This is a genomic window from Roseateles sp. P5_E4, from assembly GCF_054049255.1.
The window spans coordinates 55721-168136 of sequence record NZ_JBFUMS010000001.1; the positions used below are offsets into that span (position 1 = coordinate 55721).

A 112416-nucleotide genomic window follows, 5' to 3' on the forward strand; every position below is an offset into this window, starting at 1 on the left:
CGCCGGTGCCGAACTCGCGGTCCACGTAGTCGTCGGCGATGACGGGGATCTCGCGGTCCGTCAGCGGCAGCTTGACCAGCTTGCCGATCAGCGCGGCGTAGCGCTCGTCCTCTGGGTGGACCATGACGGCCACGTCACCCAGCATGGTCTCCGGTCGCGTGGTGGCCACCACGACCGAGCCCGAACCGTCTGCCAGCGGATAGCGGATATGCCACAGCGAGCCGTCTTCCTCTTCGGAGTTCACCTCCAGATCGGACACGGCGGACTGCAGCACCGGATCCCAGCTCACCAAGCGAGTGCCGCGGTAGATCAGGCCTTCCTCGTAAAGCCGCACGAAGGTCTCGACGACGACGGTCGAGAGCTTTTCATCCATCGTGAAGTACTCATGGCCCCAGCTGACCGAGTCGCCAAGCCGGCGCATCTGGCCGGTGATGGTGTCACCGGATTGCTGTTTCCATTCCCACACGCGGGCGACGAAATTCTTGCGACCGAGTTCCTTGCGGCTGGTGCCGGCAGCCTGCAGCTGTCGCTCGACGACGATCTGCGTTGCGATGCCGGCATGGTCGGTGCCCGGCACCCACAGCGTGTTGTCGCCCTTCATGCGGTGGTAGCGCGTCAGCGAGTCCATCACCGTCTGGTTGAAGGCATGGCCCATGTGCAGCGTGCCCGTCACATTGGGCGGCGGCAGCTGGATGCTGAACGAGGGCTTGGCCGGGTCCAGCGTCGGCTCATACAGGCCGGCGGCTTCCCACTTGGGGCCCCAATGGGCTTCCAGGGCGGCGGGTTCGAAGGACTTGGCAAGTTCGGTCATCGCGGCGTCGCCCGCTGTGAAGCTGGGGCGAAAAGAGGGCTTTTCGGGGGTCTGCGATTGTAGGGGGCCGCACTCGCGCGGCCTCCGCGCCGATCAGCGCGTCTGCAGCTTCAACTGTGACAAGGGCGCACCGCCTCCCGGCCCCGGGCGAAACAAAACGATACCCGGCGATACCGCGTCGAGATGCTCTGGCGCGGGCTAACCGCAAACATGAGCGCCATCCCAACCACGGGCCTCGAGCGCCCCACGGAGCAGCACCATGAACTTTTTTCGTCGCTGGCACGCCCACCACGAGTTCCACCACCACTTTGGCCACGGCCATCACGGCCATCATTTCGGCCGCCATGCTGATGGCTTCGCCCACCTCCTTCTCAACCGAGTCGGCGCCAAGCTGGACCTGGACGCCGAGCAGCACCGCAAGCTCGGCGCCTGGCTTGAGCAGCTCCAGCACCAGCGCGACACGATGAGGGGCCTGGCCCGCGGCCCCGAGGTGGCGGGCCTGTTAGCCGGTGAGCAATTCGCCCGCGAGCCGGCGCAGCAACTGCTGGACGCCAAGCTGGATGCGCTGCGCGCCGCCGGCCCCGGCCTTGTCACGGCCTTTGCCGACTTCTTCGACTCGCTGGACACGGAGCAGCGTCAGGTGCTGCGCTTCATGATGCGGCGCTTCGGCCGGCATGAGCGGCGAGACGCGGCGTGATGGATGTCCACTGCGGCAAGCAGCCCCGCGGCCGCTTTGTGCCGCACATCGACCGCAACCGCTGCGAGGGCAAGGGCGAATGCGTCGCTGTCTGCCCCTTCAACGTGTTCACCTTGGGCAAGCTGGCACCCGAGCAGCGCCAGTCCCTGAGCCTGTTCGGCAAGCTCCGGGGCATGGCCCACGGCTGGGAGCAGGCCTTCACGCCCAATGCCGCCGCCTGCGAAGCCTGCGGCCATTGCGTCAGCACCTGTCCCGAGCGAGCCATCACCCTGGTGCGGGCCGAATAATCGCGACATGCACAGACTGCTGCTGATCGACGACGACGAGGCCCTGGCCGGGCCGCTGACGCAATACCTTGCCCGCTTCGACCTCCAGCTCGAGGCTGTCACGCGGCCCAGCATCGCGCTGACGCGGCTGGCGGCCGAGCGCTTCGACGCGTTGATCCTCGACGGCATGCTGCCCGAGATGGACGGCTTCGAGTTCTGCAAACAGCTGCGTGCCAGCAGCGAGGCCTGGCGCGACATGCCGGTGCTGATGCTGACCGCGCGCGGCGATCTGACCGACCGGGTCGTCGGGCTGGAGCTGGGCGCCGACGACTACCTGCCCAAGCCCTTCGAGCCCCGCGAACTGGCGGCACGGCTGCAGACCATCCTGCGCCGCACGCGCTTTGTATCGGCGGCTGCCCCGAGCGTGGTTCAGCCTTCCACCAAGCTGTGCTTCGAGGGCCTCGAGATCGACACCACGCGCCGCGAGGTGCTGTGCGCGAGTGGCCTGGTCGAGCTGACCGGCACCGAATACGAGCTGCTCGTGATGCTGGCCCGCGAGCCGGGCAAGGTCTTCTCGCGCGACGACATCCTGAACCGGCTGCGTGGCCAGGAAGCCGAGCTGTTCACCCGGGCCGTCGACATCCTGGTGAGCCGCCTGCGCCGCAAGCTTGAGCCGCTGGTGGCCCTGAAGACCCTGCGCAACGCCGGCTATTGCTTCGCATTGCCAGGCAAACCATGAAACCCCACGCCTACGACCACCGCTGGCGCGAGCGCTGGGAACGCAAGCGGGCCAAGCGCGCCCGGCGCATGAACCGCGACTGGGAATACCGCTGGCGTGTGCGCCATCGTTGGCACCAGCGCTGGCATCACCAGCACAAGCGCTTCAAGCATTCGCTCGGTGCGCGGCTGATCGCCATCTTCATCCTGCTCGCCTGCATCAGCAGCACCATTCTGTGGATGTCGATGGGCAGCGCCTACGGCCTGCTTTGGGCCGTGCCGGCGCTATTCGTGGTTACGGGCCTGGCCTTCGGCATGATCCGCCACATGGTCTGGCCGTTGCATGCGCTGGCCATCGGCGCCGAGGCCTTCCGCCGCGGTGAGTTCTCGCACCGGGTGCCCGTGATCCACAGCGACGAGATCGGTGACCTGGCACTGCGTTTCAACCAGATGGCCGCCGACATCCAGGCCATGCTGGACGGCAAGCGCGCCTTGCTGCTGGCCATGAGCCACGAGCTGCGCAGCCCGCTGACGCGCGCGCGCCTGCACGCCGAGCTGGTGGGCGAGGGCGAATCGCGCGACGCGCTGCTGGGCGAGCTGGCGCAGATGCGCGATCTCATCACGGCCTTGCTGGAGAGCGAGCGGCTGGGCAGCGGGCACAGCGCGCTGCAACTGTCGGACTGTGATCTCGGCGCGCTGGCGCAGGAGCATGCCCAGCCCGGCGTGGAGTTGCATGTCGAGCCCGATCTGCCGCCGTTGAGGCTGGATCGCCTGCGTGTGCAGCTGTGCCTGCGCAATCTCGTCCAGAACGCGCTGCGCCACAACGATGTGACCCGTGGCGCCGTGCGGCTCAGCCTGGCTCGTGAAGGCGCGGGTGTGCGTCTGACCGTGCGTGACTTCGGCACCGGCGTGCCGCCGGAGTCGCTGCCCCAACTGGGCCAGCCGTTCTACCGGCCGGATGCGGCGCGCACGCGGCACGACGGCGGGGTTGGCCTGGGCCTGTGCCTGTGCCGGTTGGTGGCTGAAGCGCATGGCGGCCGGCTGGAGCTGCGCAATGCCGAGCCGGGGTTCGAGGCCTCGGTGCGCTTCAGCTAGGCACCCGGTCGAACCAGGGCTGGGTGGCTTCCAGTTCCGCGGCCAGTTGCAGCAGCAGCCCGTCTTCGCCCGGCGCTGCAACGAACTGCACGCCCAGCGGCAGGCCGTCGGCCGTCCAGTGCAGCGGCAGTGAGATCGCCGGCGTGCCCGTCAGGTTGGCGAGCTGGGTGAAGGGGACATGGCGCAGGCTGTCGGTGGCCATCTGCTGCACGACGCCATCGAGCAGGCCGGCGTGCTTGAGCAGGCCCAGCAGCCCCGAGGCGCGCAGCGCGCCCAGCACGGCAATCTGCAGCGGCGGCGGGTCGCCGGTGCCATGCAGCACCGGTGGCGAGGCCAGCGTCGGCGTCAGGTAGAGGTCGTAGCGCGCGTGCAGGGCGGCCAAGCTGCGGGCGTAGTCGTTCCAGCGCAGCAGCTCCAGCGTCAGCCGTTCGGCGCTGGTGGCGCGGCCGAGCGTGGCGATGAGACGGGTCAACGGCTCAAAGTCGGCTTCGCGGCCACCCAGGGCGACCGCGCGGCTCAGCGTGGCCGGCACCTGACCGAAGTAGATATGCAGGAAGCTGTTGGCCAGCGTGCGGCCATCGATGTCGGGGCGGGCCGGCTCGACGACATGGCCGAGGCCTTTCAGTAGCGACACGCTTCGCTCCACGGCGAGCCGGGCCTCGTCGTGCACCGGCTCGCCAATCGGCGAATCGGCGCACCAGGCGATGCGCAGCCGGCGCAGCGGTGAGCGCAGCTGATGGACAAAGGGCGTGGCCGGCGCGGGCAGGGCGACAGCGTCGCCGGGCTCCGGGCCGCTGAGGATGTCCAGCGCCAGGGCGGTGTCGCGTACGCTGCGCGAGATGACGCCTTCGCTGCAGGCGCCGAACCAGACTTCGCCAGCGCCCGGGCCGACTGAAACTCGTCCTCGCGAAGGTTTCAAACCCACCAGCCCGCAACAGGCTGCCGGGATGCGGATGGAGCCTCCACCGTCGTTGCCCGCTGCCATTGGCACGACACCCGCTGCCACCGCCGCCGCCGACCCGCCGCTGCTGCCGCCAGGCGTGCGGCGCACGTCCCAGGGGTTGCTGCTGCGGCCGAAGGCGAGCGGGTCGGTGACGCCCTTGAGGCCCAGCTCCGGCGCATTGGTCTTGCCGAAGATGACGAGGCCGGCGTCCAGCAGGCGCCGCACGACATGGGCGTGCTCTCTCGGTGGAGGTAGCGAAGCGAGAGCCCGGCTGCCCCAGCTGGTGGGCTGGCCGGCATAGTCCTCGGCCACGTCCTTGATCAGGCAGGGCACGCCGGCCAGTGGGCCGTTGCCGACGCCGCGCGCCAGCTGGGCGCGGGCCTGGCCTTCCATCAGCCGGCAGACCGGGTTGAGCTGGGGGTGGACTTCGGCCAGCCTTGTGAGCGCCAGGCCGAGCAGGGTTGTCGCTTCGACGCGGCCTGCCGCCACCTCGGCAGCCAGGGAGGTCGCGTCGTGGCGGCGGTAGGCAGCGAAGTCCATTGCGGCTTACATGAACAGACGCTCGCCCGCGTTCCGCAGGTGATCACATGAACAAATGTTCGCCCGCATTCTCTCCACCAAGAATGACGTAATTCACCTTGCGCAGGTCCGACAACTGCGTGCCGCCCGCATACGAGATCGAGCTCTGCAGGTCTTCCTGCATCTCGCGCAGTGTGTCGGCGAACTTGCCCTTGACCGGCTCCAGGATGCGCTTGCCCTCGACATGGCGGTACTCGCCCTTGTTGAAGTCGCTCGCCGAGCCGTAGTACTCCTTGTAGAGCTTGCCGTCGACCTCGACGGTCGTGCCTGGCGACTCTTCATGGCCGGCGAACAGCGAGCCGATCATGACCATGCTGGCGCCGAAGCGCACGCTCTTGGCGATGTCGCCATGGTGGCGGATGCCGCCGTCGGCCACGATGGGCTTGGTGGCCACGCGCGAGCACCATTTCAGCGCCGATAGCTGCCAGCCGCCGGTGCCAAAACCCGTCTTCAGCCGCGTGATGCAGACCTTGCCCGGGCCGACGCCGACCTTGGTCGCGTCGGCACCCCAGTTCTCCAGGTCGATGACGCCTTCGGGCGTGCCAACATTGCCGGCGATGACGAAGGTCTCGGGCAGCTTTTGCTTGATGTGGCCGATCATGCGCTGCACGCTCTCGGCATGGCCGTGGGCGATGTCGATGGTCAGGTAGTCGGCGCCGACGCCCTCGGCGGCCAGTTTGTCGACCAGCTCGAAATCGGCCGGCTTCACGCCGACGCTCAGCGACACCAGCAGGCCCTTGTCCCGCATGTCCTTGGCATAGGCCAGGCTGTCGAGGTCGAAGCGGTGCATCACGTAGAAGTAGCCCTCGCGGGCCAGCAGCTCGGTGATGGGCTCGTCCACGACCGTCTTCATGTTGGCGGGCACGACCGGCAGCTTGAAGCGGTGCGGGCCGAACTGCACCGAGGTGTCGCAGTCCGAGCGGCTTTCAACGCGGCAGCGGCGCGGCAGCAGCAGGATGTTGTCGTAGTCGAAGATTTCCATGATTCAAGTTCACAGTTGCGGCGCGCGTTTGGCAGTGCGCGACCTGGGCTGCGAGCGCTTGACTTGGCTCTGCCGGCTTTGCTGCCCGCTTTTGCAGCGGGCAAAAAAAACCGGACGCCAAAATTTGGGCCCGGTGATTGATTCTACGCGGGCCTGGTTGGTATTGAAGCGAGGCCGTAGTGCACGGGCATCGCGCAGGCCAAAGCGGCCTTGATCATGGCGTCGGCGCCGGCCGAATCACCGCCGATGCGCAGCAGCAGGTCACATCGCTCCAGCAGGGCCTGGGCGTTGGGGTGGAAGTAGCGGTCCCAGACCGCATCGCCGCGCCGGCCGCCAGCGGCCGCGATGAGCGGCAGGGCGACCCACTCGCCGAGCACCGGCACGTGGCCCAGGGCTGCGACTTGCAGGGCGGCATCCTGCATGGCCTGCACGTTGGCGGCGATCGCGTCCTCCCGGTCGCCCGTGCCGCTTCGATACGGCCCGGCGATGAAGACCAGCAACGGGCCCTTGCGGGGCGGCGGCCCGAAGACATGGCGCTCGGCCCAGCGCAGCAGCATGATCGTTTTCGCATCGACGATCTCGCCGGCCTCGACCTGGCGCATGGCCGCGTCGAAGTCCAGCTCGAAGCGCGCGATGTCCTCGCCCTCCTCAACGAGGCCGCCACCCGCGCCAACCAAGTCGCCATCCTCGTACTCGGCCGCAAAGAAATGCAGCTTCTCGGTCACCGAGCCGGGGCTCATATAGGCCTCGAACAGCGGCTGCACCTCGCGCAGCTTCACGCCGGCTTCCTGCTCGGCCTCGGCGCGGATGCAGCTGAGCGGATCGGCCTCGTCCAGCAGCCCGGCCACGGCTTCGATCATCAACTGCTGCCAGCCATTGACGAACGCCGGGTAGCGGAACTGCCGTGTCAGCAGCACACGGCGGCGCGTGCGCTGGTAGAGCAGGATGGTGGCGCCATTGCCGCGGTCATAGGTCTCGCGGTCCTGGGTCTGCCACTGGCCATCGCTGCGCAGGAAGTCGAAGCGGGTGGTCTTCAACGTGTACCAGTTGTTGGACAGCAGCCTCTCCTGCTGGACGCGCACGCGTTCGGACAGGGGCAGGTCGGCAATGCGCGAATCGGTCTGGGTTTGCATGTTGTTTCCTGAATTTAAGTAAAATCATGCAAAATAACGCAAAACCATGCAATCCCACAGATGCTGACCGAACAACGCCACTTGGCCATCCTGGAAGAACTTCAGCTTGCAGGTCGCGTGCTGGCCCGCGAACTGGCCGAGCGCCTGCAGGTGTCAGAGGACACCATCCGGCGCGACCTGCGCGAGCTGTCCACGCGGGGCGCGCTGCAGCGTGTGCATGGCGGCGCGCTGCCGGTGTCACCGGCCCTGGCCAACCTGGCGCGACGCAGCGCCATTGCCGTCGACGAGAAGCAGGCGCTGGGCCGCCATGCGGCGTCTCTCATCGCCGATGGCCAGCTTGTCTTTGTCGACGGCGGCACGAGCACGCTGGCCATGGTCCAGCAGCTGCCGGCCACGCTGCACGCCACGGTCGCCACACACAGCCCCGTCATCGCCGCGGCGCTGATCGAGCACCCCACTGTCGAAGTGCTGATGCTGGGGGGGCGGCTCTTCAAGCACTCCGGCGTGGCCGTCGGCGCGGGTGTGGCACAGGCCATCCAGGCGCTGCGCGCGGACTGCTATTTCCTCGGCGTAACCGGTGTGGAGGCCGGCTTCGGTCTGTCCACCGGCGACGCCGAGGAGGCCCAGGTCAAGGCGCTGCTGATGGCGAGCGCTGCGGAAACGGTGCTGATGGCCAGCAGCGACAAGCTCGGCAAGGTCTCGCCCTACCGCATCGCGCCGCTGTCGGCCTTGTCGACGCTGATCGTCACGCCGCAGGCCGACCCGGCCGCGCTGCAGGCTCTGCGCCTGCCGGGCCTGGAGATCCTGGTCATTGGTGGTTGAAGATCTTGCGGTGGATGCGCCTTGTCGTCTGCCAGACGGCCAGCAGCACGAAGGGAATGGCCGCCCCCGCCGCCAGCTCGGGCTGTACTGGCAGCCAGCCCTCGGCCTTCAGCGCCTTGAAGAAGTACAGCAGCAGGCTGACGACGTAATAGGTAATGGCCGCGAGCGACAGCCCCTCGACGGTGGCCTGCATGCGCAGCTGCGTGCGCTGGCCTTCGCCGAGCTGGGCCAGCAGCTGCTGGTTCTGCGCCTCGGTGGCGATGTCGACCCGCGTGCGCAGCAAGGCGCTTGCGCGTGAGATGCGTTGTGACAGGCCGGCCAGCCGCTGCGCCGTCGCATTGACCGTCGCGATGGCCGGTGAGAGCCGGCGCTGCATGAACTCGCCCAGCGACTGCCTGCCGGCCACCTTGCCCTCGTGCAACTCGGCCAGACGCTGCTCGACGATGGCCTGGTAGGCCTGGGTGGCGGCAAAGCGGTACTGGTGCGAGGCGGTGGCGTGCTCGATGCGCGCGGCCGTCGAGATCAGGTCGTCCAGCAGTTCGGCTTCCGACGCGCCGCGCTTCTCCAGCCGCGCGGTGATGCTGGCCAGCGTGGCCTCCACCTCGGCCAGCGTCGAGCCCAGCGACTTGGCGGCGGGCAGGCCGCGCAGGGCCATCAGGCGGTAGGTCTCCAGCTCCAACAGGCGCTGGCAGATGCGGCCGGCGCGGGTCTCGGGCGTGCCGGGCTCAGCCAGCACGACGATGTGCTCGAAGCCGGTCGCGCGCAGGCAGAAGTCGGTGACAACCAGGGAATGGCCGCCGCCCATCGTCGACGCGACCGTTGCATGCGCGCCGAACCAGGCCTGGGCCTCAGTCAAGGCGCTGGGCGCGAAAGTCAGCTGCCGCTCGATCATGACGAGCTTGATGGCCGCAAAGGTGCGCCCCGGGATGCGTCCCAGCCAATCCGGTGCGACGCGCAGCGCCAGCGCATCCAGCGTCTGCGCGCTGGCCTCGGCGTCGGCGGGCAGGGGCTGCACGACCGAATAGCGCGTGAACTCGGCATGGCGCTCCCACTTCAGCGAGAACTCGCCGCAGCGCAGGCGCAGAAAGTTTGCGTTCAGCGCCTCCTCGGCCAGGTCGTGCTGGCCGGGCAGCTGGCGCAGGTGGGCATGCTCTTGCGCCCGGCTGATGCCGTCGTTGAGCACGGCGATGTGGACGATGACGGCCGGCAGGCGGATGCGCGCCGGCGGCCGGGCATGCACCTCGTTGTGCAGGGCCAGGCGCAGGGCGTCGTCGGGAGGGAGCAGGCTGTCTTCGTGCATGTTTTGTCCAGGGCCCCAGGCTAGTGCCTAGAGAAGGCAGCAAACCGGATCGATAAGATTTCAGCCTTCGTACATCAGCAGCGGCGGCTTCCGTCTTCAATATGCAAGCTTCATTCCCGGCCGTGGTCATCAGCGGCACCGGCCTGTACCGCCCGCCCCATGTCATCACCAATGCCGAGCTGGTCGAGGCCTTCAACGCCTACGCCGACCTGCAGAACGCCGAGCACGCGACGGCGATCGCCGCTGGCGAGCGCTCCGCCTTGACACACTCCAGCGTCGAATTCATCGAGAAAGCCTCGGGCATCAAGCAGCGCTACGTCGTCGACAAGGCCGGCGTGCTGGACCCGACCCGCATGTACCCGCGCTTCACGCCGCGCGGCGACAACGAGGTCTCGCTGATGGCCGAGATCGCCGCCGATGCTGCCCGCAAGGCGCTTGAACAGGCCGGCAAAACCGGCGCGGATGTCGACGCCGTGCTCTGCTCCAGTGCCAATATGCAACGCGCCTACCCGGCCATGGCGGTAGAGATCCAGCAGGCGCTGGGCGCCGGCGGCTACGGCTTCGACATGAACGTGGCCTGCTCGTCAGCCACCTTCGCGCTGGAACAGGCCTTCAACGCGGTGCGTTCGGGCGCCAGCAAATGCGTGCTGGTCGTGAACCCCGAGATCACCTCGGCCCACCTGGAATGGCGCGACCGCGACTGCCACTTCATCTTCGGCGACGTCTGCACGGCCCTCATCGTCGAGCGCGCGGAAGACGCCACCGGCGCCGACCAGTGGGAAATCCTCGGCACGCAGCTCGCCACACAGTTCAGCAGCAATATCCGCAACAACTTCGGCTTCATGAACCGCGCCGAGGACCGCGACCCGAGCGACCGCGACCTGACCTTCTATCAGGAAGGCCGAAAGGTGTTCAAGGAAGTCGTGCCCATGGCCGCGGCCCATATCGAGGCCCACCTGGGCAAGCTGGGCCTGGAGCCAACGCAGATGCGCCGCTACTGGCTGCACCAGGCCAACCAGGGCATGAACCAGCTCGTCATCAAGAAGCTGGTGGGTGCGGATGCCGGCAGCGAGATCGCGCCGCTGATCCTGGACGAATACGCCAACACCGCGTCGGCCGGCTCCATCATTGCCTTCCACCATCACCGGGGTGACCTGAAGGCTGGCGACGCCGGCGTGATCTGCTCCTTCGGCGCGGGCTATTCCATCGGCAGCGTGGTCGTCAAGAAGCGCTAAAAACGCAGCGAGAGGCCGATCGTCCACGCCCAGTCGGGCGTGTTGTGGTTCAGGCCGCGGAAGACGGCCGTGTCGAGCTGAGCGTCGCTTGTGAGCTGCCAGGCCAGCCCCGTGCCGGCCGTGACGACATTGCCGCCATTGCGGGCCGACGCGATCTGCTGGCCGGCGATCTCGGCAAAGCCGTGCAGCTTCTCGCCCAGCGGGATACCCAGGCTCGCCGACAGCAGGGCACCCGTGTAGCGCTGGTCGTTGTCGTTGCGATCGATGAAGACGCCAGCCATCGTGCCGAGCGAGTAGCCGGCCGGCAGCTCCCACTGGGCCAGAAAGTTCAGGCCGGGCCGCAAGCCATGGCCTTTGAACGGCCCGCTGCCTGTCGGTGTCTGCACTTCGAACAGCCAGCCCAGGCCAGGCTTGGCCTCGTCGCCGTCCTGCATCTGCCATTTGAAGCCGACTGCCAGATCTCCTCGGCCGCTGGCGCTCGGGTTGCGCTGGCGCAGCGCGCCGTCGGTCTCCAGCCGCAACTCCAGGTCATGGTCGACGCCCAGGCGCAGCAGCGTCGGCGTCGATCGCAGCCGTGTTGCAGCGTCGCGCTGCCAGGCGCCGCTGGTCTCGACCTGGAAGCGGCCTGCGGCCATCACATCGGGGCCGTTGGTGAAGTCGGGCCGGTCGGGGGAGATCGCGTCGTCGGCGTGTGCCGCGGCGCAAACGGCCAGGAGCAGCAGGGCAAGTCTCATGCGAGCCACTCTATCGGCTGAGCTATCGTGGCGGCCATGTCTTCCCTTTCATTTTTCTGGCACGACTACGAGACCTTCGGCCGCGTGCCACGCCGGGACCGCCCGGCCCAGTTCGCCGGCCTGCGCACCGATGCGGAGCTCAACGAGATCGGCGAGCCGCTGATGCTGTACTGCCAGCCGGCCCCGGACTACTTGCCCGACCCCGAGTCCTGCCTGCTGACCGGCATCCTGCCCCAGCACTGCCTGCAGCAGGGTGTGCCCGAGCATGAGTTCGCCGCCGCCATCGAGACGGTGCTGGCCACGCCCAACACCATTGGCGTGGGCTACAACAGCATCCGTTTCGATGACGAGGTGACGCGTCATCTGTTCTGGCGCAACCTTATCGACCCCTATGGCCGCGAATGGCAGAACGGCTGCGGCCGCTGGGACCTGCTGGACGTGGTGCGCTGTGCCTATGCGCTGCGGCCCGAAGGCTTCGAGTGGCCCAAGCACGAGGATGGCCGCCCCAGCTTCAAGCTCGAGCACCTGACCATCGCCAACGGCGTCGCGCACGAGGCGGCCCACGATGCGCTGTCCGACGTGCGCGCCACCGTGGCGTTGGCGCGCAAGCTGCGCCAGGCCCAGCCCAAGCTGTGGGAGTTCTGCGTCAAGCTGCGCAGCAAGCAGGCGGTGTGGGACGAGATCGGCATCGGCAAACCCTTCCTGCACATCTCCGGCATGTACGGCCCCGAGCGCGGCTGCATCGCCGTGGTCTGGCCGCTGGCGCCGCATCCGACCAACAAGAACGAGCTGATCGTCTGGGACTGCTCGGCCTCGCCCGAGGAGCTGCTGTCGCTGAACGCCGCCGCCATCCGCGAGCGAATGTTCACCAAGCAGGAACTGCTGCCCGAGGGCGTCACGCGGCTGCCCATCAAGACCATCCACGTCAACAAAAGCCCCATCGTCATCAGCAATCTGAAGACGCTCAGCCCGGCGATGGCCGAGCGCTGGAACCACGACGTCGAGGTCCAGCTCGCCAGCGCCCGGTTGCTGGCCGAGAAGGGCCGGCTGCTGGACGGGCTCTGGGCCGACGTCTTCCAGCGCGAGCCCTTCGCGCCGGCCGACGTGGACGAAGACCTCTACGGCGGCTTCATCGGCAACGAGGACCGCCGGGCGTTGAACAAGGTGCGCACGATGGCGCCCGCGCAGCTCGCCGAGCGCGCGGCGCAAGGCAAGCTGGCCTTCCAGGACGGGCGGCTGGATGAGCTTGTCTTCCGCTGGCGTGCGCGCAACTTCCCGTCCAGCCTGTCGGCAGAAGAGGCGGAGCGCTGGCAGGGCCACCTGGCTGCGCGGCTGCATGAGGGCGAAGGCGGCGCGCAGACGCTGGCGGCCTTCATGGAGCGTATCGATGTTCTCGGTGAAACAGCCGACGAGCGAGGTGAGCAGATCCTGTCGGCCTTGTACGACTACGCGGAGCAGATCGCCCCCTGAGGCGGCGTCTCCTCAGTCTTGGTGAAGCGGTGAGGGCCGCCTCGGAGGCACCATGCGTGGACTTCCCGTGAGGAGAGTTCCCCATGACGGTTGCATCCACTTCCGAGCAGCAGACGGCCACGGCCGCATCCATCTCGGACGCCAGCCAGGGCCGCCCACCGATGGACAAGATCGTCGTGGCCATCCACGGCATTGGCAGCCAGCTGCGCAGCGACACGATACGTTCGGTGGCGCGGCGCTTCGGCGACAGGGCTTCGCCGCCACTGCCGGTCATGCCGCTGGGTTACTTCAACCTCGGCTCGGCGGCTGCGGTTCGCATCAGCCGCCTGGACGCCAAGCCTGCAGACGCCTTGTCGCGCATCGGCTTCGCCGAGATCTACTGGGCCGACATTCCCGGGCAGGTCGTCAAGGCCAATGACACGCTGGAGGAGACCAAGGCCTGGGGACACACGGTGGTCAGCCGCGCGGAGTCGCAGTACCGCAAGGAAGTGCCCAACGGCAATCTGAAGGCCGAGGACTTCCAGCTCGGTACCGGCATCGTCGACGAAATCGTCGAGACCGTGGGGGTGCTGGAGAGCCTGCTGGCCGTGCTCGCCCGCATGGGCATCTTCAAGTTCGAGCTGGCGCCGCTGCTGCGCGACTACGTTGGCGACGTCCAGCTCGTCACCGACTTTCCCTACTACCGCGACAAGATCCTGCACCGCTTCCACAGCGCGCTCGCGCAGGTGGTGGCGACATTCCAGGAGGCCTGCCCGGGGGGGCATCCGGAGATCTACATCGTGGCGCACAGCGAGGGCACGGTCATCAGTTTCCTCGGCCTGCTCGAGGCGCTGTCGGGCCGCCCCATCGTCGACCCGGACAACCGATCCAGTGCGCCGGTTGACGACGGCTGGATCCGCTATGTGCGCGGCTATATGACGATAGGCTCGCCGATCGACAAGCACATCGTGCTGTGGCCGGCGCTCTGGCAGGGCCTCAAGCTGAAATCCAGCTGCTCCGGCCAGCAGGTGCTCTTTGGCGACAGCGAGGCGCCGCGGCTGACGCTGGCGCAGCAGATCAAGTGGCGCAACTACTACGACTTCGGGGATCCCATCGGATTCAAGCTCGATTCCGCCATGGGTTTCCTCAAGGACAGCGGCTGCGAGGCCTTCGAGTTCGGCAGCAAGCATGACCATGGCTTCAGCCGCTACTGGTTGCCCGGCAAGGCGCACAACGACTACTGGAACGACTCCGAGGTGTTCGGCCATTTCATCGACGACGTGGTGCTGCCGGACCCGACAGTCCAGCCGAAAGTCCCGGCCAGCAACGGGCTCGTCGACCGGGTGAGCCTGGCCATCCCCTATGTGGCGAGCCTGCTCTTGCACGTGGCTGCGGTCTTCCTGCTCTACAAGGGCGTGACGCCGACGGGTGCGACCTTCGATCGGCTGCCGCTGCAGATCCTGTTGATGAGCGGCCTGATGATGGGCATCACCGCCGCCGCCCGGCTGCCGCGGCTGGTGCATACCGGTGGCCTGCGCTGGCATCTCGCGGCCACGCTCGTCTTCCTGATTGGCGCCTGGCCGTTTTACCTGTGGCTGCCGGACGGGCCGGCTGACTTCCTCGGCAGTCCGTTCACGAGCAGCGCCGCCCCCGCCCACGTGGCGGAACTCGTCGGCCGGCTCGCTCCGATCGCCGCTGCCGCGCTGATTGCCCTCAGCGGCTGGTTGCTGCCGCGCAAGCCCAACTGGGGGCGACGCTGCCTGGTCGGCGTCGGCGCCCTCGTCATCGCCTTCATCGTGCTGTCGCGGCTGCTGGGCGCCGACGGCCCGACGGCGTCACCGCCCCCCGCCGCCTGGCCCGTCCTGCTCGCCGGCGCGGCCTTCCTCTATCTGTGGTGGCTGGCCATCCTGATCTTCGACCTCAGCTTCATCTGGCATCGCTACATCCGCCGCTCGGTGGCGGTCGACACCATGCGGCAGTGGAAGCGCGGCCACGACGCGCGGCCAAATGCGCAGATGGGCCTGGGCGCGCCGGCCGCGCCCACTTCGCCGGCAGCCACGCCGCCGGCCAAGACGGCCGGCTAGTTGCGCTTCAGATACTTGTCGCGCAGCGCCGTCTGCCGGTCGCTGAGCTCCACCTCGCGGCCCTGGATGAACACCCGCTCGATGCGCGTGCTGGGCTCGAGGGGGTCACCATCGGCCACGAAGAGGTTGGCCAGCTTGCCGACCTCGATGGAGCCCAGCTTGTCGGCGATGCCGAGGATCTGCGCCGGGTAGAGCGTGACGGCTTTCAGGGCTTCGTCGTCGCTGAGCCCGAAGGCGCGGGCATGCGCGGCCTCGAAGGGCAGGTTGCGGGCATTCGTCGAGTCGCGGCCGCCGTCGGCGATGCAGTAGCGCACGCCGGCCGCGGCGAGCTGGGCGGGCAGGGCGAAAAGGGCATCCGGCGGGTCGTCGCGGCGCATCGGCAGGCGCAGCAGGCCGTCGATGATGACGGGTACTTGGCGTTCGCGCAGCGTGTCGGCCAGGCGCCAGGCATCGGCGCCGCCGCTGATGATGAGCTTGAGGCCATGGCGGGCCGCGAAGTCCAGCGCAAAGCGGATCTGCGCAAGGTCATCGGCATGCATGACGACGGGCCGGGCCGGCGCCGCACCGGCTGTGGCGGGCAGCACGGGGCGCATCGCTTCCCAGCGCGTGTCGATGGGCGTGCTCGGGTCGGCAGCGCGCGCCAGCGCATAGGCCCGGGCCGATTCGAAGGCGTCGTCGAGCAGCTTGAGCCTGGCCTCGGTCGAGCGGCGCATCTCGGCCAGGCGGGCTTCGGGCTGGTTGGGGAAGAGGGCGCTGTTCAGGCGCAGCCGCGGCACGGCGATGTGCAGGCCGACCTCGGGCAGCAGGGCCATGTCCTGCCAGTTCCAGCCCTCCAGCTGCAGCAGCGCCGACGTACCGGCGATGAGGCCGGTGCGGCCGGCCTCGGGCACGGACAGCGCGGCCAGCACGCCGCCGCCGCGCGTGATGGGCAGCAGCTCGCTGTCGGCATTGAAGGCGACCAGGGCGCGGGCATTCGGGTTCAGCGGCCCGGTCTCGACGCTGTCCATCGAGGCGTTGACCGAGCGGATCTCCGCCAGGCCCAGGCTGGTGTTGGCCGCCACCATGCCGGGGTAGAGATGCCGGCCGCCCAGATCGACGGTCTTGGCGCCAGCGGGCGCGGCCAGCTCGGTGCCACCGATCGCGCGGATCTTGCCGGCCTCGATGAGCAGGCTGCCGTTGGCGATGACCGGGCCGCTGACCGGGTGGATGACGGCATTGCGCAGCAGCAGCGGTTCGCGCTGTGGCGGGGGTGGCGTGTTGGGCGTGGCTTGGGCGGTGAAGGCGGCAGCCAGCAGGGCCGTGATGAGTGCGAGCTTCATGTCAGTACGCGTCCACGGTGCATTCATGCCAGGCGTCGCCGCCGAAATAGCTTTGGCGATCACGGTTTGCCTCGTGCAGCCAGCGTTGCAGTTCGAGCTGGTCCAGCGCGGCGGCCAGCGGCGTGGCAGGTCGCCCCTCGGGTGGCGCCGCGGCCTTGGCGCGCTCGGGCAGCGCCATCGCAACGAGTCGGGCGCGCTCGGCACGGTCGCGTTCGCGCAGCTGAGCGTCATCGGCTAGATCGAAGTAGCGCCGCCCGTCGATCCAGGTCTGCTCGGCGCGTGCCGCGCTCGACAGCGGGCTCGCGCTCCAGATGACGAAGTCGGCGTCCTTGCCCACTTCCAGCGAGCCCACGCGACCATCGATGCGCAGCTGCTTGGCCGAGTTGATGGTCACGAACTTCAGCGCCTCGGCCTCGCTCATCCCCCAGGCCTTGCCGCCATAGCGCAGCGCCTTGGCCGCCTCGGTGTTGAGGCGGCGCGCCAGCTCGTCGCTGTCGGAGTTGAAGCTGGTCAGCACACCCGCCTTCTGCGTCATCGCGCCGCTGTAGGGAATGGCGTCCTGCACCTCGACCTTGTAGCCCCACCAGTCCGAGAAGCCGGAGGCGCCGGCGCCCAGCGCCGCGATCTCGGGCGCGACCTTGTAGGCCTCCAGCACATGCTGGAAGGTGGCTACCTCCAGGCCGAAGTCCTTGGCCAGGGCCACGAACATCAGGATCTCGTCGGCGCGGTAGCTGTGGATGTGGATGACGCGCTTGCGTTCCAGCAACTCGACCAGCGTGTCCATCTGCAGGTCGCGGCGCGTGTTCGGGTCGGCCTTGCGCCGTTCGCGGTAGGCCTGCGCAGCCAGGAAGGCATCGCGCATGACCTGCTCGACACCCATGCGCGTCGTCGGATAGCGCGGGTCGCCGTCGTTGGGGGGAAAGTTGGCGCGCTTGACGTTCTCGCCGAGCGCGAACTTGATGCCGGGGCGCGCGCCTTCGAACTTCAGGCCTTCCGCGTCCAGCCCCCAGCGCAGCTTGATGACCTGATTCTGGCCGCCGATGGCATTGGCCGAGCCGTGCAGCAAGTTGGCGCTGGTCACGCCGCCGGCAAGCTGACGGTAGAGGCTGATGTCGGTGGCGTCGACCACATCGCCAACGCGCACCTCAGCCGTCACCGAATGCGCGAACTCGTTGGTGCCGCGGTTGATGGCCGTGTGCGAGTGGGCATCGATGAGGCCGGGCGTCAGGTGCTTGCCTGCAGCGTCGATGACGACGGCGCCAGCAGGCGCTGCCAGACCCTTGCCGATGGCGGCGATGCGGCCGTCGCGCACCAGCAGATCGGTGGCTTCGAGATTGCCGGCAGCGGCACTGGTCCAGACCGTGGCGTTGCGCACCAGCACGACGGCCGGGCGCTCGGGTGGCGCCGTACGGCCGAAGACGCCCGCCGGGAACGTGGCGGGCGACAGGGGTGGTGGGGCGACAACCTGGGCCACAGGCGGCTGGTAGGGCACGATGCGCGTGGCCGTCCAGGGCTGGCTGCGGCCATCGGCCAGCGTCATCGCGCCGGCCATTGACGGGCCACGGCCCTCCAGGCGCAGGCTTTCCTTCGCGCCGACCTCGCAGGGCCAGCGCAACAGCAGTTCGCGGCCGCGTTGCTGCAGCTCGCAGGTCTTGCCATCGACCTGCAGCGTGGGTTTGGCCCGCGTGCCGGCGATCTGCCAGGTTTGCTCGGCTCCACCAGCGGCCTTCACCGTCCAGCGGCCGCGCGCGTCGAAGCGCTCCCAGGCTTCGGTCGGCAGCGGCTGGCCGTCGACGAAGGCGATCTCGACCTCGGCCTGCTCGTTGATGAAAAGATCACCGCTGGCGACGATGACGTGGGCCAGCTGGCCCGGTGCGAGGCGCCCCAGCCGCGGCTGGCTCAGCAGCTTGGCCGGCGTGGTCGTCAGCGCCGCGAGGGCGGCTTCGGGCGTGAGACCGTGCTGCACGGCCTGACGCAGCCGTGGCCAGAATTCCTTCTTCACGTCCTTGAGCCCTTGCGTCGAGATCGCGAACTCGACGCCCGCCGCCTGCAGGGCGGCAGCGTTGCCTGGCGCACGCTCCCAGTGCTGCAACTGGTGCAGGGGCACGTCCAGCGCGCTCTCGGGCTGCTCGACTTCGGGTGCCGCGGGAAAGGCCAGCGGCAGCAAGAGGGGCAGGCCCAGGGCCTTGAGCTGGGCCGCCTTGCGGTATTCATGGCCGGTGCCTTGGGCGATCAGCCTGAGCCCGAATTCGTCGCGCAGCCTGGCAACGCGCAGCAGGTCTTCCTCGTCCAGCACCTCATGGACGATGGGCTGCTTGCCGGTCAGGGCCGGGGCGAGGGCGCCGAGGCTGGCGTTGAATTCGCGCCGCTCGCCGGCGGGCGCCGACCCGGCAGCCCAGCGGGCGTTCAGCAGCGTCTGGCGTTCCAGCGCGATGCTGCCCATCAGCGAGGTCGGGTAGCTCAAGTTGCCCGGGCGGGCGCCGCTCTCGAAGTCGAAGGTTGTGTACTCATGGGCCAGGTGCTGGGCCACCTCGGCCGCCAGCACGAGGCTGCGTGCATCCGTGCCGTCGCGCAGGCTGATCAGCGCGCTCTGGCCGCGGAAGACGGCGCCCACGGGCGGCAGGGACAGGGCCGTCGTGAAGCCCTGTTCGCGCGCCGCTCGCACGTCCTCGGGCTTGATCTCCAGCGCCGCGGCCTGGTGGAATTCGCTGCGCACCCAGCGCTGTCCCGGCGTCAGGCCCTTGGCCTTGGAAGCTTCGATGCGCCCCTGGCCGACGCTGCTGGCAGCGTCGATGAAGCCGGCATAGACGGTGCGGCCCTGCAGCGCCCAGACCCGGGCGCCTGCCGGCGGCTTCACGTTGGCACCGACGGCGACGATGACGCCGTCCTTCATGACCAGGGTGCCGTTCTCGACGATCTGGCCCGGCGCCAGCACCAGCCGCGCGCCCGTCAAGGCGTGCCAGCGTGGCGTTGCATCGCGCAGACCCTGAGGGATTTCACTGGGCTGCTGGGCCTGGGTCAGGCCGGTCAGCAGGGCGAGCAGGGAGACCGGAAGCAAGCGCATCGTCTCGTCTTGTGATGGCGCCGTGGTACGGCAAGGACGCGGACTCTAACGCCGTGATCTGCGTCATGGCCGAAAGCCTTCAGTCCTGCGATAGTCGGGCCTAGAAGATCGACTCGGAGACCCCCATGAGCAGCGCTACTTCCGGCACGCCCGCTTCCGCCGAGGACCCCATCGCCGCCCGCCTGCGAGCCTTGCTGGTACGCGCGCCAACGGCCGTCGCCTTCGTTTCCGGCCAGCGCTTCGAAGTCGTCAGCGAGGAGTTCAACCACCTGTTCGGTTTCAACGACGACGGTGAACTGGCCGGACAGCCTACGCGCCTCGTCCACACCACCGACATGGCCCACACAGCGCTGCAGGAACGCGCCGCCGCCGCCTTCGCCGCGGGTCGACCGCTGGACGAGGAGATCGAATACGTCAAGCGCGACGGTCACCGGTTCTGGGGCCGCCTGCAGGCCACGCCGGTGCACTGGGAAGCGCCCGCTGGCGAGTCGCTGTGGATCGTCGAAGACGTCAGCGCCGCCCGCGCGCTGCGCCTGCAGCCCACCTGGACGGCCAAGCACGACGCCGTCACCGAGCTGGCCAACCGTCGCGAGTTCGAGCGCCGCCTGGGCGAGCATGTCGGCAGCCGGCGCAACGAGCCGGTGTCGGTGCTGTGGGTTGACGTGGACCGTTTCGGCGAGGTCATCAAGGACATGGGCGCCGAGGTGGGTGACCATTTCCTCTACGGCCTGGGGCAGATGCTGATCAGCAAGGTGCGGGCTTCCGACCTGGTCGCGCGCCTGGAGGAAGATCATTTCGCCATCCTGCTGCCCGACTGCGACCAGCATTACGCCCAGATCATCGCGGAGAAGGTGCGCTCGTCCATCGCCAGCTACCGCCTGCGCTGGGGCCTGCACCGCACCCGCGTGAAAGCCTCGCTGGGCGTCGTGCAGATCCAGCCGACGCTGGTAACGGTGGACGCCGTGCTCGGCGGCGCGGCGCTGGCCTGCACGGAGGCCAAGGCAGCCGGGGGCGACAGCGTGCGCGTCTTCGTTTCGGCTGGCGGCTACGAAGAGCTTGCGGGCTGATTTCACGTTTGACGCCAGGGCGAACCCCGGAAATGCGGGGTTTTTCGCCAAATGTTCTAAAGTTCACCTACAACGCGGTCGATGTAGCGGCCAGCGCGCCTGAGAACTGAATCCCGATGAACGTCCCCTTGTCCACCGCCATGTCCGGCATCTCGTCAGCGAACGAGCGGCTGCGCGCGTCGGCGGCCAATATCGCCAATCTGGCGAGCAGCAACCAGGCCCGCCCCAGCGTCGAGCCGACCAATGTTGACAAGGTGCCCGAGCGCGAGATCAACCCGGCCAACGAGATCGTCGAACAGCAGTCCGCGGCCTACTCTTTCGTCGCCAACCTGAAGGTGCTGCAGACGCAGATCAACACCACTGGTGCACTGCTGGACATCAAGGCCTGAGCGGCCTTCCTCCTGCGACAGAAGCGGCCTCGGGCCGCTTTTTCTTTGGCCGGCCGGCTTTTTCACCCCGTTTACCGAGCGGCTCCGTACAAGCAAAGGTCCCATCCCTGCGAAGGATCCGCCATGAGTTCCCTGCTTCCGCTGCGCCGCCGCACCGCCTTGCTCCAGTTAGCCGCTTTGACGGGCCTGGCCGGGCTGCACGCCAGTTGTGCCGCCGTCGTGTCGCCGCCCCTGCTCGACATGCAGCTGATCGACCGCGACAGCGGCGCCTCGCTGGCCCAGTACGCCAGCCGTGGTCGCCGCTTCAGCCCGGGCACGCCCGGCTCGCGCTACGCCGTCCGGCTCAGCAACCACAGCGCCGAGCGGGTGCTGGTGGTGCTGTCGGTGGACGGCGTCAACGCCATCACCGGCGACACCGCGGGTTTCAACCAGTCGGGCTATGTGCTGAGCCCGGGCGAGAGCCATGACATCACGGGCTGGCGCAAGAGCGATGAGCGCATCGCGGCCTTCGAGTTCACCTCGCTGGGCGATTCCTATGCGGCGCGCACCGGGCGGCCGGCCAATGTCGGCGTGATCGGCGCGGCGGTGTTCCGCGAGGTCTACGTGCCGCCGCCGGTCTACGACGCGCCGCTCGTGTCGCCTGCCGCGCCAGTGGCGCCCAGCCCATTGAGCCGACTCAACAGTGGGACAGCGGACGCTGCAGCCCAGGCAGCTCCAGTGCGCGAAAGCGCGGGGCGGGTTGAGGAGGAGCGCTCGGTGCGGGCCAAGCTCGGCACGGGCCATGGCGCCTCCGAATGGTCTCCCATTGCCCACACCGCCTTCCAGCGCCGCAGCAGCCAGCCCGAGCAGTTGCTGGAGATCCGCTACGACAGCCAGGCCAACCTGATGGCGGCCGGCATCATGCCCCGACCCATGGCGCAATTGCCGCGGTCCTTCCCCAACAGCAGCGGCGGCTATGTGCCCGACCCGCCGCCGCGCTGGTGAGGTCTCGCCTGATGCTGCAACCCATCTTGCCGGCGTAGCATCCGCGCCGCATGCCTGCGAGTGAACCCGCTGATGAAGAGCTCATCGCCAGCTATCTGCGCGGCGACATGGGTGCGTTCGACCGGCTCTACCGCCGCCATGACCGCAAGACCTTTGCCTTCGTTCGCCAGATGCTGCACCCCACGGACCGCGCCACGGTGGAGGACCTGCACCAGGAAGGCTGGCTGGCCGTTGCAGCCAAGGCCGCGAGCTTCGTGCCGGGCAAGGCCAGGTTCTCGACCTGGCTCTACACCGTGCTGCGCAACCGCGTGCTGGACCATGTTCGGGCGCGTCCGCCGCAGGGAGACGAGGCCGACCCGGATCAACTGGCCTCGGCCGCCGCCGGGCCGGAGCAGCTGCTGGCGTCCAAACGCCTGGTCCAGGCCGTTGAGGGCGCCTTGCTGCGCCTGTCCGTCGAGCAGCGGGAGGCATTCTTGCTCTTCACCGTGGTCGAGCTCAGCCTCGCCGAGATTGCCGACGTGACCCAGGCCCACCCCGAAACCGCCAAGACCCGGCTGCGCTATGCGCGCGAGGCGCTGCGGCATCGTTTGAGCGAGTGGCGCGATGGCTGAGTTCGACCCCATTCCACCGAACGACGCGGCCGAGGCTGCGTATGCCCAAGCCTTGCTGGGTGACGACGCGGGCCGCGAGCAGCGCCGCGCGCGACTGATGGCGGCACTACCTCGACCCGAAGCGCCTGCTGCCGTGCCCGTCGCCGAGAACGCCCTGGCCTGGCGCTGGCAACCCTATGCGCTGGGCCTGCTCATGATGGGGCTGCTGGTGGCGGCAGCACTGGTCTTGAAAGGACGAAACACCGAGCCGCGACCGGAAGCCGATCCGCGGCTGGCCGCGGCCGCGCCCGCATCGACGGCGGCCGTGGTGGTGGCCCAAGCCAGCCCGGCCGTCGAGCCCCAGCCCGCGCCTGCCGCTGAAGCGCCCCGCACAATGGCCAAGGCCAGCCTTGCCAAGCCGCGTGCCGAACGGTCTGCTCCTGCCATGATGGCGGATGCGACGCCGCCGCGGTTGCAACGGCAGGCGGAGGTGAGTGCGGGCACGGCCAAACCGGAGCCACCTGTGATGCAGTCGCCACCGGCCGAGCCGGTGATGGCTGCCGCGCCACCGCCCGCTGCACCGGCGGTAGCTGCCGCGCCGCCGCCCCGAGCTGTGGCCGACGCGTCCAGCCAGGCCGAGATGCTGGCGCGGTCGGAAGCAGTTTCAAGCGGGGTCGCGGCCAGGTTTCGAGCGGCGCCGCAGATGGCCCAAAGCCTGGCCGCCTCTGACGTCGCCGAATCGGCAAAAGCCACCATGCCGGCCAATGCCTTCCTGTTGGCGGCTGCCGATCACGCTGACCTGGCGACGGCACGCTCGGCGCTGAAGGCCGGCGCTTCGGTCCACCTGCGTGACAACCAGGGCCGCACGGTTCTCATGCTGGCCGCGCGCACCGGGTCGCGCGAGATGGTGAACCTGTTGCTCGCTGCCGGCGCCCGCAAGGCAGACCGCGATCCCCAAGGCTGGACGGCCGCAGACCATGCCGACGCTCAAGGGCATGGCGATCTGATGCACGTCCTGCGCTAGGCGCCCCACAGGGCGCAAAAAAGCCCGCCGGGCTGGCGCGCGGCGGGCTGGCTTTTGAAGCCTTCAGCCTCAGGCCGCCACGGCCTTGGCCGTGTCCGCGTACTCCTCGATCTGGTCGAAGTTCAGGTACTTGTAGATCGAGGCGCCGTCCTTGTTCACGACGCCCATCGCCTCGTGGTACTCCTGCACCGAGGGGATGTGGCCCAGCTTCGAGGCAATCGCCGCCAGCTCGGCCGATGCCAGGAACACGTTGGTGTTCTTGCCCAGGCGATTCGGGAAGTTGCGGGTGGAGGTGGATACGACGGTCGCGCCTTCGCGCACCTGGGCCTGGTTGCCCATGCACAGGCTGCAGCCCGGCATTTCGGTACGCGCACCGGCCGTTCCGAAGGCGGCGTAGTGGCCTTCCTTGATCAGCTCGCTCTGGTCCATCTTGGTGGGCGGAGCGACCCACAGCTTGACCGGGATGTCGCGCTGGCCGCCCAGCAGCTTGGCCGCGGCGCGGAAGTGGCCGATGTTGGTCATGCACGAGCCGATGAAGGCCTCGTCGATCTTGGTGCCGGCGACTTCGGACAGGAACTTGGCGTCGTCCGGGTCGTTGGGGCAGCAGAGGATGGGCTCCTTGATGTCGGCCAGGTCGATCTCGATGACGTGGGCGTACTCGGCGTCCTTGTCGGCTTCCAGCAGTTCCGGGTTGGCCAGCCAGGCCTCGACCTTCTCGATGCGGCGTTGCAGCGTCTTGGCGTCGGCATAGCCGTCGGCGATCATGTTCTTCATCAGCACGACGTTGCTGGTGAGGTACTCCTTGATCGGCGCGGGGTTTAGCTTGATCGTGCAGCCGGCGGCCGAGCGCTCGGCGGAGGCGTCGCTCAGCTCGAAGGCTTGCTCGACCTTCAGGTCAGGCAGGCCTTCGATTTCCAGGATGCGGCCCGAGAAGGCGTTTTTCTTGCCGGCCTTGGCAACCGTCAGCAGGCCGGCCTTGATGCCGTACAGCGGGATAGCGTGCACGAGATCGCGCAGCGTCACGCCGGGCTGCATCTCGCCCTTGAAGCGCACCAGCACCGACTCGGGCATGTCCAGCGGCATGACGCCGGTGGCGGCGCCGAAGGCCACGAGGCCGGAGCCGGCGGGGAAGGAGATGCCGATCGGGAAACGGGTGTGCGAATCGCCGCCGGTGCCAACCGTGTCGGGCAGCAGCAGGCGGTTCAGCCAGCTGTGGATGACGCCGTCACCCGGGCGCAGCGACACGCCGCCGCGGTTGCTCATGAAGGCGGGCAGCTCGCGGTGGGTCTTGACGTCCACCGGCTTGGGATAGGCGGCCGTATGGCAGAACGACTGCATGACCAGGTCGGCCGAGAAGCCCAGGCAGGCCAGGTCCTTCAGCTCGTCGCGGGTCATCGGGCCGGTGGTGTCCTGCGAGCCGACCGTCGTCATCTTGGGTTCGCAGTAGGTGCCGGGGCGAACGCCCTGGCCCTCGGGCAGGCCCACGGCGCGGCCGACCATCTTCTGCGCCAGCGTGAAGCCGGCCTTGGTCGCCACGGGCGGCGAGGGCAGGCGGAACAGCGTGGACGCGGGCAGGCCCAGGAACTCGCGCGCCTTGGCCGTCAGCGAGCGGCCGATGATGAGGTTGATGCGGCCGCCGGCGCGCACTTCGTCGAACAGCACGTCGCTCTTGAGCTTGAACTCGACCAGCGTCTCGCCGTTCTTCACCAGCTTGCCGTCATAGGGCAGCACGTCGATGACGTCGCCCATTTCCAGCTTGGACACATCCACCTCGATCGGCAACGAGCCGGAGTCTTCCTGCGTGTTGAAGAAGATCGGCGCGATCTTGCCGCCCAGCGTGACGCCGCCGAAGCGCTTGTTCGGCACGAAGGGGATGTCCTGGCCCGTGGCCCAGATGACGCTGTTGGTGGCGGACTTGCGCGAGGAGCCGGTGCCGACGACGTCGCCCACGTAGGCGACCAAGTTGCCCTTCTTCTTCAGGTCCTCGATGAACTGCATCGGGCCGCGCTTGCCGTCTTCCTCGGGCTTGAAGGCCGCACCGCCAGCAGAACCAAAGTCCCCACGGGTGTTCTTCAGCATCGCCAGGTAGTGCAGCGGGATGTCGGGGCGGCTCCAGGCATCGGGCGCCGGCGACAGGTCGTCGGTGTTGGTCTCGCCGGGCACCTTGAAGACGGTGACGGTGATCTTCTTCTCGACCTCGGGGCGGCTGGTGAACCACTCGGCATCGGCCCAGCTCTTCATCACCTCCTGCGCCTTGGCATTGCCGGCCTTGGCCTTGGTGGCCACGTCGTTGAAGAAGTCGAACATCAGCAGGGTCTTCTTCAGGCCTTCAGCGGCCACGCCGGCGACTTCGGCGTCGTCCAGCAGCTCGATCAGCGGATGCACGTTGTAGCCGCCCACCATGGTGCCGAGCAGCTCGGTGGCCTTGGCCTTGGAGATCAGGCCGACCTTGATGTCGCCGTGCGCGACGGCGGCCAGGAAGCTGGCCTTGACCTTGGCGGCGTCGTCCACGCCCGGGGGCACGCGGTGGGTCAGCAGGTCCAGCAGGAAGGCGTCTTCACCGGCGGGCGGAGCCTTGATCAGCTCGATCAGCTCGGCGACCTGCTTGGCATCCAGGGCGAGGGGCGGGATGCCGAGGGCGGCACGTTCGGCGGCGTGTTGGCGGTAGGCGGACAGCATGGGGGAACTCCTGGCGGAACGGGGATGGAAAAGGAATCAGGCGGCTCCAGGCACGATGACCTTGAGACCCTTGAAGTAGTCGCGGAAGAAACCTTGATCGCGGCTGATCAGTGCCTGGCATTGCAGCAGGGCGTGGGCGCCGATCAGGAAGTCGGGAACGGTGCGCGGACCGGTGGGTGCCTGGCCGGAGGCCTTGCGGCGCTCCTTGTAGCGGCGCTGCATTTCGCCGGCACGAACGGCCGCGCGGGATTCGATGGGAGAGTAGACGATGCCGACGCCTTCCAGCGCATCCAGCAGCTCGGCGCCAAAGCCGAGGCCGGAGACGACTTCGCTGAGCACGACGTCGCAGGCGACGACCGGCCCGCGCGCCAGCGCCTGGCGAAGACAGTCTTCAGCGGATTCGGCGCCCACGTCACCGCCCAGCAGGTCGATGAGAACGGAGGAATCGATGGCGATCACGGCTCGACCGGGTCGCCGGGGGCGCGGCCACGCAGCTCGCGCATGACGTCGTCGGTGGTGACGCCTTCAGGCAGTTTGAACCGCCCGCGCAGCTTGGCCAGCGCGTCGTCGACGTTCTTGCGCAGGATGATGCGCCCGCCATCGAGCTCGACCTTGAGCGTCGTGCCCTTGGTCAGACCGAGGGCATCTCGGACGGCTTTGGGCAGGGTGATCTGCCCGCGTTCGGCAACGGTGGCTTCCATGGCGCCTCCAGCGGCTGAGCGCCGCGGAGGCGGTGGCTCAGGTATGCATCGAAAAGTATGTATTTATTCTACATACCCAAGCCACGGGTTTCAACAGCAATGACTCACTTGACCTTGGCCGGCTTGGCCGGTTTCGCCGCTACCGGGGCCGCTGCGGGCGTTTCGGCCGCTGTGGGCGTGATGCCCAGGCTGCTGCGCGCGGCCTCGGCGGCTTCGGCCTCCGGGTCATTGATCTTGGCCGCCTTGGCAGCTTCCATCAGCTTGATCTGCTCGGGGTGGACGCAGTCGTCGATGAGGCGCTGGCCGATCTTGGTGTCCAGCAGCATGGACTTGTTGGCGATCTGGATCATCAGCGTGCGGCCGGTCACGTCTTCCAGGCGCAGTGCGCCGGTGGACGACAGCACGGGCTTCATCGTGAAGACCTGCTTCTTCCAGGCCACGTTGATGTAGCCGGCCACCTTGGGATGCTTCTCGATCTGCACGGTCTCCTTGAACTCGCAGGCGTAGTCGCCCAGGTAGGCTCGCTCCGAGGCGGCGAGCTGTGCCTCGTCGGCGTCGGTCAACACGGGTTCCGGCGGCGGCGGCGGTGCCTTCTTGGCGGGCGCGGGCTTGGCCGCGGCCTTGGTTTTTGCGACGGGCTTGGCCGGAGCGGTCTGGGCCAGGGCGGGCAAGGCGGCGCAGAGGATCAGGGCGGCGGCACTGGCACGGAGCGAAGTCATCGGCATCTGGAATCGGGGTGGGAAAGGAGGGTGGAAAAAGCTGGCGAATCATGGCTGCAATGCGGCCGCGCAGCGGTGAAAAGATGTAGGCATTGTCCGCGTGACGGACTGCACGCCGGTCCGTGCCTCACTCGGCGATTACCCCGATGGCTACGGGGAAAAACGCCGATCGCGCTGCGTCGGGCAAGGCGCGCCCGGTGCGCTCGGCGCGCTCCAGCACAGTCCAGAAGTAGCGGTAGCTGGCGCGGTCGTGCAGGCGGTCGTGGAAAGAGATGGGAGCCCATTGCGCGGTTTGTGCGGCAAGCAGCAGCTCGGCCGCTTCGGCCACTTCGTCGGCGGCTGGCGCGAAGGCCTCGACGATGGGACGAATCTGGTCGGGATGGATGCTCCACATGCGCGTGTAGCCGAACTCGCGCGCGGCGCGCCGCGCGGCCGCCGCGAGCCGTTCGGCATCGCGGAACTCGGTGACCACGCAGTGCGAAGGCGTCTTGCCAAAGGCATGGGCCGCGGCGGCAATCTCGAGCTTGGCGCGCACGACCAGCGGATGCTCGAACTGGCCGGGCAGCTCCATCGCCGTCTTGGGGATGGCGCCGCCATGGGCCGAGACAAAGTCCATCAGCCCGAAGGACAGCGACTCGATGCGCGGATGGGCGGCGATGCGAAAGACCTCGCGCAACGCGCCGTGCGTTTCGATCAGCACCTGCAGCGGTAGCCTGGGCTGGGCGTGGCGCTCGCAGGCGGCATCGATGGCGGCCACAGCGCGCTCGACGTCCTCGGCGCTCTCTGGCTTGGGGATCATCAGATAGGCCAGCCTGTCGCCGGCCTTGGCGATCAAGGTGTCGACGTCGGCTTCGAAGGCGGCGTGGCCGAACGGGTGGACGCGCGCGCCGACGCGGCCGAAGCGGTTGGCCGGGCTCGTTGCCAGTTCGGCGATCAGCAGCGCATGCTCGGCTTCGCCGCCGACCGGAGCGCCGTCCTCGGCGTCCAGCGTGATGTCGAAGACGGGGCCGAGCTCGGCCTGCAGGGCCAGGCTCTTGCGCATGCGGGCCTCGACGCCGCAGTAGTGGTCGGCGACGGGCAGCGCGGGCCGAACGGCTTCGTGGCCGAACAGGGCCTGGCGGGGGTGCAGGAGTGCGCTCATCGCGCCACTGTACCCAGGCCGGCGGCGGCGCCAGATGTGACGCCGGTCGCGAAATCGCGACGTTTGCGGGAACAAGAGGGTGCTTACGCACTGTCATATCTGACCCAGGCGTGACAGCATCTGCGCACAACGATCTCCGGAGACAAAGCCATGCTCAAGCTCGAGTCGCTCAGAGTTTCCCGCCGCTTGGCCCTGCAGACCTTCGGCGCTGTTCTTGGCGTGCTGCTGGTGGCAGGCTTCCTGCTGTTCTCGGAACGCGCGCTCATCATGAATGAGCGCCAGCAGGCGGTGAAGCAGGCGGTGGAGGTGGCGCACGGCGTCGTCTCGCATTTCCATGCCCAGGTTGCCGCCGGCAAGCTCTCGGAGGAGGACGCCAAGAAGGCGGCTCTGGTCGCCGTGAAGGGCCTGCGCTACGGCGGCAGCGAGTATTTCTGGATCAATGACATGACGCCGCTGATGGTCATGCATCCCATCAAGCCGGCGCTCGACGGCACGGCGCTGAACAACAACAAGGACCCGACCGGCAAGCCGCTGTTCGTGGCCATGGTCGATATCGTCAAGGCCAGCGGCGGGGGCTTCATCCCGTACATGTGGCCCAAGCCCGGCAGCGAGCAGCCGGTGCCCAAGGAGTCCTATGTGAAGGGCTTCGCACCATGGGGCTGGATCATCGGCTCGGGTGTTTACGTCGACACCGTCAACGACGCCATCGTGCAGCGGGCCTGGAAGGTCGGGCTGGGCGTGCTCGCACTGGTGGCCGTGCTGCTGGTGCTGGGCCTGGCCATCACGCGCAGCATCACGCGCCAGCTGGGTGGCGAGCCTGCCCGCGTCAACGAGATCACGCGGCAGTTGGCCGAGGGTGACCTCAGCGTCGACATCGACCTGAAGGGCAGCAGCCACGAGAGCGTCATGCAGGGCGTGAAGGCCATGCGCGACAGCATGGCCAACATCGTGCAGCAGGTGCGAGACGGCTCGGAGTCGGTGGCCAATGCGAGCTCGGAGATCGCCTCTGGCAACCAGGACCTGAGCGCCCGCACCGAGAGCCAGGCCAGCGCGCTGCAGCAGACGGCCGCCTCCATGGACGAACTCGGCGCCACCGTGCGCAACAACGTCGACAACGCCCAGCAGGCCAACCAGCTGGCGCAGAACGCTTCGCACGTCGCTGCTGAAGGCGGCCAGGTCGTCAAGCAGGTCGTCGACACGATGAAGGGCATCAACGACAGCTCGCGCCGCATCGGCGACATCATCTCCGTCATCGACGGCATTGCCTTCCAGACCAACATCCTGGCGCTGAACGCCGCCGTGGAAGCGGCACGCGCCGGCGAGCAGGGCCGCGGCTTCGCAGTCGTCGCCGGCGAGGTGCGGCTGCTGGCCGGCCGCAGCGCGGAAGCCGCCCGGGAGATCAAGACGCTGATCTCGCAGAGCCTGGAGCGCGTCGACCGCGGCAACACGCTGGTCGATCAGGCGGGCGCGACGATGGACAGGGTGGTCAGCAGCATCCAGCGTGTGACCGACATCATGGGTGAGATCAGCTCGTCCAGTGCCGAGCAGAGTTCGGGCGTGAGCCAGGTTGGCGCGGCCGTCACGCAGATGGACCAGGCCACGCAGCAGAACGCCGCGATGGTGGAGCAAATGGCCGCCGCGGCCGACGGCCTCAAGGTGCAGGCCCAGCAGCTGGTGGAGACGGTGTCGACCTTCCGGCTGCCGGCCACCCGCTGACGCCGTGGTGGGCGTGGCCCAGTTTCGGTTCAGAGCCAAACCCAGGCCGAGGTGCCGCCCACCAGGCAGATCGCCACACTCGCGATGGCCATCTCCCGGCGCACCGTGCCGCGCGCGACAAGCAGCACCATCGCGATCTTCACCACCGTGTTGGCAAGCAGGGCCGCCAGCAGCGCCCACGCGGTCGCGGCCGTCGTCAGCGAGCCGTCCTTCTGGCCGCTGAGCGAAAGCACGATCGCGTCAACGTCTGCCGCGCCAGCGAGCGCCGAGATCGCAAGCAGGCCGCCGCTCGGGAATTGCTGCTGGGCCAGCTTCGTCACGACGAGGACGACGGCGAACAGGATGCCGAACCGGATCGCCGCGCCCAGGCTGAAGGGGTTCTTCAGAGGTGTGGCTGCCTGGGCGGGGCTGGTTGCGGCGGCCGCTCCGGCGAGATAGTGCCGCAATGCCAGCGCGCCAGTGGCCAGGGCCATGGCCAACAGCGGGGGCCACAAGGCGCCCAGCAGCTGCCGATTGAGGATGGCGACGATCGTCGTCACGCGCAGGAACATGACGAACCAGGCACACAGGATGCCGGCGGCCGCCGCGCTGGCGTTGGCGGAGCTTTCGGCCTTCCGGCTGTCACGTGCGAAATTCAGCGTGGTGGCCGTCGAAGAGACCAGGCCTCCGGCAAGGCCGGTGATGGCAGCGCCTCGCGCCGGCCCCAGCCAGCGCATGCCGATGTAGCCGGCCAGGGAGAGTGCGGAGATCAGCACCACCAGCAGCCACAGCTGGTAGGGGTTCAGTGCGTGCCAGGGGTCCACCGTCTCATTCGGCACGAGGGGCAGCACGATGACCGAGGCAATCAGCAGCTTGATGCCTGCAAGGATGTCATCGAGGCCGACCCGCTCCACCAGGGCGTGCAGGGGCTGCTTGAAGGCGAGGACTGCCGACAACGCCACGGCCAGGGCCACGGCCAGCGCCTGATTGCCGGTCGCCGCCATGCCGCCCAGAAGCACGACGAGCAAGGCGGCGATCTCGCTGGTCATGCTGGGAGGTGCATCCTTGCCATCCCGGCGCCAGAGCGCGTGGCTGGCAATTGCCATTGCGCTCGCGCACACGAGCACTGCCACGAAGAGCCACTGAAGCTGCAGCTGCTGCCCGAGCCAGGCCGACGCCGCGCCGGACAAGGCCAGCAGGGCATGGGTGCGAATGCCGCCGATCGTGTGGGAAGGCGCGGCCGGCCGCTTCTTCTCCCGTTCGATGCCGACCAGGATGCCGATGAGGAGGGCGACGAAGAAGCGGCCGGCGAGATCAGGCGTCATGCCCGCTGCCTTTGTCGCCGCCCGGCCGGCCTTGCGAGGCTGAATTCATTGGCATGCGTGTCCCTCGATTGGCGGCTGCCTCGCAGCCCTGACGACGAGTCAATCTATGCGGCCAGTGCAGCGTCGGCGTTGATCCCAGTCAATGCGCAACGTGCGGCGATCGATGCAGCGACCAGGTCGGGGCTTCAGTCGTCCGGCTTGATCCAGCGCAATCCATTTGCCGGTGGGCTGCCTAGCATGGCCCTTCGCCGACCAAGGATTGCCCAAGATGGAAACTCAGACTCAAGCGCACCTGCCCATGCTGCGCCAACTGCTGCTGTACCGCCAGACCGAGCTGCGAGCCGAGGTTCATGCGGCGCAGCTGGCACGTCAAGCGGTGCAGACGCAGTCCCAGGAGGTGCGGGATCTCAAGGACGACGCTGAACTCATGCAGCGCCAGCAGACCGAGGACTTCCAGGCCGCCCGGGACTTGCGGGAGCTGCAGGACGTTGACGACGCGCTGGGTCGGCTGGCCGCGGGAGGCTATGGCGACTGCGCCAACTGTGGCGAGGCTATTCCCGTGGCGCGCCTCACGGCCCTGCCGTCCGTGCGGCTGTGCGCAGGCTGCCAGGCGGTCCGGGAGCATCTGTCATGAATGCGAACGGCGTGGGGCGGTACCGTCTGGCCCTCGCGTCACTCGCCGCGGCCGCACTGGCCGCCGGTTGCGCCGTAGAGGTGCAAAACGCCAAACCCGCCCGGGAGCTGGCGCGCCGCGCCTTGCCGGAAGGCGAGGTCTATATCGGCTGGCGGGTGTTCCAGCAGAAGTGCGCGACCTGCCACGGCCCAGCGGCGACCGGTACGGCGGCCGGCCCCGACCTGCTGCCCAGACTCCGCGAGATGGGCTCGCACCAGTTTGTGAGCCTGGTGCTCAGGCGCTACGACTGGATCCTCGCGGCGGCGGAGTCCGACCCGCAGGGTGCCTCGCAGAGCGCCCTGGTTGAAAAGGTTCTGCAGGGCCGGGAAGCGGCGCTGGTGATGCCTGCCTGGCAGGGCGACCCCACCGTGACGGCCCACATCATCGACCTCTACGCCTATCTGTCGGCCCGGGCCGACGGTGTGCAGGGCGCGGGCCGCCCTTCGCGGCCGCGGGCGCCCGACTGAGGGGCCGCTTTCAGGTCCTTCGCGGCAGGGGAATGCCATGCTTCAAGAAAATGTCGCTCTGATGACGGGCTGCACCTCGGGGATCGGTCTTCCAGCCTTCGATGGTGGCCGCCTTGCACGCTGAGAGCGAGGCGCCGACCGGCGCAGGCATCCCCGCGTCACCGCCACAGGCAACCCAGTCCACGCCCACGCTGCCTCGAGGACTGAGCGACGCGCAGGCCCGCCAGCGCTTGTCGCTCCATGGCCCCAACGAGGTGGGCGACACGCAAAAGCGGGGCCTGGCACGCACGCTTCGCGGTGTGTTCAGCGAGCCCATGTTCCTGCTGCTGCTGGCTGCTGCGGCCATCTACCTGCTGCTGGGTGATCTGGGCGAGGGCCTGCTCCTGGCTTTCTTCGCTGTTGTCACGGTGGGCCTCGTCGTCATGCAGGAGCGGCGCAGCGAGCATGCGCTGGCTGCCTTGCGCACGCTGTCTGCACCGCAGGTGCGCGTCGTGCGTGACGGGCGCATGGCACGCATCCCGGCGCGTGAGCTGGTGCCTGGCGACATCTTCCTGGTCGGGGAGGGCGAGCGGGTCGCGGCCGACGGTATCGTTCGCGAGGCGGTCGGGCTGCAGGTCGACGAGTCGCTGCTGACCGGGGAATCGGTGCCGGTGGACAAACGGGTGTGGCAGGTGCAAGACGGCCTGGCCATGGCGTCGCCCGAGCGCAATGCCAGTGCTTTCGTGTACGCGAGCACCCTGGCCATCACGGGCCACGCCGTCATCGAGTCGGTGGCCACCGGCGCAGGCACGCAGGTCGGTCGCATCGGCGCATCGCTGGCCGCCATTGAAACGGCACCAACGCCCCTGGAGCAGCATCTGCGCCGACTGGTGCGTGTCTTTGGCCTGGCTGCCGCCGCCATTTGCGCAGTGATCGTGGTGGTTTACGGCCTGGTGCACGGCGACTGGATGCAGGGGCTGCTGTCGGCCGTCGCCATCGGCATGGCGATGCTGCCCGAAGAGTTCCCGATGGCGCTCGCCGTCTTCCTTTCGCTGGGCGCCTGGCGGCTGGCTCGCATCAAGGTGCTGGCGCGTCGTCCCGCGGTCATCGAGGCGCTGGGTGCAGCCACGGTGTTGTGCGTGGACAAGACAGGGACCCTTACCGAAAACAGGATGCAGCTGTCCCGTCTGGTGACCGACGAGATGGAGGTCGGGATCGAGGCTGGCAAGGACCTGCCCGAGGCGGCGCATCGGCTGCTCGAGTTCGGCATGCTGGCTTCGCGGCGTGATGGCAGCGACCCGATGGACCGTGCGCTGCTCGCGCGAGGCGATGCCTTGCTGGCAGGCACTGCACACCTGCACCCCGACTGGACGTTGACGCGTGAGTTTCCGCTCAGCCCCGAATTGCTGGCGATGTCGCATGAATGGACGGACGCAGCCGGCCGGCTTCGCGTCGCCGCCAAGGGTGCGCCGGAAGCGGTGTTCGATCTGTGCCACCTCGACCCGCAACGCAGTGCCGATCTCTTGGCCCGTGTGAAGCGCCTGGCCGCACAGGGACTTCGCGTGCTGGCCGTGGCCGAGGCGTGCCCGCCGCGTGGTGAAACGGTGGCGCATCAGCATGACCACGACTTCACGTTGCTGGGCCTGGCGGCCTTCGAGGATCCGCTGCGCGACAGCGTGCCGGATGCGGTCGCGCAGGCGCGGGAAGCCGGTATCGCGGTGGTGATGGTCACCGGCGATCATGCGGCCACGGCACTGGCCATTGCCGAGCAGGCCGGCCTCGACGTGCGTGGGGGCGTCCTGACCGGGGCCGACATCGCCGGTTTCGGAGAGGCCGAGCTCGCCCGGGCCGTGCGGCATGTGCGCGTCTTCGCCCGCGTGATGCCGGAGCACAAGCTCAGGCTGGTGCTGGCGCTGCGGCGCAACGGCGAGACCGTGGCCATGACGGGCGACGGCGTCAATGACGCACCGGCGCTGAAGGCGGCTCACGTCGGCATCGCGATGGGGATACGTGGGACGGACGTCGCGCGCGAGGCCGCCGGCCTGGTGCTGCTGGACGAAGATTTCGGGCGCATCGTCGGCGGTGTTCGCATGGGCCGGCGCATCTTCGACAACCTCCGCAAGGTCATGACCTACATCACCGCCATCCATGTCCCGGTGGCCGGACTGGCGCTGCTGCCCCTGCTGCTCGGGCTGCCGCCGCTGATGCTGCCGGTCCATGTGGTGCTGACCGAGATGGTGATCGATCCGGTGTGCTCGCTGGCCTTCGAAGGTGCCGCCGAAGCGCCGGGGCTGATGCGGCGGCCACCGCGGCGCACGGACGACGGCATCGTGGGTTGGTCGATGTTGTGGCAGGGCTTGGCGCAGGGAAGCTGCCTGCTCGCGGCGACCCTTGGCGTTTACATGCTGGCGCTGCAGGCCGGGCGTGACACCGACGTGGCCCGCACGCTGGCGGTGGTCGGCCTGACGTTCGGAAACCTGATGCTGGTGGCGGCCAACATGGCAGTCGGCAACGGGCTACGCGCCTTGTCCGGTCGCAGCGCCCGGGCCTTCTGGGCAGTCGCCGCCGTGGCGGCGTCGGCGCTGGCGACCGCCGTGCTGGTGCCAGGCCCGAGGCGCCTGCTGCATTTTGGCGTTCCGGCGCCCGGGGACCTCTTGCTGGCCTGGGTGACGGTGGCGCTGGCAGTGGGTGCCGGGATCACATGGAGCGGGCGGCTGCGCAGTGCCTCGGCATCGAGGCCGCCAAGCTGAACTCGGCGGTTGTTGGCATGGGGCGCCCTGGGCATCCGAAGGCGGCTCAGTCGGCGCTCGCGCCGATCTGGCGCATCCGCTTGAGCCACTTCGCCACGCCGGCTTCGCCCAGGGACTCGACCCCGCCCACCAGCGTTTCGTGAACCGGAGCGAAGCCGACGAAGCCCAGGATGTTGCGTTCCAGTGATTTCAGGCTGTGGGCACGGAAATACCAGCGGTAGACGAGTGCCGGCATGCCCATGGTCACGACCACCCTCGCAGAGCGGCCCTTGAGCAGCTTGCCGCCGGCCGCCCCATCGCCCGCCTTGCCCAGCGCAAAGCCGGGGCGCGCCACCTGTTCGAGAAAGGCCTTCAGCAAAGCCGGCATGTCGCCCAGCCACAGCGGGAAGAACAGCACCACGTGGCTGGCCCAACGGATGTGCTCCTGTGCGGGCAGCAGCGAAGCGGGCAGGGCGCCGTGGTCCCATTCGTCCTTGCTGCGAAGCAGCGGGAAATCCAGCGTCGCCACGTCCATGAGGCGCACGTCATGGCCCGCGGACCGCGCGCCCTCGGCATAGGCATCCGCCAGCGCGTGGCAGAGGTGGCCTCGGGTGGCGTCAGGGTGCCCGAGGATGAGGAGAACGCGTCGCGCATGGGTATTCATCACCCAAGGCTAGCGAGGTGGAGCTTGCGTCGCGTTGCGCGGGATCAATAGGCTCAGCTTCCAGGGCGTCACCGACTGAAGAACGGAAGCCCGGCCCGGCGGCAGCGAGAAACCCCTGCTTTCATTGACCAGGGTCAACCACGTCGCCGCCGCGGTCGAGAAACATCTGGCGCACGCAACGGCGCCACGGCGTCAATGGAGAAACAGCATGGGAATCAAGAGCATCCTCGTTCACCTCGACAGTGGAGTGAACGTCCAGGGCCGCGTGGACGCTGCCGCGGCGCTGGCCCTGCGGTACGAGGCTCATCTCATCGGCCTTGCGCCGGCCGGGTGGTACGCCCTGCCGCCCGAAGGCGCCGGGGGCGGGGGGCTTGCCGCCTATCAGCAGGCGGCGATGGATGAACTGCGCAGCCGGGCACTCGCCTGCGCGCGCCTCTTCCAGGAACGGGTCTCGCTCCTGGGTGTGACCTCCTATGAAGGCCGCGTCGAGATGGGCTATGCAGGTGAAGTGATGACGCTTGCAGCGCGCTACTGTGACCTGGCCGTGGTCTCCCAGCTGAATCCCGACGACGCGTGCAACGGCCAGTCGGTGCAGATGGCTCAGGAAATGTTGCTGCGCTCGGGCCGGCCGCTGCTGGTGCTGCCGTTCGCGGGCGAGTGCGAGGTGCCGGCGGCGGCACGGGTGCTGGTCGGGTGGGACGGCAGCCGCGAAGCCGCACGGGCCATGCGTGATGCGCTTCCTCTGCTGAGGCAGGCGGCGAGTGTCGAGGTGGCCGTGTTCGAGACGCCTGAAGACGTGGGGCGCAATCACGGCCAGATGCCGGGCGCCGACATCGGGCTCTGGCTTGCGCGTCATGGGCTGAAGGTGAAGGTCAGCTATGTGCCCATCAAGGTGGCGGCGGGCGAAGCGCTGTTGTCGCACGCGGCGGACATGGGTGCCCAGCTGATCGTCGCCGGTGGCTACGGCCATTCGCGCCTGCGCGAGGCTGTGCTCGGCGGCGTGACGCGCACGTTGATGGCCAGTTCGCCCGTGCCGGTGTTGCTTTCGCACTGAGCATGCTGGGCGGCATTGCGGCCGCTCAGTGCTGCTGTCAGGCCGTGACCGGCAGTAGGACGCCGGCGGCACCTTCGCCGACTAGCGAACCAGCAGCACGGGCGCCTTGGTATGGGCCAGCAGGCGCGCGGACACCGAGCCCAGCACGGCACCGGCGAAAGCCCCGTGACCATGCGAGCCCATGACCAGCAGGTCCGGAGCCTCTTCATTGACGATCTCGGCCAATACCTCGGCGGGATGGCCGACCGCGTGGTGCTCACGCAGGCTCCAGCCCTGCATGGCAGCGAACTCGCGCACCGGCTTGAGCACCTTCTCGCCTTCGTCGGCGTAGTACGTCTGCAAGGTGTCGTGCGGCAGGAAGCGGGCCGCATGCGGCGGCACCTGGGCCGTCACATTCAGGGCGACGAATTCGTGGTGTTTGCCCACGAGTTCGTCGTGGGCGGCGAGGTAGCTGAGCATTCGCTTGGTGTACGCGCTGCCGTCGACTGCAAGAACGATCTTCATGGCGGCTCCTGGGTGAATCCGGGGCAGGGCAGATCCTGCGCGCCCGGGCCGGGGGCCGACTTGCGCTTTGTCAATCGATCCGACTGACCCGGCCGCGCTTTTTGGGCGGCGCGGGGCTGTCGCAGCGAGCGAAAGCAAAAAAAAGACACCCTCGCAAGGGTGTCTCGCAGCTGGCTGACGGGCGAGCCCGCCGTCGATGCCGCCTCAGAGCAGGTGCTTGACGCCGTCCTGCTCGTCCGTCAGTTCCTTCAGCGTCTTGTTGATGCACTCCTGCGAGAACTCGTCGATGCTGATGCCCTGCACGATCTTGTACTCGCCGCCTTCGCAGGTGACGGGGTAGCCGAACATGACTTCCTTGGGGATGCCGTATTCGCCGCCCGAGGGGATGCCCATCGTCACCCACTTGCCGTTGGTGCCCAGCGCCCAGTCGCGCATGTGGTCGATGGCGGCATTGGCGGCCGAAGCGGCCGACGACAGGCCGCGAGCGGCAATGATGGCCGCGCCGCGCTTGCCGACGGTCGGCAGGAAGGTGTTGCGGTTCCAGTCTTCGTCGTTGATCAGCGCCTTGACCGACTGGCCGTCGATGGTGGCGTTGCGGTAGTCGGCGTACATCGTGGGCGAGTGGTTGCCCCAGACGGCCAGCTTCTCGATCGAGCCGACCGGCTTGCCGGTCTTGGAGGCGATTTGCGAGGCAGCGCGGTTGTGGTCCAGGCGCAGCATGGCGGTGAAGTTCTTGGCCGGCAGGTCCGGGGCCGACTTCATGGCGATGTAGGCATTGGTGTTGGCGGGGTTGCCGACCACCAGCACGCGCACGTTGCGCGAGGCGACGGCGTTCAGGGCCTTGCCCTGCACCGTGAAGATCTGGGCGTTCGCGGCCAGCAGGTCGGCGCGTTCCATGCCGGGGCCGCGCGGGCGGGCGCCGACGAGCAGGGCGTAGTCGGTGTCCTTGAAGGCGGTCATCGGGTCGCTGTGGGCCTCGATGCCGGCCAGCAGCGGGAAGGCGCAGTCTTCGAGTTCCATGATCACGCCCTTCAGCGCGTTCTGAGCCTTCTCGTCGGGAATCTCCAGCAGCTGCAGGATGACGGGCTGGTCCTTGCCCAGCATTTCGCCGGAGGCGATGCGGAACAGCAGGGCGTAGCCAATCTGGCCAGCTGCGCCGGTGACGGCGACGCGAACGGGTTTCTTGCTCATGGAGATCTCCGGGGACAGTTGATGAAGCTGGTGTCTAGGCGGCGCCGCGCGCATCGCCTGAAGGCGGGGAAGTGTACGGGCATACCCTGTGCTGCAATGCGCGCATGCCCCCAATGAAGCCAAGGCCGCCCGCCCCCCTGTACGAGCAAATCCGCCAACTGATCGTTGCGGCGCTGGCAGCGGGCGAGTGGCGGCCGGGCGACGCTCTGCCCAGCGAGGCCGCGCTGGCCGAGCGCTTCCATGCCAGTTCGGGCACCGTCAGAAAGGCGATGGACGAACTGGCAGCGGCCCATGTCGTCGAGCGCCGCCAGGGCGCCGGCACCTTTGTGTCGACGCATACCGCGCCGCGCGACGCCTACCGCTTCCTGCGCCTGGTGGCCGACGATGGCACCACCGGCCTCACGCGCGAGCTGCTGCATTGCCGGCGGGCGCGGGCGACAGCCGAGACGGCGCGGGCCCTGCATCTGCGCACGTCCGAGCCCGTCCTCGAGGTCAGGCGGCTGCTGTTGCGGCGCGGCCGCGCTGTCGTGCTCGACGACCTCTGGCTGCCGGAACGGCACTTCCGCGGGCTCAGCAGCGAAGTCATCAACGCCTACCCCGGCACGTTGTACGCGCTGTTCGAGGAGCGCTTCCAGGTGCACATGGTGCGCGCCGAGGAGAAGCTGCGTGCAGTGGCGGCCACCGCCGAGGCCGCCGAACTGCTGGGTGTTGCCGACGGCGCACCCCTGCTCAGTGTCGAGCGCGTGGCGTTCACCTATGGCGACCGACCGGTCGAATTGCGTCGCGGGCTTTACCACACCGAAGCAGACCACTACCTCAATGAGTTGAACTGAATCTGACAATGCCGCAGTGCAGCAAGTGCGAAGGTTGACGGGGATCTAGGCCCTAGAATCTTTCGGTTTCACATTGATTACGCAGGCTCGACCATGACGGACAGTGTCAAGAAAAGACCGGTCTATACCAATATTCACGTCACACAGATCGTCAGCTACCGCCTCCCGCCTGCCGGCATCGTCTCCATCCTGCATCGCATCAGCGGCTTCCTGATGTTCCTGCTGCTGCCCTTCGTGGTCTGGATGCTGGACAGCAGCCTGAGCACGGAAATCTCCTTCGAGACCTTCACGAACGTGTTCGTGGCCGGCTTCGCAGGCATCCCGGGCTGGTTCGTCAAGCTGGTGGCGCTGGGCCTGATCTGGGGCTATCTGTTCCATTTCATCGCCGGCGTGCGCCACCTGTGGATGGACGCGACGCACAGCGTCAGCAAGGCCCAGGGCCACAACTCGGCAATGGTCACACTGGTCCTCAGCACGCTGCTGACGTTGCTGCTGGGCGCCAAGCTGTTCGGTCTGTACTGAGCCCTCGAGGACAACAACAATGAGTACTTTCGGCTCCAAGCGCATCGTCGTCGGTGCGCATTACGGCCTGCGTGACTGGCTCGCGCAACGCGTCACCGCCGTGCTGATGGCCCTGTTTACCGTCGTGCTGCTGGTGCAGGTGCTGATGCCCGGCGCCCTCGGCTATGACCGCTGGGCGGCGATCTTTTCCCAGCAGTGGATGAAGGTCATCACCTTCGTGACCATCCTGTCCCTGGCCTATCACGCCTGGGTCGGCATGCGTGACATCTGGATGGATTACGTGAAGCCTGTCGGCGTGCGCCTGGCACTGCAGGTGTTCACGCTCGTTTGGCTTGTGGGTTGCGCTGGTTGGGCGATCCAGGTTCTGTGGAGACTCTGATGGCGCAGCTTGCGACCCGTAAGTTTGATGTGGTGATCGTCGGGGCCGGTGGCTCCGGCATGCGCGCCTCGCTGCAACTGGCATTGGCCGGCCTGAACGTGGCCGTGCTGTCCAAGGTCTTCCCGACCCGCTCGCACACCGTCGCCGCGCAAGGCGGCATCGGCGCGTCCCTGGGCAACATGTCCGAGGACAACTGGCACTACCACTTCTTCGACACCGTCAAGGGTTCGGACTGGCTGGGCGACCAGGACGCCATCGAGTTCATGTGCCGCGAGGCGCCCAAGGTCGTCTACGAGCTTGAGCACTTCGGCATGCCCTTCGACCGCAATGCCGACGGCACCATCTACCAGCGCCCGTTCGGCGGCCACACCGCCAACTACGGCGAGAAGCCCGTGCAGCGCGCCTGCGCCGCGGCCGACCGCACCGGCCACGCGCTGCTGCACACGCTCTATCAGCAGAACGTCAAGGCGCGCACGCAGTTCTTCGTCGAGTGGATGGCGCTGGACATCATCCGCGACGCCGAGGGCGATGCCGTCGGCGTGACCGCGCTGGAGATGGAGACGGGCGAGGTCCAGATCCTGCACGCCAAGACCGTGCTGCTGGCCACCGGCGGCGCCGGCCGCATCTTCGCGGCCTCCACCAACGCCTTCATCAACACCGGTGACGGCCTGGGCATGGCGGCGCGTGCCGGCATCCCGCTGGAAGACATGGAGTTCTGGCAGTTCCACCCCACCGGCGTGGCCGGCGCGGGCGTGCTGCTGACCGAGGGCTGCCGCGGTGAAGGTGCGATCCTGCGCAACAGCAACGGCGAGCGCTTCATGGAGCGCTATGCCCCGACGCTGAAGGACCTGGCACCGCGTGACTTCGTGTCGCGCTCGATGGACCAGGAGATCAAGGAAGGTCGCGGCTGCGGTCCCAACAAGGACTATGTGCTGCTGGACATGACCCACCTGGGCGCCGAGACGATTGCCAAGCGCCTGCCCTCGGTGCTGGAGATTGGCCACAACTTCGCCAACGTCGACATCACGAAGGAACCGATTCCTGTCGTGCCGACCATCCACTACCAGATGGGTGGCATCCCGACGAACGTGCATGGCCAGGTCGTCATCCCGAAGAACGGCAAGCCCAACGACATCATCAACGGCCTCTACGCCGTGGGTGAGTGCTCCTGCGTGTCGGTGCACGGCGCCAACCGCCTGGGCACCAACTCGCTGCTGGACCTGCTCGTGTTCGGCCGCGCGGCCGGCAACCACATCGTCGACTTCAACCTGAAGACCAAGTCCCACAAGGACCTGCCCAAGGACGCCGCCGACAAGACGCTGGCACGCCTGGCGCGCCTGGATTCGGCCACCAATGGCGAGTACTCGCAGGACGTCGCCAACGACATCCGCGCCGCCATGCAGCAGCACGCCGGCGTGTTCCGCACGCAGGCGTCGATGGATGAAGGTGTGGCCAAGATCAAGGAAATCGCCAAGCGCGTCGGCAGCATCGGCCTGAAGGACAAGTCCAAGGTCTTCAACACGGCCCGTGTCGAGGCGCTGGAAGTCGAGAACCTCATCGAAGCCGCCCAGGCCACGATGATCTCGGCCGCCGCCCGCCCAGAGAGCCGTGGCGCCCACGCGCACAACGACTACCCGAACCGCGACGACGCGAACTGGATGAAGCACACGCTGTGGTACTCCGAAGGCAACCGCCTGGACTACAAGCCGGTGAATCTGACGCCGTTGACCGTTGAATCCGTGCCCCCGAAGGTTCGTACCTTCTAAGTGAGCCGAAGCATATGAAGCGCACATTTCAGATCTACCGCTACGACCCGGACAAGGACGCCAAGCCTTACATGCAGACCCTCGAGGTCGAGCTGGATGGTCATGAGCGGATGCTGCTCGATGCCCTGGTCAAGCTGAAGGCCGTCGACCCGACGCTGTCCTTCCGCCGATCCTGCCGCGAAGGCGTCTGCGGCTCGGACGCGATGAACATCAACGGCAAGAACGGTCTGGCCTGCCTGACCAACATGCTGACGCTGCCGGGCACCATCACGTTGAAGCCGCTGCCGGGCCTGCCCGTCGTGCGCGACCTCATCGTCGACATGACGCAGTTCTTCAAGCAGTACCACTCGATCAAGCCCTATCTCGTCAACGACAACATCCCGCCCGACAAGGAGCGGCTGCAGTCGCCCGTCGAGCGCGAGGAGCTGGACGGCCTGTACGAGTGCATCCTGTGCGCGAGCTGCTCGACGAGCTGCCCGAGCTTCTGGTGGAACCCCGACAAGTTCGTCGGCCCGGCCGGCCTGCTGCAGGCCTACCGCTTCATCGCCGACAGCCGCGACGAAGCCACCGCGGAGCGCCTGGACAACCTCGAAGACCCGTACCGCCTGTTCCGCTGCCACACCATCATGAACTGCGTGGACGTCTGCCCCAAGGGCCTGAACCCCACGAAGGCCATCGGCAAGATCAAGGAATTGATGGTCCGCCGCGCGGTCTGACGATGGCTGAAGCAGTAGAGGCCCTGATCGCTGAAATGATCGACGAACGCGCGCTGTCCAAGCTGCGCTGGCGCTGCCGTCGGGGCCTGCTCGAGAACGACATTTTCATCGAGCGCTTCTTCAATCGTCATCCCGAAGGCATCAGCCTCAGCCATGCCGAAGGCCTGACTGCGTTGATGGACCTGGCCGACAACGACCTTTTGGATCTGTTACTGCGCCGCAAGGAACCCAGTGGTGAAATCGACACCATTGCCGTGCGAGGCGTGCTCGCCGATCTGCGCACCTGACTCCAGTTTTTCAAAGCCTCAAAGGACTGCACCATGACCCCGTCCGACGTGAAAGCCACCCTGTCGTTCTCCGACGGCAGTCCCTCGATGGACCTGCCCCTGTACAAGGGCAGCATCGGCCCGGATGTCATCGACATCCGCAAGCTCTACGCGCAGACCGGCAAGTTCACCTACGACCCCGGCTTCCTGTCGACGGCGTCGTGCAACTCCACCATCACCTACATCGACGGTGACAAGGGCGAGCTGCTGTACCGCGGCTACCCCATCGAGCAGCTCGCGGTGAACTGCGACTACCTCGAGACCTGCTACCTGCTGCTGTACGGAGAGCTGCCGAACGCGGCCGAGAAGGCCAATTTCGAAGACCGTGTGATGCACCACACCATGGTCAACGAACAGATGCAGTTCTTCCTGCGGGGTTTTCGCCGTGACGCCCACCCGATGGCCGTCATGACGGGCCTGGTGGGTGCGATGTCCTCGTTCTATCACGACAGCACCGACATCAATAACCCCGAGCACCGCGAGATCTCGGCCATCCGCCTGATCGCCAAGATRCCCACGCTCGTGGCCATGGCCTACAAGTACACCGTCGGCCAGCCCTACATCTACCCGAAGAACGACCTCAGCTACGCCGGCAACTTCATGCGCATGATGTTTGCCACGCCTTGCGAGGACTACAGCCCCAACCCGGTGCTGGTGCGCGCCATGGACCGCATCTTCACGCTGCATGCCGACCATGAGCAGAACGCGTCGACCTCGACCGTGCGCCTGTGCGGTTCGTCGGGCACCAACCCGTTCGCGGCCATCGCGGCCGGCGTGGCCTGCCTGTGGGGCCCCGCGCACGGCGGCGCCAACGAGGCCTGCCTGAACATGCTGGGCGACATCCAGAAGCAGGGCGGCGTTGCCCGCATCGGCGAGTTCGTCAACAAGGTCAAGGACAAGAACTCCGGCGTCAAGCTGATGGGCTTCGGTCACCGGGTCTACAAGAACTACGACCCGCGCGCCAAGCTGATGCGCGAGACCTGCCACGAAGTGCTGAGCGAGCTGGGCCTGGAAAACGACCCGCTGTTCGAGTTGGCCATGAAGCTGGAGAAGATCGCGCTGGAAGACGAGTACTTCGTCGCCCGCAAGCTCTACCCGAACGTCGACTTCTACTCGGGCATCGTGCAGCGCGCCATCGGCATCCCCGTGCCGCTGTTCACCGCCATCTTCGCGCTGGCCCGCACGGTCGGCTGGATCGCCCAGCTCAATGAGATGATCGGCGACCCCGAGTACAAGATCGGCCGCCCGCGCCAGCTCTTCGTCGGCGCCACGCCGCGCGACGTCAAGCCCATCGCCCAGCGCTGATCGCTGAACGACACTTAGCGCCTCATGCGAACCCCTCGGTCTTCCCGAGGGGTTCTTTCGTTTTGGGAACCCTGATGACCCGTCCTGAGATCCTCGTCCTCGGCAGCGTCAACCGCGACCTCATCGTGCATGCGCCGCGGCTGCCGCTGCCGGGCGAGACGCTGCGCGGCCAGCGCTTCGGCTCCTGCCTGGGCGGCAAGGGCGCCAACCAGGCCGTGGCCGCGGCGCGCCTGGGTGCCCGCGTGGCACTGGCTGCACGGGTGGGCCTGCTGGAGAACGGCGCGGCCATGGTGACCCAACTGATTGCGGAAGGCGTCGACACGCGCGCGATTGCCCAGCCAGCCGACGAGGTGCCCGGCGTGGCGCTCATCGTCGTCGGTGCCGAGGACGCAGAGAACCAGATCGTCACCGTCGCCGGCTCCAACGGCACGCTGCCGCTGGAGCAGGTCGAAGCCCTGGACATGGCGGGTCTGCGCTGGCTGGTCGCCCAGCAGGAGCTGCCGCTGCAGAGCGTCGCCCGAGCCTTCGAGCGCGCCCGCGCGGCCGGTGTGAAGACCGTGCTGAACGCCGCACCTTTTCGCGCCGGTTGTGAGGCTTTGTTGCCGCTGGTCGACCTGCTCGTCGTCAATGCGCTGGAAGCCCAGGCCCTGATCACGACGCTGGGCGGTGGCGCCGCCGAACCCGAGACGCTGGCCCGGGCCTTGCGCGCCAAGGGGCCGGCAGCGGTTCTCGTGTCGCTGGGCGCCGAAGGCCTGTGCTGGATCGACGCGGAAGGTGTCCGCCGCGTGCCCGCCCGTGTCGTGAAGGCCGTCGACACTGTCGGCGCTGGCGATACCCTCGTTGGGGCCCTCATCACCGCGTTGGCCGAGGGCCAGCCCATCGAGAACGCGCTCGCCTTCGCCCAGGCCGCAGCGGCCCTGGCCGTGTCCCGCGCCGGCGTGCAGGATGCGATGCCGCGCCGCGCCGAAGTCGAGCAACTCCTCACGCAAACAAACTGAATCCCACAAGGAGAACAAGATGCCCCAGACCCTGCTGCTGCCCCGCTGGATCCTGACCATGAAGGCCGGCGAAGACACGCTGGAAAACCACGCGCTGCTGATCGACGGCGAGCGCATCGCGGCCGTCGGCCCGCGCGAGACGCTGCTGGCCCAGTATCCCCAGGCCGAGCGCGTCGAGCTGCCCGAGCAGATCCTCATTCCCGGCCTCATCAACGCCCATGCCCACTCGGCCATGACGCTGCTGCGCGGCGTGGCCGATGACGTGCCGCTGATGGACTGGCTGCAGAACCACATCTGGCCGCTGGAGAAGAAGTGGGTCAGCGAGGAGTGGACGTATCTGGGCTCCAAGCTCGCGGCCGCCGAAGGCCTGCGCAGCGGCACGACCTATATCAACGACATGTACTTCTTCCCGACCGCGATGGCCCGCGCCGCCGTGGACTCGGGCGTGCGCGCTGCCGTGTCGATGAACGTCATCGACTTCCCGACCGGCTATGCCAGCGGCCCCGACGACTACATCGCCAAGGGCATCGCCGCCTACGAACAGTACAAGGGCGAGAAGCTGCTGGACTGGACGAGTGCGCCGCACGCGCCCTACACGGTGTCCGACGAGACCTTCATCAAGCTGCGCGACCTGGCCGAGAAGCTGGACATCCAGATGCATTGCCACATCCACGAGACGGCGGGCGAGGTGGAAGACGGTTTGAAACAGTTCGGCGTGCGGCCGCTGGAACGGCTGACTAAGCTGGGACTGATGAACGAACGCATGATCGCGGTCCATATGGTGCATCTCAATAACGAGGAGATCGAGCTGATGGCCAGGAACGGGGTGCACCTGGTGCACAACCCCAATTCCAACCTCAAGCTGGCCTCGGGCGTCATGCCGTTGAAGGCGCTGGAGGCCGCCGGAGTCAACACCGTGCTGGGCACCGACGGCGCGGCGTCCAATAATCGTCTCGACATGTTCGGTGAGATCCGCTCAGCAGCGCTGTTAGCCAAAGGCATCACGGGCGACCCGACGGTGGCCTCTGCGCGCACCGCGCTGGAGATGGCCACGGTGCGCGCCGCCAAGGCCATGGGCCGCGCCGACGACCTGGGCTCGCTGGAGGTCGGCAAGCTGGCCGACTGCGTCGCCGTGTCGCTGGACAGCATCGAATGCCAGCCCGTGTACAACGCCGCGGCGCAGCTTGTCTATGTTGCCGGCCGCGAGCATGTCAGCAATGTCTGGATCGGCGGCCGCCAGGTGCTGCGTGAGCGCCAGCCGGTCACCATCGATGTGCCGGCACTGATGGCCGAGGTGCGCGACGTCGTCGGCCGAATGAAAGCGCCATGACCAGAGCGTGGAGCCAGCACGGCCGCTTCAGCCTCAATTGGCGTGGCGATGTGCTGGTTCTGCGCCTTGAAGGGACCTGGAACGAGGTGGCCGCCACGCGGCTGCGCCAAGAGGGCGGCCGCCTGGCTCGTGAGCGTGCCGGCCGTCCCTGGGGCCTGCTGAGCGACACCGCCGCCTGGGAAGGCGCCACGCCCGAGGCGCTGGATGGCATCTGGGCCTTCTTCGAAGACGCCCTGGCCCATGACCTCGCCGCGGCGGCGACGGTCATCCCGGACAGTTTCCAGGCCCTCATCATCCAGCCGATGGCGGCCCGCGCCGCCACGCTGACCAACTTCCACGGCTGCGCCAGCGTCGCCGAGGCCGAGGCCTGGCTGCAAAGCCGCGGCCTGAGTCTGGGCGCATAGCCGGCGCAGGGCATCCTGCCGCCTAGAATGCTGGTTTCCCCTTACGCCGGCCGCGCGGCCCCGCCTCCCGACGCCATGACCCGCACCCTGCATCTGCAATGTTTCGAGGGCGGCAACGCCTTGTCCGCCTTCCGTGCCCAAGCCCTGCTGGGCCGGCTGCAACAGGTCAACGAGCGCATCAGCGCCGTCAGTGCCCGCGCGGTGCACTGGGTCTGGACGGACACGGCGATGGCCGGCGATGCGCACCAGCGCTTCGAGGCGCTGCTGACCTATGGCGAACCGGCCGCAGCTGCAGCCACCGGCGACCTCGTCGTCGTCGCGCCGCGCTTCGGTACGGTCAGCCCCTGGGCGTCCAAGGCCACCGACATTGCACGCAACTGCGGCCTGGCGCTCAAGCGTGTCGAGCGCGTCGTTGAATACCGCGTCTCGCTGAAGCCCGGCCTGCTCGGTGGTGCCAAGGCGCTGAGCGAAGCCGACCTGCAGGCCTGCGCCGAACTGCTGCATGACCGCATGACCGAGTCGGTCTGCTTCACGCGCGAGGCCACCGCCCATCTGTTCGACGAACGCACGGCCGAGCCGCTCGCGCATGTCGACGTGCTCGGCCAGGGCCGCGCAGCGCTGGAAAAGGCGAATGTCGAATTCGGCCTCGCGCTGTCCACCGACGAGATCGACTACCTCGACACCAACTTCAAGAAGCTTGGCCGCAATCCCAGCGACGTCGAGCTGATGATGTTCGCCCAGGCCAACAGCGAGCACTGCCGCCACAAGATCTTCAACGCAAGCTTCATCGTCGACGGCGAGGCCCAGCCGCTGAGCCTGTTCGGCATGATCCGCAACACCGAGAAGCTGAACCCGCAGCACACGGTCGTCGCCTACTCGGACAACGCCGCCATCATGGAAGGCCACGCCATCCAGCGCTGGATGGCCGCCGACGCGCCGGGCTCGGCCTACACGGCCCGCCCCGAGCAGGCCGAGGTGCTGATGAAGGTGGAGACGCACAACCACCCGACGGCCATCTCGCCCTTCCCGGGTGCGTCCACGGGCGCTGGCGGCGAGATCCGCGATGAAGGCGCCACCGGCCGCGGTTCCAAGCCCAAGGCGGGCCTGACCGGCTTCTCGGTGTCCAACCTGCATCTGCCGGGTTTGAACGAGCCCTGGGAGCAGAACCCCGTGGGCAAGCCGGCGCATATCGCGTCGGCGCTGCAGATCATGATCGAGGGCCCGCTCGGTGGCGCGGCCTTCAACAACGAATTCGGCCGGCCGAATCTGGCGGGCTATTTCCGCGTCTACGAGCAGACCGTGGACGGCGTGCGCCGCGGCTATCACAAGCCCATCATGATTGCCGGCGGCCTGGGCACCATCCGCTCGGACCTGACCCGGAAGATCGAGTTCCCGGCCGGCAGCCTGCTGATCCAGTTGGGCGGCCCGGGCATGCGCATCGGCATGGGCGGCAGCGCGGCTTCGTCGATGGCGGCGGGCACCAACACGGCCGACCTGGACTTCGACTCCGTGCAGCGCGGCAACCCCGAGATCGAACGGCGTGCGCAGGAGGTCATCAACCACTGCTGGGGCCTGGGTCAGGACAACCCGGTGCTGGCCATCCACGACGTCGGCGCGGGTGGCATCTCCAATGCCTTCCCCGAGCTCGTCAACGACGCCGGCCGCGGCGCGCGCTTCGATCTGCGCAAGGTGCCGCTGGAAGAGTCGGGCCTCGCCCCGAAGGAAATCTGGTGCAACGAGAGCCAGGAGCGCTATGTGCTGGCCATCGCGCCCGGCAGCCTGGATCGTTTTGCGGCGATGTGCGCGCGTGAGCGCTGCCCCTTCGCCGTCGTCGGCGTCGTCACCGAAGAGCGCGACCTGAAGCTGGTGGACGGCGACACCGAAGTCACCGACCACCCCATCGACATGCCGATGGACGTGCTGCTGGGCAAGCCGCCCAAGATGCAGCGCGACGTGACACGTGTGGTCCGCAGCGGCGGCGCGCTGGACCTGTCCGGCGTCAAGCTGGAGCAGGCCGCTTTCGACGTGCTGCGCCACCCGACCGTGGCCAGCAAACGCTTCCTCGTCACCATCGGCGACCGCACCGTGGGCGGCCTGAACCACCGCGACCAGATGGTCGGCCCCTGGCAGGTGCCGGTGGCGGACTGCGCCGTCACGCTGGCCGATTTCAACGGTTTTGCCGGCGAAGCCATGAGCATGGGCGAGCGCACGCCGCTGGCGTCCGTCAACGCGCCGGCTTCCGGCCGCATGGCCGTGGCCGAGGCCATCACCAACCTGCTGGCCGCGCCCTTCGAACTGCCGCGCGTGAAGCTCAGCGCCAACTGGATGGCGGCCTGCGGCGAGGCTGGTGAAGACGCGGCGCTGTTCGACACGGTCAAGGCCGTCGGCATGGAGCTGTGCCCGGCGCTGGGCATCTCGATCCCGGTCGGCAAGGACTCCTTGTCGATGCGCACCAAGTGGGATGGCCAACAGGTCACCGCGCCGGTGTCGCTGATCGTCACGGCCTTTGCCAGCATCGCCGACGTTCGCGGCACGCTGACGCCGGAATGGCAGCGCGAGGACTCGTGCGCCATCCTCATCGACCTCGGCCAGGGCCAGCACCGCATGGCCGGATCGATCCTGGCGCAGACGCTGAACCAGTTCGGCGCCGACGTGCCCGACCTGGACGAGCCCAAGCTGCTGGTTTCGCTGGTCAATGCCATCAACGAACTGCGCACCGAGAGCAAGCTGCTGGCCTATCACGACCGTTCGGACGGCGGCCTGTGGGCGGCTGCCTGCGAAATGGCCTTTGCTGGCCAGACCGGCCTGAGCCTGAACGTGGACATGCTGGTCACCGAAGGGGACGGCATCAGCGACAGCCGCGCCGACATGGGCGACTCCAAGAACTGGGCCGCCCAGGTCAGCGCCCGTCGCGAGGAGCTGACGCTGCGCGCGCTGTTCAGCGAGGAACTGGGCGCGTTGATCCAGGTGCGCGCGGCCGACCGCGACGCCGTCATGCAGGTGCTGCGCGCGCATGGCCTGTCCAAGCATTCGCATGTCGTGGCCAAGCCGAATGCGGCGCGACAGATGGAAGTCTGGCGCGATGCGAAGAAGGTCTTTGCTGCTGATCTCACGGCGCTGCAGCAGACCTGGGATGAGGTGAGCTGGCGGATCGCCAAACTGCGCGACAACCCGGCCGGCGCCGATGCTGAACACGCGGCGGCTGGCAAGGCGGATGACCCTGGTCTGCACGTGCACCTGACGTTCACGCCCGAGGCGCCCTTCATCAGCACGGGCGCGCGCCCCAAGGTCGCCATCTTGCGCGAGCAGGGCGTGAACTCGCATGTCGAGATGGCCTATGCGATGTCGCTGGGCGGCTTCGACAGCTTCGACGTGCACATGAGCGACCTGCAGTCGGGTGCCGTCAAGCTGGACGCCTTTGCAGCCTTCGTCGCTTGCGGCGGCTTCAGCTATGGCGACACCCTGGGCGCCGGCGAAGGCTGGGCGCGCAGCATCATGTTCAACCCGGTGCTGACCGAGCAGTTCCGTGCCTTCTTCTCCCGCTCCGACACCCTGGCCCTGGGCGTCTGCAACGGCTGCCAGATGCTGGCCGCACTCGCGCCCATCATCCCGGGCGCCGACGCCTGGCCGCGCTTCACGCGCAACCAGAGCGAGCAGTACGAGGCCCGCCTCGCGTTGGTCGAGGTGCTGGATTCGCCCAGCGTCTTCTTCAAGGGCATGGCCGGCAGCCGCGCGCCCATCGCCGTCGCTCACGGCGAGGGTTTTGCGAACTTCGCGCGCCAGGGCGATGCAGCCAAGGTCATCCAGGCCATGCGCTTTGTCGACAACCACGGCCAGGCGACCGAGGCCTATCCGTTCAACCCGAACGGCAGCCCGGGCGGCTTGACCTCGGTGACGACGGCTGATGGCCGCTTCACCGCGCTGATGCCTCACCCCGAGCGTGTCTTCCGCAACGTGCAGATGAGCTGGACCAGCGGCGACCGCGCGCTGCACAGCCCTTGGTTGCGAATGTTCCAGAACGCGCGCAAGGCGTTCGGTTAAGCGGCGTCGACTTCGAGCAACAGCCGGTCGAGGCCTTCTTCGGTGCCACGCCGGCGCTGCTCCAGGTCCTGGTGCCCGTCGAGATAGGCGAGCTGCTCGGTCAGCTTCAGCGTCGAGCCCGCGGGGGTGTTGGCGAACTCCACGGTGACGAGTGAGGCCGACAGCGCGCGGCCGTCTGCCGCCATCGAGTAGGCGAAGACGATGCGCGCCTGCGGCACGATGTCCAGGAACAGCTTGTCGACGGCGAGCTGGGTACCGTCGGGCAGGGCGCTGCGGTAGATCTCCTGCCCGCCGGGGCGGAAGTCCATGCTGAACTCCGTGGCGTTCATCTCGGCATGGCAGTCGGACCAGCGCTGCTTGGTGGCCGGGTCGGCCCAGGCGGCGAACACGCGGGTGGCCGAGGCCTTGAAGCGGCGCTCCAGCACAAAGCTGGTGTGGGCGGCGGGAGTCGTCGTCACGGTGGGTTGTCCTGTTCTTCGAGAAGGGCTTCAAGGGCATCGAACTGGCGGTGCCACATCGCCTTGCGCTCGGCGACCCAGGCTTCCAGGCCGCCAAAGGCATCCGGCGCGATGCGGTAAGTGCGCACGCGACCGGCCTTGTCCGATTGCACAAGGCCGCCCGCTTCCAGTGCCGCCAGATGCTTCAACGCCGAGGGCAGGGCGATGTCCAAGGGCTTGGCGAGGTCCGACACCGAGGCCGGCCCGCGGCTGAGCTGGTCGACCATGGCGCGCCGGTTGCCATCCGCCAGCGCCGCGAAGAGGCAGTCCAGCCGAGCGTCAGTCGGCGAGGAAGCGAGCGAGGAGGGCATGACGCAGAGGGTAGTACTGGAAGACCGGGCGAGCCTCGACGATGCAGCGCCAGACCGAGGGGCGGGCGAGCAGGCGCTCGAAATAGGCGTTGAGCTTGGCGTGCGCGGGCGAGAAGGGCCGCACGATGGCGGCATAGAACAGAGCCGGTGCAGCCGCGCAATCGGCCATCGTGAAGGACTCGCCTGCTGCCCACTCGCGGTCGCCGAGGCGGCTTTCGATGAGGTCGTAAGCCAGCCCCAAGTCGTTGACCGCGCCGGTCAGCGTGGCCGCGTCGCGCTCGGCCTCGGGGCGCAGCTGCTGGGCGATGAAGCGCTGCATGGGCGTCATCACGTGCAGGTCGAAGACGCGATCCCACAAGCGCACCTCCAACTGCGCCTCGAAGTCATCGGGCAGCAACTGCACGCGGCCCGGGTGGCGGCGGTCCAGGTATTCGATCTGGATGGAGGTCTCGGGCACCACGCGGCCCCCGTCGACCAGCAGCGGGATCTTGGCCGTGGGCCAGAGCGCTGCATAGGCCGTGCGTGCCGCCGGGTCGCCGAGATTGACATTGCGGGCTTCGAACGGCGCACCGTTCTCGTAGAGGGCGATCAGGACCTTCCAGCAGTAGGAGGACAGCGGGTGGTAGTGCAGGGTCAGGGACATGGCGGCTCTAAAGTTTCCGTGATGGCTAAGTGTATGGAAACTTTCAGATAAAGGAAACTGTCGCGCCAAAATAAAGGCGGGCCAGAGCCCGCCTTTGCCGGAGCGCGGGTCCTCAGTCTTGAACGACGGCCGCCGCCTGCAGCCGCTTGTTCACCCGCAGCGCCACCAGCGTGCAAACCACGCCCGACAGCAGGTAGAGGCTGAGCGACACCAAGCCGAAGCGCGAGGACAGGAAGAGGGCCACGACGGGCGCAAAGGCCGCGCCCAGCAGCCAAGCCATGTCGGCCGTCAGCGCCGCGCCGGTGTAGCGGAAGTGCGGCAGGAAGTTGGACGTCACCGAGCCTGCGGACTGGCCGTAGGACAGGCCCAGCAACACGAAGCCGATCAGGATGAAGGCGGCCTGGCCGGGTTTGCCGCCGCCCAGCATGAAGGGGGCGAACAGCGCGAACACGCCGATGGCCAGGGCCATGGTGCCGAGGTAGCTGCGCCGGCCGATCTTGTCGGCGATCAGCCCGGACATGGGCATGGCCACGGCAGCGAAGGCCGCACCGAGCAACTCCATCTTCATGAAGTCCTCGATCCCCTCGGTGCCGTACAGCGCCACCCAGGACAGCGGGAACACGCTCACCAGGTGAAAGAGGGCATAGCTGGCCAGGGCGGCAAAGGCGCCGATGACGATGTGGTGGCCCTGGGCCGGCAGCAGCTCGCGCAGATAGGCGGGGTCGAGTTCCTGCTCTTCCATGCGCTTCTCGTACTCGTGCGTGACGACCAGGCGCAGCCGGGCGAACAGCGCGACGACGTTGATCGCGAAGGCCGTGAAGAAGGGGAAACGCCAGCCCCAGGAAAGGAAATCCTTGGCGTCCAGGCTGCCGAACACGTACAGGAACACGCCCGAGGCGACGAAGAAGCCCAGTGGCGCGCCGAGCTGGCCCAGCATGGCGTACCAGCCGCGGCGGTCGGGCGGCGCGTTCAGCGCCAGCAGCGAGGGCAGGCCGTCCCAGGAGCCGCCCAAGGCCAGGCCCTGGCCGACGCGGGCCAGCGCCAGCAGCCAGATGGCCGCGCTACCGGCTTCGGCATATCCGGGCAGCAAGCCCATGCCGACCGTGGAGCAGCCGAGCAGGAAGAGGGCGGCGGTCAGCTTGGCGGAGCGGCCGAAATGGCGCTGGATGGACATGCCAATCAGCGTGCCGACCGGTCGGACGACGAATGCCAGCGCAAAGACCAGGAAGGCGTAAAGCGTGCCGGTCAGGCGGTCGGCAAAGGGGAAGAAGACCTGCGGGAAGACCAGCACCGAGGCGATGCCGAAGACGAAGAAGTCGAAATACTCCGACGCGCGGCCGATGATGACGCCGACTGCGATATCGCCGGGGGCGAGATCCTCGTCCGTCCGCGTGGTCACGGGACCGGAATTGGGGTGATGGAAAGTACTACCTGCAACTGCCATTTCGGGCTTGTCTCCGTCTGTGCCTTGGACAAAATGTCCAATCGTTGATTTACCTCAATCAACTTACATTCCATCGCTGCGAGCAAGATCGTTAACCCTTGCGCGCGCCTCAGGATGTACCCCAACAAGTCTCTCCTCAACAGCGCCCTGGTCTTGTCAGCCAGCTTCGCTTTGTCTGGCTGCGATTGGATCGTGATGAAGCCGCATGGCGACATCGCGCAACAGCAGGCCCAGCTCATCGTCACATCCACGCTGCTGATGCTGCTGATCATCGTCCCGGTGATCGCGTTGACGCTGCTCTTTGCATACCGTTACCGCCAGTCCAATGAGGAGGCGACGTACGCGCCGGACTGGGATCATTCCACGCGCCTGGAACTCGTCATCTGGGGCGCGCCGCTGCTGATCATCATCGCGTTGGGCGCCATCACCTGGATCAGCACCCACAAGCTCGACCCCTTCCGCCCGCTGGACCGCATCGCCGAGGGCAGGCCCGTCGCCGCCGACGTGAAGCCGCTGGAGGTCTATGCGGTGTCCATGGACTGGAAGTGGCTGTTCATCTACCCCGAGCAGGGCATCGCGACCGTCAACGAACTGGCCGCGCCGGTGGACCGCCCCATCCACTTCCGCTTCACGTCGACCTCGGTGATGAACACCTTCTACGTGCCCGCCCTGGCCGGCATGATCTACGCGATGCCGGGCATGGAGACCCAACTGCACGCCGTCATCAACAAGGCCGGCGTCTATGACGGCCTGTCGGCCCAGTACAGCGGTGCCGGCTTCTCGGACATGCGCTTCAAATTCCACGGCCTGACGGACGAAGAGTTTGCGCGCTGGGTCGACGGCAACAAGGCCGGCGGCAACACGCTGACCCGTGCCGACTACCTCAAGCTCGAGCAGCCCAGCACCAAGGAGCCCATCCGCCGCTTCGCCAGCGTCGAGGCTGGCCTTTGGAGCGCCATCGTCGACCGCTGCGTCGACGGCAAGAAGATGTGCGCCAGCCAGATGATGGCCATCGACGCAGCCGGCGGTGCCGGCAAGGGCGGCGTGGCCAGCACGATGCGCAGCCCCTGGCGCGATGCCGAAGGGAACAAGCGCGACCGCATGGTGGTGGCCGCGCTGTGCACGCCGACCAACCTGCTGGGCCTGCCTGTCGAAGCCCCCGAGGCTTCACCCGTCGCGCTGAAGAACTGAGACCGACCGATGTCCAATCCCGTCGTTGCCCAACACCAGACGCTCGATCAGCTGCATCCCATCCTCGGCCGCCTCGGCTGGGACTCGCTGCCGCTGCACGAGCCCATCCTCGTCGCCACCTTCATTGCCGTGGTGCTGGGCGGCGCGCTGGTATTCGCGCTGATCACCAAGTTCCGCCTCTGGGGCCATCTGTGGACCGACTGGATCACCAGCATCGACCACAAGAAGATCGGCATCATGTACATCATCCTGGGTGTCGTGATGCTGCTGCGCGGCTTCGCGGACGCGCTGATGATGCGCGCCCACCAGGCCATGGCCTTCGCCGACAACGCCGGTTTCCTGCCGCCGCACCACTACGACCAGGTCTTCACGGCCCACGGCGTCATCATGATCTTCTTCGTCGCGATGCCCTTCGTGACCGGGTTCATGAACTATGTCGTGCCGCTGCAGATCGGCGCACGCGACGTGGCCTTCCCCTTCCTGAACAACTTCAGCTTCTGGATGACGGCCGGTGGCGCTGTGCTGGTCATGATCTCGCTGTTCATCGGCGAGTTCGCCAAGACCGGCTGGCTGGCCTATCCGCCGCTGTCGGGCATCCTGGCCAGCCCCGACGTGGGGGTGGACTACTACCTGTGGTCCCTGCAGATCGCGGGCGTGGGCACGACGCTGTCGGGCATCAACCTGATCGCCACCATCATCAAGATGCGCGCGCCGGGCATGACGATGATGAAGATGCCCGTCTTCACGTGGACGTCGCTGTGCACCAACGTGCTCATCGTCGCGACCTTCCCCGTGCTGGCCGCAACGCTGGCGCTGCTGACGGCCGACCGCTACCTCGGCACCAACTTCTTTACCAACGACCTTGGCGGCAACGCCATGCTCTATGTGAACCTGATCTGGATCTGGGGCCACCCCGAGGTCTACATCCTGGTGCTGCCGGTGTTCGGCATCTTCTCGGAAGTGGTCTCCACCTTCAGCCGCAAGAAGCTGTTCGGCTACGCGTCCATGGTCTACGCGACGGTGGTCATCACCATCCTGTCCTACCTCGTCTGGCTGCACCACTTCTTCACGATGGGCTCGGGCGCCAGCGTGAACAGTTTCTTCGGCATCACGACGATGATCATCTCGATCCCGACGGGCGCCAAGATCTTCAACTGGCTGTTCACCATGTACCGCGGTCGCATCAAGTTTGAGGTGCCGATGCTGTGGACGGTGGGCTTCATGATCACCTTCACCATCGGTGGCATGACGGGTGTGTTGCTGGCCGTGCCGGCGGCCGACTTCGTGCTGCACAACAGCCTGTTCCTGATCGCCCACTTCCACAACGTCATCATCGGCGGCGTGGTGTTCGGTGCCTTCGCCGGCATCAACTACTGGTTCCCCAAGGCCTTCGGCTTCCGCCTGGACGCCTTCTGGGGCAAGGTCTCGTTCTGGTGCTGGTTCATCGGCTTCTGGGTCGCGTTCACGCCGCTGTACGTGCTGGGCCTGATGGGCATCACGCGCCGTGTCAGCCACTTCGATGACGTGACGCTGCAACCCTATTTCGTCGTCGCCGCCATGGGTGCGGGCATCGTGGCCTGCGGTATCGGTGCCTTCCTGGTGCAGATCGCCGTCAGCATCTGGCGCCGCAAGGAACTGGCCGACACGACGGGCGACATCTGGGGTGGCCGCACGCTGGAATGGTCCACGTCTTCGCCGCCGCCGGACTACAACTTCGCCTTCACGCCCATCGCCCATGAGATGGACGCCTGGCACGACATGAAGCAGCGCAATGCCGAGCGCCCTCGCCAAGGCTTCGTGGCCATCCACATGCCCAGGAACACCGGCGCCGGATTCATCATCGCCATGCTGGCCACGGCCATGGGCTTCGCGCTGATCTGGCATATGTACTGGATCGCCGCGGCGAGCTTTGCGGCCACCGTCATCGCGTCCATCGTCCACACCTTCAACTACGACCGCGACTTCCACATCCCGGCCGATGCGGTGACCCGTACCGAGGACGAGCGCACCCGCGCGCTTGCATCCGCTGCTTGACCGGGATACAGCTGACATGACTGCAACTGCGACCTCTCACGTCAACGGCGCCGCGCCCGTCTTCTACGACACCGGCGACCACCATCCGCAGCCCAGCACCATGCTGGGCTTCTGGCTCTACCTGATGAGCGACTGCCTCATCTTCGCGGTGCTGTTCGCCGTGTATGCCGTGCTGGGCCGCAACTACGCGGCCGGCCCGTCGGGCGCCGACCTGTTCGACCTGCCGCTGGTGGCCGTCAACACGGGCCTGCTGCTGTTCTCGTCCATCACCTATGGCTTCGCGATGATCGCGATGCAGGCCAAGCGCAAGAACCAGGTCTTGGCCTGGCTGGCCATCACGGGCCTGTTCGGCCTGGGGTTCCTCGGCATCGAGCTGTTCGAGTTCCACCACCTCATCCACGAGGGTGCCGGCCCCGGCCGCAGCGCCTTCCTGTCCAGCTTCTTCACGCTGGTCGGCACCCACGGCCTGCACGTCACCTTCGGCTGCATCTGGTTGGTCACGCTGATGATCCAGGTGCAAAAGCTCGGCCTCACGCCGGCCAACCGCCGCCGCCTGATGTGCCTGTCGATGTTCTGGCACTTTCTGGACGTCGTCTGGATCGGCGTCTTCACCTTCGTCTACCTGATGGGAGTGCTGTGATGGCCGACCACGCTCACCACGACGACCACCATGACGACGGCGACTTCCACGTCAGCTTCAAGGGCTACGCCGTCGGCTTCATCCTGTCGGTCATCCTGACGGCGATTCCCTTCTGGCTCGTCATGGGCAAGGTGCTGCCCACGCCCAAACTCACGGGCCTGGTCATCCTCGGCTTCGCGGCCGTGCAGATGGTCGTGCACATGATCTACTTCCTGCACATGAACGCCAAGGTCGAGCAGGGCTGGTCCCTGCTGGCGCTGCTGTTCACCGGCGCCCTGGTCGTCATCATGCTGTCCGGCTCGGTCTGGGTCATGTATCACATGAACGCCAACATGATGCCGACGCCCGATCCGGCAGCCATGAGAAACATGCCCTAGGGTGTGAAGCCCCTCGCCCAGCCTCGCCCCGCTGAACGCGGACGTGTCCGGTCGGGACCGCGCTGCGGCCAGAGCCCGCATCGCTTCGGCAGGCATGGCGAGTCCTCAGGACTCGCCATGTCCGGCCTCAGCCCCCGAGGGGACGGCGATGCTTGCGGCATCGAGCCGCAAGCACATCGTCAGTGCGGGCCGGCTAGGGAGCGGCCCGGCGCTCGGCCCGCAACAGGCACTACGCGTGCCGAGAGGGCGTCATGAATCGCGCGGCGCGCATGGCGTTGATCGTTGCTGCGGCGCTGGCCAGCCTGGGCTTTCTCGCGCTGGCGGCCTGGCAGGTCCAGCGCCTGGGCTGGAAAGAGGATCTGATCGCTCGCGTCGAACGGCAGGTTCACGCCGAGCCGGTGGTGCCGCCGGGCGCTTCCGCGCCAGTATCGAAAGCCGACGAATACCGCCCTCTGCGTCTGCGCGGCCGCTTCGAGCCGCGCGAGGTGCTGGTGCAGGCCACGACCGAACTCGGTGGCGGCCACTGGGTGCTGGCACCACTGCGGCTGGATGACGGCACCGCTGCCCTCGTCAATCGCGGTTTTGTGCCGCCCGAGCAGCGCGCGCCCGAACAGCATTCCGCGCCTGCCGGCCCCGTCGAGCTGACGGGCTTGCTGCGCCTGACCGAAACCGGTGGCGGCCCGCTGCGCAAGAACGTGCCTGCAGAAGGGCGCTGGTACTCGCGCGATGTTGCTGGCATTGCGACCGAACTTGGCCTGACGGGCCCCGTCGCACCTTTCTTTGTCGACGAGTCCGCCGACCCTGCCCAACCCCGGCGCTGGCCTCGCCCGGGCCTGACGGTGATCCGCTTCGCCAACAATCACGCCGTCTACGCCATCACCTGGCTGGCGCTCGCGGCCATGTCTGCGGCTGCCGCCATCTATCTGCTCCGCGAAGAGCGCCGCCGCTCCCTGCCTTGAACCCCACGCCGCTGCTCCCCACCGCCGAACCTGCTGAGCCAGTCATCGTCGCGCCCGAGCGTCGCGCTGGCCGCGCCAACCTGCGCCAGCTCATCGAGCTGCGCTGGCTGGCCGTCGTCGGCCAGCTCGCCACCGTGCTCGTCGTGCATGTCGGCCTGGCGATCACGCTGCCCTGGGCCGAGATGCTGAGCCTGCTCGGCATCCTGGTCGTCTTCAACCTGTTCAGCATCTGGCGCAACAAGCTCACGCAGCCGGTGTCGCAGATCGAGCTCTGCATCGCGCTGCTGGTCGACGTTGGCGTGCTGACCGGCCAGCTCTATCTGGCCGGCGGCAGCGACAACCCCTTCATCTACCTGTATCTGCTGCAGGTCGCCGTGGCCTCGGTGCTGCTGCGGCCGGCCTATCTGATGGCCGTCATGCTGAGCGCGGTGTCGGGCTTCGTGCTGCTGACGCAATGGCACCGCCCGCTGCTGCTGGATGCCTCATCGCCGACGACGCTGTCGCCCAACTACCTGGGCGGCCTGCTGCTGTGCTTCGTGCTCAATGTCGGCCTGCTCAGCGTCTTCATCGTGCGCATCAACCGCAACCTGCGCCAGCGCGATGCCGAGCTGGCCGAGCTGCAGCAGCGCGCGGCCGAGGAGGTGCACATCGTGCGCATGGGCCTGCTCGCCAGCGGCGCCGCGCATGAGCTGGGCACGCCGCTGGCCACGCTCAGCGTCATCCTGGGCGACTGGGCCCATATGGCCCCGTTTGCGGGCGAGCCCGAGCTGCGCGAGGAAATCGAGGAGATGCAGCGCCAGATCCTGCGCTGCAAGGCCATCGTCACGGGCATCCTGATGTCGGCCGGCGAGATGCGCGGCGAGGCACCGCGGCTGACGACGCTGCAGGCCTTCACCGACAGCCTGGCCAAGGACTGGCTGTCCGCCCACGCAGGCGCCGATCTGGCCCTTCGCAACAAGGACCTGCCCGAGGTCGAGATCATCTCGGACAGCGCATTGCAGCAGGTCGTCGCCAACCTGCTCGACAACGCGCTCGAGGCAGCGCCAGGCATGCCGCTGACCCTCGTCGCCACCTGCCCGGACGAAGCCACGCTGCACTTGAGCGTGCGCGACAACGGCCCCGGCTTCGACGCCGACCGTCTCAAGCATTTCGGCGAGCCCTACCAGAGCAGCAAGGGCCAGCCGGGCCGTGGCATGGGCCTCTTCCTGTCGGTCAACGTCGCGCGCACCCTGGGCGGACGGCTGGAGGCTCGCAACCGCGAGGGCGGCGGCGCAGAGGTCGTGCTGACGCTGCCCCTGGCTTCGCTGCTGCCGCGACAATCCGCCACTCATGCCCGCTGAAGCAGACCGTTTGCTGCTCATCGTCGAGGACGACGACAGCTTCGCCCACACGCTGACGCGCTCCTTCGAGCGCCGCGGCTGGCGTTGCCTGCGAGCCACCGGCCTGGACGACATGAAGACCCTGCTCGACGAGCTGCCCGAGGACGAGGAACTCGGCCATGCCGTCGTCGACCTCAAACTGGCTGGCGGCGCTTCGGGCCTGTCCTGCGTACAGGCCTTGCATGGCTGGGACCCGGAGGTCCTCATCGTCGTGCTGACCGGCTATGCCAGCATCGCGACGGCCGTCGAGGCCATCAAGCTCGGGGCCTGCCATTACCTCGCCAAGCCGGCCAACACAGACGACATCGAAGCCGCCTTCGCGCGCAAGCAGGGCGATGCCGACGTGGAAGTGACCGAGCGCCAGACCGCGTCCATCAAGACGCTGGAATGGGAGCGTATCCACGAGGTGTTGGCCGAGACCGACTTCAATATCAGCGAGACGGCGCGGCGCCTGGGCATGCACCGGCGCACGCTGGCGCGCAAGCTCGAGAAGCAGCGCATCAAGTGATCAGCCGGGCAGCCTCTCCTTGAGCGCGTCGCGAAGCTCGGCCCAGCTGTAGGTGGCCTGGGCCGCCAGCAGGCCCGCCTGGCCGAAGACCGGCGTCAATCCGTAGCGCCGCAAGGCGGCGGGCAGGTCCGCGCGACCGCTGATGGCGTTCGCCAGCCATTCGCCGGCCACCGTCGTCGGCGCCACGCCATGGCCGCCAAAGGCCTGAGCGAACCACAGGCCCGGCGCCAGCTGGCCGATCTGCGGCATCTTGTGCCGGGCATAGCTCATGAGCCCACCCCAGGCATGCGAGACGCGCACCGCGGCGAGCTGCGGATAAACCTTGAGCAGGTCCGCCTGCAGCATCTGCGCAATGCGGGCCGGGTCGCGCTCCTGGATGGAGATGCGGCCGCCCCATAGCAGCCGGTGATCGGCGAGCGCTCTGTAGTAGTCGAAGGCGAAGCGGTTGTCGTAGAGGGCGGCGGGCGTGCGGATCGGTCGCAGGTTGGGCGGCAACGGTTCGGTCGCGATGACATAGGTTGCGATGGGCAGGCGCGCGCCGGTCAGGGCTGGCAGCATGGCCTTCAGATAGGCACCACCGGCCACGACGACCTGGGCCGCGCGGATCGAGGCGTCATGTGAGGTGCGCAGCACGAAGCCACCGGTGGCAAGGCGCTCGATGCTCATCACGGCACTGTGCTCGTGCACCCTGCCACCGGCATGCTCGATGACGCGAGCCAGCCCCAACGCGTACTTGAGCGGATGGAAATGGAAGGCATCGCGCTCCAGCAGAGCGCCGCCATAACGCTGCGTGTCCAGCCACTGCCGGACCTGGGCAGACTCGATTTCGTCCCAGGTGACGCCGAAGTTCTCGCGCAGCCAGCGCGCCTGATCGCGCAACTGGCGCTCGGCGCGTGCGCTGTGCCTGAACCAGTTGAGCAGCAGAGCGCCGCCCTCTTGCCGGTCGCAGTCGATGGCGTGGGCCTCGATGCGCGAGCGGATCAGTGCGATGGCTTCGCGGCTATGAGCGTAGAACTCACGCGCCGCTGCCAAGCCCAGGTCGCTCACCAAGTCCGCCGCGTCGCGGCTGTAGCCGCCGAACACGAAACCGCCATTGCGCCCTGACGCGCCATGGCCGATGGTCTGCGCCTCCAGCACCGCCACGCTGGTGATGCCGCGCTCCTGCAGCCCGCGAGCCGCGGCCAGGCCCGCAAAACCGCCGCCGAGCACGGCCACTTCCACGTCAGTGGACGAGTCGGCCAGCGGCTGGAAGGTCAGGCGCGGGGCGGTGACGGCGTAGTAGGTCTGGGTTTGCATGCGCTCGCATCGGGCTCAGATCTGCCGCACCCACTGCGTCTCAGCTATCGGCTGTCGGAACTGCAACTCCGTGCGTTGGCCGGTGGGGGCAGCGCTGATGGCCTAGCCGGGCTTGGGCTTGGGCTTGAAGATATGCACCGTTTCGCCGCGGGCGAGCATGTCCACCAGTTGCGCGATGCGCCTGGCACGCGTCTCGGGCTTGACGGCGGTCTGGATGCGCCAGAGCACGGCGTAGCGGTTGCTCGCGTTGACGGTGGCGAAGAAGGCCTTGGCCGGCGGATTCGCATCCAACGCTGCCGCCAGGTCGTCGGGCACGGTGGACGTCTTCGCGCCGTCGTAGGCCTGGGCCCAGCGGCCGTCGGCCTTGGCGGCCTCGACCTGCGCCTGGCCAGGCGGCTGCATGCGGCCCGCCTCGATCAGCGTGGCCACTTTTTCGACGTTGATCTTGGACCAGACGCTGCGCGCACGCCGCGGCGTGAAGCGCTGCAGGAAGTGCTGGTCGTCCAGCCCCTTCTTCTGGCCGTCGATCCAACCCCAGCACAGCGCGATCTCCACCGCCTCGGGGTAGGTGACGCTGGGCTCGGCCGCGCCGCGCTTGGCGATCATCAGCCACAGGCCGTCGGACTTCGCGTGGTTCTTCTTCAGCCAGGCCTCGAAGGCCCTGGCGTTCTTGAACAGCGTCGGGGCGACTTCGGCCGGGGCGGCGGGCTGGGCGGCGGGCATGCGCGCAGTGTGCCGCAAGCCCGGATGCCGTCGACGGGGCAGGGCCGCTTCGGGCGACGCGTCCCTATGAGATTCCAGACTGGCTGGACGCCGAGGCACTTATTCACGGTGACTCGGACAGCGCGCGCAGCTCAGAGCCGCGCCAGCAGCTCGTACGAGCGCCGGCGCAGTGCATGGTCATGCACCGCGCAGGCGACGATGAACTCGTCTGCCTGCGTGCGCTCGCTCGTTTCCGCCAGCCCGGCGCGCACGGTCTCCGGCGAGCCGACGATGGATTCACTCAGCATGCGCTCCACCTGCATGCGCTCAGCCGGTGACCACAGCGCATCCATGCTCGGCACCGGCTCGGGCAGCTTGCCGCGCCGGCCGCGCACCATGCCCAGGAAGCGCTGCTGAGCCGACGTGAACAGGTACTGCGCCTCGTCGTCGGTTGGCGCCACGATGATGTTCAGGCCCACCATCGCATGCGGCTTGGGGTGGCGAGCGCTGGGCTTGTAGGTGGAACGGTAGATCTGCAGCGCCTGCATCAGCATCTCGGGCGCGAAGTGCGACGCGAATGCGAAGGGCAGGCCGAGGTGAGCGGCGAGCTGGGCCGAGTACAGGCTGGAGCCCAGCAACCAGATCGGCACCTCGGTGCCCTGGCCCGGCACGGCACGCACTTGTGCCTGCGCGGCCAGTGGCGCGAGGTAGCTCTGCAGCTCCAGCACATCGTTGGGGAAACCGTCCTCGCCGCTGCTCTCCAGGCTGCGCCGCAGCGCGCGCATCGTCGGTCGGTCGGTGCCGGGCGCGCGGCCCAGGCCGAGGTCGATGCGGCCGGGGAAGAGTTCGGCCAGCGTGCCGAACTGTTCGGCGATGGTCAGCGGCGCATGGTTGGGCAGCATGATGCCGCCGGCGCCGACGCGGATGCGCTGGCTCGCCGCGGCCAATTGGCCGATCAGCACCGCAGTGGCCGAGCTGGCCACGCCTTCCATGTTGTGGTGCTCGGCCACCCAGTAGCGCGTATAGCCCAGCGTGTCGGCCAGGCGCACGAGGTCCAGGCTGTTCAGCAGGGCTTCACGCGTCGTGGCGCCTTCGACGACGGGTGCGAGGTCGAGGATGGAGAGCGGGGGCAGGGTAGACATGCAGGCATCTTGCCGGCGCCGGCTTGGCCCTGTCAGCCACCGGCTTTGCGCAAATGTGATTGCAACCAAGGCAGCAGGCGACCGCGGTAGGCCGAGGCGTCGAAGTCGTGCAGGTCCTCATGGCCGGCACCCGGCACCGGCCAGAGCGCCTTGGGCTCGGTCGCCGCGGCGAAAAGCTGCTCCGTCTCGACCCAGCGCGTCGAGCGATCCGCGGTGCCCGACGCGACCAGCAGCGGCGCGTGAACAGCCTTGATGGCTTCGATGGGGCGCAGCTCATGCACGCCCAGACCCAGGCGCAGCGGGATCTGCAGCAGCAACAGCGGTGCGGCCCAGGCGCCGGCCGGGCCGAGGCGCGCCACCAGGCGGTCTTGCACGGCATCGGTGATGGTGGGGTAGACGGACTCCAGCACCATGGCATCCAGCTCGGGTTGGCGCTCGGCGAACAGCAGCGAAGCGCCGCCCAGCGACACGCCGATGCCGCCCAGCTTTTCGCCCGGCAGGCGGGCGCGCAGCCAGCCCAGTGCCGCCTGCACGCCCAGCGCCTCGCGGCGCCCGAAGCTGATGCGCTCGCCGCTGCTTTCGCCGTGCGAGGGCAGATCGATAGCCAAGCTGGCAATGCCCTCGCGCTGCAGCCAGCGGGCGCGTTCCAGCATCTGCAACCGGTTGCCACGCACGCCGTGCAGGAGAAGCACTGCACCTTCGCCGGCGTGGCCGGGCAGGAACCAGCCGCTGACCTGCTGGCTGTCGCCGTAGGGGAGGCGCAGCGCCTCGGCCCGCAAATCGGGCGGTGGTGGTCCGATGGAGTCGCGGGCCGGGCGGGTCAGCCATTCGCCGGCGGCCAGGCTGACCACGACAACACCCAGAGCCAGCAGCAGCGTGATGAGGAGCAAACGGTTCATGCGACGGAGGCTGCCTGCTCAAGCGCCGCGGCGTTGTCGGCGCACAGCATGCGAAACGGTAGGCTGATGCGCTCATCCGCCGCGGCGGCCTGCCAAAACCCGCGTGCGCGGGGCAGCACACGCAGCCAGCGATCCCGCTCCGTCGGCAGCGGCAGGATGGGTGTGAGCGGCGGGGACAGCACTTCGCCACCGGCCAGCGGTGCGTAGCGCATGGGGAGCTGGTCGTAGCTGGGCGCCAGGCTCAGACCCGCGGCGTCGTGGAAGAAGCACAGATTGCCGCCATGCATGTCGCTGTTGGCGATGAGTTGGCCGAAGAGCTGGCGCTCGGCGACCCGCTCGGCATCCGCCGTGCTCAGCAGGCCGTGGGCGGCCAGTGCAGCGGCCACCCGGGTCCAATCGTTCGTGGCCTCACCGACGAGGCCGGCATTGACGCTTTCGAGGCTGACGACCCCTCGCCGCCCGTGCGGGCCGATGCGGTCGAAGCGTTCGCTTTCCAGGAAATGGCGCCCCTCATGTGCCAGCAGCCGGGTGTGCGCCGCCTCCAGCCCCAAGGCCGCCGCCGCCAGCTGCTCGCAGACCAGCAGGTCGCGCCAGCGCTGCACCGTTGCGGACTCGTCGGCGCCCGAGAACTTGACGACGCAATGCGGTGTCGCCATGCCTGCCAGTTCGCGTGCCACCGTGAACTTGGGAAATTCGCCGCCCGCCGATGAGCCGGGCAGTGCGCCTTCCATGGCCTGGGCTGCCAGTTCGGCGTAGCGGGCTGGCAGTCCTGCCTCATGCAGCGGCGCCGGCGACGCCAGCCTGGCATCGAGAAAACGGCGCAGGACGGCGTCTCCCACCAGCAACTCGCCCGGCAGGTCGTCGCCGAGACTGCTCAGGGCCAATAGCAGGGCATCGTCGTCCCAACTGCGTGGGTCGGGGGACAGGCCCAGGCCGGCGGCATGCCGGCGCGCGAAGTTGCGGCCCAGGAAGCCCTGCGGCCGCAGGTCATAGAGCGGGTAGGGCAGGCCCTCGTACCAGCCGTCGCGTGCGGCGTCGGGCGCCGGCCAGGCGGCCAGGGTGTCGAGATGGCAGCCTTGCGGCCAGATCGGGCGCAATTGGGCCAGGGCCTGAGGGCGGCCATCGGCAGCGATGCGGTAGAGCTGGGCCTCAACGCGTTGGCCACGGAAATCACGTCGCCAAGCGACGCGCCGACGCCGGGTCTGACCCGCCGCCACGACGGCGACACCGGCCGCCGCAACCAATCGCTGGGCGGTCTTGGTCGAGCAGCCCAGGGCCGCGGCGATGTCCGCCTGCCCCAGAGGGCCGCGTGGCCGCAGGAGTTGTTCGAGGCTGGTGAGGTCCGCGGACATGATTCAGGAGTCGTGTCCTGAATTTTGTCCTCAATTTATTACGAAAATCAAATGCAAATCAATAAGTTGCTGAATTTGTTCGTCATTGAGTGTCCTTAGTTCAGGCATCAATCGCCGGATCATTCGTGCAGAGCACCGCGCGCACCAGTTGTGCGCCGTCTGGATGGGCCGTCAAGCGGGCGCCTTGGTCGCGCATCAGCGCCAGCATGCGGCGGTTGTCGGCCAATATGTCGCCATGCAGGCGCTGCACGCCGTGGCGGCGCGCATGGGCCGTCAGGTGGGCGATGAGGCGCCGGCCCAGGCCGCGGCCCTGCCAGTCGTCAGCGACGGCCAGCGCGAACTCGGCGCGCTCGGGGCGGTCTTCGTCATGCACATAGCGCGCGTCGGCGATGACGGGATGGCCGGGCTGCTGGGCCTCGACGACCCACGCGACGTGCTGGCGCTGATCGACATCCGTCAGCAGCTTCAGCAGGGCAGGGCTGAGCTCGCGCAGGCCGACATGGAAGCGCTTGTGGCGCGAGTCCAGCGACAGCGCGCTGAAGAAGGCCTGCTCGGCAGCGGCATCCGCGGCGGCAATGGGGCGCAGGCGGACCTGGTGCCCGCCGGCCAGCATCCAATGCTCGGGCGCCTCGGTGGCGACGGGCGCTGGCGCCAGCAGCGTGTTCACTGCCGCGCTCCGGTCGCCGCCGGCCTCAGGTCCAGCACCGCCGGGCCGCTCAGCGCGCTGACGGTGACCGCCTCATCGGTCTGGACGACAAAGCACTGGCCGGGTTCCAGCACGATGTCGCGCGAATCGTGGTCGATGGTGATCCACAGCGTGCCGGACGCGCTGCACAGATGGGTGGCGCGGGCCTCGGGCAGGCGCGAGATCTGGCCGCGTTGCAGCAACAGCCGGGTGCGGGGGACGTCGATCAGCATGGTGTGCTCCTGGGGCGGCGGACTGGCATGCCGGGTTGGCATGCTTGCGTTGCGGCCGTCTGACGCGGATAGTGCCGCTTGGCCACCTTGCCGACAAACGATCATTCGGAAGGCTTCGCATTCCGCCAGCGCATGCCAACAAAGCCCGTTGACCACCTCCCGCCGCTGCAGTTGCTGGCCGCCTTCGAGGCGGCGGCGCGGCATTTGAGCTTCACCCAGGCTGCCGAAGAGCGCTTCATCACGCAGTCGGCCATGAGCCGGCAGATCCGCGCGCTGGAGGACGAACTCGGCGTGACGCTGTTCGAGCGCCGCCACCGTGCGCTTGCATTGACCGAGGATGGCCAGCGCCTGCACGCCGCCTGCTCGACGGCCTTGAACACCTTGCGTGTGGCCGTGCGTGCGGTGCGTGAGCCGCACCAGCGCCAGATGCTGGCGTTGACCACGACGCCGGGCTTCGCGTCGCTGTGGCTGATCCCACGCCTGACCGGCTTCACCCGTGCCCACCCGGGCATCGACGTGCGCCTGGATGCCGGCCTGGGCAACCGCAACCTGGCCAGCGAGGGCTTTGACCTCGCCATCCGCTACAGCCCGGTCGGCGCGGCTCAGGGCCAACAGCTGTTCGCCGAATCGATGGTGCCGGTCTGCAGCCCACGGCTGGTGGGCGAGCTGGGCCTGCCGCTGCGCGAGCCGCCCGACCTGGCCCGGCACACGCTGCTGCACCTGGCCATGGACGGCGACAGCGCCGGCATGCCGGCCGAATGGGAGCCCTGGCTGAGTGCCTGGGGCCTGGTCGATCTGCGGCCGGCGGCGCGCTTGAGTTTCTCGAGCTATTCCGAGGCCATCGCCGCCGCCATTGCGGGGCAGGGCGTGGCGCTGGGCCGGCGGCCGCTGGTGGATGCGCTGCTGGCCAGCGGCCAGCTCGTCACGCCGTTTGATGCCGGCATCGCGTCGGCGCGGGCCTATCGCCTCATCGTCGACCCGGCGGCCAAGTCACGTCCGGCGGTCAAGGCCTTCGAGCAGTGGTTGCTGGCGCAATGTGACGTGGGATCAAGCGCCGCCCCTCAACCTCTCTGACTTACGTCATCGGTCAGAAGCTGCCGCACGATGACGGGTTGCGCCAAGGTTCGACACCTCAACTCACCCTCGCTCCGTCCTGAACAGCCTATGAAATTTGGAAGAGAGACCCTCGTCATCCTGACGGCGGCATTGCTGTTGGCACTGCCTGGCCTCGGCCGCGCCGCTGATGCCATCGAAACCTCGAACGATCAGACGCGCCGCCTGATTCAACAGACGATGAAGGAACGGCGCATACCGGGGCTGCAGGTTGCGGTCGTCAAGGACGGCCGGATCGTGCTGTCTGAGAGCTTCGGCTGGGCCAACGTCGAAAACCGTGTGCCCGCAACGGCCAAGACATTGTTCCCGCTCAACTCCGGCACCAAGCCGCTCACAGGCGTTGCGGTGATGCAGCTGGCCGAGGCCGGCCTCGTGAATCTTGAGGCGCCCGTGTCCCGCTATCTCGATGACCTGCCGAGCGCTTGGCAGCCCATCCGCGTGCGGCAGTTGCTGGCGCACACGTCGGGGCTGCCCGACATCGTCGATCAACCCGGCCCCGTCACTGGCAGCACTGAAGCGGCCATGTGGAAGGCGGTCAAACAGCAACCCATGGAAGCGCCGCCCGGTGAGAAGTTTTCCTACAACCAGACCAACTACGGCCTGCTGGCTCAGATCATCGTCAAGCAGGCCAAGATGCCCTACGAGCGCTACATGAAAGAGCGGCAGTTCGCGCTGGCCGACATGCCGCTGACGACGTTCGGCGACAGCTATGACCTCGTGGCGAACGCTGCAACGATCTACAGCCACTTTCCCCGCAGAACGCTCGCGCCGGACGATGCCGATCGCCTGTCTCACTGGGTCTACGAGATGCCCTACAGCCTCCATGCGGGAGGCGGCATCCAGACGACGGCCACCGAGCTGGCGAACTGGATCGTCGCGCTGTCCAGTGGCCGGTTCATCAGCGCGGCCAGCGCGCAGCGCATGTGGACACCCGAGAAGCTGAGCAGTGGTGCCGAAGGCAGCTGGGCGGCCGGCTGGCCTGTGCTCGCCTCAAGCCCGAAAAGGCAGGTCGCCGGCATCGGCGGAAACCGCGCGGCCTTCATCGTTTATCCGGACGAGGGCTTGGCCGTCGTCGTCTTGACGAATCTGGTCGGCGGCAATCCGGAGAGATTCATCCCCCAGATCGCTGCGTTCTACAAGTGATGGGTCGCGCCCAGCGGTCAAAGCCTTCGAGCAGTGGGTGCTGGCGCAGTCACATGGCTGGCGATGCCGGGGTCGGCTGACACGGCGCGCAGCGTCCATTCCTGCGCCCGCGTGGCGTCGACGCTCGCGTCGCGCGCCTCACGCAGCAGCGCCGCGGCGAGCCGGGCCCGCCAGCGCTCGGCCGCGGCCAGCGCCCAAACCTGCTCGCTGAGCGTCAGGCAGGGGCCACGGTAGAGCTTGAGCGCGGCGTCCAGGGCCCCGGCGGCGGCAGAGCTGCCAGCAGGCGCGTGCTCGTGCTCGGTCAGGCGGTCGTTCAAGGCCTGCACGTCCACCCAGACGCAGTCCGCGTTCAGGCGCACGCCATGGTCCTGCACCAGCAAGGCGGCGTCGTGGGCCAGCAGGCGGCGCAGCCTGGCGACGGTGACCTCGAAGGCCTTTTGCCGGCCCTCGCGGCCGTCACCGGGCCACAGCTCGCGGGCCACGGCCTCGGTGGATGCGGCCTCGGTGCCGCGGCAAGCCAGATAGCGCAGCAGTTCGAGCGGCTTGCTGGCGGCCTTGCGCCCTTCCGCTGAACGCACGGCGCCGGCGTCGTTGCACATTTCAAAGCCACCCAGGGCGTGGACCTTCACCGACCAGGGCCAGGCCTCGGGCGCCCCGGCCGGCGCGGCGAGCCGGCGCGTGCGGATGGCCGAGCGCACCCAGTCCGTCTCGGCGCCCTGAACCAGGGCCTGGCAGAAGATCTCGCCGATATGCAGCGGCAGCAGCGGCAGCACGCCGGGCCACTCCAGTTCGCGCAGCGTGCGCATGGCGCGGGCCAGGGCGGCGTCCGGCAGGGCGGCCCAGCCGTGGCGCTGGCCGATGGCGATCAGCGCGGTCAAGTCTGCCAGGCAGCGCAGGCGTGCCGCCAGATAGCGCGGCAACTGCATCTCGCCCAAGCCTTGAAAGCGCGCGGCCGCTTCCTCGGCATTGCCGCAGCCGATCAGCGCATAGCCCTCCTGCACGAGGTAGGTGACTTGATAGCCGGGCCAGGCGCCGCTCATCTGCAAATGGCCCAGGGCACGCCTCGCGTGGCCCAGGGCCGCATGGAAGTCGCCCGCAAGCAGGGCCACGCGGCAGCGCACATCGGCCTGATCGGCCCACCACAGCGGTGTGCTGGCCGCGTCGCCGGCGGCCGCGGCCTGGGCTGCCAGGGCCAGCGCGGCTGCTGGGTCGCTGCTGCACTCCACCAGGCGTGCTCGCTGCAGCGCCGCGACCGCGGCCAGCCCTGGCAACTGGTGCTCGGCGGCCAGCTGCTGCGCCAGCACCAGCCGCTCACGCGCTTCGTCGACCTTGGCGAAGGCATACAGATGCCAGGCCGCGACGATGGCCCAGTGGCCGCGCCAGAAGGGCGAGGCGTCGGGCTGCCTCTCAACGGACGCGACTTGCGCGAACAGCAGTTCGAACTCCGCGTCTTCGCCATGGCGCTCGCAGAGTTCACCCAGCGCGCAGGCCAGCGCCAGGGAGATGTCGCTGGGCGCCCCGCGGGCGCGTTCCATCAACAGCGCCACATTGGCAGGCGGCCATGCGGGCAGCACGCCGTAGTCGTGGGCAATCGAGGCGCCGGCCCAGGCCAGCAGGCCCTCGATGCCGGTGCCAGCCGCGTCCGGGCCGACGGCGGCCAGGATGCCCAGCATGCTCATGGCGTGGCGGTAGATGGCCGCCTGCAGATGCTCCACCAGCACCACGAGGCCGGCTGCTCCGGCAGCGAGCGCCGCCTGTCCATCCGCCTGCGCCCGCAGGGCCAGCGCCGCTGCTTGAGCCAGCGCGCCTGGGGCCTGCGCCGACAGCGCCCGCATGACGTCCAGCAACTCGCTCGACCGCTGCGCGGCTGCCGCTTCAGGCTGCGACGGATTCATCGCCGCATGCTAAGTGCTGTGGGTCATCCGTGGGTGGTGCGGCGCGGCCGCGCCTTCCATCATCGAACTGCAGCCTGCGCACCGCCGGCGGCGTCAACGGGAGCTTGCAATGCACAACGATCTTTCACCGGCTCGACGCTTATTGGCCGTCGCCTGCCTGGCCACAGCCTGCAGTGGCACCACTTGGGCGCTTCCGCTAGCCCCAGGGGTCACCCGCGAAATCAACTTCGTTTCCGACCACTCGACGTGTACCGGCCTGCTGCCGCTGGGCGGCGACTTCGTGTCGTGCACGCTGACGAATGGCGCGGACCTGACGGCTTCGTTTGCCGACTACTACGGCAGCCCTTCGAGCGGCAGCGCCCATGTTTTCGTCAATGGGATGGACATGCACTTGTCCGTCAAGTCGACACCCTCCACGGTGYCGACCTCCGTCATCGATGCCGTCCAGTTCGACCAGTTCATGATCACGGGACCCACGCCCACGGTGCAGGTTGGCGTCACGGTCACCCTCGATGGCACCACGGCTCGAAGCGCTTCCGGCTTTGTGCTGACCAGCTACACCTTCATCAGCGGCAAACGTTCGCTGACGCCGAGCGCCTCGGCGAACGCGGTCGCTGATCGGATTGCCAATGACCCGTCACGTGACGTGCTCGCCTTCGGCCGCACCGCAACCTTCAGTGGCGGCGTCACTCAACCCACCCTCCATCGCGTCGATTCAGCCTCGTTCACCGCGGTGGTCGGCACGCCGTTTGAGCGCGGCTTCGAGTTCGCGATGTCCAGTCTGAACTCTTCTCTGAGCTTCAGCGCGCGCGTGGAGTATTCGCTGCCAGCCGGCTACACCCTGACGTCGGCCCGGGGGCTGCTGGTGAACGCCGTGCCGGAAAACCGCAGTTGGGCGTTGATGCTTGCCGGGTTGGTCAGTCTGGGCGGCATGCGTCTGGCACGGCGAGCCAGGTGAATCAGCCTGCCAGCCCTGCGTACACGTGTTGCACGTCGTCGTTCGCATCCAGCGCAGCGAGAAAGCTCTCCACTTCCTCCAGCTGCTCAGCGCTCAGGCTCGCCGGGTCGATGGGGTTCTTGGGGCGGTAGCCCAGCTTGGCGCTGAGCACCTTGAAGCCCTGCTCGGGCAGGGCGCGGCTGACCAGGTCGAGGTCGGTCGGTTCGGTCAGGAAGACGGTGACGCCTTCTTCGTCGGGCGGCAGCAGGTCCTGCGCGCCGGCTTCGATGGCGGCGGTGTCGGCGTCGGCGCCTGGCGTGGCAGGCTCGGCTTCGATCATGCCGACGTGGTCGAAGTCCCAACCCACCGAGCCGGCCGTGCCGAGCTGGCCCTTGCGGAACAGCACGCGCATGTCCGACGCGGCGCGGTTCACGTTGTCCGTCAGCACCTCCACCATCACCGGCACGCGATGCGGCGCAAAGCCCTCGTAAATGGCCTGCTCGAAGTGGACGACTTCACCGGTCAGGCCGGCGCCTTTCTTGATGGCGCGGTCCAGCGTCTCCTTGGGCATGGACACCTTGCGCGCCTGCTCCACCACCAGCCGCAGCCGCGCGTTGTCCTTCGGGTCAGCGCCGTGGCGCGCGGCAATCATGATGTCCTTGGACAACTTGCCGAAGAGGCGCCCCTTGGCATTGGCGGCGATGTCTTTGTGTTTGGCTTTCCATTGCGCGCCCATGGGGTGTCCTGTCGTTTGTCTAGTAAGCCCAAGTCGCGTGACTTGTCGGGCGGGTCGCTACTTTACGGGGTGGCTCTTGCCGATCTCGCCCCTGTCGTCGCGCTATTGAGGTGCGAAATCGTCGTAAGACCTTGGTAAATAACCCCAGATACGTACGACGTCGCCACGCTGCTCGAAGTCGAAGCCAATCTTTTCCAAGATTGGCAGGATTTCGTTTCGATGGTCAATGCTCGCTCTAGGAAGCAGCTTTCCTATGAATGGCCCCTCCTCGGACAGGCCGATGTCAAACCATTCGACAGCTTCAAACGGAAAGGGCAGGTGATAAAACCATTCGACATCCCAATTCGAGACGGTGCCATCAACTGATTTCGAGCGATAAGAAGGACGCCAGCCATCAAGAGCGCGGATGTGAGTGATCAGCTCGTTCCATCGTGTGTTGTTAGACGCACTGGCTAAGTTCCTTGTGGTGACCGCGGCACGAGTCCGCTTTCGCGCTCGATCATCATTTCGCGCATCAGCCATAGGTAAATCGTTCAAAGCCTTCCCCTCGTTCTAGTCTGAGCTACCCAACGTCGCCACCACCTTCCGCGTCTGCCCCGCCCGCCACACCGTCAACGTCACCTTCTCCCCAATCTGCCTCGTCTCCAGCAGCGACAGCATGTCGTCCAAGTCAGCCACCGCTACGCCATCGACAGCCGTGATGACGTCCCCCTGCACGATGCGCCCGCTGCGATCCCTGCCGAAGGGTTTCAAGCCCGCCGCCGCAGCCGGGCTGGCGTCCGCCACGTTGACCAGCAGCACACCCTTCGGCGCCCCCAGCGCCTTGGCCAGGTTCTCCGGCCCGGCTGTCACGCCCAGCGCGGGCCGGATGAAGCGCCCATCTCGAATCAATCGCGGCACGATGCGATTCACCTCGTCCACCGGAATCGCAAAGCCGATCCCGGCACTCGCGCCGCTCGGGCTGTAGATGGCTGTGTTGACGCCGATCAGCCGCCCCGCCGAGTCCAGCAGCGGCCCGCCCGAATTGCCAGGGTTGATGGCCGCATCGGTCTGGATGGCGCCCTTGATCGTGCGTCGCGTGACCGATTCGATTTCGCGGTTCAGCGCCGAGACGATGCCGGTGGTCAGCGTCTGGTCCAGGCCGAAGGGGTTGCCGATGGCGTAGACCTTCTGGCCCACCTGCAGATCGCGGCTGGCACCGACCGCGATTGCCGGCAGCTTCTCGTGGGGCGCTTCGATGCGCAGCACGGCAATGTCGCGGTCCGGGTAGGCGCCGACGAGCTTGGCTGGAAAGCTGCTCTGGTCGTTCAGCGTGACGGTGGCGCGGTCGCCGCCCTGGATGACGTGGAAATTGGTGACGACGTGGCCGGCGTCGTCCCAGATGAAACCGGTGCCCGTACCGCTGGGCTGCTCGCTGGTACGCAGCGAGAAGAAGTCGCGCTGCACGCTCAGCGTGGTGATGTGCACCACCGACGGCGACACGCGTTTGAAGACGCCGATGTTGTTCAACTCCTCGGCGTCCAGCGCGCCGCGGGCGTTGACGGCGCGAGGCTGGGCTTGAGCCTTGGCGAAAGCGGGAGCGCAGCCGAGGAAGAGCAGCGCGACGGCGAGGGTGAGGCAGCGGGGCAGGGTGGGCACGGGGGCGTCGGCGGGAGTGGCGTCGATCCGCATTTTGGGCACAACTCCGGGCTCCCGAGGCCCGCCGCTTCACGCCGCCCGTGCTGCCCTCCCGGGCGCGCGCTTAAGCCCGGGGCCGCTTCACCCGGCGAGAACTCAGGCCCGCCACGAGYGCCGCCAGAGTCAGCGCCAAGCTGGCGGGCTCGGGCAGCCGGCTGTAGAAGGTGTGGTCTGTCACGCCGAAACCTCTGCCCGAGTAGTTGCTGCCCTGGTAGCCGCTGCTCTCGTCAAAGGTGAAGGCGGTGGTGCTGAAGTAAAGGCCGTCGACGCCCGCGATGCGGCCATTGAGGATGTCCACCGCCTGGCCCGGCAGGAAGCGGGAGCGCAGCGCCGCGAGCGAGTCGGCACCGCTGTGCGTGTACTCGCCGATGTCGTAGAGCGCGTACATGTGATCGTTGGCGTCGATGCGGCCATCGCCGCTGGTGTCGAACCAGAAGTCGAGGAAAGGAATTTCCTCGCCGCCGTAAGCCAGGGCCAGGAAATGGAAGATGCTCTGCTGAACGTATTTGCCGGTGGCCGGGTCCTTGTAGAGCACCTCGAACTTCTGATCGTGCTCGGCGCCGCTCCAGATGTCGTCCGGCCCACCGGCCCCACCGCCTGCGCCGCCAGGGTTGCCAACGGCACGGGTGTGGTTGACGACATCGCAGAGCGTCAACGTCTTGGCGGCGTCGGGGATGTCGCGCTTGCCGCTTTGCCCGCCCGCCGCGATTTCTCCGACGTGATCCGAGGCGACGATGGTGCCGCCGTTTCGGCGATCCGTGTAGTTGATGGTGAAGTCCAGCGCCGTGCGGGTGTAGTTGTGCTCGATCACATAGGCGTTGCGCTGGCTGCAGTCATTGCTGTTGGCCTCGGGGCCGGTGTCGGCCAGCGCGGGCAGCACGAGAGCCAGAAGCGGCAAGGCAATCCACCGATGGCTGCTGCGGGTGTGAGGACAGGGCATGGTGTGTCTCCTTGGAGGTAGGCACCGATCGCAACGCCTATATTGGCTGTTGTCAGAAGGCGTGCCCTTGCCGGCTGATTCCTCCGGTAGCGAGCATCGAACGTGCCAGTTGCCGACTCCAGACGGAAGCGTCAGAAGGCATGTCGCACGCCGGGCGCCATGCCCGGGAGGTATTTCATGACCCAACTGCCCGACGCGGCGCTCGATGCGCTGCGGCAGATGTTGCGAATCGGATCCGATCGATCGGCCCAGGAGCAGGCGCTGCACCGTCTGCATTGCGTTTGCCTGGTGGCCTGCGGGCGCAGCTGCTCGGAGGTTGCGGCATGGTTTGGCGACAGCCCCCGCAGCCTGCAGCGCTGGGTTCGGCATTTCCGTGGGGCCGCCATCACGCCGGTGGCAGAGCGTCCGCCGGGGCGGCCGCCGCGGCTAACGGGCGTGAAGTCGCTGGAAGTGGCTGCTGAGCTTCGTATACCGCCCGGTGGCTGCGGTTACGCCAAAGGGCGATGGGATGGGAAGCTGCTGCAACAGCATCTGCGGGAGCATCACGGCGTCTGCCTGAGCTTGCGCCAGTGCCAGCGCACCTTGCACGATGTCTTGGCAAAGCCAGCGCCCCCGAGCGCCTGACATTGCGTCAATGTTCTGTCGTGTCCGGTGCCCACCGGGAGGTCGTGGCCTTGGCACTTGACTTCGACTGTAAAGAACATCGACAGGGCAGCGCGTCGCATCCAGCGCCTGGCCTGTCGGCGCATGGTCCGGTGGTGCGTTATGCGAGGATCGACTTCAAAGGGATGGTTTGAGATGCGGCGAGTGAGTTCGTGCTTGGGGTTGGCGATTGGCCTTGCGCTGCTGCCTTTTGGCGCTGGCGCGCAGCAGGTCTGGAAGTGCGAGCTGAACGGTCAGGTGCGCTTCAGCGACAAGCCCTGCCCGGGGAGCGGTCAGCCGGTAGCCGAGCGCAGCCTGCAGCCCAATGTCGTCGAGAGCCTCAAGCCGGAGTTGATCCGCGCCACCATGGGAGCAGCGTCCGCGGCTTCGGCGCCCATCGCGACGGCGGGCAATGCCTGCCCCGGTGACGGCGAGATTCGTGGCATGGAAGTCCGCGCCAATTCGACGACGCTGGGCGATGCGGAACGCCAGTTCCTGCAGGACGAGGTGCGCCGCGTGCGCCAGTGCCGTGCAGGGCAGGGGCGCTATCGCGAGGCCGACTGGGTCATCAGCCGCGAGGCCCAGGCGGCGCAGACGCAGCTGAGCGATCGCGCCCGCTATGACGCGCGCCTTCGCGCCGAGGCGATGCACAGTGCGGCCGACCCCGACGAGGGTGACCGCATCAACCGCCGCCGCATCGCCGAGGAGAAGATGCAGCGTCGCCAGCAGCAGCGACTGCAAAGAATTCAAAACCCCGCCTCCGCGCCGGCTTCCTAGCGCTCACCCGTGGGGGCACGGCGTTTGCCGATGGTCTGCGCGCAGTCGGCGCGCTGCCGGGGCTGCGTGGAGATCCACGATGAAGCGCTTGGCTGCAGGGTTGGGAATGTGTCTGGCAATGTGGCTGACATGCGGCGGTGCTTGGGCGCAGCAGGTCTGGCGGTGTGAAGTGGACGGGCAGGTGCGCTACACCGACCAGCCCTGCGAGAAGAGTGGTGTGCCCCTGCCGGCGCGCAACCTGCAACCGAATGGGGTGGAGATCCCCAGCCCCGCCGCCTCGGCAGCGTCCGACGTGCCGGCTTCGGCGCGCCCCGCCGAAAACGCCGCCAGCCAGCCACCGCTGGCACCGCCGCCTCGCCGTGCTGCCAGGGCGCGTGGCGCGCGCGGGCCGCAGTTCGCGATGCAGGGGCTGATGCAGACCGATTTCGTGCAGCGGGGCTATGTGCCGAGGCGTCAGAATCCGGCGTCCTCGCCGACTCCCTAGCCCTGCATGCCCACGGCCGCCGCCGACAAATCGCCCCCCCGTTCCGATCGCCTCGACGCCCTGCGCGGCCTGGCCATCGTCTGGATGGCCGCGTTCCACTTCGGTTTCGACCTGAACCACTTCGGCTGGATCCGCCAGGACTTCTACCGCGACCCGGTCTGGACCTGGCAGCGCATCTGCATCGTCAGCCTCTTCCTGTTCTGCGCCGGCGGCGGCCAGGCCCTTGCGGTGCTGGCGGGGCAGGGCGCTGGCCGCTTCTGGAAGCGTTGGAGCCAGGTAGCTGGCTGCGCGGCGTTGGTCTCGCTGGGCTCGTGGTTCATGTTCCCCAACAGCTGGATCAGCTTTGGCGTGCTGCATGGCATCGCGGTGATGTTGCTGCTGCTGCGCATGGGCCTGAGCCGGTTGCCGAACGCGGTGCTGCTGGTGCTGGCCGCGCTGGCCGTTGCGGCGCCACGGCTGGTGCAACTGCCCTTTTTCGACACGCGCTGGACCAACTGGGTCGGCCTCGTCACCCACAAGCCCGTCACCGAGGACTACGTGCCGGTGCTGCCCTGGCTGGGCGTCATGCTGGTCGGCTTTGTCGTCACGCGCGCCTGGCCCCGGCTCTGGGCCGGCAGCGGGCCGCGGCCGCTTGCGGTGCTGGGGCGTTGGTCGTTGAGTTTCTACATGGTTCATCAGCCGGTGTTGATCGCTGGCTTGATGGCTGCTCAAGTACTGGCCGGAGTCGGTGGTCAATGAGGGCCGACGAAGACCTCTCCGAACCTTATGAGAGCTGGAGTACGGCGCCTCTGGATGTCATCAAGACAAAGCGAAAAAGGGTTCGTACGGTGTTGTCGACGGCGCTGATAGGCGGTGCACTTGCCATCGGCGCGCTTACCGCGTGGATTCTTGTGCTCAACAGGCTCGCCCCGGTTTGGCGGAGGTTGCCTGATTCAGTTTTCCTGATACCTGTCGTGCTGGCGGTGCTGGGGACGGCCTTGCTGCACTTTTCGTTGAGAAACCGCTGGCATCCGCGGATGACCCTGAGCATGGGGGGATTGCTGCTGATGCTTCCCGCCGCTTCAATGCCGCTGTGGCCGCTGGTTCTGTATGCCAATCAGGCCCTCGATCTCAGCACCCCGACATGTTCTGTCTACACCGTAGCGAAGAAAACGAAGGTTCGACGAGCTCGTGGTGGCCCCGCACATGAAGTCGCGTTGTCTAGCGATGGCCAAGTGGTCACAGCTATTCGCGTGTCTGAGCAGCAGTTCATGTCGGTGTCCGAAGGCCAAGCGGTTTGGATTGAAGTGGCAGAAGGCTTGTTCGGGATCAAGTACGTCAATCGATTCGATTCGAGCGAGATGAGTTGTGCCGATGCAAGCCATCGTGTTTGAAAGAGGAAACCTGATGCGAAAGATGCTCGCGGCCGCGCTCGGCCTGCTCACCGCGCTGGCCGCTACGGCCGCACCGTTCACCTGGCCGAACGGCGCGCAGGCGGCCGTCAGCCTAGGCTATGACGACGGCCTGGACAGCCAGCTTGACCATGTGGTGCCGGCGCTGAACAAGCGGGGCTTGCGGGCGAGCTTCTACGTGCCCATCAACGGCCCGACGCTGCCCGGCCGACAGAACGAATGGAAGGCCGCCGCTGCGGCCGGCCATGAGCTGGGTAACCACACGCTCTTTCACAGCTGCTCGGCCAAGGGGTCGGGCCGGGAGTGGGTGGCGCCGCATCGCGACCTGGAGCGTCAGATGGCGGCCGGCGTACAGGAGCAGGTCATCGCCGCCAACACCTGGCTGCAGTCGCTGGATGGCAAGACCAAGCGCACTTTCACGCCGCCCTGCCTGGACATGCACGCCGGCGGCCAGGACTTCGTCTCGGCCTTGAAGCCGTATTTCGTCGCCTTCCGGGCGGCCGGACCGGCCATGGTCACCGATACGGCAGGGCTCGATCCCTATGCCACGCCCGTCTATTTCGTCGAGGGCTGGACGGGCGAGCAGCTGATCGCCCTGGTCGAGAAGGCCGCCGCCCAGCATGCGCTGGTGTCGCTGCTCTTTCACGGTGTTGGTGCCGAACACCTGAGCGTGACCCGCGAGGCCCACGACCAGTTGCTGGACCATCTGGCCAGGAACAAGGCGCGCTTCTGGACTGACAGCTTCGTGAACGTCATGGAGAACGCGAGGAAGCAGGCCGGCCGCTGAACCGACAATGCGGCCATGAGCTCCCCCAAGTCCGTCCTGTTCGGCTTCCACGCCGTCACCGTCCGCCTCAAGACCCATCCGGCCTCGGTCGCCGAGGTCCATTTCGACCCGTCCCGGCGCGACCAGCGCATGCGCGCCTTCGTCGAGCGTGCCAAGGAGGCCGGCGCCAAGCTGGTGGAGAGCAACGACGAGCGTCTGAGCCAGATCGCCGGCAGCCCGCGCCACCAGGGCGTCGTGGCCCGGGTGCAGGCGCTGGCCCAGCTCCATTCGCTGGACGATGTGCTGGACGCGGTGGAAGGCCCGCCGCTGGTGCTGGTGCTGGACGGCGTGACCGACCCGCACAACCTCGGTGCCTGCCTGCGCGTGGCCGATGGCGCTGGCGCCCATGCTGTCGTCGCCCCCAAGGACCGCGCCGTAGGCCTGAACGCCACGGTGGCCAAGGTGGCCAGCGGCGCGGCCGAGACCGTGCCCTATCTGATGGTCACCAACCTGGCACGGACCTTGAATGAGCTGAAGGAACGCGACATCTGGGTGGTCGGCACGTCTGACCAGGCCGAGCGCTCCATCTACGACCTGGACCTGAAGCGCCCGGTGGCCTTCGTGCTGGGCGCCGAGGGCGAGGGTATGCGCCAGCTGACGGCCAAGACCTGCGACGAACTGGTGCGCATCCCGATGGCCGGCGCCGTCGAAAGCCTGAACGTGTCGGTAGCGTCCGGGGTTTGCCTCTACGAGGCCCTTCGTCAGCGTCGATGAGCCAACGTTGATAATTCTGACTATTCAGAAAAATAGGAAGCCCGCCATGGCCGTCATCGAAGTCAAGCACCCCCTCGTCAAGCACAAGATCGGCCTGATGCGCGAGGTCGACATCTCGACGAAGAAGTTCCGCGAGCTGACCGGCGAGGTGGCGCGGCTGCTCTGCTACGAGGCGACGGCCGACTTCCCGCTGGAGAAGACGACGATCAACTGCTGGAGCGGCCCCGCCGAGATCGACCAGATCGCGGGCCGCAAGGTCACCGTCGTGCCCATCCTGCGCGCCGGCCTGGGCATGCTGGACGGTGTGCTGGACATCCTGCCCAACGCCAAGGTCTCGGTCGTGGGCCTGGCGCGCGATCACGAGACGCTCAAGCCGGTGAACTACTTCGACAAGTTCGTGGGCAACCTCGACGCCCGCACGGCGCTGATCATCGACCCCATGCTGGCCACGGCCGGCAGCATGATCGCCACCGTCGACCTGCTGAAGGCCCGCGGCTGCAAGGACGTGCGCGCTCTGGTGCTGGTGGCTGCGCCCGAGGGCGTGAAGGCGCTGGAGGCCGCGCATCCTGATGTGCGTTGCTGGACGGCCGCAATCGACAGCCACCTGAACGAGGTCGGCTACATCATCCCGGGCCTGGGCGACGCCGGCGACAAGATCTTTGGCACGACGCAAGGCTAGGTCTTCAGCCCAGCACCTCGCGCAGCGCCCGGCGCAGCAGCGCCAGCCCTTCGTCCACCTCCGCCGCGCTGATGTTCAGCGCCGGCATCAGGCGGATCAGGTGAGGGCGCGGCGCGTTGAGCAGCAGGCCCACCGGCTCCAGCGCTTGGGCCGCTGCCACCACTTCGCCCGCACTGTCTGACGGCAGCACCAAGGCCCGCAGCAGCCCCAGGCCACGCTCGCCCACCAGGCCGTGATCGCGCGCGACAGTCTGCAGCCCGGCGGACAACTGCGCCGCACGCTCGCGCACACCGGCCAGGAACTCCTCGCGGCAGACCTCGTTGACCACGGCAAGCCCCACCGCCGCCATCAGCGGGTTGCCGCAGAAGGTGCCGCCCTGGTCGCCGGGCAGGAAGCAGTTGAACGCCTCCTTGCACAGCAGTGCCGCCAGCGGCACGCCGCCACCCAGGCCCTTGGCCAGCGTCATCACGTCGGGCTCGATGCCGAAGTGCTCGTAGGCGAAGGCATGCCCGCAGCGACCGATGCCGGTCTGCACCTCGTCGGCGATCAGCAGCACGCCGCGTTCGGCCGTCAGCGCGCGCAGCTCGCGCACGAAGCCCGGGTCGGCCACAACGACGCCCGCCTCACCCTGCACGAATTCGATCATCACGGCCGCCGTGAGTGGCGTTATTGCGCGCTCCACCGAAGCGATGTCGTTGAGCCGCGCCTTCACGAAGCCGCCGGGCATGGGCGGGTAGATCTCGCCCCAGCCCGGCTTGCCCGAGGCGCTCATCATCGCCAGCGTGCGGCCGTGGAAGGCTTGCTCGAAGCCGATGATCTCGTTGGCGCCGTCCCGCATGCGGCTGCCCCAGCGCCGAGCCAGCTTCACCGCGCCCTCGTTGGCCTCGGCGCCCGAGCTGGCGAGGAAGACACGGTCGAAGCAGCTTGAATCCACGAGGCGCTCGGCCAGATCCAGCAGGGGCCGGTTGTAGTAGGCGGGGCTCGGGTTCACCAGCCGCTGCGACTGCGCCAGCAGGGCCTGCGTGATGAGGGCCGGGCTGTGGCCCAGGCTGTTGACGGCCCAGCCCTGCACGAGGTCGAGGTGGCGCTTGCCGCCCTCGTCGGTCAGCCAGGCGCCCTGGCCCGAGACGAAAACCGTGTCGGGGCGGCGGGTGATGGTGATGAGGTCGTGTCCGGGGTCGGTCATGGTGGGTGCTTCGTGGTCCATGGCCAGCAGTTTGTGTGGGTTGACCCATGGCCGCCATGACGCAGTTCCCACCTTTCCTGCCATCATGTCGGCATGACCTGCCGCATCGCCTTCGTGCTCTTCCCGGGTTTCCAGCAGTTCGACCTGGCCGGGCCTATGGCGGTGTTCGAGCTCGCCCGCCTGGCGCGGCCGGGCAGCTACGACTGGCGGCTGGTGGCGAGTGCGCCGCCTGCCGTGCACAGTTCGGCCGGCGTGGCCTGGCCGGTGCAGGGGCTGCCGCGCCATCTGGGAGATCTCGACCTGGTCATGGTGATCGGCGGCGATGGCGTGGACGCCGCCTGCCGCGACGGCCGCCTCATTGCCTGGCTGCGCAGGGCCAGCAAATCGGGCGCGCGCGTCGCCAGCATCTGCAGCGGCAGCCTCGTGCTGGCCGCCGCCGGCCTGCTGGATGAGCGCACGGCCACGACGCATTGGTCACGCAGCCGGCAGTTCGCCACAGACTTTCCCGCCGTGCGCCTGCAGCCCGACCGCATCTACGTCCGCGAGCCCGCAGTCCGCCAGCTTGGCTTGCCGGAACTCTGGACGAGCGCCGGCATGACCGCCGGCATCGACCTCTGCCTGGCACTGCTGGCCCACGATCATGGCGAAGACCTCGCGCGGGAGGCCGCACGCCAGCTCGTCGTGGAGCGGCGGCGGCCCGGCGGGCAGTCGCAGTTCTCGCCGCTGCTGGACCTGCAGCGCCCCGACGGCCGTTTCGGCGCGCTGCTGGACGAGGTGCGGCGCGACCTGAAGCGCGATCACCGCGTGGAGGACCTGGCCGCCCGGGCCTGCATGAGCCCACGGCATTTCGCGCGCTGTTTTCACGCCGAGACGGGCGCCACGCCCGCGCAGGCGGTCGAGCGGCTGCGCGTGGAAGCGGCGCGCGCGGCGTTGGAGGGCGGATCGACGTCGGTGCTGCGGGTGGCGCTGGAATGCGGCTTCGGCAGTACCGAGCGCATGCGGCGCGCCTTCCTGCGGCTGCTGGGCCGCCCGCCGGCGGCGTTTCGGCCGGGTGGCGTCGGCGCAGGGTGAACTTTCACCAACGCGGGGTTGATCCCCGCGGTCGCTGCCTTGCGTCAGTACAGGCAGGCAAGCCATCTCGGCGAGCCATCGACCTGATCCAACGGACTCAAGGAGCCCATCATGGCCACGCTTTCCACCCCCACCATCACCCTCGGCGCCGTCAATGGCAGCAAGCGCGACGTGACCGTCGCCGGCACGATGACCTTCGACGCGAGCGATGTCGGCCGCACTTATCGGCTGGAGATCGAGCTTTTTGGCGAAGACCTCGCCGGCGACCATCTGCCCTCCGGCGACGGCGGTGCCGACGACCTGATCAGCACCTTCACCTGGCTGGCCGGCGGCCTGCTGCTGCGCCCCTACAAGGCCGTCTCGGTGCTGGCCGCGGGCAGCGTCAACTACTCCGAGAAGCGCGCCATCGACACCGCCAAGCTCGACGAGGACGCCGGCACCGAGATCGTCGGCTGGGCCGACATCCACACGCCCATCATCATGCCGCGCTCCGACGAGGTCTATGCGCAGGTGACGCTGGGCATGTCCCCCGTCAGCAAGCGCTCCGTGACCACGCAGGCGGGCCTGGGCGTCTGAGAACTCAGACGAGACCCAGCGCGCCCAGCACGCCACCGCCGAGCACCATCCAGACGAGGCCCAGCCTCGTCCTCAGCGTCAGCAGCACGGTGACGGCAATCATCGCCAGCGTGCTCCAGCGGTGCTCGTCGGCGCGCAGGAAAGGCAGGGCCAGCAGCCAGCCCGTGGCGATGATCAGCCCCAGCGTCAGCGGCATCATGCCGGCCGAGAAGGCGCGCAGCACGATGTGCTCGCGGTTGGCGCGGGCCCAGCGCGTGGCCGTCACGGTCAGCACGCTGGACGGCAGCATGATGCCGGCCATCGCAGCCGCCGCACCCGTCAGGCCGGCCACGTTGTAGCCCAGCACCGCGACGAACAGGATGTTGGGACCTGGCGCCGCCTGTGCCAGGGCGATGGACGACGTGAAGTCGGTATCGCTCAGCCAGCCGGTCTTGTCGACCAGGTAGCGGTGCATTTCGGGCACCGTCGTGATGGCGCCGCCGATGGACAGCAGCGACAGCGTCAGGAAATGCAGGAAGAGGCCGAGAAGATCGACGGGCGTTGTCATGGCCGCGTTCTCCACCAGGCCAGGAACATGCCGCCGCCGCCTAGCAGGGCCAGCACATTGACCAGCGGCCAGCGCAGCAGCCCGATCAGCACGAAAGCCGTCAAGGCCAGGCCCAGCGCGAGGGGCCGGCCCAGCGGGCTCTTCTTGAGTGCCGGCAGCAGCTTGATGCCGGTGGCCAGGATCAGTCCGGCCGACACCGCGCCCATGCCACGCAGCGCGTTGATGGCCATGGGGTGGCGGGCCAGCTGGTCAAAGGCGGCGGCCAGGGCCAGCACGATGATCGCGGGCGCTACCAGCATGCCGGCCAGCGCCACGACGGCGCCTCGCAGGCCGAAGAAGCGGTCGCCGATCATCATGGACAGGTTGACCACATTGGGCCCGGGTAGCACCTGGGCGATGGCCAGGGTCTCGACGAACTCCTCCTTGCTCATCCAGCGATGGTGCTCGACCAGTTCGCGCTGGGCTATCGCCAGCACGCCGCCAAAGCCCTGCAGGGCCAGCCTTGAGAACGCCAGGAAGAGTTCGGTCAGGGATTCGGGACGGTTCAAGGCCGCTTCCTCAGCGCTGGACTTCAGCGCAGGACCTTCAGCGCGTCCGGGTTGACGATATTCGTCGGCTGCTGATTGATGAAGTTCAGCACATTGTCGAAGGCTGCGTCGAAATAGAGCTCGTAGCTGTCCTGCTCCACGTAGCCGATGTGCGGCGTGCAGACGGCGTTCTCCAACCGCAGCAGCGGGTGGCCCTGCAGGATGGGTTCGCTCTCGAACACGTCGATGGCGGCCATGCCGGGCCGGCCGCGGTTCAGTGCCGATACAAGCGCGCCCTCGACGGCCAGTTCGGCCCGTGAGGTGTTGACGAACAGCGCCGTCGGTTTCATCCGGGCCAGGTCTTCGGATGTGACGATGCCGCGCGTGGCGTCGCACAGGCGCAGGTGCACGGACAGCACGTCGGCCTCGGCGAAGAAGGCCTCGCGGCTGGGGGCGGCCTGGTAGTCATCGGCCTCGGCGCGCAGGCGCGAGGCCTCGCTGCCCCATACCATGACCTTCATGCCGAAGGCGCGTCCGTAGCCGGCCACGAGCTGGCCGATCTTGCCGTAGCCCCAGATGCCCAGCGTCTTGCCGCGCAGCACCATGCCGACCCCGAAGTTGGCTGGCATGGACGCCGCCTTCAGGCCGGCCTGCTGCCAGGCGCCATGTTTCAGGTTGCCGATGTATTGCGGCAACCGTCTCATGGAGGCCATGATCAGCGCCCAGGTCAGCTCGGCCGGCGCCACCGGACTGCCGACGCCCTCGGCCACGGCAATTCCTAAGCGCGTGCAGGCCTCGACGTCGATGTGGCTGCCAACCCGGCCGGTCTGGGAGATCAGTTTGAGTTTTGGGAGCTTCTCGAGCAACTGGCGCGGGAACGTCGTGCGCTCGCGGACCAGCACCAGCACCTCGGCATCGCGCAGCCGCACGGACAGCTGGCCGATGCCCTTGACCGTGTTGGTGAAGACCTTGGCGTTGAGGGGCTCCAACTTCGCCGCGCAGCGCAGCTTGCGCACGGCGTCTTGGTAGTCGTCCAGGATGATCACGTTCATAGCTGCAGGGGATTGTGCACGGTGCTCAGCAGGGGTCAGGGTTGCATGGCTACCATCGCTTTCCCTCAAGGAGACACCCGATGACCCCGATTTCCATGCACGCCGCCAGCGCGCCGGCATTCGCCAAGATGCTGGGCAATATGCTGACGTGGCTGGAGGCCGCCAAGGCCCATGCCGAAACCAGGAAGTTCTCGACCGACGTCTACCTGACGTTGCGTCTGGCGCCCGACATGCTGCCGTTTGCCAAGCAGATCCAGATCGCCAGCGATGCCGCCAAGGGCTGCGTGGCCCGCCTGGGCGGCCAGGAGATCCCCAAGTACGAGGACAACGAAGCCACGCTGGACGAGCTGGCCGAGCGCATCAAGAAGACCCGCGACTTTGTGCTGTCCGTGCCCGCCGAGGCCTTCGCCGGCAGCGAGGAGCGCGAGATCGTCATCCCGCGCCGCAGCGGTGACCCGCTGAAGTTCGATGGCTCGACCTATCTGCGGCATTTCGCCCTGCCCAACTTCTATTTCCACGCGACAACCACTTACGCGCTGTTGCGCCATGCCGGCGTGCCGCTGGGCAAGTCGGACTATTTGGGTGGCTGAGCGGGGACCGAAGACAGGCCACTACGGCCTGTCTGACGCCTCGCGAAGGCCCTGCCGCCTGCCCGCGGCGGGGCATGATTCCCCAGTTTGAGGTGCCCGGGGCGGGAAATGCTGCGCAATCCGCAGCCTATTCCCCGCGCCCAACCTGGCGGCGCGGCTTGAAAATCGGCGGAACATCCGATCACACCGCCCGCCGCATGGACATGTCGACGCCTCCCGCTGCCCCGCCCCAAGGTATTGCCCTTCTCGAGCAATGGCTTGGCCTGGCCCGCAGCGGCCAATGGCCTTTGCCCCAGGTCATGGAGGCCGCCTCGCGCCTGCAGGCGGCCGGCGCCCTGGACGCGGCCGCGCTGCTGTACCAGAACTGGGTCGGCGCCACCGCGTCGCCGCTGCGCCATGTGGCCTGTTTCAACTGGGGTGCCGTCCTGGGCGAACTGCGCCGCCATGAGGAGGCGGAGACCGTCTACCGCATGGCGCTGGAGCAGGCACCGGCCTTCGCCCAGGCGCGCCTGAACCTCGGCCACCAGCTGGAGCACCAGGGGCGCATGGAAGAGGCGCTGGCCGAATGGCGCACCGTCTACGACAACGAGGCGCCCGACGCGCTGGGCACCGACCCGCTGAGCCTTCGCCTGCACGCCTTCAACAACGCCGCCCGCCTGCTGGAGCAGGAGAAGCGCTATGACGAGTCCGAGACGCTGATGCGCCGCTCGCTGGAGCTGGACCCGCGCCAGAGCGACGTCGCCCAGCATTACGTGCACATCCGCCAGAAGCAATGCGCCTGGCCGGTCTACCAGACCTTTGGCGACGTCACGCACAACCACCTCTTGATGAGCACCTCGCTGCTCGGCATGCTGGACGAGAGCGATGACCCGGCCCTGCAACTGCTGACCGCCCAGCGCTTCGTGCTGGAAAAGGTCACCAAGGTCACCGAGCCACCGCTGCACAAGGGCCGCAAGCGCGAAGGCAAGATCAAGATCGGCTATCTGTCCGGCGATCTGCACATGCATGCCGTCGGCCTGTTGACGGCCGAGCTGTACGAGCTGCACGACAAGAGCAGGTTCGAGATCCACGCCTTCAGCTGGAGCCGCGAGGACGGCACGCCGCTGCGCGCCCGCATCAAGGGGGCGATGGACAGCTACACGCCGCTGCACGGCGTGCCTGACCGCCGCGCCGCAGAGATGATTGCTGAGGCTGGCATCGATGTGCTCGTCGACCTGCAGGGGCTGACCAGCGGCGCGCGCCCGGGCATCCTGGCCTATCGCGGCGCGCCCATCCAGGTCAGCTACTTGGGCCTGCCGGCCACCTCGGCGCTGCCGGGTGTGGACTGGATCCTGGCCGACCGCTTCGTGATGCCGCCGGAGTCGCTGCCGTATCACACCGAAAAACCCATCTACCTGCCGCACTGCTACCAGGTCAGCGACCGTACGCGCGCTGCCAACCCGGCGCCAACGCGCGCCGAGATGGGGTTGCCGGAGGACGGTTTCGTCTTCTGCGCCTTCAACAACAACCACAAGATGAGCGAGCAGGTCTGGCGCTGCTGGATGCACGTGCTGCGCCAGGTGCCCAAGAGCGTGCTGTGGCTGCTGGCCGACAACCCGTTTGCCAAGGCCAACCTGCAACGCGTTGCGGTAGAGGAGGGCATCGCCCCCGAACGCCTCGTCTTCGCCGGTCGCGCCCAGCCGGCCGACTACCTGGCCCGTTTCACGCTGGCCGACCTGTTCCTGGACACCTTTCCCTACAACGCCGGCACGACAGCCAGTGACTGCCTGTGGATGGGCACGCCCATCCTGACCCGCTCGGGCCGTACCTACATCTCGCGCATGGCCGGCAGCCTGCTGACGGCCGTCGGCCTGCCCGACCTGATCACGACGACGATCGAGGAATACGAGCAGCGTGCCGTACAGATCGGCAACCAGCCGGCCCGCGCAGCTTCTTACAAGCGTTACCTGGCGGAGCACGGCCGCAGCTCGCCGCTGTTTGACATCCCGGCCATCGTGCGCGATATAGAGCAAGAGTTCGAGCGGCTTGCGCTCGATGCGAGGCAGAAGGCCTAAATGCCGCGTCAGCACGACCCCTTCTTTGACGGCCAGCCGCAGGCGCCGGGCTTGCGCCTGGCCGCCAATGGCGAGCCGGCGCCGCCGCCGGACCCGCTGGAGAACCTGAGCAACCAGCCCGCCGGCGACCCGCTGCTGCAGGCCCTGGCCTGGCTGACGCGCCACCACGGCAAGCCGCGCTCGCCCGAGTCACTGCGCGCCGGCGCGCCGGTGGAAGGGGTTCTCGCGCCCGACGGTGCCATCCGCGTCATGCGCGAGGCGGGCTACAACGCCGGCCTGCTGCGCAAGAGCATCGACGACATCCACGCCCTGCTGCTGCCCGCGGTGCTGCTGCTCAATGGCGGCGACGCCTGCGTGCTGGTGCGCCGCCTGGATGACCCGGCCGCAGTGGCCGCCGGTGCCTGCCGCTACGAAGTGGTGTTCCCTGGCCCCGAGGCGGCCGCCGTGCCGGCCACAACGGCCGAACTGGAACCCGAGTACAGCGGCTTCATGCTGGCCGTGTCGCCGCAGGAGACCGCCTCGGCCCCGCGCGCGGAGGCGCCGCTGCTGAAGCTGGCCGACAAAGGCCTGGAATCGCATTGGCTGTGGGGCACGCTGAAGCGCTTCACGCCCTATTACCGCGCTTCCATGCTGGCGGCGCTGCTGTCCAACGTGCTGATGCTGGTGTCGGGCCTGGTGACCTCGGTCATCTATGACAAGGYCATTCCCCACCAGGCCATGGTCACGCTGTGGACCCTGGCCGTGGGCGCCTCGGTGGCCCTGGTCTTCGACCTGTTCGCGCGCCAGCTGCGTTCCCACCTCATCGACCTGGCCGGCCGCAAGGCCGACCTCGTCATCGGCGCCAAGCTCTACCGCCAGACCCTCGGGGTGCGCATGGAGCACAAGCCGGCTTCCGCCGGCGCCTATGCCGCCCATCTGGCCCAGGTGGAAATGGTGCGGGAGTTCTTCACCGGCGCCACGCTGTCGGCCCTGTCTGACCTGCCTTTCCTGGTCATCTTCATCGGCATGACCTTCGTCATCGGCGGGCCGCTGGGCTGGGTGCTGGTGCTGGCCGTGCCGCTCATCATGGGCCTGTCCTGGGCCATCCAGGGGGCGCTGCGCAAGGCCATGAGCACCAATATGCAGGAGACGGCCGACCTGCACGGCACCCTGGTCGAGTCCCTCGAGGGCCTGGAAGACCTGAAGACGTCGGGCGCCGAGGGCCGCTTCGTGCGCCGCTACGAGCGCACGACGGCCATCGTCGCCGACACGGCCCTGACCTCGCGCGCGCTGTCGAGCTGGAGCATGAATCTGTCCAGCACGCTGCAGCAGGCGGTCAACCTCATCATCCTGATCTGGGGCGTTTACCTGATCCATGACGGCGTCATCTCGGCCGGCGCGCTGATCGGCTCAGTGATGTTCGCCAGCCGCGCCATCGCGCCGCTGGGCAGCCTCGTCAGCCTGGCGACGCGCTACCAGGGTGCTCGCGCCGCCATGATGGCGCTCAACCAGATGATGAATGCACCGGTCGAGCGCGACAGCAGCCGCAATTACGTGCCGCTGTCCCAGGTCACCGGCAAGGTCGGCCTGCACGACGTCGGCTTCAGCTACCCGCCCCAACCGCAGCACGGCCAGCAGCAGGCGGCCAGCGAGTCGGCGGCGCCCAAGGTGCTGCGCAACGTGACCATGCGCCTGGAGGCCGGCGAGCGCGTCGCCATCCTGGGCCGCATCGGCAGCGGCAAATCCACCATCCTGCGCATGCTCGGCGGCCTCTACCAGCCCACCGAAGGCATGGTCGAGGTCGATGGCATCGATTTGCGCCAGGTCGACCCGGCCGAGTACCGGGCCCGGGTCGGCTTCGTCAGCCAGGAGCCGCGCCTGTTCGTCGGCACATTGCGCGACAACGTGCTGATGGGCCGCGCCCACCTGGACGCGGGCCGCCTCGTCGAGGTGGCCAAGCTGACCGGCCTGGACCGCGTCGTCTCCGGCCATCCGATGGGCTGGGACCTGCCGGTCGGCGAAATGGGCCAGCTGCTGTCCGGCGGCCAGCGCCAGCTCGTGGCCCTGGCCCGGGCCCTGGTCACCAAGCCGCAGATCCTGTTGATGGACGAGCCCACCAGCTCGATGGACGCGCAAAGCGAGATGGCTTTCCTGCGCCAGCTGCGTGACGCAGCCGGCACGGCCACGCTCGTCGTCGTGACCCACCGCCCGGCCGTGCTGGAGCTGGTGCAGCGCATCGCCGTCGTCGATGGCGGCCGTGTCGTCATGGACGGCCCGCGCGACCAGGTGCTGGCGGCGCTGTCCGGCGTGCGCCCGGCCGCGCCCGCCCAGGGTGGCGAGGGCGTGCACATGCATCCGTCCGCACAACCCGTGCAGCGCAGCGCGAGCGTATGAAGCCCCCACGTTCGTTTCACTCACTGCCCCCCGAGGGGGTGGCAATGCCCTTCGGGCGGCCGAGCGGGCATAGCGTATGAGCGCCAAAGCCCTGAGCAAGGAAGAAGGCCTGTTCGTCAGTGCCCTTCATGCCGCCCAGATCGACGAGCCCCTGCCGCGCGCGACCTGGGCCCTGTATCTGCTGTGCGCCGTCGTCACGGTGGCCATCACGTGGTCGGCCCTGGCCAAGGTGGACGAGATCACCCGCAGCGATGGCCGCATCGTGCCCGATGGGCGCGAGCAGGTCATCGCCAGCCTGGACGCCGGCATCCTGCGCGAACTCAAGGTGCGCGAAGGCCAGGAAGTGCAGGCCGGCGAGGACCTGGCCTTCCTCGACCCGACCCGTGTCGAAGCCCAGCAGAACGAAGGCCAGGCCAAGCTGCTGGCCCTGAAGGCGGCCGCGGCGCGGCTGGAGGCCGAGGCCAATGGCCGCGTCAGCATCCACTGGCCCGCCGGCATCGACCCCAAGGCCCGCTATGCCCAGGGCGAGGCCGAATCCTTCGACGCCCGCAAGCGCCTGCTGGACGAGGCGGTCGGCGCCATCAACCGCAGCCTCGGGCTGATCTCCAAGGAGCTCAAGCTCGCCCAGGACATGTCCCGCAGCGGCCTGATGAGCGACGTGGAGGTCATGCGGCTGAACCGCCAGGTCAACGAGATCCAGCAGCAGCGCACCGAGCGCCTGTCGCGCTACCGCCAGGAAGCCAGCCAGGAACTGGTGCGCGTGCAAAGCGAAATGGCCCAGATGGACGAGCAGATGGTGGTGCGCCAGGACGCGCTGACGCGCACGGTGCTGAAGTCGCCCGTGCATGGGGTCGTCAAAAGCATCAAGTCCGGCACCGTCGGTGGCGTCATTGCCAGCGGCGCACCCATCCTGGAAATCTCGCCCATCGGTCCCAAGGTGCTGGTGGAGGCGCGCATCAAGCCCAAGGACATCGGCTTCATCCGCCTGGGCCAGACGGCCGAGGTCAAGCTGGCCGGCTATGACTTCAACACCTATGGCGGCCTGGAAGGCAAGGTCACCTACATGAGCCCCGACGCCGTCACCGAGGGCGACAAGAGCGGCGAGGGCCATTACCGCGTCATCGTCACGTCCGAGCGCAACAACCTCAAGTACAAGGGCGAGAAGCTGCCCGTCATCCCGGGCATGACGTCGCAGGTGGAGATCAAGACCGGCGAGCGCTCGGTGCTGAGCTATCTGCTGCGGCCGATGATGAAGTCGCAGGAAGCGCTGCGCGAGAGGTAAAGCTGCCCCTCGCCCAGTCTCGCCTGCTGAACGCGGCGAGCTTGGTCGGTCCCCCGGGGGGACGGCGATGCTTGCCGGATCAACCGGCAAGCACATCGCCAAGAGGGCCGGCTTGGGAGCGGCCCGGCGCTCGGCCCGCAAGACAACGTAGCTAGCGCTGAACAAGGGCAGGTGCGGGCCCGCTTTTCCGGGCTTCAGGGGAGGGGGGCGGATGGTCTAGTGACGGGGCCATGCTGTACCCGCTCCGTCCCCTCATCGTCCTCGGCTTCGCCGCTTTCGGTTCACTCGCGCTGGCGCAGACGCGCCCGCCCAAGACTGTTGCGCCGCCGCCGGCGGTCGAGGTGCCTGCGTCCCAAGGCCGCTGCAACGAGGACGACGCCGGCCTGTCGCGCCTGGGCCGCGACATGAGCGCCCTCGAAACCCAGACCGGCGACCCGCGCGCCGCGCTGCAAACACTGATCAACGCAACGCTGTCGCGCAGCAAGGCCCTGGGCGCCGTGCGCCTGCTGGCCGATGCCGCCCGATCGGACGTCGAAGAGACGCGTGCACTGGGCCTGCCGACGGCCAACCTCACCATCAGCACCAACGGCGTGTACCAGAACGTCGGCGGCGTGACCGTCGGCCGGGGTGGCCAAGCCGGTGCAACGCTCTCGGCCGGCATGCCGGTCTGGGACTCCGGCCGCGTCGCCAAGCTGACCGACTGGCGCAAGGAGCTCGCCGAAGTCGCAGCCCAAGGCCAGCGCAGCGCCGAGGAGCAGTTGTCGCTGAACGTCGTCACGCTGGCGCTGGACCGCAGCCGCTATGTGCTGCAGGGCCAGGTCTACACGCAATACGTGCGCAAGATGGCCTGCCTGGTCGACGCGCTGGAGATCATCACCAAGGCCGACCGCGGCCGCGCCAGCGAGCTGGTGCAGGCGCAGAAGAGCCTGCAGCAGGCCGACCTGTCGCTGGAGCAGACCATGTCGGCCCTGCGCCAGACGGAGGTGCGCATGAAGCGCCTGGTGGGCGAGCCCCTGCCGCCCAGCATCGGCATGACGGCCCAGCTGTCCGTCATGCCCGACCTGGAGCAGATGCAGAGCGACATCCTGCTCGGCGCTGACGTCGCCCAGGCCGAGGCCCAGGCGCGCTCGCAGCGCAGCTTTGCCGAGTCCGTCATTGCGGGCCAGAAACCGACGGTCAACCTGACCGGCAGCGCCAGCGCGATGTTCCGCAGCGGCCCCGGCGAGTCGCGCTCCAACGACGTTGGCGCCGGCGTGTCCGTCACCATCCCCATCCTCCAGCCCGGCGCCCACGCCCAGGCCAGTGCCGCCGTGCAGCGCTACCGGGCCACCGTGCTGCAGCGCGACGAGGCCATCGAGGCCAAGCGCTACCGCCTCTTGGAGATGAACGAGGTCGGCACTTCCACGCTGGATCGCGCCCGGCGCATCGTCGAGATCCTGCGCAACAGCGACCGCGTGCGCGCGTCGACGCTGCAGCAGTGGCAGCAGCTCGGCCGCCGCTCGCTGTTCGACGTGATGGCCGCCGAGGGCGACTACTACTCGATGCGGGTCGCCCATGTGAACGCGATGTTCGACGCGCAGCAGATCGTCGCGCTGATCTGGAGCATGGGCCGCGGCGTGGCGGCGCCCTTGCGCTGACGCGGCCGAGGGATACTGAACAGTCCAAGCATGGGAGATCAATCGATGATGGATGGCAGCGGCGCTTTTGTGCACTCGCACGCCCTGGTCGAGTCCACGCAGATCGGGCCGCGTACGCGCGTCTGGGCCTTCGCCCATATCCTGCCCGGCGCCCGCATCGGCGCCGATTGCAACGTCTGCGACCACGTCTTCATCGAGAACGAGGTGGCGGTGGGCGACCGGGTGACCGTCAAGTGCGGGGTCTATCTGTGGGACGGCATCACGCTGGAGGATGACGTCTTCGTCGGCGCCAACGCTGCCTTCAGCAACGACCCCGCGCCGCGCAGCCGCAGGAAGCCCACGGAGTTCCTCAAGACCCGCGTTCGCGCGGGTGCCAGCATCGGCGCCAATGCCACCATCCAGGCCGGCCTGACCATCGGCCCGGGGGCGCTGGTGACGGACGGTGCCGTCGTCACCCGCGACGTGCCGCCGCGAGCCATCGTCGCCGGCAACCCGGCCCACATCGTCGGCTACCTCGACACGCCCGAGGTCCAGGTCAGCGGCCCCGCCATCTCGGCGCATCGGCTCGGCGACGCATTGCCCGCCCTGCAGGCGCGCGGTGCACGGTTGCATGCGCTGCCCAAGATCGTCGACCTGCGCGGTGCGCTGAGCTTCGGCGAGATCGACGCCCACCTGCCGTTCACGCCGCGGCGCTTCTTCATCGTCTACGACGTGCCCAATGAGGAGGTGCGCGGCGAGCACGCACACCGGGCCTGCCATCAGTTCCTCATCTGCGTGAAAGGCAGCTGCACCATCGTGCTGGACGATGGCGAGCACCGCGACGAGCTGCGCCTGGACAGCCCCAAGGTCGGGCTGCACATCCCGCCCATGGTCTGGGGCATCCAGTACCGCTTCTCGCCCGATGCCGTGCTGCTGGTGCTGGCCTCAGACACCTACGACGCGGGCGACTACATCCGCGACTACGACGACTTCCTTGCCGCCGTCGGCAACGCGCCCGCATGAAGCTGCCCTTTCTGGACCTGCAACCCACCTATGCCGCCTCGCGCGCGGCCATTGACGCGGCGCTCAGCCGCGTGGCCGGCAGCGGCTGGTTCATCCTCGGCCGCGAGCTGGAAGCCTTCGAGTCGCAGTGGGCGGCCTATTGCGGCGCGGCCCATGCCGTGGGCCTGGGCAACGGCCTGGATGCCCTGCACCTGGGCCTGCTGGCGCTCGGCGTGGGGGAGGGCGACGAGGTCATCGTGCCGGCCAACACCTACATCGCCACCTGGCTGGCCGTCAGCCAGTGCGGCGCCACGCCCGTGCCCGTCGAACCCGACCTGCGCACCTACAACATCGACCCGGCACGCATCGAGGCGGCCATCACGCCGCGCACCCGCGCCATCCTGCCCGTGCACCTCTACGGCCAGCCGGCCGACATGGACGCCATCAACGCCATCGCCAGCAAGCACGGCCTGCGCGTGCTGGACGACTGCGCCCAGGCCCACGGCGCGCGCTGGGGCGGCCGCGTCGTTGGCAGCCAGGCTGATGCCTCGGCCTGGAGCTTCTACCCCGGCAAGAACCTCGGTGCCATGGGCGACGGCGGCGGCCTCACGACCAACGACCCCGCCGTGGCCGACCGCGTTCGCGTGCTGCGCAACTATGGCTCTCGGGTCAAGTACCACAACGAGGTCAAGGGCCTGAATTCGCGCCTGGACGAGATGCAGGCCGCCGTACTGGCGGCCAAGCTGCCCGACCTGGACGCGCTCACCCAGCAGCGCCGGCATATCGCCGCGAGGCTGCTGGACGGCCTCGCTGGCGCCAACCTTGTGCTGCCCTTCGTGCCCGAGCCGGCCGAGCCAGCCTGGCACCTGTTCGTCATCCGGCATCCCGAGCGCGATCGCCTGCAGCAGGCCCTGGCCGAGCGCGGCATCGGCACGCTGATCCACTATCCCGTGCCACCGCATCTGCAGCCGGCCTATGCCGAACTGGGCATGGCCGTCGGCAGCCTGCCGCTGACCGAGCAGATCCACCGAGAAGTGCTGAGCCTGCCCCTGTGGCCCGGCATGTCCGACGCCCAGGTGGACCAGCTGATCGGCACCGTGCGGGCGCTGACCTGAGCAAAGGAGCCGCCATGCCGATCACTTTGGTCAAGCCCGCCCGCGTGCTGGGCAAGAGCATCGTCCTGCGTGACGCCACGGTGGATGATGCCGAGTTCATCGTCGGCCTGCGTACCGATCCGGTCAAAGGCCAGTACCTCTCCAAGACCTCGTCCGACGTGGCCGCGCAGCGCGCCTGGCTGCAGGCCTATGCCGGCGATGACAGCCAGGTCTACTTCATCATCGAGGACCACGCCGGCACCCGGCACGGCACCGTGCGGCTGTATGACCCGCAGGGCGACTCCTTTTCCTGGGGTTCCTGGATCCTGGCCGACGACCGCCCCAGCGGTTTCGCGGTGGAGTCGGCGCTGATGGTCTACCGCTATGCCCTGAGCCTGGGCTTCACCGCCTCGCACTTCAGCGTGAGGGTGGGCAACGAGTCGGTCTGGAAATTCCACGAACGCTTCGGCGCCGTGCGCACACGGGAGGAGGGCGAGGACTACTTCTACGCCATCTCCCGCGAGGCCATGGAGGCCTCATTCGAGAAGTACAGGAAATACCTGCCCGACGGCATCTCCGTCATCGCGCGCTGACCCACCGGTCCTTCAATGACTCAATACCTGAACCTGGTGCAGCGCCTGGATGGCCTGCAGGCCGCGGGCGACTGGCCGGCGATGCTGATGGAACTCAGCAACACCGTCATCGCGCTGCTGAATGACCCGCGGGCCAAGGGCCTGGTCTTCGGCTCCGCCGAGATGGACCGTTTCTGCCTGGCCGCGGGCGCCCTGGCCGCGCGCCAGCTCAACCTGGCAACCCCCGAGAGCTATCACGACCACCTCGCCGTGCACGTGGCCACTGAGCTGTACGACGGCCAGGGCGGCCACTCGCTCGCGCTGAAGGACGTCATCCGCGCCCGGCCCGACCTCACCCATGTCGTGGTGGTGACCAATCTGCATGAGCGCGAGTTGCCCCTGCAGAACTTCCTGGCCGACCTGCCGCCCACGGTGCAGATGCTGCTGGCGCCGCCCATGCAGCTGCGCGACAAGCTCCAGTGGCTGCACCTGCAGCTCGCCACGCTCAAGCCCGGGCTGTTGACGCTGTTCCATCACCACTACGACGTGGCCGCGGTCGCGGCCGCGCAGCCGGGCGTGGCGCGCGAGATTGCCTATTTCCACCATGCCGACCACGACATGGCCCTGGGCGTCTACCTGCCGCATGCGCTGCATGTGGACTGCACCAACCTGTCCTTCCACAAATGCCAGCACTTTCTGGGCGTGCACCACGCGGTCTACTGGCCGCTGACCGCGCCTGACCAGGGCGCTCGCGCGGGGCATGCCTTCATGGCCGGTGGCGAGTTGCGCACCTGCTCACACGGCTCGGCGGGCAAGTTCATCGCCCCGGCGCGCTACGACTACCTGGACGTCATCCTGCGCCGCCTGGCCGAGGTGGGGGGCACGCATCTGCACATCGGCATGCTGCCCGGCCCCGTCATCGACGCTTTTAGGGACCGTCTGGCTGGCGCCGGCGTTGACCCGGCGCGCTTCCAATACCAGCCGCCGGTGCGCAGCCTCTGGAACCATCTGCGCGACGGCGATGTCGACCTGTGCATCTCGTCCTTTCCCTTCCAGGGGGCCAAAGGCCTGGTCGAAACCCAGGGCGCGGGCCTGCCGGTGCTGATCCAGCAGAGCACGCTGTCCAAGCACCACTCCACGCGCGATCTCATCTACGAGGAAGCACTGTGGTGGGAAACGCCGGACGACTTCATCCGCGTGCTGGCCGCGCAGACGCCTGAGTCCCTGGCCGAGCAGTCCCGGGCCTCGCGCCGCTTCTACGAGCAATGGCACCACCCGCGCGAGCTGGCCTATGCGCTCAACAACGCCCGCCGCACGGCTCCCTGCCCACCGGTGCGCAACCCGCCTTGCGACACGCTGGCCCTCTACCTTCGCTAGCCCTCGTGATCGACCTCGTCTGCGCCACCCGCTGCACGCCCGATGAGTTCTGGGGCAAGTCCGCCCTGGGCCTGTCGCTGCGCCGCATGGCCCATGACGACCGCCTCAGGCCGCGCGTCTATTTCGAGAACAGCCGCGGCCTGCCCATCCTCTACAACGAGCGCATCGCTGCCGCCGACGCGGCGCCGGTGCTGGCCTTCATCCACGACGACGTCTGGCTGGACGACTACTTCTTCTACGAGCATGTGATGGCGGCCCTGCACGCCTTTGACGTCATCGGCGTCGCCGGCAACAAGCGCCGCGCACCCATGCAGCCGTCCTGGGCCTTCCCGACCACCAAGTTCGAATGGGACGACCGCGCCAACCTCAGTGGCATCGTCTCCCACGGTACCGGCCCCTTCGGCCAGATCTCGGCCTTCGGGCCCGTGCCGGCGGAATGCGAACTGCTGGATGGCGTGCTGCTGGCCGCCAGGCGCGACACGCTGCGTGCCAGGCAGGTGGGCTTTGACGAGCGCTTTGACTTCCACTTCTACGACATGGACTTCTGCCGCAGCGCCCGCACCGCCGGCCTGCGCCTGGCCACCTGGCCGATCGCCATCACCCACCAGAGCGAGGGTGGCTTCGGCTCGAACGGCTGGATCGAGAACTACAAGAAGTACATCGGCAAGTGGGGCGAGTAGGCCAGCTCAGGCTTCGAGAGAGATCTCTCGACGGCCCGTGCCCCTGAGTCTGCGCGGCGAGCAGCCGAATTCGCGACGGAAGGCCTTGTTGAAATTTGACAGGTCGGCCCAGCCGGTGTCGTAGGCCACGTCCGTCACCGGCCGGCGGGTGTCGCGCAGCAGGCTCAACGCATGCATCAGCCTCGTGCGCATCAGGTACTGGTGCGGCGTCACGCCGATGGACTGGCGAAACACGCGCAGCAGATGGAAAGGGCTGAGGCCGGCGACCTGGGCCACCTCCTCCAGCGTCAGCGCCTCGGCGCTGCGTGTCTCGATGCAATGCGCTGCCGCGCGGGCACGCTCATCCTGTCGTGGTAAGGCGGCCGGGGCTTCGCCATCGATCAGGGCGCGATGCACCTGCGACACGATGGCCAGGGTGGCTTCCTCCAGCGCGAAACCCTCGTCGCCGCCGGTGTCCAGCCCCTGGAAGAGGGCGGCGACCCGCGGCAGCGGCGGCAGGCAGGCCCGTGAGAAGCGGTTCGCCGCCTTGGCGACACCGAGGGCGCCCAGCGTCTGCTCAAGCAGGTCGGGCGACAGTGACAGCACCGTGCAGTCGTCACCCGAGCCATCGCTGTCCTCGTGCGAGCAGGCATAGCCCTCGCCGACATTGCCCAGCATCAGCCAGCCGGCGTTGAGCAAGGCGCCACCCGCGCGGGTGCGGTAGGTGAACTGGCCGCGGTCCACCAGCGTGATCGAGAAGGCCGGATGCTCCTCGTCGACCGCCCGCTCGCCCCGGCCGGCGCGGCACTGGCAATGCATCAGCCGCAGCCCGGCGCCGCGCTGCAGCGGGCGGTAGCGGCGCTCGGCCTCGGCCGGGGAGTGCGGGGGCAGGGACATCGGCGCATCGTAGGAGGGCGGATGTGCAGAAGCTGTCAGCAGGCATCGCAGTTTTTGCCAAGTTTTCTGCGGCGGGCTTCCCTAGGCTGCGTGCCATGAAAAACCTCCTCACCCTCCTCTCTCGCTCCGTCTGGCTGGCCGCACTCGCCACGGCACCCGCCTTCGCCGCCGACCACCTCGACACGCCCACCGTCATCGCCGACCCGGCTGCGGACATTGGCGATCTCTTCGCCTGGACCTCGGCTGACGGCAAGCGGCTCAATCTCGTCATGGACATCGTCGGCAAACGCTTTTCCGACCAGGTCCAGTATGTTTTCCACGTCGACAGCGGCCAGGCCCTGGGCCGCACCTCGGCCACCACCCGCCTGGTCTGCCAGTTCGACGCCGCGGGCGCCGCCAGTTGCTGGGCCGGCCGCGCCGATCGCCTGCAGGGCGACGTCAGCAGCCCACAGGGCCTGGCAGGTCGGGGCGGGCGCTTTCGCGTCTTCGCCGGCCTGCGCGACGACCCCTACTTCAACAACGTGCGCGGCACGCGCAGCGCCTTGAATGCCGCTGGTGCTGCCATCCAGGCTGGCCAGGCACCGCAGGACGCCAGCGGCTTTCGCCGCTTCGATGCCGAGACGCTCAAACGCCTTCCCCAGCTCTGGGGCCAAACTCAGGGCGGCCCGGCGCGCAACTTCCTGGCGGGGTGGACGGCCTCGGCCATCGTGGCCTCTGTTGACCTCGGCCTCGTCAACACCGGCGGCCCGCTGCTGGCCGTGTGGGGCCGCAGCGAGCGCCGCCAGCTCGCGCCGGCCAATGAACCGCCGCCGCCGGGCGCGCCCATCGACCGCATGGGCCGCGCGCTGACCGGCAACGCCCTGCTGGCCACCGTCGGCGAGGAAGACATCGCCAACCTGCTGAAGGAGGCCTACAACCGCGCCGACCCCGCCGGCTGGCCAGGCTTTGCCACCGAGATCGGCCGCAACCTGGCGCTGTATGACAGCTTCGATGGCGTGGCCGGCAATCAGTGGCTGGCCGATGCGCAGGACGCGACGCCCGGTCGCTACAAGCGCTTGGCCGAGCTGCTGGCCGACGACCGCCTCTGGGTCGACAGCCGGCAGACGCGCTGCCTGCATTACCTCGCCGTCGAGCGCAGCGCCTTGGGGGCGCCGCCACTGGCGGACTGCGGTGGCCGCACGCCGCTGCAGAACGTCAATGCCGTGTTCCGCTCGCTGCTGATCCGCGGCACGCCCGATGTCGCTGATGACGGTGTCACACGTGACGACCACGAGCACTCCACCACCCACTTCCCCTTCCTGTCCGCGCCATGAACCGCATCCTTCTTGTCGCCCTGGCCATTGCCGTTCTCTCAGGGTGCGCCGCGCCGCCAGCCACCACCACCCTGGGCAGCATCGCGCTGATCAATCTTGACGACCAGCTGCGGCGCCAAGCCGACGATCCAGCAGCGCTCGACCTGTGGCTGCTGCGCCTGCAGTTCCTGGCCGACTACCGTGTGCTGGACCGCGCTGCGGCCCTGACCGAGGCGAGGGCGGACAGTGCCGCCGACCGTTTGCAACGGGCCCGGGCCCGCATGGCCGCCCACCGCTTTGCCGACGCCCAAGCGGACCTCGACGCCGCTGGCGCAACGCCTGCCCAGCGTGCTGCGTTGCTGGTGGCCACTGGCCGTGCCGCAGAAGCCTTACCCGCGTTGCACGCTGAGGCTGAACGCCGGCCCGGCTTTGCCAGCCACTGCGCGCTGGCCCGCGGCGTGGCCGCCGTCGGTCGCCTGGAGGAAGCCGACCGGCTTTATGCCCGGGCCCTGCGCGAGCTGGACACCACCTTGCCCTTTCCGGCCGCCGCCGTTGCCTTCGCTCGCGGCCTGATGTGGTCCGAGCAGGGCGGCGACCCGGCGCGGGGTGCGGCCTTCTACGCCGAGGCCCTGCGGCTGCTGCCCGACTACGCGGCGGCCGGCATCCACCTCGCCGAGATCGAGATGGCGCGCGGCAATGAGGCCGCGGCAGAGGCCCGGCTGCTGCATGTCGTCATTCACACCGATGAGCCCGAGGCCATGGCACTGCTGGGAGCGCTGCATGCGCGCCAGGGCGAGGTGGCACGCGGCCAGGACGAGATCGATGGGGCGCGCCGCCGTTTTGAGGCTCTGCTGGCCCGCCATCCAACCGCCTTCGCCGACCATGCGGCCGAGTTCTACCTCGGCGCGGGCCGCGACCCGCAGCGCGCCTGGATCTGGGCCCAGGCCAATCTGCGCGAACGCCCGACGCGGCGCGCCTACGAGCTGGCCATCCGCGCGGCCGAAGCGACGGGCCGCACGGGCGAGTCCCTTGCCCTGGCTCAGCACATGCAAGCCCGTCACGCACCGCGGGCCGCCTAGGCTCGAATGTCAACGAAGGAATCCACATGCTCAGGCTCTACGGCTTTTCCAAGGTCAACGCCGGCGCGCGGGGCCACACGCGCGACCTGCGTGTGCTGTGGGCGCTCGAGGAGATGCAACTGCCCTTCGAGATCGCCGGCATGGACCATCCGGCACATGACCTGAACACCGATGCCTATCGCCGGCTCAGCCCCTTCGAGCAGATCCCCGCCATCGACGACGACGGGCTGGTGCTGTCCGAATCTGCCGCCATCCTTGTCCACCTGGCAAAGAAGTCAGGTCGGCTGATTCCTGCCGGTGGCACCGGCGAGGCCCAGGTGCTGCGCTGGTGTTTTGCCGCGATGAACACGGTCGAGCCGCCGATGCTCGCTTTGATGGTGCTCGACTGGACAGCGGACGGCAGCTGCGGCAAGCACCGCGAGTTCCTGGTGGGCTGGGTACACCGGGTGTTGACGAGCCTCGAACGCTGGCTCGCCGGCCGCGAGTTCGTCGCGACCGAGGCATTCACCATCGCCGACATCCTGATGGCGCATGTGCTCGTTTCGGGCATCAAGGACCAGGCATTGATGACACCCTATGCGGGCCTCGCGGCCTATCGGGACCGCTGCCTGGCCCGGCCCGCCTGGAAGCGGACCCAGGAGGCCTACTTCGCGCGGGTTGAGGCGGGGTAGAACCGCCGCCGGCAGCGCTTGGGACCCGGCAACCTCGCTTGCGCCGGCATGATGGCTGACACTCCGCTTGAACCCGCTCGCCCAGGCGTGCGGCTCGGCCACAACGCCACATATCAACCAGAGACACCCACTTGCGCCTCCAGTCCGTGCCCCTCCATGCTCGTGCCATTGCACTCACCGCGTCCATGCTGGCAAGCAGCGCCCTGGCGCAAACGCCCGCGGCGCATGGCACCACGCAGAAGAACGACCACTTCGTCGCCCAGGCCGAAGCTGCCTATGTGAGCCATTTGGCGGCCGAAAAGGCGGGTGACGTGGCTCTCTACAAGCAGACCCGGGCCAAGGGCGCCGTCGATGAGACGGTGGCCAACCTGCGCCAGCGCGGGGCCTCCGAAAAGGACTTGTCCGCCGCCCTGAAGCGCGGGGCTCCGTACTCCACGTCGCTGGACGGCTACCGCTTCCTCAAGGCCGACGGCGTGGGTGGCGCGGGGCGGCTGTTCTATCGCAAGGATTGGAAAAACGGCGACATGGAGATGGTGGACTTCCTGGGCTACGTCACCCGCTGGGAGGACGGTCGCTGGAAGGTGGACTGCGTCATCAACGCCACCGGTACCAAGCTGGGCATGGGCTCGGCCGGCAAACTGCAGGAGCGCACGGTGGACGAGGTGACCGAGCATCGGTGCCTGGCGTTGAAGTGAGGCTGAAGTCGCACCTGTTGACGCTCGTTAGGGCATACGGCAGGGAGAGAATCACTGTCTGGACTGCCCCTGTCGGCTGGACAGCCAATCCCTATCTACAGCCGGTGCCGTCAGACCGCTCATGACCGACGCTCAATACACGATCTTGCCGCAGTGGCCCAACGCTTATCCGGCCAGCGGCGCCAGCGCCACCCTGAAACTCCTCAACGAGGATTTCATCGTGACCGAACTGCCGCTGCAGCTGCCCTGCGGTGAGGGCGAACACATCTGGCTGGACATCGAAAAGAACGGTGCCAACACCGCCTTCGTCGCCCAGCAGCTGGCCGAGGCCGCCAGCGTGCAGGAAAGGGACGTGGGCTATGCCGGCCTCAAGGACCGCTACGCCATCACCCGTCAGTGGTTCAGCATCTATTTGCCGAAGGGTGAGACGCCCGACCTGACCCTGCTTCAGCACCCGGAATTCAAAGTGCTGGGTCAGAGCCGCCACGCGAAAAAGCTGCGCCGCGGTGATCTGCAGGGCAACCGATTCCGCATCGTGCTGCGTGACGTGACCGGCGACCGCGACGCCATTGAGGCCAATCTCAAGGCCGTTGCGTCACATGGCGCGCCCAACTACTTCGGCGCTCAGCGTTTCGGCCATGACGGCGGCAACGTCGAACAGGGCCGGGCCATGCTGGCGCGGGAAATCCCCGTGCGCAACCCGAAGAAGAAGGGCATCTACCTGTCGGCGGTGCGCTCCTTCGTCTTCAATGAAGCGCTGGCGCTGCGAATTCAGCAGGGACTCTGGGGCAAGACCCTGCCCGGTGACGTGATGGACGAGGCGGGCCGGCCCACCGGACCGCTCTGGGGACGGGGCCGCGTGATCACCACCGATCAAGCGCAGGCCCTGGAAAACGGAGTGGCTGAACGTCACGCCACCTTGTGCAACGGCATGGAACACGCCGGTCTGGATCAGGAGCGCCGCGCCCTGGTGGCCAGGCCGGTGGATATGTCATGGGAATGGCCGCACGCCAACCAACTGGTGCTCACGTTCTCTTTGCCCGCCGGGAATTACGCCACTTCCGTTCTGAACGAAATCCTCCGCACCACGGAGCCTGACCGGCACACAGAGAACGAGTCTGCAGCTGTCGAATGACGGTGTCCTCACCTCGGGTTGAAGGGTGCAGACCCTGTTCCTGGCACACCGTTTCCCGTCAGGCCGCTTTCCCATCGGTGCGTGTTCACACCTGATGCGGTAGGTGGCCCCCGCGGCGACCTGTCTCCAACCTTCAGGGCACCAGGGCGGTCGTGGCGTTCACCAGCGCTGGCAGCAGTTGCTCGGTGGGCCCTGGATAGCAAACCTCGGGTTCCTGGATATGATTTTCATTGTCTTCGGGCGGTCAGAGCGAGCTCGACCGCGCACGGTCAGCACTCCGACCCCGGTCGAACACCTACCGCCACCCTTCCACAGAGGGGGACCGACCGCCGCGTCTCAAACCATGATTCCGTGATGTTCATGCCAGCCCAACCACCATGCCCGATGTCACCACGGGCCTGACCGTCGCGCCGATGCTGGACGCCGTGCCCCCGGCGCTGCGCGTGACGGGCATCGACTGGCTGAGTGGTTTGCGCGACAGCGGCCTGCGGCGTGGCGATCAGATCATCGCGGTGGACGGTGTGGCGCTGCGCCTCCCTTCGACGCCTGAAGAGGCGCGGCGCGAGGCTCCCCGCCTGATCGGCGGCTACCAGGAAAGTCAGCGCTGGGCGGATGCGGGAAAAGACGAGGGCGCGAGCGTCACGCTGACGCTGCGTCGGCGCGCCACGCCCGGCCGGGGTTGGCTCACGGTGCAGGCGACGGGCACGCTGCAGGGGCCGGCGCAGGCGCGCAGCGCAGACAACCGCATCCTGATCGGCCCCGACGGCCCGCCCGAGATGTTCGAGAACGATGGCTTCGATTCCAGCTGGCGCGAATGGGCAGGGAAGTTCGCCGCCATGTCTGCTGCCGTGCTCGATGACCCGCTGTACGCATTGGCCCAGACCTCGCAGTTCCTGCTGCGCCAACTGCAGGATCAGCAGCCGCGCGTGCAACTGCTGGCCGCGAAATACCCGAGCCCCTTCGCCCGCGCCGTTGTGCAGGATTTCGAAGCGATGCGCTTGCGCCTGCAGGGGCCTGACGTCGTGCTGCCAGCCGATGCCCTGGCCTACCGCGAGGTGGGTGAACAGCGCGCCGAAGCGATACGCCAGCAGGCTGAAGCCGAATGGGCCGCCTTGCAGGCCGAACTCGCCGACCACCTGATCGTCCCGCTCTTTCCCGCCGTGCATCCCATACATGGTGACCGCGCCCGTGTGATCGGCCGCTACGCCTTGCTGCCCCCGCTGCGCAACCGCGATTGGGTCGGTGAGGCGGGGCGGACCTGGTTTGTCGCTGGCAACGCGCGTGATGGCTTCTACTTCGCCGACGCAGAGGGGCCGCAGGCAGTCCAGATGCTGGACGCGCTGGCCCGCTACCGCCGTCTGGTGATGCCGAACATCGACGAGTGCTACGAACTCATCGGCCAGGTGCAGGAGCGGCCGGGGCAACTGGTGGTCGGCGAGCGGGCTTACTTCGGCTTGTCGCTCCAGCCGGTTGCTGCCTTGATCGGCGGCGCGATGTTCGTCGATCTGCGCGAGCAGGACGGCGGTATGGACGGCGGCGTGGCGCGCTTTTCCGGCGAGCAGGCGCTGCACGACCATGGCGCCGCGGCGCCGCCCGACAACGCCGAGCCCGAGGTGGTGATGCAGGCGATGGTGGCCGCGCTCAAGGCCGCTGATCAGGATCTGTGGATCTCGCTCTTTGCCACCTGGTCCGTGGAATCGCTGCCGGATGGACGGGTTCTGTTCCGGGCCAACGCCGTGGAGCAGCCGGCGCGTTATTTCGAGGAAGCGCGCAGGCGCATCATGGAACGCGTCTTCGACATGCGGCCGGTCTGGCAGGACGATGTCCGCGTCGTCATCCCGGGTGACCAGTACCCCGGCCAGCAACGACTTGAGGAGGTCATCGTCGAGATGCAGCACATCGGCCTGTTTGATGGCCAAGCCGAAGGCGCGCCACGGGTTTACCGCGCCTTCAGTGACGTCACGGTGAACCGCTGGTGGCGGCTGCAACGCATCGGCATGCCAGGGGCCCTCGGGCCTTGGCGCATCACCAGCCTGCAACCGATCTGACGGGGGGCCGTGCATGCCATCTTTCGACGGACGCCGCCGCGAACTTCGTGCGGCGCTGGCCACGCAGCAGTCCGCGCTGGACATCACCGAATCGACCCGCATCGCCGGTGTGATCGAGGACTACCTCAATGCGCGGGACGCCGTGCTGACGATGGTGTTGGTCTTCCTCGAAGACGACAGCCCCGAGCCGCTGGCGCCGGAGTACGCCTCCAAGTTCCGGGACACGACGCGGGCGGCGCAGGACAAGCTGGACAACATGCTCTCCGGGGTTTCCACCCCCAGCGAGGCGGCCGTGCGCTTTCGGGAGCAGGTGGAATTCGAGGAGATGGCGTTCTGGGGCCTCGTCGGCAGCGTGAAGCTCGCGGAATCGCGCGATGCGCTGGTCGACAACGGCAGCAAGGTCAGGGGCTTGATTTCCTCGCTCGACAAGAAGTGGCAGAACCTCAGTGAAGAGGATCTGCGGGTCGAGGAAGCCGAGCAGAAGGCGGCGCAGGACTTGAAGGACCTGCTGGAGCGGGCGCTGGCGACGGCGATGCCGGCCTACGTGCAGATGGGCACGGCCGTGCTGGCGCTGAAGGACGCGTGGAAGGCCTTCGGCAAGACCATCACCGACCACGTGACGGAGGCGCTCATCAATGCCGGTGCGCCGCGCAAGGTGGTCGAGGCGCTGATGAAGGTGGCGTCCTGGGCCAACGACATGGCGACCTTGGCCGAGATCGGGCAGATGGCCGGCATGGCGACCGAGGGCGTGCTGGACGTGCTGAACAAGCTGCGCTCGATGAACGTCGGTGGGCTGGTGCAATACCGGCTGGGCCTGGCTGTGGACAGCGGCTTGAAGAATGTGCTCAGCGCGATCGACCTGTTCCGCGACCCGATCCGCAACATCGTGGAGGTGGGCTACTACTCGCGTCTGGCGGTGTGGAAGGCCGCGCTGGACAACGAAGGCGTGATCATCGTCGCCTACGGCGGTATCCGGCAGCAGGTTGACGAGTTCCTCAAGACATGCAACCTGGATGGAACCCGCGCCACGCATGCTGCGGTTATTGCGGACATGGACCGGGTGGCATCCGGCCTGCGCTCGGACGGACAGAAGAGCGACTGGTCTGAGGTGCAGCGCGGGCTGAAAGACATCTTCGACCGTAAGCGCGCCGGTACCGAGAAGGCATTCGAAGATTTCTTCCGTGCCAACGACGGTCGTTTCATGGGTGGTCTCAGCACGGATACGGAGCGCGCCCTCCTCGAGCCCGACAAGTGGCTGGTGACGACCAACGGTGTAATAGCCGTAGGGCTGGACACCAAACTGCGTGAATGGCGGCAGAACGTGACGGTGTTGCAGGGTGGCCCGAGGGAAGCTTTCGATTCAATCCAGGACGCCTTTCTCGGACTTCCCCTTGACGTGCGCGACAAGGTGAAGGGCAGCGTCAACGACTATGTGACAAAGCAGATGAACACGCTGAACACCGAAGCCGAGAAGACGCTGGCATTGCTGGACAAATGCGAGCTGATGGTGAATGCGCGCAAGATCAGCGACGACCTGGACCGTGCCAGGCTTTCTCAGGCGCTCAGGGCGACGATCAGGTAGGTGTCGACGAGCGATGCGGCAAGGCAAGCCGCGAAAGCTCCGTCTAGCGAGACAAGGTTGGTGAGGTCCGCTATGGGGGAGGGCATTTAGGTGAACTGACCGACGGCACTGGACTCGCCGAACCGCGCGGGCTTGCTTTTCGACTTCAGCCGCCCCGCGATGCCCTCCGCTCAGACCTCGAACGCCTCCGCATACGTCAGCCTCTCCTCCACCACCAGCTTGCGCCAGGTCGCGTTGCGCGGGTCGGGGACGGTCTTGTCGGTGTAGAAGCGCTCGAACTCGCGCAGCAGCACGCGGTAGCGCCAGCCGCTGGCCAGGGTCGGCAGGGACCCTGTGTGGGACCAGATGGGAGGATCGAAGAGCGGGCCGATCGGGCCGATGGGACCAATCGGTCCGATTGGTCCAACAGGGCCGACGACGACGTCCCTCACCAGGCCGGGGACGGGCTTGAGCTGCTCCAGGCGGTCGAAGCGCAGCGTCTCGCCGCCGCGGGTGGTGCGCACGACGGTCTCGGCGGCGCGCTTGGGCGCTGGCGCCTCCAGGGCCTTGAGGGCCAGGGAGCGCGACGCAGCGTCGCCGCCGACGAGTTGGCCGCCCAGCACCTGCACGTCCTGCCAGCCGATGTCGCCATCGAAGTCGAGGGACTGGCGCTGCAGCACGGCCTCCATGCGGTTGCGCCCGTCCTCGAGGTGGGTGCCGGTGAAGTCGGAGATGACCGAGGCATTGGCGAGCGGGGACTCGGCCTGGCCACCGGTGTTGAGCCGGCGCATCGGCCCGCGCTTGGCGGCCGAACCGTAGACGTCGAGCTGCACAGTGTTGCGCTCGCGCTTGATGATGGCGACGCGGCGCGGCAGCACCTGGGCGAAGTCGCACAGCACCGTACGGGAGACCTTGGCCTCGGCCAGGGCATGGGGCTGGAAGCGCACCAGTGACAGCCGCACGAAGGGCATGTAGCTGAAGCCGGTGTTGAGCTCGATGTCGCAGTACCAGAGCTTGCGCTGCTTGTCGAAGTAGACGCGGTGGCCCGCGACGGTGGCCGGCTGGCCGTCCTCCAGCAACAGCACCTGCTCGGTGCGCACGGCCGCGCCGAAGGCATCGGCGTTGGCCACGTCACCGGCGTTTGCCGAATCCCACAGCGGGTCGCGCCCCCACTGGGTCAGGTAGGGGATGCGCTCGGCGGGCAGGTCGGCGAATTTGCCGTCGTTGGGTTGCAGCACCACGCCCAGCAGCTCGCCGTTGCCGGACGAGAACCAGGGCCGCTCGAGATACACGCGCAGGCCGTTGCCCAGCCGCGTGCTGCGGTCGCGCACGCTGCGGTCCCAGCGGAAGGTGGGCACGACGTAGAGCACCTGGGGGATGTCGGGTGGGCTGGTCGAGCGGATGACGGTGCCGACCGTGCCGCCGGTGCTCACGTCGGCGATGGGCGCGCCGGCATCCTTGGCCTCGCCCAACAGGGCGTGGGCCTGGATCTGCACGCGGTCGGTCTCGACCACTGGGCCGTCGCGCGTGATGCGCTGGCGCTCGGTGAACAGGGGCGGCGGGAGGTATTCGCGAAAGCGCGTGGTGGCGCGCAGGTGGTAGCGCACGAAGCGGAACTTGGTGTCGCCGAACTCGTGGCGGTTGCCCGGCACGGCGGGATGCTTGGCCAGGTCGGCCGGCAGCAGCTGGCCGCCCACCGGCGTGAAGGCCGTTTGCTCGGCCACCGCCTGCTCCAGCGTGAAGCGGTTGCCGTGCATCTCCGCGAGGCGGATCTCGCTCAGCACAGCCTCGTGAGGCACGCGCTTGGGGCCGGGGTCGGCCGGGTCGTCGGCCAGCGGATCGTCGACCCACTCGTCCCACTCGCCGACGATCTCGAACTTGCCGGTGCTCGGGCCGTGCAGGAGGACGGCGCGGGCCCGCAGGTCGGCGTGCTGCCAGCCGGCCTGGCGCATCACGCTGGCGGCTTCGACGCGGGGCTCGCACACCGGTTGCTGCGTGGCGTGCACGAAGGTCAGGTCGCGCCAAGGCGTGAGCATCCAGTTGACGCCGGCCAGGGCCTGAGCCTGCAGCCGCTGCACGCCGGCCGTGCTGGGCTGCCAGTAGGGCAGCGCGAGGTGGCGCACCAGCTCGTCGTGCACGAAGCTGGCGTAGCGCAGCCGGGCGACGTGGCCCTTGGGCAGGAAGACGCGCAGCATGCCCTTGTTGAAGTCCCACTTCGGCGCGTCGGGCACGGTGAAGTCGTCGCCGCAGGGCGGGGTGGCCACCTCGCCGGGCTGCTCGTGCAACTGCAGGCGGAGGCTCCGGGTGTCGTCGGGCCAGCTCTTGGCCAGGGCGCCGTTGGAAGGGTCGCGGTCAAAGTCCAGCAGCAGGATGAGGCGGTCCTTGTGGTCGTCCAGGAACACCGCGCGGGCGCCCTTGTCGAGCACATAGCCGTGCAGGCCTGGCGCCAGCAGCACCAGCGGCTTGCCCTGGATCCAGGCGTTCAACCCGGGCACGCCTTCGATGGCGACGCCGCCGCTGGCCGGGTCGGGCAGGTAGGGCACGGGCACGATGGCCTCGCGGTGCACCAGGTACTGGCCCGCCGCGAAGCGGTCCTTGGTGTCGTCGGCCTGCTCGGGCGGCGCTATTGCGCCGCCCTGCACGGTGGCCGCCAGGGCGGCCTTGGCGGGCGTCACGAGCTCGATGGTGGCACCCGGCACGGGGTGCAGCAGGCTGCCGTTCTCGCGCGCCGCGACCGCGTAGCCGGCCTTGATGCGCGCCGGCGTGGCGCCGCCGATAGAGGCGTCGAACATGCCATGCAGCTCGCACTGCTGCTGCGAGCTCTTGGGCGGCACGATGTGGCGGTCGCTGCTGTTGCCGTACTCGAAGTCGGGGTTGTCGTAGAAGCCGGACAGCTCCCCCTGGATCTGCGCCACATAGCCCGCGGCGTCCTTGTCGTAGTTGGTGCGCAGCACCTGCCGCTCCAGCGACTCGCCTTCGCTGACCTTGGCCGTCAGCACCAGGGCCGGCGGGTCCACCGGCTCGAAGCGGCCGTAGGCCAGCGGCTCGCTGGCCTGCTCGTCGGCGCCCGGCTCGTCCAGCGCCAGGCTGTTGCCGGCCAGGTCGACGAGCCGTGCCCGCATGCGATAGCGGCGGCCGAAGCGCAGCCGTGGCAGGCTGCCCTTCACGGCCGCCATCGACACGGCCATGCCGTTGCCGCGCGTGGCGGTGTCGGTGGGGGTGTCGACGACCTCCTCGGTCTGCAGGTGCGTGCCGGGTGTCGTCACGCTGCGCAGCGTGCGCCCCGGGCGCGGCGCGGCCAGGCTCCAGCCGGTCCAGCGGAAGAGCGTCTCGTGCAGGTACTGGTCGTCGGGTGCTCCCGGCGAGGCGGTGGCGGATGCGCCCTTCACATGCCCTTCGTCCGGCGGCAAGTCGACGGCGCGCTCGGGCAGGGTGCCACGGGCGAGTGCGCGGAAGCGCCCCTCGCGCTGCACCAGGCTGCGCCATTTGGGGTCGGCCGCGTCCCAGGCGTCGATGCGGTAGCCGCGCAGCACGTCCTCGGCGAACAGCGTCACCGCGGCCGCGGCCGCGCCGCCGGCCTTGATGGCGGCGTTGTTGAGCGCCGCAGTGGCGGCATTGATGCCCACACTGCCCGCGCGGCCGTGGCGTGACACGCCGATGCCGCCGGAGCGCAGGTTGGCCACCGGCTGGCGGTCACCGGTGGTGTAGGTGACGGCGCCGTGGGCGCCCATCTCCAGGTGCTTGGCGACGAGGTTCTGCGCCGTCAGCAGGAAGTTGACGGTCTTCAGC

Annotated in this window: 104 protein-coding genes and 1 pseudogene (2 of these 105 only partly in view); 66 read left to right on the forward strand and 39 right to left on the reverse strand. The window is 68.0% G+C overall.

The genetic code is table 11. From position 1 onward, the window contains the following. On the reverse strand, positions 1-811 hold the 5' end (the start) of the coding sequence (locus tag ACXJLH_RS00250; protein ID WP_457442106.1) for a valine--tRNA ligase. The gene continues 2006 nt to the left of window position 1, outside the view; the window shows 811 of its 2817 coding nt (coding positions 1-811); the start codon lies at positions 809-811; its stop codon lies off the left edge, out of view. A gap of 259 nt (positions 812-1070) precedes the next feature. Between ACXJLH_RS00250 and ACXJLH_RS00255 the strand changes: the two genes are divergently transcribed. The 4 genes from ACXJLH_RS00255 to ACXJLH_RS00270 are packed head-to-tail and all read left to right on the forward strand — an operon-like array spanning position 1071 to position 3586. Next, positions 1071-1508: a hypothetical protein gene (locus ACXJLH_RS00255; RefSeq protein ID WP_457355138.1), complete on the forward strand. Its 438-nt coding sequence runs from the start codon at positions 1071-1073 to the stop codon at positions 1506-1508. Then, positions 1508-1795, forward strand: a complete 288-nt coding sequence (locus tag ACXJLH_RS00260; protein ID WP_056196309.1) for a 4Fe-4S binding protein — start codon at positions 1508-1510, stop codon at positions 1793-1795. The genes ACXJLH_RS00255 and ACXJLH_RS00260 overlap by 1 nt, the downstream gene beginning before the upstream one ends. A gap of 7 nt (positions 1796-1802) precedes the next feature. Then, positions 1803-2513 carry a response regulator transcription factor gene (locus ACXJLH_RS00265; RefSeq protein ID WP_457355136.1) on the forward strand — a complete coding sequence of 237 codons (711 nt, stop codon included), beginning with the start codon at positions 1803-1805 and terminating at the stop codon, positions 2511-2513. Beyond that, a complete protein-coding gene (locus ACXJLH_RS00270; RefSeq protein WP_457355134.1) occupies positions 2510-3586 on the forward strand; it encodes a HAMP domain-containing sensor histidine kinase in 1077 nt (358 codons plus the stop codon). Before ACXJLH_RS00265 ends, ACXJLH_RS00270 begins: the two co-directional genes overlap by 4 nt. Here ACXJLH_RS00270 and ACXJLH_RS00275 read toward each other — a convergent pair. The 3 genes and pseudogenes from ACXJLH_RS00275 to ACXJLH_RS00285 all read right to left on the reverse strand — a co-directional run. Further along, on the reverse strand, positions 3579-5069 hold the full coding sequence (locus tag ACXJLH_RS00275; RefSeq protein ID WP_457442107.1) for an amidase: 1491 nt from the start codon (positions 5067-5069) through the stop codon (positions 3579-3581). The genes ACXJLH_RS00270 and ACXJLH_RS00275 overlap by 8 nt on opposite strands. A gap of 43 nt (positions 5070-5112) precedes the next feature. Then, positions 5113-6090 carry a GMP reductase gene (locus tag ACXJLH_RS00280; protein ID WP_056196320.1) on the reverse strand — a complete coding sequence of 326 codons (978 nt, stop codon included), beginning with the start codon at positions 6088-6090 and terminating at the stop codon, positions 5113-5115. Between the two features lie 530 nt (positions 6091-6620). Next, positions 6621-7223, reverse strand: a pseudogene (locus tag ACXJLH_RS00285) (NUDIX domain-containing protein); the annotation flags it as partial. A gap of 60 nt (positions 7224-7283) precedes the next feature. Here ACXJLH_RS00285 and ACXJLH_RS00290 point away from each other — a divergent pair. Continuing rightward, positions 7284-8045 (forward strand): DeoR/GlpR family DNA-binding transcription regulator, encoded by a 762-nt coding sequence (locus tag ACXJLH_RS00290; protein WP_457442108.1) that lies wholly within the window; start codon positions 7284-7286, stop codon positions 8043-8045. Here the strand turns inward: ACXJLH_RS00290 and ACXJLH_RS00295 are convergent. Then, entirely contained in the window at positions 8032-9345 is a 1314-nt protein-coding gene (locus ACXJLH_RS00295; RefSeq protein WP_457442109.1) for a DUF3422 family protein, read from the reverse strand. The genes ACXJLH_RS00290 and ACXJLH_RS00295 overlap by 14 nt on opposite strands. Positions 9346-9446: 101 nt before the next feature. On the opposite strand from ACXJLH_RS00295, the gene ACXJLH_RS00300 reads away from it, so the two are divergent. Then, complete coding sequence (locus ACXJLH_RS00300; RefSeq protein ID WP_056196327.1) at positions 9447-10580, forward strand: beta-ketoacyl-ACP synthase III; 1134 nt, start codon at positions 9447-9449, stop codon at positions 10578-10580. On the opposite strand, the gene ACXJLH_RS00305 is transcribed toward ACXJLH_RS00300, so the two are convergent. After that, the gene (locus ACXJLH_RS00305) at positions 10577-11314 is read right to left on the reverse strand and encodes a transporter (protein WP_056196330.1); all 738 of its coding nucleotides are present in this window, start codon (positions 11312-11314) and stop codon (positions 10577-10579) included. The two genes, ACXJLH_RS00300 and ACXJLH_RS00305, sit on opposite strands and share 4 nt — an antisense overlap. 36 nt (positions 11315-11350) lie before the next feature. Between ACXJLH_RS00305 and sbcB the strand changes: the two genes are divergently transcribed. Together sbcB and ACXJLH_RS00315 are read left to right on the forward strand one after the other, a co-directional pair. Continuing rightward, positions 11351-12784 (forward strand): exodeoxyribonuclease I, encoded by a 1434-nt coding sequence (sbcB, locus tag ACXJLH_RS00310; RefSeq protein ID WP_457442110.1) that lies wholly within the window; start codon positions 11351-11353, stop codon positions 12782-12784. Positions 12785-12867: 83 nt separating this feature from the next. Beyond that, complete coding sequence (locus ACXJLH_RS00315; RefSeq protein WP_457442111.1) at positions 12868-14847, forward strand: MFS transporter; 1980 nt, start codon at positions 12868-12870, stop codon at positions 14845-14847. Here ACXJLH_RS00315 and ACXJLH_RS00320 read toward each other — a convergent pair. Together ACXJLH_RS00320 and ACXJLH_RS00325 are read right to left on the reverse strand one after the other, a co-directional pair. After that, positions 14844-16166, reverse strand: coding sequence for an amidohydrolase family protein (locus tag ACXJLH_RS00320; protein ID WP_457323235.1), 1323 nt, complete (start codon positions 16164-16166; stop codon positions 14844-14846). The two genes, ACXJLH_RS00315 and ACXJLH_RS00320, sit on opposite strands and share 4 nt — an antisense overlap. Before the next feature lies 1 nt (position 16167). Continuing rightward, the gene (locus ACXJLH_RS00325) at positions 16168-19230 is read right to left on the reverse strand and encodes an amidohydrolase family protein (protein WP_457442112.1); all 3063 of its coding nucleotides are present in this window, start codon (positions 19228-19230) and stop codon (positions 16168-16170) included. 125 nt (positions 19231-19355) lie between these two features. On the opposite strand from ACXJLH_RS00325, the gene ACXJLH_RS00330 reads away from it, so the two are divergent. From ACXJLH_RS00330 to ACXJLH_RS00350, 5 genes are all read left to right on the forward strand, one after another. After that, positions 19356-20297 (forward strand): GGDEF domain-containing protein, encoded by a 942-nt coding sequence (locus ACXJLH_RS00330; protein WP_056196341.1) that lies wholly within the window; start codon positions 19356-19358, stop codon positions 20295-20297. Between the two features lie 116 nt (positions 20298-20413). Further along, positions 20414-20686 (forward strand): flagellar hook protein FlgE, encoded by a 273-nt coding sequence (locus ACXJLH_RS00335; protein ID WP_157281445.1) that lies wholly within the window; start codon positions 20414-20416, stop codon positions 20684-20686. Positions 20687-20809: 123 nt separating this feature from the next. Then, entirely contained in the window at positions 20810-21670 is an 861-nt protein-coding gene (locus ACXJLH_RS00340) for a hypothetical protein (RefSeq protein ID WP_457442113.1), read from the forward strand. Between the two features lie 50 nt (positions 21671-21720). Then, complete coding sequence (locus ACXJLH_RS00345) at positions 21721-22281, forward strand: sigma-70 family RNA polymerase sigma factor (RefSeq protein ID WP_457442114.1); 561 nt, start codon at positions 21721-21723, stop codon at positions 22279-22281. Beyond that, positions 22274-23284: an ankyrin repeat domain-containing protein gene (locus ACXJLH_RS00350; protein ID WP_457442115.1), complete on the forward strand. Its 1011-nt coding sequence runs from the start codon at positions 22274-22276 to the stop codon at positions 23282-23284. Before ACXJLH_RS00345 ends, ACXJLH_RS00350 begins: the two co-directional genes overlap by 8 nt. A 69-nt stretch (positions 23285-23353) precedes the next feature. Here ACXJLH_RS00350 and ACXJLH_RS00355 read toward each other — a convergent pair whose 3' ends face one another. The 5 genes from ACXJLH_RS00355 to ACXJLH_RS00375 form a co-directional block, all read right to left on the reverse strand. Then, positions 23354-25963 carry a bifunctional aconitate hydratase 2/2-methylisocitrate dehydratase gene (locus ACXJLH_RS00355; protein ID WP_056196355.1) on the reverse strand — a complete coding sequence of 870 codons (2610 nt, stop codon included), beginning with the start codon at positions 25961-25963 and terminating at the stop codon, positions 23354-23356. Between the two features lie 36 nt (positions 25964-25999). Continuing rightward, a complete protein-coding gene (locus ACXJLH_RS00360; protein WP_056196358.1) occupies positions 26000-26422 on the reverse strand; it encodes a type II toxin-antitoxin system VapC family toxin in 423 nt (140 codons plus the stop codon). After that, positions 26419-26664, reverse strand: coding sequence for an AbrB/MazE/SpoVT family DNA-binding domain-containing protein (locus tag ACXJLH_RS00365; RefSeq protein WP_056196361.1), 246 nt, complete (start codon positions 26662-26664; stop codon positions 26419-26421). The genes ACXJLH_RS00360 and ACXJLH_RS00365 overlap by 4 nt, the downstream gene beginning before the upstream one ends. A gap of 104 nt (positions 26665-26768) precedes the next feature. Then, complete coding sequence (locus tag ACXJLH_RS00370) at positions 26769-27383, reverse strand: hypothetical protein (protein WP_457442116.1); 615 nt, start codon at positions 27381-27383, stop codon at positions 26769-26771. 127 nt (positions 27384-27510) lie between these two features. Continuing rightward, positions 27511-28524: an HpcH/HpaI aldolase/citrate lyase family protein gene (locus tag ACXJLH_RS00375; RefSeq protein ID WP_457442117.1), complete on the reverse strand. Its 1014-nt coding sequence runs from the start codon at positions 28522-28524 to the stop codon at positions 27511-27513. A gap of 150 nt (positions 28525-28674) precedes the next feature. Between ACXJLH_RS00375 and ACXJLH_RS00380 the strand changes: the two genes are divergently transcribed. Then, the gene (locus tag ACXJLH_RS00380) at positions 28675-30240 is read left to right on the forward strand and encodes a methyl-accepting chemotaxis protein (RefSeq protein ID WP_457442118.1); all 1566 of its coding nucleotides are present in this window, start codon (positions 28675-28677) and stop codon (positions 30238-30240) included. A gap of 29 nt (positions 30241-30269) precedes the next feature. Here the strand turns inward: ACXJLH_RS00380 and ACXJLH_RS00385 are convergent, their stop codons facing one another. Further along, positions 30270-31544, reverse strand: a complete 1275-nt coding sequence (locus ACXJLH_RS00385; protein ID WP_457442119.1) for an MgtC/SapB family protein — start codon at positions 31542-31544, stop codon at positions 30270-30272. A gap of 268 nt (positions 31545-31812) precedes the next feature. On the opposite strand from ACXJLH_RS00385, the gene ACXJLH_RS00390 reads away from it, so the two are divergent. The 3 genes from ACXJLH_RS00390 (at position 31813) to ACXJLH_RS00400 (ending at position 35413) form a co-directional block, all read left to right on the forward strand. Then, positions 31813-32178: a TraR/DksA family transcriptional regulator gene (locus tag ACXJLH_RS00390; protein WP_457324724.1), complete on the forward strand. Its 366-nt coding sequence runs from the start codon at positions 31813-31815 to the stop codon at positions 32176-32178. After that, positions 32175-32684, forward strand: coding sequence for a c-type cytochrome (locus ACXJLH_RS00395; protein ID WP_457324725.1), 510 nt, complete (start codon positions 32175-32177; stop codon positions 32682-32684). Before ACXJLH_RS00390 ends, ACXJLH_RS00395 begins: the two co-directional genes overlap by 4 nt. 101 nt (positions 32685-32785) lie before the next feature. Next, complete coding sequence (locus ACXJLH_RS00400; protein ID WP_457442120.1) at positions 32786-35413, forward strand: cation-translocating P-type ATPase; 2628 nt, start codon at positions 32786-32788, stop codon at positions 35411-35413. A 46-nt stretch (positions 35414-35459) separates the two neighbouring features. Here the strand turns inward: ACXJLH_RS00400 and ACXJLH_RS00405 are convergent, their stop codons facing one another. Beyond that, positions 35460-36056 (reverse strand): NAD(P)H-dependent oxidoreductase, encoded by a 597-nt coding sequence (locus ACXJLH_RS00405; RefSeq protein WP_056196377.1) that lies wholly within the window; start codon positions 36054-36056, stop codon positions 35460-35462. Positions 36057-36264: 208 nt separating this feature from the next. On the opposite strand from ACXJLH_RS00405, the gene ACXJLH_RS00410 reads away from it, so the two are divergent. Then, positions 36265-37110 carry a universal stress protein gene (locus ACXJLH_RS00410; RefSeq protein WP_457442121.1) on the forward strand — a complete coding sequence of 282 codons (846 nt, stop codon included), beginning with the start codon at positions 36265-36267 and terminating at the stop codon, positions 37108-37110. Between the two features lie 81 nt (positions 37111-37191). On the opposite strand, the gene ACXJLH_RS00415 is transcribed toward ACXJLH_RS00410, so the two are convergent. Both ACXJLH_RS00415 and ACXJLH_RS00420 read right to left on the reverse strand, forming a co-directional pair. Then, the gene (locus ACXJLH_RS00415) at positions 37192-37614 is read right to left on the reverse strand and encodes a universal stress protein (protein WP_056196381.1); all 423 of its coding nucleotides are present in this window, start codon (positions 37612-37614) and stop codon (positions 37192-37194) included. A 204-nt stretch (positions 37615-37818) separates the two neighbouring features. Further along, entirely contained in the window at positions 37819-38805 is a 987-nt protein-coding gene (locus ACXJLH_RS00420) for a malate dehydrogenase (protein ID WP_056196384.1), read from the reverse strand. A 113-nt stretch (positions 38806-38918) separates the two neighbouring features. Here ACXJLH_RS00420 and ACXJLH_RS00425 point away from each other — a divergent pair, with 113 nt between their 5' ends. The 11 genes from ACXJLH_RS00425 to purL all read left to right on the forward strand — a co-directional run bounded on the left by ACXJLH_RS00425 (position 38919) and on the right by purL (position 51425). After that, positions 38919-39638 (forward strand): GntR family transcriptional regulator, encoded by a 720-nt coding sequence (locus ACXJLH_RS00425; RefSeq protein ID WP_235531945.1) that lies wholly within the window; start codon positions 38919-38921, stop codon positions 39636-39638. A gap of 93 nt (positions 39639-39731) precedes the next feature. After that, positions 39732-40160 (forward strand): succinate dehydrogenase, cytochrome b556 subunit, encoded by a 429-nt coding sequence (gene sdhC, locus ACXJLH_RS00430; RefSeq protein ID WP_056196387.1) that lies wholly within the window; start codon positions 39732-39734, stop codon positions 40158-40160. Positions 40161-40179: 19 nt separating this feature from the next. After that, entirely contained in the window at positions 40180-40539 is a 360-nt protein-coding gene (gene sdhD / locus ACXJLH_RS00435) for a succinate dehydrogenase, hydrophobic membrane anchor protein (protein ID WP_056196389.1), read from the forward strand. After that, positions 40539-42305 (forward strand): succinate dehydrogenase flavoprotein subunit, encoded by a 1767-nt coding sequence (gene sdhA, locus ACXJLH_RS00440; protein WP_457442122.1) that lies wholly within the window; start codon positions 40539-40541, stop codon positions 42303-42305. Before sdhD ends, sdhA begins: the two co-directional genes overlap by 1 nt. Before the next feature lie 14 nt (positions 42306-42319). After that, positions 42320-43021 (forward strand): succinate dehydrogenase iron-sulfur subunit, encoded by a 702-nt coding sequence (locus tag ACXJLH_RS00445; RefSeq protein WP_457325955.1) that lies wholly within the window; start codon positions 42320-42322, stop codon positions 43019-43021. 2 nt (positions 43022-43023) lie between these two features. Next, positions 43024-43308, forward strand: coding sequence for an FAD assembly factor SdhE (locus ACXJLH_RS00450; protein ID WP_457325957.1), 285 nt, complete (start codon positions 43024-43026; stop codon positions 43306-43308). A gap of 33 nt (positions 43309-43341) precedes the next feature. Continuing rightward, a complete protein-coding gene (gene gltA, locus ACXJLH_RS00455) occupies positions 43342-44652 on the forward strand; it encodes a citrate synthase (protein ID WP_457442123.1) in 1311 nt (436 codons plus the stop codon). Positions 44653-44726: 74 nt separating this feature from the next. After that, positions 44727-45650, forward strand: a complete 924-nt coding sequence (locus ACXJLH_RS00460) for a ribokinase (RefSeq protein WP_457355101.1) — start codon at positions 44727-44729, stop codon at positions 45648-45650. A gap of 19 nt (positions 45651-45669) precedes the next feature. Continuing rightward, positions 45670-46980 carry a TRZ/ATZ family hydrolase gene (locus tag ACXJLH_RS00465; protein WP_457442124.1) on the forward strand — a complete coding sequence of 437 codons (1311 nt, stop codon included), beginning with the start codon at positions 45670-45672 and terminating at the stop codon, positions 46978-46980. Beyond that, positions 46977-47384, forward strand: a complete 408-nt coding sequence (locus ACXJLH_RS00470) for a hypothetical protein (protein ID WP_457394652.1) — start codon at positions 46977-46979, stop codon at positions 47382-47384. The genes ACXJLH_RS00465 and ACXJLH_RS00470 overlap by 4 nt, the downstream gene beginning before the upstream one ends. A 75-nt stretch (positions 47385-47459) precedes the next feature. After that, on the forward strand, positions 47460-51425 hold the full coding sequence (purL, locus tag ACXJLH_RS00475; protein ID WP_457442125.1) for a phosphoribosylformylglycinamidine synthase: 3966 nt from the start codon (positions 47460-47462) through the stop codon (positions 51423-51425). Here the strand turns inward: purL and ACXJLH_RS00480 are convergent. From ACXJLH_RS00480 to ACXJLH_RS00495, 4 genes are all read right to left on the reverse strand, one after another. Then, entirely contained in the window at positions 51422-51883 is a 462-nt protein-coding gene (locus ACXJLH_RS00480; protein WP_457355093.1) for an SRPBCC family protein, read from the reverse strand. The genes purL and ACXJLH_RS00480 overlap by 4 nt on opposite strands. Further along, positions 51880-52233, reverse strand: coding sequence for an ArsR/SmtB family transcription factor (locus tag ACXJLH_RS00485; protein WP_457442126.1), 354 nt, complete (start codon positions 52231-52233; stop codon positions 51880-51882). The genes ACXJLH_RS00480 and ACXJLH_RS00485 overlap by 4 nt, the downstream gene beginning before the upstream one ends. Then, positions 52202-52876, reverse strand: a complete 675-nt coding sequence (locus ACXJLH_RS00490) for a glutathione S-transferase family protein (RefSeq protein ID WP_457442127.1) — start codon at positions 52874-52876, stop codon at positions 52202-52204. The genes ACXJLH_RS00485 and ACXJLH_RS00490 overlap by 32 nt, the downstream gene beginning before the upstream one ends. Positions 52877-52988: 112 nt before the next feature. Then, a complete protein-coding gene (locus ACXJLH_RS00495; RefSeq protein WP_457442128.1) occupies positions 52989-54320 on the reverse strand; it encodes an MFS transporter in 1332 nt (443 codons plus the stop codon). Positions 54321-54434: 114 nt separating this feature from the next. Between ACXJLH_RS00495 and cyoA the strand changes: the two genes are divergently transcribed. From cyoA to ACXJLH_RS00530, 7 genes are all read left to right on the forward strand, one after another. Continuing rightward, positions 54435-55511, forward strand: a complete 1077-nt coding sequence (gene cyoA, locus ACXJLH_RS00500) for a ubiquinol oxidase subunit II (protein WP_457442129.1) — start codon at positions 54435-54437, stop codon at positions 55509-55511. A 9-nt stretch (positions 55512-55520) separates the two neighbouring features. Then, positions 55521-57545, forward strand: a complete 2025-nt coding sequence (gene cyoB, locus ACXJLH_RS00505; RefSeq protein ID WP_457442130.1) for a cytochrome o ubiquinol oxidase subunit I — start codon at positions 55521-55523, stop codon at positions 57543-57545. Between the two features lie 16 nt (positions 57546-57561). Then, on the forward strand, positions 57562-58185 hold the full coding sequence (cyoC, locus tag ACXJLH_RS00510; RefSeq protein ID WP_457442131.1) for a cytochrome o ubiquinol oxidase subunit III: 624 nt from the start codon (positions 57562-57564) through the stop codon (positions 58183-58185). Beyond that, positions 58185-58562, forward strand: a complete 378-nt coding sequence (gene cyoD / locus ACXJLH_RS00515; protein ID WP_457442132.1) for a cytochrome o ubiquinol oxidase subunit IV — start codon at positions 58185-58187, stop codon at positions 58560-58562. The genes cyoC and cyoD overlap by 1 nt, the downstream gene beginning before the upstream one ends. A 251-nt stretch (positions 58563-58813) precedes the next feature. After that, positions 58814-59521: an SURF1 family protein gene (locus ACXJLH_RS00520; protein ID WP_457442133.1), complete on the forward strand. Its 708-nt coding sequence runs from the start codon at positions 58814-58816 to the stop codon at positions 59519-59521. Continuing rightward, entirely contained in the window at positions 59518-60861 is a 1344-nt protein-coding gene (locus ACXJLH_RS00525) for an ATP-binding protein (protein WP_457442134.1), read from the forward strand. Before ACXJLH_RS00520 ends, ACXJLH_RS00525 begins: the two co-directional genes overlap by 4 nt. Continuing rightward, the gene (locus ACXJLH_RS00530) at positions 60851-61408 is read left to right on the forward strand and encodes a response regulator transcription factor (protein WP_457322953.1); all 558 of its coding nucleotides are present in this window, start codon (positions 60851-60853) and stop codon (positions 61406-61408) included. Before ACXJLH_RS00525 ends, ACXJLH_RS00530 begins: the two co-directional genes overlap by 11 nt. Here ACXJLH_RS00530 and ACXJLH_RS00535 read toward each other — a convergent pair whose 3' ends face one another. From ACXJLH_RS00535 to ACXJLH_RS00565, 7 genes are all read right to left on the reverse strand, one after another. Further along, positions 61409-62704: an NAD(P)/FAD-dependent oxidoreductase gene (locus tag ACXJLH_RS00535; RefSeq protein WP_457442135.1), complete on the reverse strand. Its 1296-nt coding sequence runs from the start codon at positions 62702-62704 to the stop codon at positions 61409-61411. Positions 62705-62806: 102 nt separating this feature from the next. Beyond that, the gene (locus ACXJLH_RS00540) at positions 62807-63427 is read right to left on the reverse strand and encodes a YdeI/OmpD-associated family protein (protein ID WP_457324496.1); all 621 of its coding nucleotides are present in this window, start codon (positions 63425-63427) and stop codon (positions 62807-62809) included. Between the two features lie 131 nt (positions 63428-63558). Then, the gene (locus ACXJLH_RS00545; protein ID WP_056197227.1) at positions 63559-64539 is read right to left on the reverse strand and encodes an LLM class flavin-dependent oxidoreductase; all 981 of its coding nucleotides are present in this window, start codon (positions 64537-64539) and stop codon (positions 63559-63561) included. Between the two features lie 41 nt (positions 64540-64580). After that, a complete protein-coding gene (locus ACXJLH_RS00550) occupies positions 64581-65447 on the reverse strand; it encodes an alpha/beta hydrolase (protein ID WP_457442136.1) in 867 nt (288 codons plus the stop codon). Then, positions 65444-66799 carry a type II toxin-antitoxin system HipA family toxin YjjJ gene (yjjJ, locus tag ACXJLH_RS00555; protein WP_457442137.1) on the reverse strand — a complete coding sequence of 452 codons (1356 nt, stop codon included), beginning with the start codon at positions 66797-66799 and terminating at the stop codon, positions 65444-65446. Before yjjJ ends, ACXJLH_RS00550 begins: the two co-directional genes overlap by 4 nt. Positions 66800-66899: 100 nt before the next feature. Further along, on the reverse strand, positions 66900-67466 hold the full coding sequence (locus ACXJLH_RS00560) for an N-acetyltransferase family protein (protein ID WP_457442138.1): 567 nt from the start codon (positions 67464-67466) through the stop codon (positions 66900-66902). Then, a complete protein-coding gene (locus ACXJLH_RS00565) occupies positions 67463-67717 on the reverse strand; it encodes a DUF2917 domain-containing protein (RefSeq protein ID WP_056196450.1) in 255 nt (84 codons plus the stop codon). The genes ACXJLH_RS00560 and ACXJLH_RS00565 overlap by 4 nt, the downstream gene beginning before the upstream one ends. Positions 67718-67849: 132 nt before the next feature. Here ACXJLH_RS00565 and gcvA point away from each other — a divergent pair, with 132 nt between their 5' ends. Further along, positions 67850-68791 (forward strand): transcriptional regulator GcvA, encoded by a 942-nt coding sequence (gcvA, locus tag ACXJLH_RS00570; RefSeq protein ID WP_082532642.1) that lies wholly within the window; start codon positions 67850-67852, stop codon positions 68789-68791. Positions 68792-68923: 132 nt separating this feature from the next. Continuing rightward, on the forward strand, positions 68924-69973 hold the full coding sequence (locus ACXJLH_RS00575) for a serine hydrolase domain-containing protein (RefSeq protein ID WP_457442139.1): 1050 nt from the start codon (positions 68924-68926) through the stop codon (positions 69971-69973). Between the two features lie 17 nt (positions 69974-69990). On the opposite strand, the gene ACXJLH_RS00580 is transcribed toward ACXJLH_RS00575, so the two are convergent. Next, entirely contained in the window at positions 69991-71868 is a 1878-nt protein-coding gene (locus ACXJLH_RS00580) for an AfsR/SARP family transcriptional regulator (protein ID WP_457442140.1), read from the reverse strand. A gap of 109 nt (positions 71869-71977) precedes the next feature. Here ACXJLH_RS00580 and ACXJLH_RS00585 point away from each other — a divergent pair, with 109 nt between their 5' ends. Next, positions 71978-72826 (forward strand): hypothetical protein, encoded by an 849-nt coding sequence (locus tag ACXJLH_RS00585; RefSeq protein ID WP_457442141.1) that lies wholly within the window; start codon positions 71978-71980, stop codon positions 72824-72826. 1 nt (position 72827) lies between these two features. Here ACXJLH_RS00585 and ACXJLH_RS00590 read toward each other — a convergent pair whose 3' ends face one another. The 4 genes from ACXJLH_RS00590 to ACXJLH_RS00605 all read right to left on the reverse strand — a co-directional run bounded on the left by ACXJLH_RS00590 (position 72828) and on the right by ACXJLH_RS00605 (position 76158). Beyond that, positions 72828-73541, reverse strand: coding sequence for a YebC/PmpR family DNA-binding transcriptional regulator (locus tag ACXJLH_RS00590; protein ID WP_457355054.1), 714 nt, complete (start codon positions 73539-73541; stop codon positions 72828-72830). Positions 73542-73643: 102 nt separating this feature from the next. Further along, positions 73644-74078, reverse strand: a complete 435-nt coding sequence (locus tag ACXJLH_RS00595) for a DUF6678 family protein (protein ID WP_457391103.1) — start codon at positions 74076-74078, stop codon at positions 73644-73646. Positions 74079-74093: 15 nt separating this feature from the next. Further along, the gene (locus tag ACXJLH_RS00600; RefSeq protein WP_457356418.1) at positions 74094-75179 is read right to left on the reverse strand and encodes a S1C family serine protease; all 1086 of its coding nucleotides are present in this window, start codon (positions 75177-75179) and stop codon (positions 74094-74096) included. A gap of 103 nt (positions 75180-75282) precedes the next feature. Continuing rightward, a complete protein-coding gene (locus ACXJLH_RS00605; protein ID WP_457391102.1) occupies positions 75283-76158 on the reverse strand; it encodes a PEP-CTERM sorting domain-containing protein in 876 nt (291 codons plus the stop codon). Between the two features lie 177 nt (positions 76159-76335). On the opposite strand from ACXJLH_RS00605, the gene ACXJLH_RS00610 reads away from it, so the two are divergent. The 8 genes from ACXJLH_RS00610 to upp all read left to right on the forward strand — a co-directional run bounded on the left by ACXJLH_RS00610 (position 76336) and on the right by upp (position 81671). Continuing rightward, positions 76336-76782 carry a helix-turn-helix domain-containing protein gene (locus ACXJLH_RS00610; protein WP_457391100.1) on the forward strand — a complete coding sequence of 149 codons (447 nt, stop codon included), beginning with the start codon at positions 76336-76338 and terminating at the stop codon, positions 76780-76782. 183 nt (positions 76783-76965) lie between these two features. Next, on the forward strand, positions 76966-77577 hold the full coding sequence (locus ACXJLH_RS00615; RefSeq protein WP_457322591.1) for a DUF4124 domain-containing protein: 612 nt from the start codon (positions 76966-76968) through the stop codon (positions 77575-77577). Between the two features lie 181 nt (positions 77578-77758). Beyond that, positions 77759-78061: a hypothetical protein gene (locus tag ACXJLH_RS00620; RefSeq protein WP_457442142.1), complete on the forward strand. Its 303-nt coding sequence runs from the start codon at positions 77759-77761 to the stop codon at positions 78059-78061. Between the two features lie 6 nt (positions 78062-78067). Next, a complete protein-coding gene (locus ACXJLH_RS00625) occupies positions 78068-78799 on the forward strand; it encodes a DUF1624 domain-containing protein (protein ID WP_457442143.1) in 732 nt (243 codons plus the stop codon). After that, a complete protein-coding gene (locus ACXJLH_RS00630; RefSeq protein WP_457442144.1) occupies positions 78796-79434 on the forward strand; it encodes a hypothetical protein in 639 nt (212 codons plus the stop codon). Before ACXJLH_RS00625 ends, ACXJLH_RS00630 begins: the two co-directional genes overlap by 4 nt. A 13-nt stretch (positions 79435-79447) precedes the next feature. After that, positions 79448-80239: a polysaccharide deacetylase family protein gene (locus ACXJLH_RS00635; RefSeq protein ID WP_457442145.1), complete on the forward strand. Its 792-nt coding sequence runs from the start codon at positions 79448-79450 to the stop codon at positions 80237-80239. 15 nt (positions 80240-80254) lie between these two features. Further along, positions 80255-80992 carry a 23S rRNA (guanosine(2251)-2'-O)-methyltransferase RlmB gene (rlmB, locus tag ACXJLH_RS00640; RefSeq protein ID WP_056196486.1) on the forward strand — a complete coding sequence of 246 codons (738 nt, stop codon included), beginning with the start codon at positions 80255-80257 and terminating at the stop codon, positions 80990-80992. 46 nt (positions 80993-81038) lie between these two features. Next, complete coding sequence (gene upp / locus ACXJLH_RS00645) at positions 81039-81671, forward strand: uracil phosphoribosyltransferase (protein ID WP_457442146.1); 633 nt, start codon at positions 81039-81041, stop codon at positions 81669-81671. 4 nt (positions 81672-81675) lie between these two features. Here upp and ACXJLH_RS00650 read toward each other — a convergent pair whose 3' ends face one another. Then, positions 81676-82857 carry an aminotransferase class III-fold pyridoxal phosphate-dependent enzyme gene (locus ACXJLH_RS00650; RefSeq protein ID WP_457442147.1) on the reverse strand — a complete coding sequence of 394 codons (1182 nt, stop codon included), beginning with the start codon at positions 82855-82857 and terminating at the stop codon, positions 81676-81678. A 93-nt stretch (positions 82858-82950) separates the two neighbouring features. On the opposite strand from ACXJLH_RS00650, the gene ACXJLH_RS00655 reads away from it, so the two are divergent. Further along, positions 82951-83928, forward strand: coding sequence for a GlxA family transcriptional regulator (locus ACXJLH_RS00655; protein WP_457442148.1), 978 nt, complete (start codon positions 82951-82953; stop codon positions 83926-83928). A gap of 111 nt (positions 83929-84039) precedes the next feature. Beyond that, positions 84040-84504: a hypothetical protein gene (locus ACXJLH_RS00660; RefSeq protein WP_056196495.1), complete on the forward strand. Its 465-nt coding sequence runs from the start codon at positions 84040-84042 to the stop codon at positions 84502-84504. Positions 84505-84508: 4 nt separating this feature from the next. Here ACXJLH_RS00660 and ACXJLH_RS00665 read toward each other — a convergent pair whose 3' ends face one another. The 3 genes from ACXJLH_RS00665 to ACXJLH_RS00675 are packed head-to-tail and all read right to left on the reverse strand — an operon-like array spanning position 84509 to position 86630. Continuing rightward, on the reverse strand, positions 84509-85051 hold the full coding sequence (locus ACXJLH_RS00665; protein WP_056196499.1) for a chromate transporter: 543 nt from the start codon (positions 85049-85051) through the stop codon (positions 84509-84511). Continuing rightward, positions 85048-85599 (reverse strand): chromate transporter, encoded by a 552-nt coding sequence (locus tag ACXJLH_RS00670; RefSeq protein WP_457442149.1) that lies wholly within the window; start codon positions 85597-85599, stop codon positions 85048-85050. Before ACXJLH_RS00670 ends, ACXJLH_RS00665 begins: the two co-directional genes overlap by 4 nt. Positions 85600-85622: 23 nt before the next feature. Continuing rightward, entirely contained in the window at positions 85623-86630 is a 1008-nt protein-coding gene (locus ACXJLH_RS00675; protein WP_457442150.1) for a D-2-hydroxyacid dehydrogenase family protein, read from the reverse strand. A gap of 80 nt (positions 86631-86710) precedes the next feature. On the opposite strand from ACXJLH_RS00675, the gene ACXJLH_RS00680 reads away from it, so the two are divergent. From ACXJLH_RS00680 to ACXJLH_RS00725, 10 genes are all read left to right on the forward strand, one after another. Then, positions 86711-87220, forward strand: coding sequence for a DUF1993 domain-containing protein (locus ACXJLH_RS00680; RefSeq protein WP_457442151.1), 510 nt, complete (start codon positions 86711-86713; stop codon positions 87218-87220). Positions 87221-87423: 203 nt separating this feature from the next. Next, entirely contained in the window at positions 87424-89274 is a 1851-nt protein-coding gene (locus ACXJLH_RS00685; RefSeq protein WP_457442152.1) for an O-linked N-acetylglucosamine transferase, SPINDLY family protein, read from the forward strand. Further along, positions 89275-91647, forward strand: coding sequence for a type I secretion system permease/ATPase (locus tag ACXJLH_RS00690; protein WP_457442153.1), 2373 nt, complete (start codon positions 89275-89277; stop codon positions 91645-91647). It abuts the gene before it with no gap. Positions 91648-91723: 76 nt separating this feature from the next. After that, positions 91724-92929 carry an HlyD family type I secretion periplasmic adaptor subunit gene (locus ACXJLH_RS00695; RefSeq protein ID WP_457442154.1) on the forward strand — a complete coding sequence of 402 codons (1206 nt, stop codon included), beginning with the start codon at positions 91724-91726 and terminating at the stop codon, positions 92927-92929. Between the two features lie 230 nt (positions 92930-93159). Continuing rightward, complete coding sequence (locus ACXJLH_RS00700) at positions 93160-94566, forward strand: TolC family protein (protein ID WP_056196517.1); 1407 nt, start codon at positions 93160-93162, stop codon at positions 94564-94566. 30 nt (positions 94567-94596) lie between these two features. Further along, positions 94597-95568 (forward strand): WxcM-like domain-containing protein, encoded by a 972-nt coding sequence (locus ACXJLH_RS00705; protein WP_235531951.1) that lies wholly within the window; start codon positions 94597-94599, stop codon positions 95566-95568. Continuing rightward, complete coding sequence (locus ACXJLH_RS00710; RefSeq protein ID WP_056196522.1) at positions 95565-96662, forward strand: DegT/DnrJ/EryC1/StrS family aminotransferase; 1098 nt, start codon at positions 95565-95567, stop codon at positions 96660-96662. The genes ACXJLH_RS00705 and ACXJLH_RS00710 overlap by 4 nt, the downstream gene beginning before the upstream one ends. Positions 96663-96676: 14 nt before the next feature. Continuing rightward, on the forward strand, positions 96677-97234 hold the full coding sequence (locus ACXJLH_RS00715; protein ID WP_457356434.1) for a GNAT family N-acetyltransferase: 558 nt from the start codon (positions 96677-96679) through the stop codon (positions 97232-97234). Positions 97235-97249: 15 nt separating this feature from the next. Then, positions 97250-98590 carry a hypothetical protein gene (locus ACXJLH_RS00720; protein WP_457442155.1) on the forward strand — a complete coding sequence of 447 codons (1341 nt, stop codon included), beginning with the start codon at positions 97250-97252 and terminating at the stop codon, positions 98588-98590. A 5-nt stretch (positions 98591-98595) separates the two neighbouring features. Beyond that, positions 98596-99270, forward strand: coding sequence for a glycosyltransferase (locus ACXJLH_RS00725; protein ID WP_457442156.1), 675 nt, complete (start codon positions 98596-98598; stop codon positions 99268-99270). Positions 99271-99276: 6 nt separating this feature from the next. On the opposite strand, the gene ACXJLH_RS00730 is transcribed toward ACXJLH_RS00725, so the two are convergent. After that, positions 99277-100146: a helix-turn-helix transcriptional regulator gene (locus ACXJLH_RS00730; RefSeq protein WP_457442157.1), complete on the reverse strand. Its 870-nt coding sequence runs from the start codon at positions 100144-100146 to the stop codon at positions 99277-99279. A 95-nt stretch (positions 100147-100241) separates the two neighbouring features. Between ACXJLH_RS00730 and ACXJLH_RS00735 the strand changes: the two genes are divergently transcribed. From ACXJLH_RS00735 to ACXJLH_RS00765, 7 genes are all read left to right on the forward strand, one after another. Then, the gene (locus ACXJLH_RS00735; protein WP_457442158.1) at positions 100242-101459 is read left to right on the forward strand and encodes a hypothetical protein; all 1218 of its coding nucleotides are present in this window, start codon (positions 100242-100244) and stop codon (positions 101457-101459) included. Further along, on the forward strand, positions 101456-102517 hold the full coding sequence (locus tag ACXJLH_RS00740; RefSeq protein WP_457442159.1) for a lipoprotein: 1062 nt from the start codon (positions 101456-101458) through the stop codon (positions 102515-102517). The genes ACXJLH_RS00735 and ACXJLH_RS00740 overlap by 4 nt, the downstream gene beginning before the upstream one ends. 26 nt (positions 102518-102543) lie before the next feature. After that, positions 102544-103188 carry a glutathione S-transferase family protein gene (locus tag ACXJLH_RS00745; protein WP_457442160.1) on the forward strand — a complete coding sequence of 215 codons (645 nt, stop codon included), beginning with the start codon at positions 102544-102546 and terminating at the stop codon, positions 103186-103188. Positions 103189-103334: 146 nt separating this feature from the next. After that, positions 103335-103883: a hypothetical protein gene (locus ACXJLH_RS00750; RefSeq protein WP_457442161.1), complete on the forward strand. Its 549-nt coding sequence runs from the start codon at positions 103335-103337 to the stop codon at positions 103881-103883. A 121-nt stretch (positions 103884-104004) separates the two neighbouring features. After that, positions 104005-105018: a tRNA pseudouridine(13) synthase TruD gene (truD, locus tag ACXJLH_RS00755; RefSeq protein WP_457442162.1), complete on the forward strand. Its 1014-nt coding sequence runs from the start codon at positions 104005-104007 to the stop codon at positions 105016-105018. Positions 105019-105395: 377 nt separating this feature from the next. Beyond that, complete coding sequence (locus ACXJLH_RS00760; protein ID WP_457442163.1) at positions 105396-107066, forward strand: hypothetical protein; 1671 nt, start codon at positions 105396-105398, stop codon at positions 107064-107066. 109 nt (positions 107067-107175) lie between these two features. After that, positions 107176-108648 carry a hypothetical protein gene (locus ACXJLH_RS00765; RefSeq protein ID WP_457442164.1) on the forward strand — a complete coding sequence of 491 codons (1473 nt, stop codon included), beginning with the start codon at positions 107176-107178 and terminating at the stop codon, positions 108646-108648. A gap of 170 nt (positions 108649-108818) precedes the next feature. Here ACXJLH_RS00765 and ACXJLH_RS00770 read toward each other — a convergent pair whose 3' ends face one another. Further along, a protein-coding gene (locus ACXJLH_RS00770) for a hypothetical protein (protein ID WP_457442165.1) crosses the window boundary here: on the reverse strand, positions 108819-112416 show its 3' portion. 1259 nt of this gene lie beyond the right edge of the window; 3598 of the gene's 4857 nt are visible here — the last part of the coding sequence; the start codon falls outside the window, past its right edge; it ends in the stop codon at positions 108819-108821.

Excerpts from the sequence above, each read along its gene's own strand:
- cyoB (WP_457442130.1), top strand. The coding sequence starts at position 55,521 with ATGTCCAATCCCGTCGTTGCCCAACACCAGACGCTCGATCAGCTGCAT.
- ACXJLH_RS00530 (WP_457322953.1), top strand. The coding sequence starts at position 60,851 with ATGCCCGCTGAAGCAGACCGTTTGCTGCTCATCGTCGAGGACGACGAC.
- ACXJLH_RS00385 (WP_457442119.1), bottom strand. The coding sequence starts at position 31,544 with ATGACGCCTGATCTCGCCGGCCGCTTCTTCGTCGCCCTCCTCATCGGC.
- ACXJLH_RS00635 (WP_457442145.1), top strand. The coding sequence starts at position 79,448 with ATGCGAAAGATGCTCGCGGCCGCGCTCGGCCTGCTCACCGCGCTGGCC.
- ACXJLH_RS00490 (WP_457442127.1), bottom strand. The coding sequence starts at position 52,876 with ATGTCCCTGACCCTGCACTACCACCCGCTGTCCTCCTACTGCTGGAAG.
- ACXJLH_RS00425 (WP_235531945.1), top strand. The coding sequence starts at position 38,919 with ATGAAGCCAAGGCCGCCCGCCCCCCTGTACGAGCAAATCCGCCAACTG.
- ACXJLH_RS00760 (WP_457442163.1), top strand. The coding sequence starts at position 105,396 with ATGCCCGATGTCACCACGGGCCTGACCGTCGCGCCGATGCTGGACGCC.
- ACXJLH_RS00350 (WP_457442115.1), top strand. The coding sequence starts at position 22,274 with ATGGCTGAGTTCGACCCCATTCCACCGAACGACGCGGCCGAGGCTGCG.
- ACXJLH_RS00295 (WP_457442109.1), bottom strand. The coding sequence starts at position 9,345 with ATGCACGAAGACAGCCTGCTCCCTCCCGACGACGCCCTGCGCCTGGCC.
- ACXJLH_RS00445 (WP_457325955.1), top strand. The coding sequence starts at position 42,320 with ATGAAGCGCACATTTCAGATCTACCGCTACGACCCGGACAAGGACGCC.
- ACXJLH_RS00520 (WP_457442133.1), top strand. The coding sequence starts at position 58,814 with ATGAATCGCGCGGCGCGCATGGCGTTGATCGTTGCTGCGGCGCTGGCC.
- ACXJLH_RS00745 (WP_457442160.1), top strand. The coding sequence starts at position 102,544 with ATGCTCAGGCTCTACGGCTTTTCCAAGGTCAACGCCGGCGCGCGGGGC.
- ACXJLH_RS00290 (WP_457442108.1), top strand. The coding sequence starts at position 7,284 with ATGCTGACCGAACAACGCCACTTGGCCATCCTGGAAGAACTTCAGCTT.
- ACXJLH_RS00380 (WP_457442118.1), top strand. The coding sequence starts at position 28,675 with ATGCTCAAGCTCGAGTCGCTCAGAGTTTCCCGCCGCTTGGCCCTGCAG.
- ACXJLH_RS00710 (WP_056196522.1), top strand. The coding sequence starts at position 95,565 with ATGAAGCTGCCCTTTCTGGACCTGCAACCCACCTATGCCGCCTCGCGC.
- upp (WP_457442146.1), top strand. The coding sequence starts at position 81,039 with ATGGCCGTCATCGAAGTCAAGCACCCCCTCGTCAAGCACAAGATCGGC.
- ACXJLH_RS00405 (WP_056196377.1), bottom strand. The coding sequence starts at position 36,056 with ATGAATACCCATGCGCGACGCGTTCTCCTCATCCTCGGGCACCCTGAC.
- ACXJLH_RS00265 (WP_457355136.1), top strand. The coding sequence starts at position 1,803 with ATGCACAGACTGCTGCTGATCGACGACGACGAGGCCCTGGCCGGGCCG.
- ACXJLH_RS00330 (WP_056196341.1), top strand. The coding sequence starts at position 19,356 with ATGAGCAGCGCTACTTCCGGCACGCCCGCTTCCGCCGAGGACCCCATC.
- ACXJLH_RS00395 (WP_457324725.1), top strand. The coding sequence starts at position 32,175 with ATGAATGCGAACGGCGTGGGGCGGTACCGTCTGGCCCTCGCGTCACTC.
- ACXJLH_RS00655 (WP_457442148.1), top strand. The coding sequence starts at position 82,951 with ATGACCTGCCGCATCGCCTTCGTGCTCTTCCCGGGTTTCCAGCAGTTC.
- ACXJLH_RS00580 (WP_457442140.1), bottom strand. The coding sequence starts at position 71,868 with ATGAATCCGTCGCAGCCTGAAGCGGCAGCCGCGCAGCGGTCGAGCGAG.
- cyoD (WP_457442132.1), top strand. The coding sequence starts at position 58,185 with ATGGCCGACCACGCTCACCACGACGACCACCATGACGACGGCGACTTC.
- purL (WP_457442125.1), top strand. The coding sequence starts at position 47,460 with ATGACCCGCACCCTGCATCTGCAATGTTTCGAGGGCGGCAACGCCTTG.
- ACXJLH_RS00540 (WP_457324496.1), bottom strand. The coding sequence starts at position 63,427 with ATGCCCGCCGCCCAGCCCGCCGCCCCGGCCGAAGTCGCCCCGACGCTG.
- ACXJLH_RS00275 (WP_457442107.1), bottom strand. The coding sequence starts at position 5,069 with ATGGACTTCGCTGCCTACCGCCGCCACGACGCGACCTCCCTGGCTGCC.
- ACXJLH_RS00370 (WP_457442116.1), bottom strand. The coding sequence starts at position 27,383 with ATGACTTCGCTCCGTGCCAGTGCCGCCGCCCTGATCCTCTGCGCCGCC.
- ACXJLH_RS00495 (WP_457442128.1), bottom strand. The coding sequence starts at position 54,320 with ATGGCAGTTGCAGGTAGTACTTTCCATCACCCCAATTCCGGTCCCGTG.
- ACXJLH_RS00590 (WP_457355054.1), bottom strand. The coding sequence starts at position 73,541 with ATGGGCGCGCAATGGAAAGCCAAACACAAAGACATCGCCGCCAATGCC.
- ACXJLH_RS00735 (WP_457442158.1), top strand. The coding sequence starts at position 100,242 with ATGAAAAACCTCCTCACCCTCCTCTCTCGCTCCGTCTGGCTGGCCGCA.
- ACXJLH_RS00390 (WP_457324724.1), top strand. The coding sequence starts at position 31,813 with ATGGAAACTCAGACTCAAGCGCACCTGCCCATGCTGCGCCAACTGCTG.
- ACXJLH_RS00705 (WP_235531951.1), top strand. The coding sequence starts at position 94,597 with ATGGGAGATCAATCGATGATGGATGGCAGCGGCGCTTTTGTGCACTCG.
- sdhC (WP_056196387.1), top strand. The coding sequence starts at position 39,732 with ATGACGGACAGTGTCAAGAAAAGACCGGTCTATACCAATATTCACGTC.
- ACXJLH_RS00610 (WP_457391100.1), top strand. The coding sequence starts at position 76,336 with ATGACCCAACTGCCCGACGCGGCGCTCGATGCGCTGCGGCAGATGTTG.
- ACXJLH_RS00325 (WP_457442112.1), bottom strand. The coding sequence starts at position 19,230 with ATGCGCTTGCTTCCGGTCTCCCTGCTCGCCCTGCTGACCGGCCTGACC.
- ACXJLH_RS00260 (WP_056196309.1), top strand. The coding sequence starts at position 1,508 with ATGGATGTCCACTGCGGCAAGCAGCCCCGCGGCCGCTTTGTGCCGCAC.
- ACXJLH_RS00315 (WP_457442111.1), top strand. The coding sequence starts at position 12,868 with ATGACGGTTGCATCCACTTCCGAGCAGCAGACGGCCACGGCCGCATCC.
- ACXJLH_RS00700 (WP_056196517.1), top strand. The coding sequence starts at position 93,160 with ATGCTGTACCCGCTCCGTCCCCTCATCGTCCTCGGCTTCGCCGCTTTC.
- ACXJLH_RS00625 (WP_457442143.1), top strand. The coding sequence starts at position 78,068 with ATGCCCACGGCCGCCGCCGACAAATCGCCCCCCCGTTCCGATCGCCTC.
- sdhA (WP_457442122.1), top strand. The coding sequence starts at position 40,539 with ATGGCGCAGCTTGCGACCCGTAAGTTTGATGTGGTGATCGTCGGGGCC.
- ACXJLH_RS00550 (WP_457442136.1), bottom strand. The coding sequence starts at position 65,447 with ATGAACCGTTTGCTCCTCATCACGCTGCTGCTGGCTCTGGGTGTTGTC.
- ACXJLH_RS00720 (WP_457442155.1), top strand. The coding sequence starts at position 97,250 with ATGACTCAATACCTGAACCTGGTGCAGCGCCTGGATGGCCTGCAGGCC.
- ACXJLH_RS00255 (WP_457355138.1), top strand. The coding sequence starts at position 1,071 with ATGAACTTTTTTCGTCGCTGGCACGCCCACCACGAGTTCCACCACCAC.
- ACXJLH_RS00460 (WP_457355101.1), top strand. The coding sequence starts at position 44,727 with ATGACCCGTCCTGAGATCCTCGTCCTCGGCAGCGTCAACCGCGACCTC.
- sdhD (WP_056196389.1), top strand. The coding sequence starts at position 40,180 with ATGAGTACTTTCGGCTCCAAGCGCATCGTCGTCGGTGCGCATTACGGC.
- ACXJLH_RS00415 (WP_056196381.1), bottom strand. The coding sequence starts at position 37,614 with ATGAAGATCGTTCTTGCAGTCGACGGCAGCGCGTACACCAAGCGAATG.
- ACXJLH_RS00280 (WP_056196320.1), bottom strand. The coding sequence starts at position 6,090 with ATGGAAATCTTCGACTACGACAACATCCTGCTGCTGCCGCGCCGCTGC.
- ACXJLH_RS00730 (WP_457442157.1), bottom strand. The coding sequence starts at position 100,146 with ATGTCCCTGCCCCCGCACTCCCCGGCCGAGGCCGAGCGCCGCTACCGC.
- ACXJLH_RS00740 (WP_457442159.1), top strand. The coding sequence starts at position 101,456 with ATGAACCGCATCCTTCTTGTCGCCCTGGCCATTGCCGTTCTCTCAGGG.
- ACXJLH_RS00535 (WP_457442135.1), bottom strand. The coding sequence starts at position 62,704 with ATGCAAACCCAGACCTACTACGCCGTCACCGCCCCGCGCCTGACCTTC.
- ACXJLH_RS00565 (WP_056196450.1), bottom strand. The coding sequence starts at position 67,717 with ATGCTGATCGACGTCCCCCGCACCCGGCTGTTGCTGCAACGCGGCCAG.
- ACXJLH_RS00695 (WP_457442154.1), top strand. The coding sequence starts at position 91,724 with ATGAGCGCCAAAGCCCTGAGCAAGGAAGAAGGCCTGTTCGTCAGTGCC.
- ACXJLH_RS00465 (WP_457442124.1), top strand. The coding sequence starts at position 45,670 with ATGCCCCAGACCCTGCTGCTGCCCCGCTGGATCCTGACCATGAAGGCC.
- ACXJLH_RS00650 (WP_457442147.1), bottom strand. The coding sequence starts at position 82,857 with ATGACCGACCCCGGACACGACCTCATCACCATCACCCGCCGCCCCGAC.
- ACXJLH_RS00320 (WP_457323235.1), bottom strand. The coding sequence starts at position 16,166 with ATGAAGCTCGCACTCATCACGGCCCTGCTGGCTGCCGCCTTCACCGCC.
- ACXJLH_RS00305 (WP_056196330.1), bottom strand. The coding sequence starts at position 11,314 with ATGAGACTTGCCCTGCTGCTCCTGGCCGTTTGCGCCGCGGCACACGCC.
- ACXJLH_RS00410 (WP_457442121.1), top strand. The coding sequence starts at position 36,265 with ATGGGAATCAAGAGCATCCTCGTTCACCTCGACAGTGGAGTGAACGTC.
- ACXJLH_RS00375 (WP_457442117.1), bottom strand. The coding sequence starts at position 28,524 with ATGAGCGCACTCCTGCACCCCCGCCAGGCCCTGTTCGGCCACGAAGCC.
- truD (WP_457442162.1), top strand. The coding sequence starts at position 104,005 with ATGACCGACGCTCAATACACGATCTTGCCGCAGTGGCCCAACGCTTAT.
- ACXJLH_RS00630 (WP_457442144.1), top strand. The coding sequence starts at position 78,796 with ATGAGGGCCGACGAAGACCTCTCCGAACCTTATGAGAGCTGGAGTACG.
- ACXJLH_RS00355 (WP_056196355.1), bottom strand. The coding sequence starts at position 25,963 with ATGCTGTCCGCCTACCGCCAACACGCCGCCGAACGTGCCGCCCTCGGC.
- rlmB (WP_056196486.1), top strand. The coding sequence starts at position 80,255 with ATGAGCTCCCCCAAGTCCGTCCTGTTCGGCTTCCACGCCGTCACCGTC.
- ACXJLH_RS00420 (WP_056196384.1), bottom strand. The coding sequence starts at position 38,805 with ATGAGCAAGAAACCCGTTCGCGTCGCCGTCACCGGCGCAGCTGGCCAG.
- ACXJLH_RS00470 (WP_457394652.1), top strand. The coding sequence starts at position 46,977 with ATGACCAGAGCGTGGAGCCAGCACGGCCGCTTCAGCCTCAATTGGCGT.
- ACXJLH_RS00665 (WP_056196499.1), bottom strand. The coding sequence starts at position 85,051 with ATGACAACGCCCGTCGATCTTCTCGGCCTCTTCCTGCATTTCCTGACG.
- cyoC (WP_457442131.1), top strand. The coding sequence starts at position 57,562 with ATGACTGCAACTGCGACCTCTCACGTCAACGGCGCCGCGCCCGTCTTC.
- ACXJLH_RS00270 (WP_457355134.1), top strand. The coding sequence starts at position 2,510 with ATGAAACCCCACGCCTACGACCACCGCTGGCGCGAGCGCTGGGAACGC.
- ACXJLH_RS00660 (WP_056196495.1), top strand. The coding sequence starts at position 84,040 with ATGGCCACGCTTTCCACCCCCACCATCACCCTCGGCGCCGTCAATGGC.
- ACXJLH_RS00300 (WP_056196327.1), top strand. The coding sequence starts at position 9,447 with ATGCAAGCTTCATTCCCGGCCGTGGTCATCAGCGGCACCGGCCTGTAC.
- sbcB (WP_457442110.1), top strand. The coding sequence starts at position 11,351 with ATGTCTTCCCTTTCATTTTTCTGGCACGACTACGAGACCTTCGGCCGC.
- ACXJLH_RS00715 (WP_457356434.1), top strand. The coding sequence starts at position 96,677 with ATGCCGATCACTTTGGTCAAGCCCGCCCGCGTGCTGGGCAAGAGCATC.
- cyoA (WP_457442129.1), top strand. The coding sequence starts at position 54,435 with ATGTACCCCAACAAGTCTCTCCTCAACAGCGCCCTGGTCTTGTCAGCC.
- ACXJLH_RS00485 (WP_457442126.1), bottom strand. The coding sequence starts at position 52,233 with ATGCCCTCCTCGCTCGCTTCCTCGCCGACTGACGCTCGGCTGGACTGC.
- ACXJLH_RS00675 (WP_457442150.1), bottom strand. The coding sequence starts at position 86,630 with ATGAACGTGATCATCCTGGACGACTACCAAGACGCCGTGCGCAAGCTG.
- ACXJLH_RS00685 (WP_457442152.1), top strand. The coding sequence starts at position 87,424 with ATGTCGACGCCTCCCGCTGCCCCGCCCCAAGGTATTGCCCTTCTCGAG.
- ACXJLH_RS00680 (WP_457442151.1), top strand. The coding sequence starts at position 86,711 with ATGACCCCGATTTCCATGCACGCCGCCAGCGCGCCGGCATTCGCCAAG.
- ACXJLH_RS00365 (WP_056196361.1), bottom strand. The coding sequence starts at position 26,664 with ATGGAAGCCACCGTTGCCGAACGCGGGCAGATCACCCTGCCCAAAGCC.
- yjjJ (WP_457442137.1), bottom strand. The coding sequence starts at position 66,799 with ATGTCCGCGGACCTCACCAGCCTCGAACAACTCCTGCGGCCACGCGGC.
- gcvA (WP_082532642.1), top strand. The coding sequence starts at position 67,850 with ATGCCAACAAAGCCCGTTGACCACCTCCCGCCGCTGCAGTTGCTGGCC.
- ACXJLH_RS00340 (WP_457442113.1), top strand. The coding sequence starts at position 20,810 with ATGAGTTCCCTGCTTCCGCTGCGCCGCCGCACCGCCTTGCTCCAGTTA.
- ACXJLH_RS00345 (WP_457442114.1), top strand. The coding sequence starts at position 21,721 with ATGCCTGCGAGTGAACCCGCTGATGAAGAGCTCATCGCCAGCTATCTG.
- ACXJLH_RS00450 (WP_457325957.1), top strand. The coding sequence starts at position 43,024 with ATGGCTGAAGCAGTAGAGGCCCTGATCGCTGAAATGATCGACGAACGC.
- ACXJLH_RS00400 (WP_457442120.1), top strand. The coding sequence starts at position 32,786 with ATGGTGGCCGCCTTGCACGCTGAGAGCGAGGCGCCGACCGGCGCAGGC.
- ACXJLH_RS00335 (WP_157281445.1), top strand. The coding sequence starts at position 20,414 with ATGAACGTCCCCTTGTCCACCGCCATGTCCGGCATCTCGTCAGCGAAC.